This is a genomic window from Bartonella sp. LB28NMGDW (assembly GCF_042194435.1).
In the GTDB taxonomy this organism is placed as follows: Bacteria; Pseudomonadota; Alphaproteobacteria; order Rhizobiales; family Rhizobiaceae; genus Bartonella; species Bartonella grahamii.
This window is the reverse complement of record NZ_JBHIMX010000005.1, coordinates 1-115,343: the sequence shown is the minus strand read 5'-3', so window position 1 is coordinate 115,343 and position 115,343 is coordinate 1. Positions and strand designations below refer to the sequence as shown.

Annotated in this window: 92 protein-coding genes, 1 tRNA gene and 4 pseudogenes (1 of these 97 running past the window's edge); 27 read left to right on the top strand and 70 right to left on the bottom strand. The window is 37.2% G+C overall.

Going from position 1 to position 115,343, the window contains the following annotated elements; translation table 11 throughout:
* Positions 1–984, bottom strand: partial view of a DNA topoisomerase IV subunit A gene (gene parC / locus ACFIKG_RS04720; protein ID WP_375651843.1) — the 5' portion only. 1,266 nt of this gene lie to the left of the window's left edge; only the first 984 of its 2,250 coding nucleotides appear in the window; its start codon is at positions 982–984; its stop codon lies beyond the left edge, outside the window.
* A gap of 777 nt (positions 985–1,761) precedes the next feature.
* Positions 1,762–3,555: an aspartate--tRNA ligase gene (gene aspS / locus ACFIKG_RS04715; RefSeq protein ID WP_375651842.1), complete on the bottom strand. Its 1,794-nt coding sequence runs from the start codon at positions 3,553–3,555 to the stop codon at positions 1,762–1,764.
* A gap of 132 nt (positions 3,556–3,687) precedes the next feature.
* Between aspS and rnd the strand changes: the two genes are divergently transcribed.
* Entirely contained in the window at positions 3,688–4,842 is a 1,155-nt protein-coding gene (gene rnd / locus ACFIKG_RS04710; protein WP_375626908.1) for a ribonuclease D, read from the top strand.
* Positions 4,843–5,465: 623 nt separating this feature from the next.
* A pseudogene (locus ACFIKG_RS04705) lies at positions 5,466–5,653 on the top strand (helix-turn-helix transcriptional regulator).
* Positions 5,654–5,926: 273 nt separating this feature from the next.
* Here the strand turns inward: ACFIKG_RS04705 and ppx are convergent.
* Together ppx and ACFIKG_RS04695 are read right to left on the bottom strand one after the other, a co-directional pair.
* A complete protein-coding gene (gene ppx, locus ACFIKG_RS04700) occupies positions 5,927–7,444 on the bottom strand; it encodes an exopolyphosphatase (RefSeq protein ID WP_375651841.1) in 1,518 nt (505 codons plus the stop codon).
* Positions 7,445–7,450: 6 nt separating this feature from the next.
* Positions 7,451–9,631, bottom strand: a complete 2,181-nt coding sequence (locus ACFIKG_RS04695; protein ID WP_375651850.1) for an RNA degradosome polyphosphate kinase — start codon at positions 9,629–9,631, stop codon at positions 7,451–7,453.
* A 326-nt stretch (positions 9,632–9,957) separates the two neighbouring features.
* On the opposite strand from ACFIKG_RS04695, the gene ACFIKG_RS04690 reads away from it, so the two are divergent.
* Both ACFIKG_RS04690 and ACFIKG_RS04685 read left to right on the top strand, forming a co-directional pair.
* Positions 9,958–10,206 (top strand): zinc-finger domain-containing protein, encoded by a 249-nt coding sequence (locus ACFIKG_RS04690; RefSeq protein ID WP_375611536.1) that lies wholly within the window; start codon positions 9,958–9,960, stop codon positions 10,204–10,206.
* Positions 10,207–10,258: 52 nt separating this feature from the next.
* The gene (locus tag ACFIKG_RS04685) at positions 10,259–11,506 is read left to right on the top strand and encodes an FAD-binding protein (RefSeq protein ID WP_375626915.1); all 1,248 of its coding nucleotides are present in this window, start codon (positions 10,259–10,261) and stop codon (positions 11,504–11,506) included.
* 189 nt (positions 11,507–11,695) lie between these two features.
* On the opposite strand, the gene dnaE is transcribed toward ACFIKG_RS04685, so the two are convergent.
* Positions 11,696–15,184, bottom strand: coding sequence for a DNA polymerase III subunit alpha (gene dnaE / locus ACFIKG_RS04680; protein ID WP_375651840.1), 3,489 nt, complete (start codon positions 15,182–15,184; stop codon positions 11,696–11,698).
* Positions 15,185–15,576: 392 nt separating this feature from the next.
* On the opposite strand from dnaE, the gene recG reads away from it, so the two are divergent.
* On the top strand, positions 15,577–17,685 hold the full coding sequence (gene recG / locus ACFIKG_RS04675) for an ATP-dependent DNA helicase RecG (protein WP_375651839.1): 2,109 nt from the start codon (positions 15,577–15,579) through the stop codon (positions 17,683–17,685).
* Positions 17,686–18,077: 392 nt separating this feature from the next.
* Here the strand turns inward: recG and glmS are convergent, their stop codons facing one another.
* The 5 genes from glmS to ACFIKG_RS04650 form a co-directional block, all read right to left on the bottom strand.
* Positions 18,078–19,901: a glutamine--fructose-6-phosphate transaminase (isomerizing) gene (gene glmS, locus ACFIKG_RS04670; protein WP_375626921.1), complete on the bottom strand. Its 1,824-nt coding sequence runs from the start codon at positions 19,899–19,901 to the stop codon at positions 18,078–18,080.
* A gap of 173 nt (positions 19,902–20,074) precedes the next feature.
* Entirely contained in the window at positions 20,075–21,424 is a 1,350-nt protein-coding gene (gene glmU / locus ACFIKG_RS04665) for a bifunctional UDP-N-acetylglucosamine diphosphorylase/glucosamine-1-phosphate N-acetyltransferase GlmU (RefSeq protein ID WP_375651838.1), read from the bottom strand.
* A 14-nt stretch (positions 21,425–21,438) separates the two neighbouring features.
* On the bottom strand, positions 21,439–22,224 hold the full coding sequence (locus ACFIKG_RS04660; protein WP_375625969.1) for a cytochrome c biogenesis CcdA family protein: 786 nt from the start codon (positions 22,222–22,224) through the stop codon (positions 21,439–21,441).
* A gap of 46 nt (positions 22,225–22,270) precedes the next feature.
* Positions 22,271–23,260 carry a carboxypeptidase regulatory-like domain-containing protein gene (locus ACFIKG_RS04655; protein WP_375626070.1) on the bottom strand — a complete coding sequence of 330 codons (990 nt, stop codon included), beginning with the start codon at positions 23,258–23,260 and terminating at the stop codon, positions 22,271–22,273.
* 39 nt (positions 23,261–23,299) lie between these two features.
* A complete protein-coding gene (locus ACFIKG_RS04650; RefSeq protein WP_015856510.1) occupies positions 23,300–23,623 on the bottom strand; it encodes an iron-sulfur cluster assembly accessory protein in 324 nt (107 codons plus the stop codon).
* Positions 23,624–23,731: 108 nt separating this feature from the next.
* Between ACFIKG_RS04650 and ACFIKG_RS04645 the strand changes: the two genes are divergently transcribed.
* The 3 genes from ACFIKG_RS04645 to ACFIKG_RS04635 all read left to right on the top strand — a co-directional run bounded on the left by ACFIKG_RS04645 (position 23,732) and on the right by ACFIKG_RS04635 (position 29,411).
* On the top strand, positions 23,732–24,934 hold the full coding sequence (locus ACFIKG_RS04645) for a deoxyguanosinetriphosphate triphosphohydrolase (RefSeq protein WP_375625971.1): 1,203 nt from the start codon (positions 23,732–23,734) through the stop codon (positions 24,932–24,934).
* A 30-nt stretch (positions 24,935–24,964) separates the two neighbouring features.
* Entirely contained in the window at positions 24,965–26,722 is a 1,758-nt protein-coding gene (argS, locus tag ACFIKG_RS04640) for an arginine--tRNA ligase (RefSeq protein WP_375648138.1), read from the top strand.
* 151 nt (positions 26,723–26,873) lie between these two features.
* A complete protein-coding gene (locus ACFIKG_RS04635) occupies positions 26,874–29,411 on the top strand; it encodes an SPOR domain-containing protein (protein ID WP_375648139.1) in 2,538 nt (845 codons plus the stop codon).
* Positions 29,412–29,587: 176 nt separating this feature from the next.
* On the opposite strand, the gene ACFIKG_RS04630 is transcribed toward ACFIKG_RS04635, so the two are convergent.
* Positions 29,588–29,863: a hypothetical protein gene (locus tag ACFIKG_RS04630; protein ID WP_375625976.1), complete on the bottom strand. Its 276-nt coding sequence runs from the start codon at positions 29,861–29,863 to the stop codon at positions 29,588–29,590.
* A gap of 306 nt (positions 29,864–30,169) precedes the next feature.
* Here ACFIKG_RS04630 and ACFIKG_RS04625 point away from each other — a divergent pair, with 306 nt between their 5' ends.
* The gene (locus ACFIKG_RS04625; RefSeq protein ID WP_375625977.1) at positions 30,170–31,276 is read left to right on the top strand and encodes a branched-chain amino acid aminotransferase; all 1,107 of its coding nucleotides are present in this window, start codon (positions 30,170–30,172) and stop codon (positions 31,274–31,276) included.
* A 104-nt stretch (positions 31,277–31,380) separates the two neighbouring features.
* Here ACFIKG_RS04625 and glpX read toward each other — a convergent pair whose 3' ends face one another.
* Positions 31,381–32,367, bottom strand: a complete 987-nt coding sequence (gene glpX / locus ACFIKG_RS04620) for a class II fructose-bisphosphatase (RefSeq protein WP_375625978.1) — start codon at positions 32,365–32,367, stop codon at positions 31,381–31,383.
* 143 nt (positions 32,368–32,510) lie between these two features.
* Positions 32,511–33,827, bottom strand: coding sequence for a homoserine dehydrogenase (locus tag ACFIKG_RS04615; protein ID WP_375625979.1), 1,317 nt, complete (start codon positions 33,825–33,827; stop codon positions 32,511–32,513).
* Positions 33,828–35,065: 1,238 nt separating this feature from the next.
* Between ACFIKG_RS04615 and ACFIKG_RS04610 the strand changes: the two genes are divergently transcribed.
* The 3 genes from ACFIKG_RS04610 (at position 35,066) to ACFIKG_RS04600 (ending at position 38,690) form a co-directional block, all read left to right on the top strand.
* Positions 35,066–35,140, top strand: a tRNA-Glu gene (locus ACFIKG_RS04610).
* 788 nt (positions 35,141–35,928) lie between these two features.
* Positions 35,929–37,143, top strand: a complete 1,215-nt coding sequence (locus ACFIKG_RS04605; protein ID WP_375626936.1) for an NADP-dependent isocitrate dehydrogenase — start codon at positions 35,929–35,931, stop codon at positions 37,141–37,143.
* Positions 37,144–37,262: 119 nt separating this feature from the next.
* Positions 37,263–38,690 (top strand): MFS transporter, encoded by a 1,428-nt coding sequence (locus ACFIKG_RS04600; protein WP_375626938.1) that lies wholly within the window; start codon positions 37,263–37,265, stop codon positions 38,688–38,690.
* Positions 38,691–38,732: 42 nt separating this feature from the next.
* Here ACFIKG_RS04600 and ACFIKG_RS04595 read toward each other — a convergent pair whose 3' ends face one another.
* From ACFIKG_RS04595 to ssb, 7 genes and pseudogenes are all read right to left on the bottom strand, one after another.
* The gene (locus ACFIKG_RS04595) at positions 38,733–39,932 is read right to left on the bottom strand and encodes an MFS transporter (protein WP_375626941.1); all 1,200 of its coding nucleotides are present in this window, start codon (positions 39,930–39,932) and stop codon (positions 38,733–38,735) included.
* 1,274 nt (positions 39,933–41,206) lie between these two features.
* Positions 41,207–42,325, bottom strand: a complete 1,119-nt coding sequence (gene tgt / locus ACFIKG_RS04590; RefSeq protein WP_375625986.1) for a tRNA guanosine(34) transglycosylase Tgt — start codon at positions 42,323–42,325, stop codon at positions 41,207–41,209.
* Between the two features lie 1,412 nt (positions 42,326–43,737).
* Positions 43,738–44,250: a peptidylprolyl isomerase gene (locus ACFIKG_RS04585; RefSeq protein WP_273788293.1), complete on the bottom strand. Its 513-nt coding sequence runs from the start codon at positions 44,248–44,250 to the stop codon at positions 43,738–43,740.
* 18 nt (positions 44,251–44,268) lie between these two features.
* Positions 44,269–44,862 carry a peptidylprolyl isomerase gene (locus tag ACFIKG_RS04580; protein ID WP_375625989.1) on the bottom strand — a complete coding sequence of 198 codons (594 nt, stop codon included), beginning with the start codon at positions 44,860–44,862 and terminating at the stop codon, positions 44,269–44,271.
* Positions 44,852–45,371 (bottom strand): annotated as a pseudogene (coaD, locus tag ACFIKG_RS04575) (pantetheine-phosphate adenylyltransferase). Before coaD ends, ACFIKG_RS04580 begins: the two are co-directional and overlap by 11 nt.
* A 24-nt stretch (positions 45,372–45,395) precedes the next feature.
* Positions 45,396–48,179, bottom strand: coding sequence for a DNA gyrase subunit A (gyrA, locus tag ACFIKG_RS04570; protein WP_375625991.1), 2,784 nt, complete (start codon positions 48,177–48,179; stop codon positions 45,396–45,398).
* Positions 48,180–48,407: 228 nt separating this feature from the next.
* Complete coding sequence (gene ssb / locus ACFIKG_RS04565) at positions 48,408–48,914, bottom strand: single-stranded DNA-binding protein (protein ID WP_375625993.1); 507 nt, start codon at positions 48,912–48,914, stop codon at positions 48,408–48,410.
* Positions 48,915–49,247: 333 nt separating this feature from the next.
* On the opposite strand from ssb, the gene uvrA reads away from it, so the two are divergent.
* Positions 49,248–52,163 carry an excinuclease ABC subunit UvrA gene (gene uvrA / locus ACFIKG_RS04560; protein WP_375625995.1) on the top strand — a complete coding sequence of 972 codons (2,916 nt, stop codon included), beginning with the start codon at positions 49,248–49,250 and terminating at the stop codon, positions 52,161–52,163.
* A 24-nt stretch (positions 52,164–52,187) separates the two neighbouring features.
* Here the strand turns inward: uvrA and ACFIKG_RS04555 are convergent, their stop codons facing one another.
* Positions 52,188–52,322 (bottom strand): hypothetical protein, encoded by a 135-nt coding sequence (locus ACFIKG_RS04555; RefSeq protein ID WP_375651837.1) that lies wholly within the window; start codon positions 52,320–52,322, stop codon positions 52,188–52,190.
* A 906-nt stretch (positions 52,323–53,228) separates the two neighbouring features.
* On the opposite strand from ACFIKG_RS04555, the gene ACFIKG_RS04550 reads away from it, so the two are divergent.
* The 3 genes from ACFIKG_RS04550 (at position 53,229) to ACFIKG_RS04540 (ending at position 55,737) form a co-directional block, all read left to right on the top strand.
* A complete protein-coding gene (locus tag ACFIKG_RS04550; protein ID WP_273754282.1) occupies positions 53,229–53,567 on the top strand; it encodes a P-II family nitrogen regulator in 339 nt (112 codons plus the stop codon).
* A 59-nt stretch (positions 53,568–53,626) separates the two neighbouring features.
* Positions 53,627–55,036 carry a type I glutamate--ammonia ligase gene (gene glnA / locus ACFIKG_RS04545; protein ID WP_015856529.1) on the top strand — a complete coding sequence of 470 codons (1,410 nt, stop codon included), beginning with the start codon at positions 53,627–53,629 and terminating at the stop codon, positions 55,034–55,036.
* Positions 55,037–55,191: 155 nt separating this feature from the next.
* The gene (locus ACFIKG_RS04540) at positions 55,192–55,737 is read left to right on the top strand and encodes a hypothetical protein (RefSeq protein WP_375625998.1); all 546 of its coding nucleotides are present in this window, start codon (positions 55,192–55,194) and stop codon (positions 55,735–55,737) included.
* A gap of 34 nt (positions 55,738–55,771) precedes the next feature.
* On the opposite strand, the gene ACFIKG_RS04535 is transcribed toward ACFIKG_RS04540, so the two are convergent.
* Positions 55,772–56,554: an ATP12 family chaperone protein gene (locus tag ACFIKG_RS04535; protein WP_375651836.1), complete on the bottom strand. Its 783-nt coding sequence runs from the start codon at positions 56,552–56,554 to the stop codon at positions 55,772–55,774.
* 780 nt (positions 56,555–57,334) lie between these two features.
* Between ACFIKG_RS04535 and ACFIKG_RS04530 the strand changes: the two genes are divergently transcribed.
* Genes ACFIKG_RS04530 through ACFIKG_RS04515 form a run of 4 tightly spaced genes read left to right on the top strand, consistent with a single transcriptional unit; the run spans position 57,335 to position 61,191 of the window.
* The gene (locus tag ACFIKG_RS04530) at positions 57,335–57,793 is read left to right on the top strand and encodes a hypothetical protein (RefSeq protein ID WP_375626949.1); all 459 of its coding nucleotides are present in this window, start codon (positions 57,335–57,337) and stop codon (positions 57,791–57,793) included.
* Positions 57,780–58,985 (top strand): DUF6421 family protein, encoded by a 1,206-nt coding sequence (locus ACFIKG_RS04525; protein WP_375651835.1) that lies wholly within the window; start codon positions 57,780–57,782, stop codon positions 58,983–58,985. The genes ACFIKG_RS04530 and ACFIKG_RS04525 overlap by 14 nt, the downstream gene beginning before the upstream one ends.
* On the top strand, positions 58,982–59,929 hold the full coding sequence (locus tag ACFIKG_RS04520) for a DMT family transporter (protein WP_375651834.1): 948 nt from the start codon (positions 58,982–58,984) through the stop codon (positions 59,927–59,929). Before ACFIKG_RS04525 ends, ACFIKG_RS04520 begins: the two co-directional genes overlap by 4 nt.
* Positions 59,926–61,191, top strand: a complete 1,266-nt coding sequence (locus ACFIKG_RS04515) for an acetyl-CoA carboxylase biotin carboxylase subunit family protein (protein WP_375651833.1) — start codon at positions 59,926–59,928, stop codon at positions 61,189–61,191. The genes ACFIKG_RS04520 and ACFIKG_RS04515 overlap by 4 nt, the downstream gene beginning before the upstream one ends.
* Before the next feature lie 974 nt (positions 61,192–62,165).
* Here the strand turns inward: ACFIKG_RS04515 and ACFIKG_RS04510 are convergent.
* The 8 genes and pseudogenes from ACFIKG_RS04510 to ACFIKG_RS04475 all read right to left on the bottom strand — a co-directional run bounded on the left by ACFIKG_RS04510 (position 62,166) and on the right by ACFIKG_RS04475 (position 75,470).
* Complete coding sequence (locus ACFIKG_RS04510) at positions 62,166–64,919, bottom strand: autotransporter outer membrane beta-barrel domain-containing protein (RefSeq protein WP_375651832.1); 2,754 nt, start codon at positions 64,917–64,919, stop codon at positions 62,166–62,168.
* A 1,468-nt stretch (positions 64,920–66,387) separates the two neighbouring features.
* A complete protein-coding gene (locus tag ACFIKG_RS04505) occupies positions 66,388–66,789 on the bottom strand; it encodes a hypothetical protein (protein ID WP_375626958.1) in 402 nt (133 codons plus the stop codon).
* 321 nt (positions 66,790–67,110) lie between these two features.
* Positions 67,111–67,512 (bottom strand): annotated as a pseudogene (locus ACFIKG_RS04500) (hypothetical protein).
* A gap of 405 nt (positions 67,513–67,917) precedes the next feature.
* The gene (locus ACFIKG_RS04495; RefSeq protein WP_375626960.1) at positions 67,918–68,109 is read right to left on the bottom strand and encodes a hypothetical protein; all 192 of its coding nucleotides are present in this window, start codon (positions 68,107–68,109) and stop codon (positions 67,918–67,920) included.
* 1,101 nt (positions 68,110–69,210) lie between these two features.
* On the bottom strand, positions 69,211–70,587 hold the full coding sequence (locus ACFIKG_RS04490; RefSeq protein ID WP_375626962.1) for an amino acid permease: 1,377 nt from the start codon (positions 70,585–70,587) through the stop codon (positions 69,211–69,213).
* Between the two features lie 532 nt (positions 70,588–71,119).
* Positions 71,120–71,395, bottom strand: a complete 276-nt coding sequence (locus ACFIKG_RS04485) for a hypothetical protein (RefSeq protein WP_375651831.1) — start codon at positions 71,393–71,395, stop codon at positions 71,120–71,122.
* A gap of 401 nt (positions 71,396–71,796) precedes the next feature.
* A complete protein-coding gene (gene hutH / locus ACFIKG_RS04480; RefSeq protein ID WP_375651830.1) occupies positions 71,797–73,335 on the bottom strand; it encodes a histidine ammonia-lyase in 1,539 nt (512 codons plus the stop codon).
* A 1,325-nt stretch (positions 73,336–74,660) separates the two neighbouring features.
* Positions 74,661–75,470, bottom strand: a complete 810-nt coding sequence (locus ACFIKG_RS04475) for a class I SAM-dependent methyltransferase (RefSeq protein WP_375651829.1) — start codon at positions 75,468–75,470, stop codon at positions 74,661–74,663.
* 241 nt (positions 75,471–75,711) lie between these two features.
* Here ACFIKG_RS04475 and ACFIKG_RS04470 point away from each other — a divergent pair, with 241 nt between their 5' ends.
* From ACFIKG_RS04470 to parE, 4 genes are all read left to right on the top strand, one after another.
* Entirely contained in the window at positions 75,712–76,338 is a 627-nt protein-coding gene (locus tag ACFIKG_RS04470; protein WP_015856539.1) for a LemA family protein, read from the top strand.
* Positions 76,338–77,189 carry a TPM domain-containing protein gene (locus ACFIKG_RS04465; RefSeq protein WP_375651828.1) on the top strand — a complete coding sequence of 284 codons (852 nt, stop codon included), beginning with the start codon at positions 76,338–76,340 and terminating at the stop codon, positions 77,187–77,189. Before ACFIKG_RS04470 ends, ACFIKG_RS04465 begins: the two co-directional genes overlap by 1 nt.
* Before the next feature lie 122 nt (positions 77,190–77,311).
* Positions 77,312–78,049, top strand: a complete 738-nt coding sequence (gene lipB / locus ACFIKG_RS04460; RefSeq protein ID WP_375626017.1) for a lipoyl(octanoyl) transferase LipB — start codon at positions 77,312–77,314, stop codon at positions 78,047–78,049.
* A gap of 81 nt (positions 78,050–78,130) precedes the next feature.
* Positions 78,131–80,197, top strand: coding sequence for a DNA topoisomerase IV subunit B (gene parE / locus ACFIKG_RS04455; RefSeq protein WP_375651827.1), 2,067 nt, complete (start codon positions 78,131–78,133; stop codon positions 80,195–80,197).
* Between the two features lie 17 nt (positions 80,198–80,214).
* On the opposite strand, the gene recJ is transcribed toward parE, so the two are convergent.
* On the bottom strand, positions 80,215–81,999 hold the full coding sequence (recJ, locus tag ACFIKG_RS04450) for a single-stranded-DNA-specific exonuclease RecJ (protein ID WP_375626021.1): 1,785 nt from the start codon (positions 81,997–81,999) through the stop codon (positions 80,215–80,217).
* A gap of 296 nt (positions 82,000–82,295) precedes the next feature.
* On the opposite strand from recJ, the gene rplM reads away from it, so the two are divergent.
* On the top strand, positions 82,296–82,760 hold the full coding sequence (gene rplM / locus ACFIKG_RS04445; protein WP_015856544.1) for a 50S ribosomal protein L13: 465 nt from the start codon (positions 82,296–82,298) through the stop codon (positions 82,758–82,760).
* A gap of 2 nt (positions 82,761–82,762) precedes the next feature.
* Positions 82,763–83,248 (top strand): 30S ribosomal protein S9, encoded by a 486-nt coding sequence (gene rpsI, locus ACFIKG_RS04440; RefSeq protein ID WP_015856545.1) that lies wholly within the window; start codon positions 82,763–82,765, stop codon positions 83,246–83,248.
* 232 nt (positions 83,249–83,480) lie between these two features.
* Here rpsI and ACFIKG_RS04435 read toward each other — a convergent pair whose 3' ends face one another.
* From ACFIKG_RS04435 to ACFIKG_RS04410, 6 genes are all read right to left on the bottom strand, one after another.
* Positions 83,481–83,846 carry a response regulator gene (locus ACFIKG_RS04435; protein ID WP_375626023.1) on the bottom strand — a complete coding sequence of 122 codons (366 nt, stop codon included), beginning with the start codon at positions 83,844–83,846 and terminating at the stop codon, positions 83,481–83,483.
* 525 nt (positions 83,847–84,371) lie between these two features.
* Positions 84,372–84,731, bottom strand: a complete 360-nt coding sequence (locus ACFIKG_RS04430) for a hypothetical protein (RefSeq protein WP_375626025.1) — start codon at positions 84,729–84,731, stop codon at positions 84,372–84,374.
* Positions 84,732–85,439: 708 nt separating this feature from the next.
* Positions 85,440–86,228 (bottom strand): ABC-2 family transporter protein, encoded by a 789-nt coding sequence (locus ACFIKG_RS04425; RefSeq protein ID WP_375651826.1) that lies wholly within the window; start codon positions 86,226–86,228, stop codon positions 85,440–85,442.
* A gap of 135 nt (positions 86,229–86,363) precedes the next feature.
* Positions 86,364–87,035, bottom strand: a complete 672-nt coding sequence (locus tag ACFIKG_RS04420; protein WP_375651825.1) for an ABC-2 family transporter protein — start codon at positions 87,033–87,035, stop codon at positions 86,364–86,366.
* The gene (locus tag ACFIKG_RS04415; RefSeq protein WP_375626979.1) at positions 87,010–88,029 is read right to left on the bottom strand and encodes an ATP-binding cassette domain-containing protein; all 1,020 of its coding nucleotides are present in this window, start codon (positions 88,027–88,029) and stop codon (positions 87,010–87,012) included. The genes ACFIKG_RS04420 and ACFIKG_RS04415 overlap by 26 nt, the downstream gene beginning before the upstream one ends.
* 796 nt (positions 88,030–88,825) lie before the next feature.
* The gene (locus tag ACFIKG_RS04410) at positions 88,826–89,809 is read right to left on the bottom strand and encodes an RluA family pseudouridine synthase (RefSeq protein WP_375626030.1); all 984 of its coding nucleotides are present in this window, start codon (positions 89,807–89,809) and stop codon (positions 88,826–88,828) included.
* Positions 89,810–90,046: 237 nt separating this feature from the next.
* Between ACFIKG_RS04410 and ACFIKG_RS04405 the strand changes: the two genes are divergently transcribed.
* On the top strand, positions 90,047–91,828 hold the full coding sequence (locus ACFIKG_RS04405) for a glucan ABC transporter ATP-binding protein/ permease (RefSeq protein WP_375651824.1): 1,782 nt from the start codon (positions 90,047–90,049) through the stop codon (positions 91,826–91,828).
* A gap of 1,171 nt (positions 91,829–92,999) precedes the next feature.
* On the opposite strand, the gene alaS is transcribed toward ACFIKG_RS04405, so the two are convergent.
* The 33 genes and pseudogenes from alaS to ACFIKG_RS04240 form a co-directional block, all read right to left on the bottom strand.
* Complete coding sequence (gene alaS, locus ACFIKG_RS04400; RefSeq protein WP_375651823.1) at positions 93,000–95,666, bottom strand: alanine--tRNA ligase; 2,667 nt, start codon at positions 95,664–95,666, stop codon at positions 93,000–93,002.
* 209 nt (positions 95,667–95,875) lie between these two features.
* Positions 95,876–96,919: a recombinase RecA gene (recA, locus tag ACFIKG_RS04395; RefSeq protein WP_015856564.1), complete on the bottom strand. Its 1,044-nt coding sequence runs from the start codon at positions 96,917–96,919 to the stop codon at positions 95,876–95,878.
* 381 nt (positions 96,920–97,300) lie between these two features.
* Positions 97,301–97,480 carry a hypothetical protein gene (locus ACFIKG_RS04390; protein ID WP_375651822.1) on the bottom strand — a complete coding sequence of 60 codons (180 nt, stop codon included), beginning with the start codon at positions 97,478–97,480 and terminating at the stop codon, positions 97,301–97,303.
* Between the two features lie 432 nt (positions 97,481–97,912).
* Positions 97,913–99,232, bottom strand: coding sequence for a replication-associated recombination protein A (locus tag ACFIKG_RS04385; RefSeq protein WP_375626988.1), 1,320 nt, complete (start codon positions 99,230–99,232; stop codon positions 97,913–97,915).
* Positions 99,233–99,239: 7 nt separating this feature from the next.
* Positions 99,240–100,634 carry a DegQ family serine endoprotease gene (locus ACFIKG_RS04380; protein ID WP_375651821.1) on the bottom strand — a complete coding sequence of 465 codons (1,395 nt, stop codon included), beginning with the start codon at positions 100,632–100,634 and terminating at the stop codon, positions 99,240–99,242.
* 268 nt (positions 100,635–100,902) lie between these two features.
* On the bottom strand, positions 100,903–101,331 hold the full coding sequence (gene rplQ, locus ACFIKG_RS04375; RefSeq protein ID WP_273791421.1) for a 50S ribosomal protein L17: 429 nt from the start codon (positions 101,329–101,331) through the stop codon (positions 100,903–100,905).
* Between the two features lie 24 nt (positions 101,332–101,355).
* Positions 101,356–102,369, bottom strand: coding sequence for a DNA-directed RNA polymerase subunit alpha (locus ACFIKG_RS04370; RefSeq protein ID WP_375626041.1), 1,014 nt, complete (start codon positions 102,367–102,369; stop codon positions 101,356–101,358).
* Positions 102,370–102,463: 94 nt separating this feature from the next.
* Entirely contained in the window at positions 102,464–102,853 is a 390-nt protein-coding gene (rpsK, locus tag ACFIKG_RS04365) for a 30S ribosomal protein S11 (RefSeq protein ID WP_007347762.1), read from the bottom strand.
* Positions 102,854–102,967: 114 nt separating this feature from the next.
* Positions 102,968–103,336, bottom strand: a complete 369-nt coding sequence (gene rpsM, locus ACFIKG_RS04360; protein ID WP_026500557.1) for a 30S ribosomal protein S13 — start codon at positions 103,334–103,336, stop codon at positions 102,968–102,970.
* Positions 103,337–103,515: 179 nt separating this feature from the next.
* Complete coding sequence (locus tag ACFIKG_RS04355; protein ID WP_015856570.1) at positions 103,516–104,094, bottom strand: adenylate kinase; 579 nt, start codon at positions 104,092–104,094, stop codon at positions 103,516–103,518.
* On the bottom strand, positions 104,091–105,437 hold the full coding sequence (secY, locus tag ACFIKG_RS04350) for a preprotein translocase subunit SecY (protein ID WP_375626992.1): 1,347 nt from the start codon (positions 105,435–105,437) through the stop codon (positions 104,091–104,093). Before secY ends, ACFIKG_RS04355 begins: the two co-directional genes overlap by 4 nt.
* A gap of 161 nt (positions 105,438–105,598) precedes the next feature.
* Positions 105,599–106,066 (bottom strand): 50S ribosomal protein L15, encoded by a 468-nt coding sequence (gene rplO, locus ACFIKG_RS04345; protein ID WP_015856572.1) that lies wholly within the window; start codon positions 106,064–106,066, stop codon positions 105,599–105,601.
* A gap of 20 nt (positions 106,067–106,086) precedes the next feature.
* Positions 106,087–106,293, bottom strand: a complete 207-nt coding sequence (gene rpmD / locus ACFIKG_RS04340) for a 50S ribosomal protein L30 (protein WP_015856573.1) — start codon at positions 106,291–106,293, stop codon at positions 106,087–106,089.
* Positions 106,294–106,324: 31 nt separating this feature from the next.
* Positions 106,325–106,873: a 30S ribosomal protein S5 gene (gene rpsE / locus ACFIKG_RS04335; protein WP_015856574.1), complete on the bottom strand. Its 549-nt coding sequence runs from the start codon at positions 106,871–106,873 to the stop codon at positions 106,325–106,327.
* A gap of 111 nt (positions 106,874–106,984) precedes the next feature.
* Positions 106,985–107,347: a 50S ribosomal protein L18 gene (rplR, locus tag ACFIKG_RS04330; RefSeq protein ID WP_015856575.1), complete on the bottom strand. Its 363-nt coding sequence runs from the start codon at positions 107,345–107,347 to the stop codon at positions 106,985–106,987.
* Between the two features lie 12 nt (positions 107,348–107,359).
* Positions 107,360–107,893 (bottom strand): 50S ribosomal protein L6, encoded by a 534-nt coding sequence (gene rplF, locus ACFIKG_RS04325; RefSeq protein ID WP_015856576.1) that lies wholly within the window; start codon positions 107,891–107,893, stop codon positions 107,360–107,362.
* Positions 107,894–107,932: 39 nt separating this feature from the next.
* A complete protein-coding gene (gene rpsH / locus ACFIKG_RS04320) occupies positions 107,933–108,331 on the bottom strand; it encodes a 30S ribosomal protein S8 (protein WP_375626998.1) in 399 nt (132 codons plus the stop codon).
* Between the two features lie 14 nt (positions 108,332–108,345).
* Positions 108,346–108,651 (bottom strand): 30S ribosomal protein S14, encoded by a 306-nt coding sequence (rpsN, locus tag ACFIKG_RS04315; protein WP_005773283.1) that lies wholly within the window; start codon positions 108,649–108,651, stop codon positions 108,346–108,348.
* Positions 108,652–108,675: 24 nt separating this feature from the next.
* The gene (rplE, locus tag ACFIKG_RS04310) at positions 108,676–109,233 is read right to left on the bottom strand and encodes a 50S ribosomal protein L5 (protein WP_015856578.1); all 558 of its coding nucleotides are present in this window, start codon (positions 109,231–109,233) and stop codon (positions 108,676–108,678) included.
* On the bottom strand, positions 109,226–109,540 hold the full coding sequence (rplX, locus tag ACFIKG_RS04305; protein WP_015856579.1) for a 50S ribosomal protein L24: 315 nt from the start codon (positions 109,538–109,540) through the stop codon (positions 109,226–109,228). The genes rplE and rplX overlap by 8 nt, the downstream gene beginning before the upstream one ends.
* Before the next feature lie 12 nt (positions 109,541–109,552).
* On the bottom strand, positions 109,553–109,921 hold the full coding sequence (gene rplN / locus ACFIKG_RS04300; protein ID WP_004855715.1) for a 50S ribosomal protein L14: 369 nt from the start codon (positions 109,919–109,921) through the stop codon (positions 109,553–109,555).
* 144 nt (positions 109,922–110,065) lie between these two features.
* Positions 110,066–110,305 (bottom strand): 30S ribosomal protein S17, encoded by a 240-nt coding sequence (rpsQ, locus tag ACFIKG_RS04295; RefSeq protein WP_012231991.1) that lies wholly within the window; start codon positions 110,303–110,305, stop codon positions 110,066–110,068.
* Between the two features lie 11 nt (positions 110,306–110,316).
* Positions 110,317–110,517, bottom strand: a complete 201-nt coding sequence (gene rpmC, locus ACFIKG_RS04290; RefSeq protein WP_273788260.1) for a 50S ribosomal protein L29 — start codon at positions 110,515–110,517, stop codon at positions 110,317–110,319.
* A gap of 12 nt (positions 110,518–110,529) precedes the next feature.
* Positions 110,530–110,943: a 50S ribosomal protein L16 gene (gene rplP, locus ACFIKG_RS04285; RefSeq protein WP_015856581.1), complete on the bottom strand. Its 414-nt coding sequence runs from the start codon at positions 110,941–110,943 to the stop codon at positions 110,530–110,532.
* Between the two features lie 36 nt (positions 110,944–110,979).
* Complete coding sequence (gene rpsC / locus ACFIKG_RS04280; RefSeq protein WP_015856582.1) at positions 110,980–111,690, bottom strand: 30S ribosomal protein S3; 711 nt, start codon at positions 111,688–111,690, stop codon at positions 110,980–110,982.
* Positions 111,690–112,079 carry a 50S ribosomal protein L22 gene (gene rplV / locus ACFIKG_RS04275; protein ID WP_208439680.1) on the bottom strand — a complete coding sequence of 130 codons (390 nt, stop codon included), beginning with the start codon at positions 112,077–112,079 and terminating at the stop codon, positions 111,690–111,692. The genes rpsC and rplV overlap by 1 nt, the downstream gene beginning before the upstream one ends.
* Before the next feature lie 2 nt (positions 112,080–112,081).
* Positions 112,082–112,360, bottom strand: a complete 279-nt coding sequence (gene rpsS, locus ACFIKG_RS04270) for a 30S ribosomal protein S19 (RefSeq protein WP_004855734.1) — start codon at positions 112,358–112,360, stop codon at positions 112,082–112,084.
* 15 nt (positions 112,361–112,375) lie between these two features.
* Entirely contained in the window at positions 112,376–113,209 is an 834-nt protein-coding gene (rplB, locus tag ACFIKG_RS04265) for a 50S ribosomal protein L2 (RefSeq protein ID WP_273788259.1), read from the bottom strand.
* Between the two features lie 21 nt (positions 113,210–113,230).
* Positions 113,231–113,524 (bottom strand): 50S ribosomal protein L23, encoded by a 294-nt coding sequence (locus tag ACFIKG_RS04260; RefSeq protein ID WP_375619911.1) that lies wholly within the window; start codon positions 113,522–113,524, stop codon positions 113,231–113,233.
* Positions 113,521–114,141, bottom strand: coding sequence for a 50S ribosomal protein L4 (rplD, locus tag ACFIKG_RS04255; RefSeq protein WP_015856586.1), 621 nt, complete (start codon positions 114,139–114,141; stop codon positions 113,521–113,523). The genes ACFIKG_RS04260 and rplD overlap by 4 nt, the downstream gene beginning before the upstream one ends.
* Before the next feature lie 2 nt (positions 114,142–114,143).
* Positions 114,144–114,881, bottom strand: coding sequence for a 50S ribosomal protein L3 (gene rplC, locus ACFIKG_RS04250; RefSeq protein WP_015856587.1), 738 nt, complete (start codon positions 114,879–114,881; stop codon positions 114,144–114,146).
* A gap of 27 nt (positions 114,882–114,908) precedes the next feature.
* Positions 114,909–115,217, bottom strand: a complete 309-nt coding sequence (gene rpsJ, locus ACFIKG_RS04245; RefSeq protein ID WP_005773267.1) for a 30S ribosomal protein S10 — start codon at positions 115,215–115,217, stop codon at positions 114,909–114,911.
* Between the two features lie 61 nt (positions 115,218–115,278).
* Positions 115,279–115,343, bottom strand: a pseudogene (locus tag ACFIKG_RS04240) (elongation factor Tu); the annotation flags it as partial.

Below are 115,343 nucleotides of genomic sequence, written 5' to 3'. Positions count from 1 at the left end.
TTTAAAAAGAGACTCCATAAGGAGCTCCGGATCAACCGACCGATTTTTAGGAACCAGCACGATTCTGATATCTTCTGCTGATTCATCTTGGATATCCTCAAGCATTGGCAATCGGCGTGCAAGCAATAACTCTGCTGTTTTTTCAATAAGACGTGACTTTTGAATCTGATAGGGAATTTCAGTCACAACAATCACATAAGAACCACGGCTACCAGGTTCCTGATGCCAACGTGAACGCAAGCGAAAGAATCCACGCCCAACACGATAGGATTCCTCAATACTTTTTTTAGGTTCAACTAAAATTCCCCCCGTCGGGAAATCAGGACCAAGAACGAATTGATTTAATTCCTCATCATTTACATCGGGATGCGCAATAAAATGGAGCGCTGCATCACAAAGCTCAGCAACATTATGGGGTGGAATAGATGTTGCCATACCAACAGCAATACCAGAAGAACCATTTGCTAAAAGATTAGGGAAAGCTCCTGGTAAAACAACAGGCTCTTCATCTTCTTCATTATAGGTTAAACGAAAATCAATAGCATTCTCATTAATTCCTTCAAGTAACAATGCAGCCACTTCAGTCATACGTGCTTCCGTATAACGCATGGCAGCAGCATTATCACCATCAATATTACCAAAATTGCCTTGCCCATCAACCAATGGATAACGAACAGCAAAACTTTGAGCCAAGCGCACCAAAGCATCATAAATAGACGCATCCCCATGAGGATGAAATTTTCCCATGACATCACCGACAATCCGCGCACATTTCGCATAAGACTGTCCAGGATTTAGTTTGAGAAGACGCATCGCATGAACAATCCGCCGGTGGACAGGCTTCAATCCATCACGTACATCAGGCAATGCACGGTGTGTAATCGTAGAAAGTGCATAAGCCAAATAACGTTCCTGTAAAGCAGAGCGTAATTCTATTGGTTCAATGTGTTCTTTATCAAAAGGTAAATTCATTTTATCAGACATAGTATTAAAACAACAATTCCCACAATAATAAGAAATTATTTTATAGGATTTATTTAATGAAATCTTCTATGAGTCGACTTTTTTATTAAAAGTCAATTACATAAAAACAAACGCTGCGATTAGAACATGAACAGAAAATTATATCAATTTGAAAAATTTATACATGTCCTTCCCCCCTTGTTCTAAGTAATTTATTGAAAGCTTTGTCAAATCCGATAATAATTTAACTGCTCACAAAGAGTTATTTCATTCTTTTTGGAATGACAAAAGCACCTTTCAAACATCATCTTTTATTATAAAGATAAATTGTATAACAACCCCATTCAGTTTTTCCATGAAAAACTAAAAAAATATTCAAAGCTTATAAAATTTAAACTTTTCAGAGTAAGTCCATAGAATAGAAAACCGCATTATTCTCATAAAAACGAAGAAACACAATTCTCTGCTACAACATTGTAAAAACTTCAATAAAAAATAAATAATATATTGTCGTATAAAGATAATTCATTTTTTTTCAACTAAAATGAGACTTCCAAATATTACAGAATTCTCTCATTTCTAATGTATTCATGATAAAACAATCACAATCATTTCCTCACCTATCACAAAGGAAACAGCCACTATAAAAACAAGGAATAAAAATGCCTCGTAAAGAATCAACACAATGGCGTTTTTGTCTATCTAAATTTCACAAACAGCATACACACACATGATGCTCTTGAGAGGCATCAAAACTTCACTCTACGTAGAAAAGATGAAAACAATCCATAATCAATTTTATGAGCTATTTTTGTGAGTAGGAGCCATACGGATTCCTAAATCACGTAATTGTGTAGGAGAAACATCAGACGGAGCACTCATCAAAAGATCAAGTGCCTGTTGATTCATAGGAAATAAAGCAACTTCACGCAAATTTTTAACACCCTGCAACAGCATAATGATGCGGTCAATTCCCGCAGCCATGCCACCATGTGGCGGAGCCCCATAATGGAATGCACGATAAAGACCACCGAAACGATCTTTCACAACTTCCTTAGAAAGTCCTACAAGTTCAAAAACTTTAAGCATCATTTCTGGTAAGTGATTACGAATTCCACCTGATGCAATTTCATAACCATTGCAAACAAGATCATATTGAAAAGCTTTAAGAGTAAGAGGATCTTGGGTCTCAAGAGCATTTTCTCCCCCTTGAGGCATGGAAAAAGGATTATGTCCAAAATCAATCTTTTTTTCATCTTCATTCCATTCAAAAAATGGAAAATCAACAATCCACGCCAAAGAGAAACTCTCTCTATCGAGAAGATCTAATTCTTCCCCTATCCGTGTACGGGCTGCTCCAGCAAAAGATGCGAATTTTTTTGGATCTCCAGCCACAAAAAAACAAGCATCACCACTTTCAAGTCCAAGCTGTATACGGATTGCTTCAGTCCTCTGTTCACCAATATTTTTGGCGATAGGCCCTGCTCCTTCCAATTTTCCTTCTTCTTCACGCCAAAAAATATAACCGAGCCCTGGTTGCCCCTCGCCTTGTGCCCATACATTCATACGATCACAAAAAGCACGACTTCCACCCGTTTTAGCTGGAATAGCCCACACTTGTGCATTCTCATCATTCGCTAAAATTTGAGCAAAGACTTTGAAACCAGAATTATAAAAATGCTGAGAAACATCTTCCATAATGATCGGATTACGTAGATCAGGCTTATCAGAACCATATTTTCGCATTGCTTCATCATAGGAAATGCGAGGAAAGCTTTGTGTCACAGTTTTTCCATCTGCAAATTCTTCAAAAATAGAACGCATAATAGGTTCCATAGTTGCTAAAACATCTTCTTGCTCAACAAAACTCATTTCAACATCTAATTGATAAAATTCACCAGGAAGACGGTCGGCCCTTGGATCTTCATCTCTAAAACATGGAGCAATCTGAAAATAACGATCAAAACCTGACATCATCAACAATTGTTTATATTGCTGTGGTGCTTGCGGTAGCGCATAAAATTTTCCTTGATGAACACGACTTGGGACCAAAAAATCACGTGCTCCTTCCGGTGATGAAGCTGTCAAAAGTGGCGTCGTAAATTCCGTAAAACCATTATTTTGCATAGCCCGTCTCATAGCCGCAATAATTTCAGTCCGACGCATGATATTTTTGTGCATAGTCTCCCGACGCAAATCAAGAAAACGATATTTTAATCGAATATCTTCTGGATAATCAGGCTCACCAAAAACCGGTAAAGGAAGTTCATCAGATTTTGAAAGAATTTCTACCTCTTGTGCAAAAATTTCAATCTCACCTGTTGGAAGCGTTGCATTAATAACCTCATCGGAACGTGCACATACCTCTCCATCCACACGAATAACCCATTCAGAACGCACTTTTTCAATAACTTTAAAAGCCAGCGAAGCAGGGTCAGCAACAATTTGTGTGATTCCAAAATGATCACGTAAATCCACAAAAAGAATTCCGCCATGATCACGAACACGATGAACCCATCCCGAAAGACGGACTTGTGCTCCTACATCACATTTACGAAGAGCCGCACAATGATGACTGCGATAACGGTGCATATTTTTTGCCTTTGATTATAATATTCATATGCGCTACAAACGCTTTTTAATAACCATTTGTCAAGATATGAGAATAAAAACTCAAAAATAAAGTCAATAAAGGACAAATTTAATTTATCGAATTATAATAAAATGATGAATCTTATTACACAAACAACCGATCTTGAAATTGCACTTAACGCTCTACATACCTCTGATTTTGTAACAGTCGATACTGAGTTTATCCGCGAAACAACTTTTTGGCCTCAACTGTGTTTAATCCAGCTCGCATCACCAGATATCACAGTTTTGATTGATCCCATAGCACCGGATATTGATTTACAACCTTTTTTTGACCTTATGATCGATAAAAAAGTTGTAAAAGTTTTTCATGCTGCGCGCCAAGATATTGAAACAATTTATCATCTTGGAGGTGTTATTCCTTCCCCTCTCTTTGATACGCAAATAGCAGGATCAATTTGTGGATTTGGTGATTCTATCTCCTATGATCAAATTGTACAACGCTGCACGGGGCATCATCTTGATAAATCCTCCCGCTTTACAGACTGGAGTTACCGCCCTTTGTCTGAAAAACAACTGCTCTATGCACTTGCCGATGTAACCTACTTAAGAGACGTTTACCTATTATTGAAAAAAAGGTTAGAAAAAAATCAACGTGCTCACTGGATGGACGATGAAATAACAATCCTTTTAAATCCTAAGACCTATGATATGCCAGAAGATGAAGCATGGAAAAAAGTGAAAGGAAAAATTAAAAAGCCACGTGAACTTGCTGTATTACAAAAGATAGCAGCTTGGCGGGAACGTGAAGCACGAAAATACAATATGCCACGTCGTCATATCATAAAAGATGAATGTCTTATAGAAATAGCAACCCAACAACCAAAAGATGAATCTGCATTAAAACGGTTGCGCAGTCTTAATAAGAACTGGGATAAACTCTCAATTGCTCAATCATTAATCAAAGCTGTCCATGAAGGCTTAGAGGTGGATCTTTCTACTTTACCCCCCATTCCTAAACATAATCCACTCAATGATACGACAGCCGCTGTTATCGATCTACTCAAAGTGTTATTAAAAATTGTTGCAAATGAAAACAGCATTGCCCCTAAAATTATTGCAACATCTAATGATTTAGAAAAAATTGCCAATGGAGGAATAAAGAAAAATATTCCCGCTATGAATGGCTGGCGCTATGAAATATTTGGTCAAAAAGCCGAACAACTGCTAAAGGGACAGATAGGGTTTTACTTTAACGATGGAAAAATAAGCACAAAACAGCTTTAATTTACATTTTCATTTTGAAAAATCCATTACGCTACTCATTATCTACATCAATTGGTATGCCCTATAGACCAACGCAAACAGGATAAATAAAGCCTACTTCTGACAAAGTTAAAAATTAAATAGTGAACCCTTATTAAAAATGACAGCTAAATCTTTACCCAGTCAATCAAATAGCAATCCTATTAAAAATAATCTAAAAAAACAGACAGCTCCTTATTTAAAAGTTTTGATAATAAAAGCGCACTCATTACAAAAATAGCAGCCTAGCAATAGGAACAAACAAAGATATAATATCTTACGTCCCCATATCGTATTAAAAAACTACCGAGATTGCAATATAACAATCAAAAACCAGCCAGCATAACAACTAAAACACCTAACAAAGACAACATACTGATTTATAAAGATAATCTAGCGTTATTTATATTAAATTAGACCCCCGAATATCATAAGATTCTCTCATTCCATCTCAATAAGACTCATAAAGTTTTACATAAGAAATTATATGATAAAGCGCTGTTTTTTTTATAGATTAAACGCCTTTCAAAAAATCATGGTTAATAAATAGTTATGATTTATTTCTATTTTTTATAGTGAAAGGATTTTATAATGACTGAAATGATATTCTTTTGACAGACCGTGAAAGTGCAAAACTGCTTCATATGAGTATTTCAACATTCCGGTGTCATGTAACCAATGGATCTCTCCCAAAACCTTTAAAAGTTTGTTTTTTTTATCGCGTTGGTTACAATCGAATCTTATCAATATAATCGAGCAAGCTAAACAGAAACGTTATAACGACGCAGCATAAAAAGAAAACCTTTTCAGGTAAAAATGGACAAGGCTTTCATTTTCACATGAAGCTTATGAAGTGAAAAATCCATCTTGTGACGCAAGTAACAGAATAAAAAAATTATGTTTTCTTTTATGAATGCTCAGAGCATTACCAATGCCTTGCGTGGTGTCTGGTATGAAAGTTATGGAACAAGTCCTATTGTCCAGCTCATGATGATAGGTTAGCTAGTTTATCCCTCGTCAATAGCCCTATTATAAGACATAAAACACGAATAAATTAGGAAAAAAATCAAAAAATTTCAAAAGCGAGAGGTTGTTTTATTATTTTTGATAACGTCTGTAATCGTCCAAGAGGACGTTCTCCTAATAACCCAGCGTAATTCTTTGGGATCTGCAGGATAATATGATCTGCTTTTTTACGCCACAATAGATGAGGTAAAATACCTGCAACAGAAGCACTAAAAAGATGAGCAATACGCATAGTTTCGCCAAGAATACGTGCTTTCTCAATTATATTTTGAGTTGCTAATTGAAAAATGGGAAGAGATTCTTTATCAACCAATAAACTCGTATTGCGAAAAAAAACAGCAAGCGCCGCATAAAGGCGCCCTTCATGGGAAATTCCTGGATAAGATCCTAAAGCTATTTGATTTGCTGCTTCATTACCTCTATAATCTGGATGTATACGCCAACCAATATCCGCAAGAAGACAAGCAGCTTGACGATAACGACATTCATTTTCAGTTTCTGAAATTCCAAAAACTTCAAAAGCATTCGTCGTAAAATCAATGAGTTCTTCTGCTTGTTTTGGTGAACGTGCCCGTAAAATAGCCATTTCTGTGCATGCTGCAATGAGAGGATCTGACAGCTGAATCGCCTGCGGCAATCGTGAATAAAGAAAACCTTCACGAACGCCAGCACCTGAAAAAACTATCTTTTCAAACTGCATACACTGAATGAGTTCAATAAGAACTATTGCCCCATAAGATAAAAGTTTCCGACGATTCTGAGAAATCGCTGCAATCCCTCTCAAATTATCAATATTGCCACGTGCTACAAGACGTAAAAAGTTCTCCATTTCAACGGCTTCAACTTCATAGCCATGCATAACAGGGAGCCGATAGTGTTTCATTGCCATATGGAGTTTTGCCAAATTACGCCATGTCCCCCCTACTGCATAAAAATAACGTGCTGTACCTTTACGAGTACGAACAACAGACGATTTATAAAATTGCTCATGTACAATTTTTGTAGCTACAGCACTATCATTATTTGACATATACTGTAACCTTAAACCACCCAATGGGAGAGTTATCCCTTCACCAACATCAGAATGATCAATATCAATCAGCTCAAGACTTCCACCACCAAGATCTCCAGAAATACCTTTTGGTTGATAAAAAGTAGAAACAACTCCATATGCTGAATACATAGCTTCTTCACTTCCTGAAAGAAGATATATTTTATTTTGCAAAATATCTTCAGCATGCTGAATAAATGCTACGCCATTCTTTGCATCTCGTGCTGCTGCTGTTGCTAAAGTATAGACCTCATCTGCCCCAATCTGTCGACAAAGCGTACGAAACCGTTTCAGTGTTTGCAATGCCATTTTCATCGATTGTTCTTCTAAAAATCCCGTTTTTGCCACACCATGACCGAGACCACAAAGAATCTTTTCATTAAATAAAACTGTTGGTGAGCGAACAAGCCCCTCATAAATAACCAACCGAACAGAATTTGAGCCAATGTCAATAACAGCAACAGGCTTACACCCTTTTAACCGACCTTGAGCATCTCTATATGTCATTGGATTTTAGTCTTTATGTATTTCGGCTTGTTGCCGATGCAACGCAACCAAGCGCGAAACAGAAGACTCAAAAGACTCATTTTCCCCTGCAAAACTTGTACTGGCCATAAAATACTCCTGCGCATTAAATAGACTTTCACCTATCTGCGGCGTAATACGTTTTGATGTTCCATCCTTAAGTATATCAAAGCTTTGCTGATTATCAATAATATTAGCCAACATAATCTGTAAAAGAATTTTTTGACGCACTATTTTATTAAAAACTGGAACCAATATTTCAACACGATAGTCTAGATTACGAGGCATCATATCAGCAGAGCCTAAGTAAACGAGTGCATTTTCATTAGGCAAATCTTGACCATTCCCAAAACAAAAAATGCGACTATGTTCAAGAAAACGCCCGACAATTGATTTTACACGAATATTATCCGAAATTCCTAGAATACGAGGACGTAAACAACATATCCCCCGCACAACCAAATCAATTCGCACCCCTGCTTGACTGGCACGATATAAAGCATCAATAATTTCAGGATCAACCAATGCATTAACTTTCATCCAAATAGCAGCAAACCTTCCCTGTTGTGCATGAACAATTTCTCCCTCAATATGCTCTAAGATACGACCACGCAATGTTAAGGGTGAAAAAGCAATCTTCATTGTTTCATTTGGACGCTCATATTGCGCAATATAATTGAACAATAACGCAACATCATGAGCGATATCATCATCCGTGGAAAAAAAAGAAAGATCGGTATAAGTTTTAGCGTTAATGGGATGATAATTTCCTGTTCCAAGATGAACATAAGAGCAAAGACGTTTTCCCTCACGTCTCACAACCAATGACATCTTAGCATGAGTTTTTAATGCAATAAAACCAAAAATAACTTGAACCCCAGCACATTCAAGATCCCGCGCCCAACGAATATTTGCTTCCTCATCAAAACGTGCTTTAAGTTCTACCAAAGCAGTCACAGACTTTCCCTGTTCAGCTGCTTCAATCAAAGCGCTAACAATTGGGCTATCATTTGATGTACGATAAAGTGTTTGTTTGATTTCCACAACATCAGGATCGCAAGCAGCTTGACGTAAAAATTGGACAACAACATCAAATGTCTCATAGGGGTGATGAATCACAATATCATTTTCACGAATAGCCGCAAAACAATCCCCTTTATGTTCACGAATACATTCTGGAACACGAGAAATATAAGGAATAAATTTGAGATCATCACGAGGAATAGAAACAATTTCTGATACCATATTAAGCGCTAAAAATCCATCAAGAACATTAATACAATTATCAGGGACAGCGAGACTATTCGCTATAAATTGGCGTAAACTCTCTGGCATTCTTGCGTCAAACTCAACTCGAATAACCTGCCCACGGCGCCGCCTTTTGAGAGCAGTTTCAAAAAAATGAACAAGATCCTCAGCTTCTTCTTCTACTTCAATATCACTATCTCGGATTACTCTAAATATACCAATTCCTGTAACCTCATAGTTAGGAAATACATGTTTAATAAAAAGGCAAATAACATCTTCAGATGCAATAAAACGAAAATGATTACCCTCTTGAGGAAGAAGAATAAAACGCCTCAAAAGCATTGAAATAGACAACAACACTATGTGAGAGTTCTGATCAGTTTCTCCAGACAATTGAAGCGCAATAGAAAGCCCTAAATTAGGAATAAATGGAAAAGGATGAGTAGAATCAACAGGCAAAGGTTTTAAAACAGGAAAAATTGTCTCAAGAAAATATTTTTCAAGCCATGATTTTTCAATTTCTGAAAGATCATCAGAACAAATAATTTCAATATCATTCTTTTTTAATTCATTACGTAAAACATTCAATTCTCGTAGTTGGTGAGCCTGCAGCTTTGAAATTTCAGCTAATACAATATCAAGTTGTTCCTGTGGAGTGTGCCCATCTGCACTGCACGCTGTAATGCGAGAACGAATTTGAGCGGCTAATCCTGCAACACGAACCATAAAAAACTCATCAAGATTTGCAGCTGAAATAGAAAGAAATTGTAGACGTTCTAATAAAGGATGTCTCGCATTAGCCGCTTCCATCAAAACACGATTATTAAATTGTAGCCATGAAAACTCTCGATTAATAAACCGTACCGGATTTTTCATTGTTATATTCGATATAGAAATTTTATCTACCACCCTCTGTTCCATATATCCTAAATAATTTTCTTTTATATTTTCTAAAATCCTTGACAAAATATCTCACATAACATTTGATAACATGTTATCATCATAATAATATATCAATGCCTAACTTTCCTTATCATTTTTCCATTTAATATTTAAAAATACTTGGAACTATCTTCTATGCGCAAAGCACTAAAAGTAAGACAATTATTATAATATAGCATAAAATAGGAGAAATTTGTCTTAAAAAGCAGCTTGCATTATCATAAGCTTTATTACAAACTCACGCCTATAAAATAGAAGAGCCCAATCATAGCTGATGAGACAATTTATTCTGGAGTTTGTACCCCATGGCTGATCACAATATCCCTCATTTCCAAAATGACCTTGGATATAAAACAATCGAAATTGGTGTGAAAGAATTTATGTGTGTAGGCGCTACACACCCATTCGATCATCCTCATATCTTTATCGACATGGGAGCAGCAGATGAGAAAATTTGCCCTTACTGCTCAACCCTTTATCGTTATGTTCCCTCGCTATCATACGATCAAACAAACCCAACAGGATGCTTATATCATCCAGAAAAGCTATTATAATCGCGTTTTTTGGCTTTCTTAATAACCACTCTTTTAATTCTGCTTGTTTAATATGAAATCATTTGTGGAACAATCACCCATCATTGTTGGAGGAGGAATTGCTGGTTTAAGCACCGCTTTAGCACTCGCTCATAAAGGAATTGCAAGCACCATTATCGAAAAGTATAAGCAACTTGAAACGATAGGCGCTGGTATTCAACTGACACCAAATGCAACATCTATTCTTGCTCGCTGGAAACTTCTTAACAAACTCACTGCAGTCGCTACAATCCCACATTTTCTTGAGTTAAAAGATGGATTATCTTTAAAAATACATCTACGGGCTCATCTTATTAATCTAACAGAAAAATATTGGAAAGCCCCTTATATGACGATTCACCGCGCGGCTTTACAAAAAATTTTATATAATGCAGTGATTGAAAATCCTTTGATCAAATACAAAGCAGGCGAAACGATTGTATCTTCTACCCAATCTGCAAGCAACATTAAAATCACAACAATAAAAACAGATACGGCAACAGAACAGCTTCATTCAACGCCCCTCCTGATCGGATGTGATGGCGTTTGGTCAACATTACGGCAACAATCTCCTTTTCATGAAAGAGCAAATTTTAGTGGCTTTATTGCTTGGCGTGCAACAACAACATTTGATAATCTTCCTCAAAACTTTCGTTCTTCATTGCAAAATATGAAGACAATTACGGCTTGGATGGGACCAAAAAATCATCTTGTTGTCTATCCCATTCAATCGTCAGAAAAAATTTTTAATTTTGTCGCCATCACAAATGGAGAAAATTCAAAAGAAGGATGGGCTCATAAAGGAGATAAAGAAAAACTCAAATCTCTTTTTAGAGATTGGAATTCAAAAATCTTACAAATCTTTGATCATATTGATGAATGGAGCTATTGGCCACTCTTTCAAATGAAACAAAATCGTTTTATCGGTTTAGAGAGACAAGTATTTGTTGGCGATTGCGCACATGCTGCCTTACCTTTTGCAGCACAAGGTGCCGCTATGGCAATCGAAGATGCTGCCACATTAGCAGAAGCACTTTCATTGCAAGATTTTTCATTAACGAAAGCACTTTCGCTTTACGAAACAACACGCACCCCCCGTATTGCAGCAGTAAAAAAACGCGGAGATTTCAATAGATTAGCCTATCACGCAACCGGTCCCATAGCAATTGCACGCAATCTCATGATGAAAATTCGTACACCAGAGAGCATTATGTCAGATCTCAATTGGCTTTACATGTATGATGCAATGAATTCCATAAAAAATAATGATAAAAACTTATAAAATTTTTCCAGTACTTTGAATATTACGAAAGAACGAGATTTTTTGACTCTATGACACTAAAACCCATCATAATTTACTCAAATAAAGGCTATATTTTTTAAAATATACAATCCGATTTTAAAAGCTCAATTTTTAGCTCTCCTAAAAGCAAAAACACCACTCAAAATCAGCTCCCATCTTTATCTTTCTTTAACTCAGTTCTACATCAACAACACCCTGAATTAATTTCATCGCATTTGCGACATGTGAATTTACCTTATATCGCTTAGGAAGCGCAATTTCGACTTCTCGCAATCCATCCTCTTGAATTAAAATAAGCCCAACCTCTCCATTTCCCCCAAGATTTAAATTTTGTTCAATTTGTGGAAGCATATCAACTGTTTTTATAAAAAGACGCATCATTTTATGCTGTTGTAATGATTCCTTTTCCAAAGACTGAATTGTTTCAATTCGCAAACTAACTCCTTCAGAACGATTTTCTGCGCTTACCGTAATAATAAAAGATTTTCCGGGTTCTAGCATCTCTTCATAATCCGATAGTACCTCAGAAAAGAGAACTGCTTCATATTGTCCACTTGTATCAGAAAAATGAATAATTCCCATTTTTTTACCAGATTTTGTTTTACGCACGTTTTTTGCCACAACAGTTCCAGCAAGCCGTGCAGCCGTTGCTCCCCCTTTAACGGCATTGGCAAAATTACCCCAAGTCTGAATGCGTTTTTTGTCCAGAATAGTTTGATACTCCTCCAAAGGATGCGCAGAAAAGTAAAAACCTATAGCTTGAAATTCTCGATAAAGTTTCTCAGCCGGCAACCAAGGGGTTGTTTGCGATAAAATCAATGGTTCTTTTAATCCGCCTGCCATTCCAAATATATCAACCTGCCCGCTAGAATTGTCATCGAGAATACGAAGTGCACGCGCATGAAGGGTTCCAAGATTGGCTAATAAAACCTCACGTGCAATGTTAAAACAATCAAAAGCACCAGCACAAACTAAACTTTCCATCGCACGCTTATTAACAATACGAGGATCAATACGCGCACAAAAATCTTCCAAATCCTTAAAAATCTTATTCCCACGACAAGTAACAATATGATCCACAACAGTTTCTCCCACACCTTTAATGGCAGCAAGAGAATAATAAATACAGTTATCACCAACCTCAAAAACACGATGAGATGTTTGTATAGAAGGTGCAATAACTTCAATACCCAACCTTAATGCTTCACGCCGAAAATCATTGAGCTTATCTGTATTCGTCATATCATATGTCATTGAAGCAGCTAAAAACTCAACGGGATAGTTTGCTTTCATATAAGCTGTTTGGTAAGAAACAATTGCATAAGCAGCAGCGTGCGATTTATTAAAACCATAATCGGCAAATTTTGCTAAAAGATCAAAGATAATATCAGCTTGATCTTTATCCACACCACCTGCAACAGCTCCATTAACAAAACGCGTACGCTGTTTTTGCATTTCAGCATGAATTTTTTTCCCCATAGCACGACGTAATAAATCAGCTTCTCCAAGCGAATAGCCAGCAAGCACCTGAGCAATCTGCATCACCTGTTCTTGATAGACAATAACACCTTGTGTTTCTTTGATCAGATGGTCTATTTTAGGATGAATAGAAGCAATTTCCTCTTCCCCATGTTTGCGTGCATTATAGGTTGGAATATTCTCCATTGGACCTGGACGATAAAGTGCGACCAGCGCAATAATATCTTCAATACGGTCTGGCTTCATTCCAATCAACGCCTTGCGCATACCAGAACTTTCCACCTGAAACACACCAACCGTTTCACCACGTGCCATCATAGCGTAGGTTGTTTCATCATTCAGAGGAATATTTGATAAATCTATTTTAATCCCCTTTCTGGCAACAAAATCGACTGCCATTTTCAAAACAGTAAGCGTTTTTAATCCAAGAAAATCAAATTTTACCAGCCCTGCCTGTTCAACATATTTCATGTTAAATTGTGTAACAGGCATATCAGAACGAGGATCACGATACATCGGGACAAGCTCCCAAAGCGGACGATCTCCGATAACAATCCCAGCAGCATGAGTTGAAGCATGACGATAAAGTCCCTCCAACTGGAGTGCGATATCTAATGCGCGTCCAACAACGGGATCTTTTTTCTTTTCCTCTTCAAATTTAGGTTCATCCTTAATAGCATCAGCCAATTCTACCTGACTTCCTGGTGTGGCAGGAATTAATTTTGTAAGATAATCCACCTGACGATAAGGAACTTCTAAAACACGCCCCACATCACGCAAAACTGCACGTGCCTGTAACTTACCAAAGGTAATAATTTGAGCAACTTGATTACGTCCATATTTTTTTTGAACATATTGAATAACTTCTTCGCGCCGCTCTTGACAAAAGTCGATATCAAAATCTGGCATCGAAACACGATCTGGGTTGAGAAAACGTTCAAAGAGAAGAGAAAACCGCAATGGATCAACATCAGTTATCGTCAATGCATAAGCAACAAGTGAACCAGCACCAGAACCCCGTCCTGGTCCAACGGGAATATCATGAACCTTTGCCCATTTTATGAAATCTGAAACGATAAGAAAATATCCCGAAAATTGCATACGCGTAATAACTGAAATTTCATAATCAAGCCGCTGCTCATAATCTGCAATCGTATACCCTTCAGCCAATCCAATTGTTTCAAGCCGCATCTTCAAACCAGCTTTAGCCTGATTTAACAACTCACTATCTTCTACTTCTAAAGTAGCTTCTGAATTAGCAGATTGTTCTATAAAACGAGGCAATATCGGTTTTCGAAGAGGTGTGGCAATATGGCAACGCAATGCAATTTCAACACTATTTTCTAAAGCTTCTGGAAGATCCGAAAACAGTGTAACCATTTCATCTTGTGACTTCAAATAATGATCTGGCGTCACACGTTTGCGATCTGGATTAGAGACTATTTGCCCTTCTGAAACAGCCATCAGCGCATCATGCGCTTCATACCCTTCTCTCTTCAGAAAAAAGGCTTCATTTGTCGCAACAAGAGGAATTTCATGCGCATAAGCCAATTCAATAAGATCAGCCTCTACTCTCCGATCATAAGAGCCATGCCGTTGTAATTCCACATAAAGACGATCAGCAAAAGATTTTTTCAAATAAATCAAGCGCTCAACAGCATGTTCTTTTTTCTCTTCCGCCAAAGAAAGATTAATAGGTCCTCCCTTACCTCCCGTTAAAGCAATTATTCCTTCACTGTGTGCCGACAACCAATTAGCTTTAATATGAGGAGGATCAGTATCACATTTATCAAGATAAGCACGGCTGACAAGACGAACCAAATGAGCATAACCGGTTTCGCTAGCAGCCAAAAGAACAATAGAGCAAAAATTAGCAGAATTACGCCATTTAGCCAAACCTGAATGATCATTTTCATCACAAAAATCAACAGTAAGCTGACAACCAATAATAGGTTGGACCCCATGAGAAAGACAATGCTGTGAAAATTCCAAAGCACCAAATAAATTATTGGTATCGGTAATAGCAACCGCTGGTGCATGATCTGAAATCGCCTGTTGAATAATTTGAGGGATTTTTAAAGCCCCTTCGAGTAAAGAATAAGCTGAATGCACTCTCAAATGAATAAAGCGAGGAAGAGAATTTTTGTTCTCTTGCGTTTTATTTTTATTTTTTACCACTCTCACAATTTCCCACTACAAAATAAATGCCAAACAGCACCCCTTATAAAAGAAAAAAACTCCTGTTTATCATAACTTTAAAGCTATAAGTTCATCATCCTACATAGGAGCAATATCCCAATTTTATTAATATTTATAAGAGAGTTCTATCAAGAAAATGCTTCTATTCACAGCAAATAAACAGCTAAAATAAAAAGAAAAACAATACACCTCATCTAAGCACTTTAATTTTTACACCCTTTTATTGTATTTATCTTTAAATATTAATTTTTCTTCCTAAAATTCAATGTGTAAATAATATGTAAATAAAGCAACCTCCTCTTTATGACTTTATCCCCAAAAAGCTCTTCTAAAGGTCTAGAAAAAACAAAAAGAGCAGGTTAAATTTGCTCATGCCTCCAAATCTTCTTACCCCTCTTTTTAATTCTATTCGAACTCTTTCTGGTATTACACCTAAAACCTATGGTTTACTGACCAAACTCTTAAATGTTAATCCTACACAACGCGAAGCAACCCTTATTGATCTTCTTCAATTAATGCCCCATTCCGTCATAGACCGCAGAATGCGTCCCAGCATCGCTTGTATAAAAGAAGGAGACACTGTTACGCTCGAAATCATCATCGATCAACATCAACCACCGCCCCGTGGTCATAACAAAATCCCCTATCGTGTTATTGCCCATGATCAAACAGGAAAAATAAATTTAGTCTTTTTTCACGCTCAGCCTCTTTGGCTAAAAAAACAACTCCCTGAAGGAAAAAAAGTTACTGTATCAGGAAAAGTTGAATGGTTTAATGGGCAATTTTCAATGGCGCATCCCGACTATATTGCGCCAAGCGAACAATCAAATCAGATTCCTCTCATCGAACCTGTCTATCCCTCTACTGCAGGACTAACTGCAAAAACACTAAGACGCGCCATACAAAACGCTCTTGATTTTATTCCTCTCCTCCCAGAATGGATAGATGAAAATGTGAAAAAGCAGCAAAATTTTTCTTCTTTTTCTGTTGCTTTACGCCGTATCCATGCGCCCATTAACCCCAACGATCTATCCCTAGAAAGTACAGCACGCAAACGTCTTGCCTATGATGAATTGCTCGCTTGTCAATTGGCGCTAGGACTCGTGCGTTTAAAAACCAAATCTCTTGTAGGCACTTCTCGACCAGCAACAGGAATTTATACTAAAAAATTGCTTAATGTCCTCCCCTTTCAACTCACAACCGAACAAAAAAAAGCAGTAGAAGATATCGCAAATGATCTTGCTTCACCAGAACCGATGCTAAGACTACTCCAAGGTGATGTAGGCGCAGGAAAAACTGTTGTTGCATTGATGGCAATGGCACAAATTGCTGAAAATTCAGGACAATCAGCTTTAATGGCGCCAACCGAAGTACTTGCCAGGCAACATTTTGCCACCATCGCTCCTCTTGCCGAAAAGGTCGGATTACAAACAACTCTTTTAACAGGGCGAGAAAAAGGAAAATTGCGGACAAATATCTTGAATGATATTCTATCAGGTCAAGTTTCTATTATCATCGGAACCCATGCTCTCATACAAAACAGCATTACTTATAACAATCTTGCCTTAACCATTATCGATGAACAACACCGTTTTGGTGTCCATCAACGTATCGCTCTTACAGAAAAAGGCAATAAACCTGATATGCTGGTTATGACCGCCACGCCCATTCCGCGCACACTTGTCTTAACAGCTTTTGGTGATATGGATGTATCTAAAATTACAGAAAAACCAATGGGACGACAACCCATTACAACAGCAATGCTTTCTTTGAAACGTCTTCATGAGCTTATAGAGCGAATCGCAATTGCATTAGAAAAAGGAGAAAAGCTCTATTGGATTTGTCCTTTAGTGGAGGAATCGACAGCTCTTGATCTCACTTCAATTGAAAACCGCTTTGCATTTCTCCATGAACGCTTTGGTGCACACGTTGGTATGATCCACGGAAAAATGTCTACAGCAGAAAAAGAAGCCGCTATGGCATCTTTTAAATGTGGAAATACACGTATTTTAGTTGCAACTACTGTTATTGAAGTGGGAGTAGATATTCCAGATGCTTCGATCATTATCATCGAACACGCCGAACATTTTGGCCTTTCACAACTGCACCAATTGCGTGGACGTGTAGGACGAGGCGATAAAAAATCTTCCTGCATTTTGCTCTATAAAGATCCACTGACTAAAACAGCAGCAACACGCCTTAATATTATACGCAATACAGAAGATGGTTTTGAAATCGCTGAAGAAGATTGGCGTCTGCGAGGCGAAGGAGAGCTTTTAGGTACAAAACAATCCGGAGTCCCTGAATTTCATATAGCAAACCTTGCTGTTCATAGTGATCTTTTGTCAATGGCAAGAAAAGATGCTCGTTTATTTTTACAACGCGATCCTCATCTTTCTTCTCAGCAAGGACAAGCTTTACGGTTGCTGCTTTATCTTTTCGGACACGATGATGCTACACGCCTCTTGCGAGCAGGATAATAAAGACCCTCTAATAAAAATTAAAATACCTCTCTGTTCAAATACGGTTTTCTCTCTTAGAATAACCCATAAACAATCTATGCAATCCCTTACCATCTTTATGCTTCATGAAAGAGTAACAACCCAACAACAGCATCTTTTCTTTCAATCTAAATTATTCTTGCATTAAAACAGTAGAAGAAATATTGCGCATTTTTCTATCATTATATTCACATAGCTGATCTATTTTTTGACAGGTAAGAAAATATTTTTTGTTTTATCGTAAAGAATTTAGAAAGAAAAATCCCGTCTCCGGTATTCTCGTTCAACAGAGAAAAGTGGAAAAAATAAGCTATCATTATCAATCAGTTTCTTACACTTGATTATTCTCCCAAAGATTCAGAAATATACTTTTATTCAACCGTGACTGATTTTGCCAAATTACGGGGTTGATCGACATCTGTTCCTAATAAAACAGCCGTATGATAAGCGATTAACTGAACAGGGAGTGCATAAATAATAGGAGAAATAAATTCTGGAACTTCTGGCAAAGTGATCGTTGATAAAGTCTTAAGACAAGCTACTTCTGCTCCTTTTTTATCGGTTATTAAAATAATACGACCATTACGCGCTACCACTTCTTGCATATTAGAAAAAGTTTTTTCAAACCACCGATCATAAGGTGCAACAACAATAACAGGTATTGTCTCATCCACCAAAGCAATTGGTCCATGCTTCAACTCACCCGCCGCATAACCTTCAGCATGAATATAAGAAAGCTCTTTCAGTTTAAGGGCTCCCTCCAAAGCAATCGGATAAGAAGTCCCACGTCCCAGATAAAGAACACTTTTTGCATTCACTAAATCACGACAAATACATTCAATTTTGCTCTCTAATTTTAAGACCTCATTTAAAATACGTGGAACTTCTGCCAATTGTTGAACCAATTGCTGTTCCATTTGAACAGAGAGATAGCCACGTTGTTTAGCAGCACTAAGTGCTAGTGAAGCAAGCGTTGCCAATTGACAGGTAAAAGCTTTTGTTGACGCAACACCAATTTCCGGTCCGGCAAGTGTTGGAAGAATAAAATCAGCCTCCCTTGCCATTGTTGATTGCTCTACATTCACAATTGTTGCTGTTTTTACACCCCGCTCACGACAATAACGCAAAGAAGCCAATGTGTCAGCTGTCTCACCTGATTGAGAAACAAACAGCGACAACACATCAGATGTTATAGGAGGTTCACGATAACGAAACTCCGAAGCAACATCATTATCAACACTTAAAGCGGCAAATTTCTCAAACCAATAGCGCGCAACTAAGGTTGAATAATAAGCCGTTCCACAACTCGCAAAAAGGAGGCGATGAATATTTTTCCAATCAATCAAATTCTTAAAAGGTCGAACGGCATAATTTCCAAGATCAAGATAATGCGCCAAATTATGAGAAATCACTTCAGGTTGTTCAAACATTTCCTTGTGCATAAAATGGCGATGATTACCCTTAGAAATCAATAAAGCCTCTTCAAGTAATGTTGTCACAGGACGTTTTACCGGTTGATTATATACATCATAAATTGTGACGCCTTCCCGTGTGAGAACAGCCCAATCCCCGTCTTCCATATAGCTAATATAATCAACGAATGGTGCCAAAGCAATCGCATCTGACCCAACAAAAAATTCATCTTTTCCATAACCAATTGCCAGAGGTGGACCAGAACGAGCCGCAATCATAAGGTTATCTTCTCCTTCGAAAATAAGAGCAATAGCAAAAGCCCCCTGCAACCTTTTCCAACTGGTACGCATAGCTTCTTGCGGAGAAAGACCATCTTTTAATGCACGCGTTATTAAATGTGCAATAACTTCCGTATCCGTCTCTGTTTCAAAGATATAACCATCCTCTATGAGTTCCTTTTGCAATTCTACAAAATTTTCAATAATACCATTATGAACAATCGCAAGCTTTTCAGTCACATGGGGATGCGCATTGCGTTCAACAGCAATTCCATGCGTAGCCCAACGGGTATGACCAATCCCTAAACTTCCCTCCAGAGGTGTTTTTTTTAATTTTTCTTCTAAATGAACAAGCTTCCCCTCAGAACGTACACGATAAAGATGCCCATTATGGACCGTTGCCACCCCAGATGAATCATACCCTCTATATTCAAGACGTTTTAACCCCTCAACCAAAGAAGACGTAACACACCTCTTTCCAAGAATTCCAATAATTCCACACATTAAAAAGCTCCAACCCACATCTTTAAGATTTAAATCTTATAAAATAATCCAACAGCCTTTATTTAAAACTATAAATAATAAAATAATTCAAACATGGAGTACGGCAATCTTTAAGAATAAACATCCTATCGATCGTTAGAATAACACGAAACAAAGGAATAAGCTGAAAATAATCATTTTTTCTGTTTGTTTTCTAACAAGCGCTCTCGAAATTTTGTCGCGTAGCCCTCTTTTATAACCTGTCGTGCACGCCCAAAAGCCATACTGTTCATAGGAATATTTTCAGTAATAACACTTCCTGAAGCAACATAAGAGCCATCCCCTATTACCAATGGGGAAACAAGTGCCGTATTAGACCCAACAAAAGCATGATCACCAATCATGGTTTTATATTTGTTAAATCCATCATAATTGCACGTAATCGTACCGGCTCCAATATTGGTATGTGCACCAATTTCAGCATCACCAATATAACTTAAATGATTGATTTTAGAAGATTCTCCTACCTTAGCTTGTTTGACTTCACAAAAATTTCCAATCTTTACGGACTTCGCCAACTCTGTTCCAGGACGCAAACGTGCATAGGGACCAATCTGTGCATCCCTACCAACCACAGCACCTTCGAGATAACTAAATGCATGAATAACAGCACCAGATTGTACTTTCACGCTTAATCCAAAATAAACATTTGGTTCTATCACCACCCCTGGTTCAATTTCTGTATCATAAGAAAAATAGAGTGTTTCTGGTTTTAAAAGCGTAACACCCGATAACATTAAATCGCGCGATTTACGTTTTTGCCATAAAGAATCAGCCTCAGAAAGCTCAAGACCGTTGTTAATTCCTACAATATCTTCAAAAGGAACTTCAACAACACGCACATCTAATCCTTCACGTGTTGCAAGAGAAGCAATATCTGTTAAGTAATACTCTTTTTTCACATTGTTATTATCAACTTTCTCTAAAAGAGAAAGTGCATGTTTTCCGCGCATAGCGAGTATTCCGCCGTTACAAAAAGAAATCTTTTTTTCTTCATCGCTAGCGTCTTTTTCTTCTACAATTGCGATCAATTGACCATTTTTCTCGAGAAGACGCCCATAACCTGTTGGATTTTGGGTATGAAAACCTGCAAAAACAACATCTGCTCCATCAGCAAGCTGTGCACGCATCTGGTGCAATGAATCTTGCTGAATGAGAGGCGTATCCCCAAAAACAATGAGAACATCATCCACTTCCTTTTGCAAAGCTAAACGAGCAGATAAAACAGCATGAGCTGTTCCTAAACGCTCTTTTTGTTCAAAAATCATCGCATCTTTTACAAATGACTGAACAACGTGCGTAACCTCCTTAGCACCAAATCCCACAACGACTGCTAATTGTGAAGAGCCTGCCAATTCTATTTGTTTTAGAACATGGCATATAAGAGGCAATCCAGCAATTTTATGAAGTACCTTAGGCAGAGACGATTTCATGCGCGTCCCCTCACCTGCAGCAAGAACAATAGAAAGACAACTTCTAACCATAAAAACACATAAGACTAACGAGAAAATCCAAAAAAAATCATAATATCGTGCCAACGAATATCTTCAATATAGCTCAACGAAGGATAATGTTCTAAAAGCCAAAATGAAAGATCCTGCATAGAGCCTGTTAAAAACAAAATCCCTGTAAGAATAAGAAAAACACCAATAATTTTTTCAACTTTTCCTAAATGAATACGAAAAGCTCCTAAAAATCGCATAAAACTGCTCGAAAATAAAGCTGCCAACATAAAAGGAATAGCAAGACCTAATGCATAAACCGCTAATAAGATAGCTCCCTCTCCCACAGTTTCTTTTGTTCCAGCAAGCGTTATAATAGGACCTAAAATGGGGCCAATACACGGTGTCCAACCAAAAGCGAAAGCTAACCCAATAATATACGCGCCCAAAGGACCAGAAGGTGTTTTTTTGGTCTGAAAACGCGCTTCACGGAATAAAAAAGCGATCTTGAAAATCCCCAAAAAATTTAAACCAAAAATAATAATGACAATTCCAGCAGCAAGGGCGAACCAATCACGATAATAACCGATGAATTTCCCAATTGTGCTAGCACTGGCACCTAAAGCAACAAAAACAGTCGTAAACCCGAGAACAAAAGCAATAACAGAAGACAATAAAGCCCACCGTATAAAGACTTTCTCATCACGATTTTCTGAGCGAAAATCATCAATACCAACACCTGCCATATAGCACAAATAAGGAGGAACTAATGGCAAAACACAGGGCGACAAAAAAGAGAGTGCCCCAGCAAAAAACACACCAACTGTTGAAATTTCAATCAAAACTCATACCCCGTCTCTCATCATAGTTTACCCCCATGAACAACGATCAATCCACATCTTCATCAATTCGTTGCATATTTTGCTCATTCGCCACCACACTTATATCTTCATCATGACCAGAAACGACTGAAAAAACTTTTTGATAGATTTTATCTTTATTTTTAGCAATTGCAATATACTCTCCCTCCGCTAACACGAGTGAAACATAAGCACCAACTGTTTCATAAACGATATCACCAGAATCATTAGCAAGAGACCAACTGGTATCTGCAAGCGCTTCCCCTCCTTCTTGTCGTACCAGCTTTAAGACAATCTGAGCGGCCTGATGTTCAAGGGTAACTTCTGTCATTTTACCAGCATCCACTTGAATATCCGAACGAGCCGTCGCATTAATAGAACCATAATGGGAAGCAACATGGTAGCGGCCAGCTTTTAAACGCACAACTGATTGGGGTTTAACATTTGATAAAATCACCCCCGTATCATCATTTTCTTTTTCATCCTCATAAATGGTAAAACGTAATTCCTTTTCATTCATTACACCATTGAGCAGTGTTGCATTTAAAATGACACCACCAGCCTCAAGATTAAAGTTTTTTACAAGACTCTGTCCATTTTTTAAACGAATATGGCGCACAGCACTCATATGACCAAATGAGACATGAACAAGATAACTTCCTGGTTCGAGATCAAAACGCGCACTTCCCCCCTTATAGGTTGCCACTAATGGTAATTTATTATCAATCCCTATAATAGGGGCATAAACCCGCCAGACAAGCCCTTTTTCAATATCCGGATAACTATTTGTTAATCGAGCATTCAAAATGAGTTGTGTTTGAGATGCTACATTTTCTTTTTCCTGCTCTTGAGACTTTACAATAAAACTCCTTGATTGTCCCTGCTGCTGATCTTTCCCTTCTCCTTCTTCAGAAAAAGCACAGTGGCTCCAGATCAATAAAGCAAGCACCACGCACAACCATACACATCGGTGCACTATTTTTATAAGAATACCCATTTTCACATTGTTGACCAACATGATATTTTTTTCAAGAAACAATATCACAAAGCCATCATTTTAAATTGAAAAACTTACACCACAACCACATGATGAAACAGCATTGGGATTATGGATTTGAAAAGACTGCCCCATAAGATCATCAACAAAATCAATCTCAGCTCCTTCCATGAAAGGAAGTGATAGTAAATCAATAAACACAACTGCCCCATCTTTTTTGAGAACGAGGTCATCTTTACACATTTCAGAAACCAAGTCATATTTATAAGAAAAACCAGAACACCCACCACCTTCAACAGAAATACGCAATGCTATTTTATCGGGTTCACGCAAAAGTATCTGTGCAATTTTTTTGGCAGCAACATCTGAAATTTTCACATTCATTTTATATATCCTTGCATTAAACCATCAAGAAAGAGTATCCCATATTCAAAGAGAAGTTTATTTGTCATAAACCACTCTCAATTCTAAGATGATAATGGGCAGCTTGCAATGGATATAGGCAATATCAACTTCAATTACCAATCTCGAGCAGTGTACAGTGCTCATCCGCAAACAAGCCGTGGTAGATTATTTCATGAAACGATGAGCGCCACACGCTCACCTTTTCAACGAGATAGAGATCGTATTATCCATTCTAATGCATTTCGACGTCTTAAACATAAAACGCAAGTGTTTATTGCTGATGAAAGCGATCATTATCGTACTCGCCTAACCCATTCCATAGAGGTCTCTCAAATTGCAAGAACATTAGCCCGTGCCCTTTGTCTTGATGAAGACCTTGCCGAAGCCATTGCCCTTGTTCACGACTTTGGACACACGCCCTTTGGCCATGCTGGAGAAGATGCGCTTAATGAAGCCATGATACATTATGGTGGCTTTGATCATAATGCACAAGCATTACGCATTGTCACAAAACTAGAACAGCGCTATGCAAATTTTGATGGACTTAACCTTACATGGGAAACCCTCGAAGGACTTGTAAAGCATAATGGTCCCCTGTTAGGTCCTCACGCGAAGAATAAGGAGGTTCCTATCGATATTTTACAATACAATGCAAAGCAAGACCTTGCACTCGATTGTTTTGCAGGACTAGAAGCGCAATGTGCTGCTATTGCAGATGATATCGCATACAATGCGCATGATATTGATGATGGTCTACGTTCGCAATTTTTAACACTCGATCAATTTGAACATGTTTCACTAACAGCAGCAATATTAAAAGATATAACAGATGAGCACCCCCATCTCGACCAAGCGCGTCGTGGTTACACACTTGTACGAAGACAAATAACAACCATGGTTGAAGATGTTATCAAACAATCACAAGAAAATTTAGCACGCATCAAACCAGCAAGCATAAACGATATTCACCAAGCAAAACAAACTATTGTCACCTTTTCACCAACAATGACTGTTTATGAAAAAGAACTAAAAAACTTTTTATTTAAAAATCTTTACTACCATGAACAAGTTCTTAGTCGTCGCAATGCAGCAAAACGCATTGTACAAAAATTATTCAATTGTTATTATGAAAAACCAAATACAATGCCTGAAAGTTGGCAGAACAAAACAGTGCACTTAAAAAATCAAGAGTTAGCACGTTTGATTGCTGACTTTCTTTCAGGCATGACAGATCACTACGCTCTACGTGAATATCACCGTTTATTTGACCATACAGATAATTTCGTCTAATGGCTTTTGGAATCATCATGGAAGCTAAATATGAATATCTTTAAAAACTTCGAAAAAAAAATTAAGAGATCAATTGAATTATCTGATATAAAAGGGAAAAATGGAGAAGATCTAGATTTATCAAAAATCACTGTTGATCCTCCGCGTGATTCCTCCCATGGTCATTTATCAACCAATGCTGCTATGGTGCTTGCAAAATCTATTGGAATCAATCCACGTGCACTTGCAGATAAAATCATAGAACTTCTTAAAAATGATTCCTCTATCGAAAATATAGATGTTGCCGGTCCTGGTTTTATAAATATAAAGCTTACAAAATTATTTTGGCAAGATGCTATAAAATCCATGCTTGAATCAGGCACTTCTTATGGTCGTATCCCAATGGGACAAGGAAAACGCGTCAATGTTGAATATGTCTCAGCAAATCCGACAGGACCAATGCACGTAGGGCACTGCCGCGGAGCGGTTGTTGGAGATGTTCTCTCCAATTTGCTGCAATTTACGGGCTATAACATTACGAAAGAATATTATATCAATGATGCTGGTCAACAAATCGAAGTCCTCGCCCACTCTGTACTATTGCGCTATCGTGAGGCTCTTGGGCAAGAAATTAATGAAATTCCAGAAGGGCTCTATCCTGGAGAATACTTGATACCATTGGGACAATCGCTTGCTCAAGAGTTTGGTGACCAACTCCTCACGATGGATAAAGATGAAGCCTTATCTCTTGTGAAAGAACGTGCAATTCATGCAATGATGACCATGATTCGCGAAGATTTGGCTGCTCTTAATATTTATCATGATATCTTTTTCTCTGAGCGAATGCTTTATGCAGATAATGCACGCGCCATTCGTAACACCATCAACGACCTCACTTTAAATGGTTATATCTACAAAGGAAAACTCCCCCCTCCCAAGGGAAAAAATACAGAAGATTGGGAACCAAGTGAACAAACTTTGTTCCGTTCAACAAATGTTGGTGATGACCAAGACCGTGTTTTAGTCAAATCTGATGGTTCTTACACTTATTTTGCTGCTGATGTTGCTTATTTTCGGGATAAATTTAATCGTCATTTTGATGAAATGATTTATATTCTAGGCGCAGACCACGCTGGCTATGTAAAGCGGCTAGAGGCAATGGCAAAAGCAATTTCTGGGGATAAAGCTAAATTAAGCGTCTTCTTATGTCAGTTGGTAAAACTTTTTCGCAACGGTCATCCTGTACGCATGTCAAAAAGAGCAGGATCTTTTGTCACTCTACGCGATGTTGTCGAAGAGGTTGGGCGTGATCCTGTGCGTTTTATGATGCTATACCGTAAGTGTGAAGCACCTCTTGATTTTGATTTTACAAAAGTAACAGAACAATCAAAAGATAACCCCATCTTTTACGTACAATATGCAAGTGCACGTTGTCACTCAGTCTTTCGTCAAGCACAGGAAGCGCTTCATATTAAAAGCTTTTCAAATGATACATTAATCGCCCATCTTCATCGATTAACAGATGACCATGAAATATTGTTAATACGCAAACTTTCTGAATATCCACGTATCATTGAACAGGCCGTCGTTCATAAGGAACCGCATCGATTAGCGTTTTATCTTTATGACCTTGCCTCCAGCTTTCACACCCATTGGAATAAAGGGAGTGAAAATCTCAATTTACGCTTTATTCAACCTGATGATAAAGAGTTATCCTTTGCAAGATTGGGGTTGATACAAGCTGTTATCAATATTTTATCATCAGGACTTACCATCATAGGAGTCGAAGCACCAATAGAAATGCATTGAAAAAGTTCTATAAATACATACAATAGGTACTCTATTGATAAACTTTTTCATGTATCCTTGCATGAGAGGGGGAAAATTTATAATTTTAATATAACAAATCAAAATCAACCATTGATTGCACGTAAGTGCAAATCACCATGTGAGAAAAGCTATGAGCGATAACGATCGCAAAAATCTACACGAAACAAAACACGATCATGAACACCATGATCCTTTGGAAAGACTTACGCGCATTTTTAATCCGCACAAACAAAGCGGAAACCAAAATGAGCAATCTTCTTTACAGACAGATCGATCAACATCTCACCCCGAAACATCATCCCATGATGATGATTTTTATTTGTCCTTTCTAGAAGAGGAACTTGAAAATAATTTAGCACATGACTTACCGTTTGATGATCAAAAAAAACAATGGGACTTGCATGCAACCAGCAACGCAACAGCCTCAGATATCGCACAAGCTGCTTCTTTCAACCATTCAAAACAAAATAATTTATCTGAAGAGAAATATTCTTCACCTAGCAGTCATGATGAAGAACAAATTTTAGATGAGCTTTCTCCATTACCAATCCCGAAGAACCAATCCCCTCAAGAGAAAACAACAGCAACCAGTGCTGATTCGTTTCATAAAAAAAGTAATCTTATTTCACAATCAGAATCAGAAAATTTCTTTTTTGATAAATCTGAAAGGCGCGAAAATAAGAAAGAGATTCCAGAATCTGTTGAACAAACCAATCGTTTTTCACAAACAAATTCACAACAGCCTAAAGCTACGAATATACAACAAACTCATGATGATAATCAAAACCTCTATGACACTCCTGTAAACCATCCCTATAAAATTTCAGCTGATCAAGAAAATTGGATCAAAAAAGATTATTCTGATGTCTCCTCTTCTTATCCTGATGTCTCCTCTTCTACAGAGGCAAATGAGTTTTTCTCATCTTCTAACCTTATGTCAGAAAGACAAAACACTGCAAGAAATCAAACAAAAAGTACCTTCTCCTCACCTTTGGATTCTCCACCAGTTGATAGACAATCTTATTTAAAGGGGGCTTCACAAGAAGATCATACAACCAATTATCCCCATTTTTTTGAAGAAAACCCTTCACAAAAAGAAACTTATAGCGAAAAAGTTCCAATATATAATGAGGCTCAAGCCCAATACATCAATAACACCGAAAGTACCTCTAACCCAAATAGAGAAATTTCATATGATGAAAGTAATTCAGATGAGTTTCTTTCCTCATCAGCCTCTTTGAATACAAAACAAACGGATGGCTTTTTTGCCCATAACTATACGCACAGAGATACTCCCCCTCCCAATGTTGATACTTATAAATTTTCAGAGGAAATCGTAGAAAAAACTGGCCCTATTATGGTTCCAGAAGTCCCGTATGAAGCGCCAGAATATGATGTGCCAACTAGTGGTGGTTTAGAGGAAGAATTTGCTGATGTACTTAATGTAGGAAATGTCCCAACGGATAATTTTTCTCAAAAACAACAGAAAAATGAGGTTTTTAGTGAAGTTTTTCATCAGTCTATGCAAAATTCAAAAGAAGGTGTTTATATAAACTCTAAAGAACAAAATTCCGACTATTTTTCTTCTGCCAATATGGAATATAATTTTCCCCCTTTTAGCGAGAATTCATCATACACAGGCTCAGATGAAGTTCCCACGCATCCACCAGCTCCTCCTCCCTTAAAAAGTTTTATTTTTGGTAAAACTTTCATTAAAGGTATTTTTATACTTATTTTAATAGGAATTGGATTTGCTGGTTATTCGCACTTTTTTATGTCATCACAAAAAAATGAAGAAACGATCATTATCCACGCTGATAATGCGCCTTTTAAATTCAAACCAGAAACAACTGAACCGAAAAATGATGTTGCACATAATTTAGATATCTATAAGCAAACAACTGAACAAAATGAAAAACAAGAAAACACACAACAATTTCTTATTGATAACTCTGAACAACCTGAAAATTTAAAAGAATTAAATCCTGAAGAATCTTCAAACGCTTCATCTTCTTCTTTAAATGAATCTGATGTTGAAGATGCAGTCACAGAAGCCATAAACCATACTATTCCCACGCAAGAAGTACAAACTGTTATTGTAAATCAAGATGGTACAGTTACACTAGCTCCCGTACATCAAACAAAGAGCAAAACTGCTGCTCAGTCTGAAGAAAACATTGATCAAACTCCTAATGAACTTCAAGATTCCTCCCTTGTTTCGTCGCATGATTCTGATATAAACAATCAAGAAATAGATCTTGATCTCAAAAATAATATTGATAAAATAATCGCAGAAAGTACTTCTAACTCAAATATTGAAGAAAAATTTATCCCTATTCCTTCTCATGCAGAAAGAAATACACAAGTTGAAACACCCGCCGCGTCTCGCCCCACATCATCAAACAAAGTCGCAGCACAAAATTCAGAAAGTTATTACGTACAACTTGCATCTCAACCAACGCATGAGCTAGCTAGAAATTCTTTAAAAAATATGAAATCTAAGTTTGGATTCCTTATCGGTGCCCGTTCTTTAAATATTCAATCCGCTTTTATACCAGGAAAAGGTACTTATTACCGTGTTCGGATTCAAGCGCAAGACCGTAATGAAGCCATAATCCTTTGTGAATCCATTAAAAGTTCTGGTGGAAGCTGCTTCATCACACGCTAAACCAATCATGCAACGGTTTTAACAACCGTTGCATGATTTATTTCCATACCATTTAATTACTTATCAAAAACTTCAGAAATTAAAATCGTCCAATCTTTTTTATGTCTTTGTGCTGACTTTATTCCTTAATCTACGTCGATTTTCGCCCTATCTAAAAGATTATATTTATGAAAAAGTCATTCCGTACCCTTATAAGTATAAGGTACAGGAGGGAGCGAATTTAAATCTTTTTTGGGCGTTGTTACGCTTTGACTTGTTTCTGGAGTATTATAACGCGAACTATGTTCAGGAGATTTTGCAAAAAAAGATCCTAAAAAACCAAAAACAAACCAGATAATAACGATCGCAAGAAGAATAGCAAAAATACCCTTAGCGATTGAAACACGTTGTTCACTATCTCTTCTTTCTGCTGCCATACGTTCTTCATATGTGTGATAATTTTTATCAATCATAGTAGATTCCTTTTCTCAATTCCCTTACCTTTTAATTTCTAGACAATATGCATATATGAAATTATTCAGATACTTATTTTGAGAAAACGATAATTATAGAAAAAAGTTCCAGCTTACTTCATAAAGTTGAGAAAAAGAGGCGAAAGTAGAATTAAAATATCTATCATAGCCTTTGAATTCTATAATAAACCTCTTTGTGTTCTATAATAAAACATTGACACAAAGGTTTTGTTAATAATAGAGTTGTGATCAAAATATCTCATTATTTTTATTAATAAAAATGAAACATACTCAAAAGGTTTTTTTATGAAATCTCCTATATCGTCGCTTCCCTTTAAAATAGAAAAACACCCATCTCCTCTGTCAGAAGAAAAGTGTGAAGAAATTTTAAAAAGTCCCGGTTTTGGTCAATTTTTTACAGACCACATGTGTACTATTCAATGGACTGAAGACAAAGGCTGGCATAATGCCATCATTTCTCAATACAAAGCTTTAGAAATTAACCCTGCAAGTACCGTTTTACATTACGGACAGGAAATTTTTGAGGGTTTAAAAGCATATCGAGCAAAAGATGGGCGCATCTTGCTCTTCCGTCCTGATGCCAATGCACAACGCTTTATAGAATCAGCGAGGCGTTTAGCTATGCCAGAATTGCCAAAAGATATTTTTCTGGATGCCGTTCATCAATTAGTAAAAATTGATCAAAAATGGGTTTCTGATCATCCCAACGCTAGCCTCTATATCCGTCCATTTATGTTTGGCAATGAAAACTTTTTGGGAGTCCGCCCTTCTCAAGAATATCTTTTTTGTATCATAGCCTCTCCAGTTGAATCCTATTTCAAAGGAGAAGAAAAATCTGTTAGTGTATGGATTGAAACAGATTATAGCCGCGCTGGTCCAGGGGGCACAGGCGCTGCCAAATGTGGTGGAAACTATGCAGCAAGCTTACTTGCACAAAAAACTGCAACTGAAAACAATTGTAGCCAAGTACTCTTCCTTGATATGATTGAACATAAATGGATTGAAGAACTTGGTGGTATGAATGTCTGCTTTATTATGGACAATAATACACTTGTAACCCCCACACTTAATGGAACTATCCTTCCAGGGATAACTCGTGATTCAATCTTAAGATTAGCTCAACAAATGGGTTTAAAAATAGAAGAGCGTCCTTATTCTTTTGCAGCGCTTCAAGAAGATGCAAAGAGTGGACACCTTAAAGAAGTCTTTGCTTGTGGTACAGCTGCCGTTGTCACATCAATTGGTCGTTTTAAATATAAAGGGGGAGAATTTATTATTGGAAATGAAACAGTTGGAGAAGTTACAAAGCAGCTTCGTACACAATTGGTTGGCCTTCAAAAAGGGAACATAGAAGATAAAAATGGCTGGGTTCATTCTGTCCAGCTCTCATAATAATAAGATATTCTCATATCTATAAACGCTTCCATGAAAGCAGATTCATGGAAGCGTATTTCCTAAAAAACTCCCTCTATTTTTAATGACGAAAAAAGAAAACATTAATCAAATTTTGAATGATCTCTATGCTGCGCTTTAATATTACGGACTGTACCCGTATGGGAGCGCATTACGAGAGTTTCCGTTTGAATGTAACGAGATGTAAATTTAACACCAGAAAGCATATTGCCATCTGTCACCCCTGTTGCTGCAAACAAAACATCACCCTTTGCCATTTCTTCCATTGTATAAGCTTTATTGGGATCACTAATCCCCATTTTAGCTGCACGAGCAATTTTCTCTTCTGTATCTAGCAGCAAACGACCTTGCATCTGTCCTCCAATACAGCGCAAAGCAGCAGAAGCTAAAACACCTTCAGGTGCTCCCCCAATCCCCATATAGATATCAATACCTGTTTCTTCTGGATCAGTTGTATCAATAACAGCAGCAACATCTCCATCCCCAATCAAGCGAATCGATGCCCCTGTCGCTCGTACTTCATTAATTAACTTTTCATGACGAGGCCTATCCATAATACAAACAACAATCTGATTAACAGCCACTCCTTTAGCCTTCGCAAGAGCATAGATATTATCGGTAGGACAAGCATCTATGTCTACTACTCCCTTTGGATAACCAGGACCAATAGCAATTTTTTTCATATAAACATCAGGAGCATAAAGGAGATTACCTTTTTCAGCAATTGCAACTACTGCCAAAGAATTGGCAATATTTTTAGCACAAAGTGTTGTTCCCTCTAGTGGATCAAGTGCAATATCGATCGCCAATCCACTTTGAAGACCTACTTTTTCTCCAATATAAAGCATAGGCGCTTCATCCCGCTCACCTTCACCAATCACCACTGTACCATCAATAGGCAATCGATTAAGTTCCTGCCGCATTGCATCTACAGCAGCCTGATCCGCAGCTTTTTCATCGCCACGCCCGCGCCAGCGTGCAGCAGCAACAGCAGCACGTTCAGTAACACGTACCAATTCAAGCGTCAAAATACGATCAAGTCCATTTAAAATCTTCTGAGTTGTGGGCATATGAAAAAATCCTACCGAATGAATACCAGAAAAAATATGAGTCCTTATTAAATACTAAGAATAAAGTTTTTGGCAAAGATGAAAATTTTCCACAAGAGACAAAAGGACTCAAGCTTGCCTTTTTGTCATTATCAAGAAAGTTATCAATTCTCTGCCATAGGCTCAATACGAATAAATTGAGATTTTGCAACAAGATGTCCATCTTTTTCAATTTCTGCAAGTGCCTGTCGTACATTCACCTCTGTTGTTTCATGCGTAATTAAAATAATTGTTTTTTCAATTTGATCTTCTACAAAAGATCTTTGAACAATCGACTCCAATGAGATGTGATTATCAGCCATATGCCTTGCGACCGCAGCAAAAACACCAGTACGATCATGAACATTTAAACGAATAAAATACCCCCCTGCATGATGCGAAATACGTGCTTTTTTATGAGGAGCAAGTTCTAATGCTGGACGTCTTAAAACAGGTGCATACTGAAAACCAGAACGCGCTTTTGCTATATCAGCCAAATCACCAATAACGGCTGATGCTGTTGCCATTCCTCCGGCGCCAGGACCAGAAAACAGTAATTCACCTAATAAATCACTTTGAATAGAAAGAGCATTGGTTACGCCATTTATCTGTGCAATCATTGAAGATGTTGGTACCATTGTTGGATGAACGCGTTGCTCTATTCCAGAATCCGTTTTTAATGCAACCCCTAAAAGCTTAATCCGATACCCTAATTCATCAGCTGCCCGAATATCAATTTGCGAAATATTATGAATTCCTTCAACATAAACATCATCTAACGAAACAGCCGTTCCAAATGCCAAGCTTGTCAACAAAGCTAATTTATGAGCAGTATCATTTCCCTCAATATCAAAACTTGGATCTGCTTCAGCATACCCAAGTCTCTGTGCATCTGCTAAACAATCTTTAAATGAAAGGCCTTCCGTAAACATGCGTGTTAATATATAATTACAGGTTCCATTGAGAATACCATAAATTCGGGATATGTGATTACTGACAAGTGATTCTCTCATCGCTTTGATGACAGGAATTCCACCTGCAACAGCTGCTTCAAAATGAAGAAAAACACCTTTTTTTTCTGCAATTATAGCCAGCTCTACTCCATGTCGAGCAAGAAGAGCTTTATTGGCTGTTACAACATGATGTCCTGCCTCAAGCGCTCTCTTAACAGCGGTGTACACCACATCTAATTCACCACCAATTAACTCTACAAAAACATCAATCTCATCAGAAGCAGCCAACTCCACAGGTGAATCAAACCATTTTATATCACTGAGATCAATTCCACGATTACGGCTTTTATCGCGCGCACTAACAGCAACGACTTTGATGAATCGCCCACATTGACAAGCTAAACTATTCGCTTTTTCACATAGAGCTCGAACAACTGAAGTACCAACCGTACCAAGTCCCGCAACACCAACTTTTAAAGCTTCTGCCATTATTAACCACTGATCCCTATCTTCACTGAAAAATCGTTTAAATGATGTGCCAATCAACACAAAGAGTACTTACATCCATAAGAACAAAAGAAATACCCCGCTCTATTCACTCCATGTTCTCCAATAGAATTATCCCCGCTTGTTCAATCAACATTCCTAAAAATATAATATTTATTGTCTTCAAAGATTTCAGAATCTTTATAAAATATCTAATTCAGAATGAAAATCTGTAAAACTAATAAATGCAAGTTGCCATAAAGAAAAGTTCTAAAAAATAATCAATAACAAATTAAAGAATATTGAATACTTGGTAAGAAAGAATAAAAACATCTCTTCTAAATCAACAAGTACTGGACAAAAAACATTCTTTCATATGATAAATTAAGAGAATGGATAAAACAAAGTAGAGCAGTAGATAATAACACATTCCTTCCTACCATTCCATAGCTTGAACTATAAATCTTTAATGCACCCATATATCAAAATAGAACCTTACATTAAAGTAAAAAACAAAACTTAATATGTGCACACCATAATTCTGCAATATTATAAATATGGAGAATAAATTTGCAAAACTCGAATATTTTACCTAAACTTATCGCCACCCCTTTGAAAAACTAGCGAATTGAAATGACAAAAACCTCAATCTGCCCTTCACCCAAGCTAATTCATTTTCAAATAAATAACCTTCCAAATATGTGAGGGAACAAATGAAGGGGTTTTAATTTTAAATTTCTCACAAACATGTAAAAGTAAAGATAAGAAAAATATTTTTAATATATTCTGTAAAATTGATTTAATATTCTCATTTTCATCATACATAATATATTTATATTTTTAAAATAAAAGTAATATATAGCTTAATCCTCAAAAAACTTTTGTATGATTATTATTATTTGTTAATTTGGTAATAAATATTTGCTTTATACTTCATAAATTTATACAGTTTTTTGCTTTATGATAAGCTCAAATAAGAAAGCTTCTGTATAAAGGCTCTTTCAAGCAAGTTAAATAATATTCTCATGTGCAAGAAAAGATAACAAACGATAAAATATGCAAAAAATAAACACATTTAAAATAATGTTTTGATCATTTTTGCCTACTACTCAAACTGAAAAGAAACAATCCAAACAGGAATTGCTCAAAAATTATTCAATAAAACACACTTTTTTCAAAAAAAATGACACAGAGGGCTTGCGAAGTAAAAAGATCCTCTCTATAAGCCTCATCAATGGTTTGCGCCCATCGTCTAGCGGTTAGGACATCGCCCTTTCACGGCGGAAACAGGGGTTCGATTCCCCTTGGGCGTACCATAATCCTTTTTTCTATGTTTAATACATTCATTTTATTTGTATTTTTAAAAACGAGGAATGTATAAATAAAAACGAGGAATAAGATTTTTAAAGGGATCTCTTCGTAAAAAAGATACGAGAATCATTAGATGATTAATTTCTTTGTTGCATTTCGATAGTAGTGCTTTACTGCGCACAGTTGATAACAATAAAAATCGATAAAATATAAAAACTAGAGGGTTCTAGCTCATGATACGGTAAGTTTATAAACCATATTCTTGCGTATGCCGTTAATTTTTAAATTAAAACCAGCCACATCATTTATACGTTTCTTCCAACCTTCAAAACTGAAATTTACCCCAAAATGCATTTTGTATGAAGCATTTCTAATTACAGTGCCTTTGTATCACATTAAATTTTTCTATAAACAAACAGACCGTAATCTTAGAATTGAAATACGATATAAAAATAGATTCTTATTCACCTAACACAACAAATCAAGAAACTATAATTTAGAATACGATCAACTTATTAAATAGAATCTCTGATAAATAAAAATGCATAATCCCTCTTCCCCAGTGATCTAACTACCTTATCTAGTAAACAGATTCTTCATCGATCATAGAATAATTATAGATTTGTAAACACATCACTTCTTTTCAAAAATTAAACCCTCCAAAAAAACTTTACACTCTATTGATAATATATTCTAAAAGCTCATATTTGAATGCTTTTTTCCCTTGTTTTTACTTTTCATTATAAACTTGAAAGTGCTATAAAGTAGTATCGCTTAAAAAAAAGGACTTCTAATGGTAAAGATCAAAGTAGAAAACCCCGTTGTTGAACTTGATGGGGATGAGATGACCCGTATCATCTGGAAATATATCAAAGATAAATTAATCCATCCCTATCTCGACATTGATCTCAAATATTATGATCTTTCCGTCGAAAATCGTGATGCAACCAATGATCAGGTAACAATCGATTCTGCCAATGCTATCAAAAAATATGGGGTTGGTATAAAATGTGCAACCATCACACCTGATGAGGCACGCGTTAAAGAATTTAACCTAAAAAAAATGTGGAAATCACCTAATGGCACAATCCGCAATATTTTAGGAGGAGTCATTTTTCGCGAACCCATTATCTGTAAAAACGTCCCTCGCATTGTTCCTAACTGGACAAAGCCAATTATCATCGGACGTCACGCTTTTGCTGATCAATACAAGGCAACAGATTTTAAATTTCCAGGAAAAGGGAAATTAAGTATTAAATTTGTAGGTGATGACAATCAAGTTATTGAACATGATGTTTTTGATGCCCCAAGCGCAGGGGTTGCTATGGCTATGTATAACCTTGATGAGTCAATTCGTGATTTTGCCCGCGCATCCTTTAATTATGGACTACAAAGGAATGTTCCAGTTTATCTTTCAACAAAAAATACCATTCTAAAAACTTACGATGGTCGTTTTAAAGATATCTTTCAAGAAATATTTGATACGGAATTTAAAACTGAATTTGAAAACCGTAAATTATATTACGAACACCGTCTTATTGATGATATGGTTGCTTCTGCATTAAAGTGGTCAGGGGGCTATGTATGGGCATGTAAAAACTATGATGGTGATGTTCAATCTGATATTGTTGCCCAAGGCTTTGGTTCTCTTGGTCTCATGACTTCTGTTCTTATGACACCAGATGGTAAAATTGTTGAAGCAGAGGCAGCACACGGCACCGTAACACGCCATTACCGTCAGCATCAAAGAGGTGAAGAAACATCAACAAATTCTATTGCATCTATTTTCGCATGGACGCGTGGGCTGGCACACCGTGCTAAACTAGATAACAATGAGAAATTAAAAAACTTTTCCACGACATTGGAAGAAGTTTGTATTAAAACCGTCGAAGAGGGTTTTATGACTAAAGATCTCGCACTTTTGATTGGTCCTAAACAAAAATGGCTTTCTACGACAGGTTTCCTCGAGAAAATTGATGAGAATCTCAAAAAAGCAATGGGCAATTAAGTTATTACTTAAATTAAAATTCAAAGCTCTAAACAGAGCTTTGAATTTCTCTTGGCAAATTCAAAGAAGTACCTTATAAGTAAAAAGAGGATAAACTTTTATTAAATAGCAAAAAAACAGTGAAAAAACAAAGTTGGTCTGCGCTTTTATTAGGTAAAAACGGTCTTTGCTTTTTAACGTTTACAGGTGGTGTTGTATTACACGCAACCAACGTTTATATTGTTATTACTATTTTACCCTCCCTTATGAATCATATTGGCAATGAGATATATTATTCTTGGGTGGCAACTGTCTTTATTACAGCTTCACTCCTTGGTACTTCACTTGCAACAAAAATATTAGGAAAATTAGGTCCTCGCAACGCTTATGTTATCTCTGGACTTATATTTACCTTAGGCACTTTCCTGTGCAGCATTTCTTCATCTATGTCATTATTTTTAATAGGACGCTTTATTCAAGGATTGGGAAGTGGTTCTTTGTTATCTCTATCCTATTCCATGGTACGTATTATTTTCAGCCCCTCTTTATGGTCACATGCATTAAGTGTTATCTCTGGAATGTGGGGAATATCAACCTTATTAGGTCCAGCGATAGGAGGAATTTCTGTATATTATGGCCTATGGAGAGCATCCTTTTGGATCATTGGCGCATTAGCTATATTCTTCTTACTCATAGCCTGTAAAATTTTACCTAAAAAGAATGAAAACTATGTTCCAACATCCCCCCTCCCTCTTCTTCAGCTTTTCATACTCACCTTATTGATTTTTATCATTTCTGTTGGAGGAGCTATGGACACAACAATGGCAAAAATTTGCGGATTAGTTATCGGACTTAGTCTTCTCTTTGTTCTAGCAAAAATCGAATCATATAGCTTTCATCCTATGTTGCCGCGCAAATCCTTTTCTTTCTCTTCTGAAATTTTTCCCGTTTACGCATTAATACTCGTGATGACAACAGTCGTGTACAGTATAGAACTTTATTTACCACTTTTTCTTCAAGAACTTCATGGACAAGCTCCCCTTATAGCCGGTTATATAGCAGCACTTATGAGCCTAGGGTGGACGTGTGGAGCCCTCTCAAGTGCTGCTGTCTCCACAAAAAAAATTCGCAACATCATTATATACTCGCCCCTATTTAAACTGTTAGGTATAGCGATTCTTTTATGGCTCATCCCAACAGAAGTTTCCACACTTGAATATATTTTTACTATTTGCTTAGCACTATTTTCTATTGGAATCAGTGCGGGCATAGCATGGCCACATTTGCTCACACGGATCTTACAATGTACAAATGATGAAGATGCTCTACGTGCCAGTGAATCCCTTACCTCCGTACAACTATTTTCAGCTGCATTGAGTGCAACTCTAGCCGGAGTTATCACCAATCTTTCCGGTCTCTTTAATCCTGGAGGAACAATAGGAATGATCTTAGCAGCAAAAACTCTTCTTATAGTGCTCATTGGTTTTTTATTTTGTTTTGCTATTCCATTAGCGCTGCGCATTTCTTACTGCATATTAAAAAGTCCAACAGGACATTCCAATAATTAAATAAACATAAAAATACCTTCTTCATTAAAAAAATCAAAAGTATTAAGCATGCTTTTCCATATACCATGAGACGCAAAAAATCACTAGTCCACACAAAGTTAGAACACTTCCTAAAATAGCTGTATATTCATAACTATAGCCCAATTTTAAAACTAATGCTCCAGATTCTGCACCAAGAGCATTAGCAATATTAAAAGCAGACTGCATTAATGCTCCTGCCAAAATCTGTCCCTGTAGTGCAACATCCATAATTTTTGTTTGTATAGAAGGCATAGAAGCAAAAGAAGTCCCAGCAAAAAAGCATCCTATTGCCGCTGTTAACGGAGCATAGGACAAAAAGAAAAAAAGAAAAAAAACAAATACGCTCCAAAGCATAGAAAAAAATATCATCGGCGAAATACCAATTTTAACAGCTAATTTAGGCCCCAAGAGATTTCCTACCACCATTCCCAATCCAACTAACGGCATGATAAATGGTACCCACTCAAGTGAAACACCAGAAATATGCATTAATGTTGACTTGATATAAGTGAAAACAGAAAATAATCCTGACGCTCCCACCGAAACCATTAACAAAAGAAGCCATACCTGCTTTTGCTTTAATGCACCCATTTCGTGCAAAGGATTCGTTTTTGGAAAACTTAAATCACAAGGCAAAAAATTCCAAATAAGCAAACAACATAATAAAGCAATCATACCCACAAGGACAAAAGCAATCTGCCAACCAATAAGTTGACCAATCCAAGTAGCACTGGGTGCTCCCAAAACGGTTGCAATTGTTAAGCCAAGCATAACATATCCAACAGCTTTAGAACGTTCTTTCATTTCTACCATTGAAGAGGCAACCATAGCCGCAAGTCCAAAATAGATTCCATGGGGAAGTCCACTGAGAAAGCGTAATACTACTAATATGCTAAAATCAGAAACAAAGGCACTAGCGATATTTGCTAAAGCATAAAAAAGCATCAATCCTATCAAAACAGTTTTGCGTGATACATGAGCTGTTGCCACAGCTAAAAGAGGTGATCCAATTACAACTCCTAATGCATAAGCAGAAATATATTGACCAGCGGTAGGAATATCAACATATGAACTTCGTGCCATCTCTGGCAGTAGCCCCATTGCAACAAACTCTGCAGTACCAATAGCAAAACTCCCCACGGCAAGGGCTAAAATTATTAAACGCCGTATTCTCGAATCAATTTCCAATGCAAGAACCTTTTGTTTATAAGAATCCCTCATATCATCACTTCTGGATAGGAGTTTTAACTGTAGATATCTGTAATACACACAAACAAAAATTCAAAACATTGTTATACGCATACCCAATAGTCCCCAATGAAGTTTTAGAAATATTTTGATATATAAAGCATTTTATGAAGTTTCAGGTAAGATTCTTTAATGAAAAACCTTTGAAACCCTCAAGGTTATAGACGTATTCACCTATTTTTCTCAGATCTGCCAGATAATAAACTTTGTCTCCTATTTTATCAGTTCCGATTTTACAGTGAAACCTTTATTTTGCGACGATATACTATACCCTATAAATAATTCTAAAATTTGTCGAATAATGCACTTCAAACAAGTGAACCACATCTCATCATTATCTTGATACAAAGATAAAACTTCTCCCAAAATTATTGTTGCATTATTTTTGTTATCTAAATGCAGATCCTCCAAATTGATAAGCTATAATTTCAACTTTACGCCATTCTTATAAATTATTATAGAATCTTTTAAAAACTCTCATGAGAATAGTGCTTGGTTTCTAGATTTATTAAATATCCTCTTTTAGGCATCTTTACCCCTCCCTCCTCTAACAGAGGAATCGCATCAGATATCTAACTCATTATCTTTAAATTAAAATATTCAATTAAATATACTATGCTTATTTTCAGATAAATTCTATAAACAGAGCAGAAAACAAATATAATAATTTTTATCTCAATATATTTATCGATATTTTATAAATGTGCTAATTATCGTGATTAATATTTAAATTTTTTATGACTTAAAATATATAATTATCTTATAAATAATACTTATTATTAAGATATAAAAATAATAAAAACTTAAAATATATAATTATAATATTTAAAATGTTGTAATCTTATTTTAGTTTTCTTTTAATTTTCTAAAGATTTATCTATTCGGTTGTATATAACCCATTCTTTACCTTTAGTAATAAAAAACACAAATTAGCTCATAAAAATACAATTTTCATACTTCTTTAAGAGTTCGCTAACGCCTCATTAACATTGTTGCTTTAAACAGTCATCAGAAACAGAAATAAACTGTTTTTCTCCGGATCAGGTAGCGCGTACCGGAGTAACAGTTTCTGTTTTATATAGTAATTAGAAAAAGAATATATGCCCTATAAAACCGCACTTCTATATCTTAGGATAGTGGAATTTATAATTTTTGAAGGTGTTTTCTAATTTCATATTTTTAGCTAAATTTGTAAGTGCAAGAATAAATTCAATAAAAAAATGAAGCGTTATATTACGATTAATATTTTAGCGTCCTTGTGCCCATAGAGCACGCGTTTCAGCGCAAAAATCAGCATAACAGCCTTCTTCAATGGCATCACGAATTCCCTGCATCAGTTGTTGATAATAAAAAAGATTATTCCAACTCAACAACATACCCCCAAGAGATTCACCAGATTTGATCAAATGATGCAAATAAGCACAACTATAATCATGTGCTGCTGGACAAAGTGACTGCGGATCAAGAGGATGTGGATCTTCTGCATAACGCGCATTACGCAAATTAATTCTACCAAAGCGGGTAAAAGCTAAACCATGACGTCCTGCACGCGTCGGCATAACACAATCAAACATATCAACACCACGAGCAACACTTTGTAAAATATCATCAGGTGTCCCTACTCCCATAAGATAGCGTGGTTTATCCTCTGGTAAAATCGGACAAGTAGTATCCAATACTGCTGTCATAACACTCTGCGGCTCACCAACAGCAAGCCCTCCAATAGCGTAACCTTTTAAATCCATTTCTTTTAATGCTTGAGCAGAACGTTCACGCAGTTTCATATTATCACCACCTTGAACAATCCCAAACAATGCTTTATCTGGCTGATCTCCAAAAGCTGTTTTACAACGCTGCGCCCACCGCAATGAAAGTTCCATAGCTTCTTCCATTTCTTTTTCAGTTGCAGGTAATGCAATACATTGATCCAACTGCATCTGGATATCCGCACCAAGAAGTTCTTGAATTTCGATAGAACGCTCTGGACTCATTTCATAGTAAGCTCCATTAATGTAAGAGCGAAAAATCACACCTTGTTCAGTAATTTTACGGATTCCCGCCAATGACATAACCTGAAAGCCACCAGAATCGGTTAAAATAGGTCCGCTCCAGCGTGAAAATTCATGTAATCCTCCCAAACGCGCAACACGTTCAGCTCCTGGACGTAACATTAAATGATAAGTATTCCCCAAAATGATATCTGCACCAAGATCACGTATTTGATCCATATACATAGCCTTAACGGTTCCTGCCGTCCCAACAGGCATAAATGCGGGTGTACGAACACATCCTCGCCCCGTTATAATTTCGCCTCGACGTGCATACCCATCTTGAGCAATTTTTCTATAATGAAATGTCTTTATCATAACTCTCGTCTTTTTGATTCCATCAATGCATATCTCTATAGAAAGAAAAAAGATATCCCCTTACGAGCATTGTCATAAGCTTTATGAATTAATTTTTGATTCGCTCAATATTGTAACCAGCATAAAAAATTAAACGAGATAAAAGAACATTTCTTGTTAAGAAATCACCATAATAAAAGTGATAATCTAGCTCCAAAAAAATAGCAAAATCCTTATAATATCATACCTCAAAATACCTACGATTAATGCACTAAAGCCTTAATAGAACTGCAAAATTATTATCACAATAATCTCATCTTCACATACTTCCATAAGCAATAACTTTGTACGCATAGAAGAAAATTCTGAACGCATTGTACAGCTTACAATATTCTTTACTTTTACAGATAAAAATTTTTCATCTGCTGAGCACGGCGATCCCCACGCTTAATAAAAGCGCAAATGAGCATAATCATTTATCCCCTTACAATATTGAGATAGCTCTTGGCACTTGAGATAATTCACAAAAGAAATTAACGTGTAAAAACACTTAAAAAAACTAAAAATGCTTTTTGTAAAGATTCTCAAATACCAAAAGCTCTATCGTAACATTAGAGGCTGAAAAAGCGTATGATGGTACCCGTTTGCTCCTTCACAAGCTTTAAAACTATACATGCCATGAATGTCATCGTGGAAGTGAATGTTGATATATACTGAGAAATGCTTCTTAAAAAAACACGTAAATGTGCAACATTAAGTATATTCCGTTTGGAGCGTTCCTCTATTAAAAAACGAGAAAAATAAAAACGTAAGGCTATGCATAACCTTCATTATTTAAATGATATCGCTTTAGATACTTTTTAAAAAAGTAAAGCTGAATTAAAAAGAATATGGCAAGACTAGCCATTTGTTTCACCTCTGCGCCTTCACATTCTTCTAAGATTAAACTGTCTTCTTGTTTTAAAGATGACACCAATGAGATATACATAAATGCTGGTTTTCCTACCTTGCTAGGAAAACTGGAGCAGCTAGTAAGGCTCTTATCCGTATTAATATGTGTGCTGCTGCATTAGGATTGGATGTTGATTTACAAGCAGCAACAAAAGCACACGCTCTCTCAGAAAAGTAACATCATAAAACCATTAATAGACCAACAATGAATTGAAGAGAAATGCCGAATTTTTTATAAAATACTTTTCCAAACAACAACCATAACACAACAGACTTTGCGTTTTCCTATTCTGACAAGTGTTTGTACAAATCCTTTGCGTTATATTCTTCAAGAAGATCCGATTGAAGGAAATATATGGACAATTCTTAGCTCGAAATTATAAAGGTAAGTGTGATACTACAAAAGAGTTTTGTGTGCCTTTATTGATCAGAAAAGAGTATTTTTTCTTAGAAACTGACAATTGAAATCAGCATAATTTATACTATTTTGCATCCGCAGCAATAACGGCTTTGGTAATTGAATCTGGATCTGCAACAGGTTCACCACGTTTAATTTTATCAACATTTTCCATACCTTCAACAACCTGTCCCCATATGGAATATTGACGATCAAGCCACGGAGCATCTGCAAAACAAATAAAAAACTGAGAATTAGCAGAATTTGGATTCTGACTACGTGCCATAGAAACTGTACCACGCTTATGAGAAAGATTTGAAAACTCTGCTGTTAAATTTGGTTTTTCTGCCCCCCCCATACCCGCACGGGATAAATTGAATTTTTCACTATCCTTCTTTCCAAATTGGACATCGCCAGTTTGCGCCATAAAACCATCAATAACGCGATGGAAAATAACATTATCATAAGCACCTTCACGTACCAATTCTTTAATACGTGCAACATGTTTTGGCGCTAAATCAGCCAAAAGCTCAATAACAACTCTGCCCTTTGTTGTTTCAAGAATTAAAGTATTCTCTGGATTTTTATTCTCAGCCATATGGAAAGCTCCTTTGATTCATTTCTCAACTTGTAAAGTAGCAGCATTAATAACATCAGGATTTTTTACAGATCCATTATTACTTGTCGTACCTTTTTTTATTTTATCAACAATATCCATCCCCTTTATAACCTCTCCAACAACCGTATACTGACCATTTAAAAAAGCAGCATCATCAAAACAAATGAAGAATTGAGAATTCGCGGAATCCGGATCTTGTGACCGTGCCATCCCAACAGTACCACGCTTAAACGGCTGCTTTGAAAACTCTGCCGGTATATTGGGATAATTTGAGCCACCCATACCAACGCGTTTCAAATCAAAATCTCTACTGCCTTTTTTTCCAAACTTTACATCACCAGTTTGTGCCATGAAATTAGGAATAACACGATGAAATACAACATTATTATAGGCCCCCTCCTCTGTTAATCTTTTAATTTGCGCAACATGTTTTGGCGCCAAATCAGGACGCAGACGAATAATGACATCACCATCTTTGAGAGATAAAACAAGAAGGCTTGCATCACTTGCTGGGCTAGAATTACCGGCGACAGCGGACAATGAAAAAAAACAAAACACACATATCAAAACAGCAAAAATTCTACGAGACACAATTATTCTCCCCTAAAAGATTGGAATTTCGAGCTCAAAGCTCGTGCAATATTGGGCGGTACAAATGGTGTCACATCACCTCCCATGGAGGCAATTTGGCGTACCAATGTAGAAGTTATCGCACGCCCAGAAACGCTTGCCGGCAAAAAAACAGTTTGCAATTCAGGAGCCATAACGCCATTCATCCCTGCCATTTGCATTTCATAATCAAGATCAGTACCATCACGCAATCCACGAATGAGAAATGAAGCACCAACTTCACGCGCCTTCTCAATTAGAAGGTTGCTAAATGAAAGAACCTGCAATCGGTTAGAATCCGCGCCAAACAAATCTTTCCCTACCTGCGTAATGAAATCAACACGCTCTTCGAAGCTAAAGAGTGTTTTTTTGTCAGCCTGTATCCCTATAGCGACGACCACCTTATCAGCTAACACAAAACATCCTTTCAAAACATCAAGATGACCATTTGTAAGAGGATCAAAAGAACCTGCATAAAGAGCAATTTTCATGATTTTATTTCATCCTCTTGAAAATTATTTTTCTTCGCTCATATCAACTGTATCAGAATGCTTCTCACCTTCATCATCTAATGAACTCGTATCATCTTCAGGTTCAGAAATACGTTCAACCGATACGACCCTTTCACCTTTGGCTGTATTAAAAATTGTGACTCCCTTAGTTGAGCGCCCAGCAGTACGAATTCCCTCAACAGGAACACGAATAAGCTGTCCCCCATCTGATACCAACATAATTTGATCTTGCGCCTTCACCGGAAAAGCCGCTACTAATTTACCAATTTCAGCTGTTTTAGATGGATCTGTTGCACGAATCCCTTTTCCGCCACGTCCGGAAATCCGGAACTCATAGGATGAAGAGCGTTTACCATAACCAAACTCACTCACCGTCAAAAGCATTTGTTCACGTGCATGAAGTTCTGCATAACGTTCATCTGTTAACTCTGTTTCAGCACCCCCATCTTCCTCATCAAGAGTTACAATATCTTCAACATCAGCATCTGCACCAGAAGCACGCCGTTCATTCATTACACGTTTAATATAAGCAGAACGCTCAATGGACGTCGCCTCGACATGCTCTAAAATTGTCATCGAAATGACTTTATCGCCTTTAGCTAAATTGATACCACGAACTCCCACAGAATTACGCCCAGCAAAGACACGAACATCAACAACTGGAAAACGGATACATTGTCCATTGGCTGTTGTTAGAACAACATCATCATGTTCTGTACAGGTTTCAACAGAAAGAATTTCATCTTCTTCATCAAGTTTCATTGCAATTTTACCATTACGATTAACTTGAACGAAATCTGATAATTTATTACGACGCACAGTTCCACGTGTTGTCGCAAACATAACATCCAATGCACTCCAGCTCGCTTCATCTTCAGGCAAAGGCATAATCGTTGTAATACGCTCACCTGGTTGTAAAGGAAGCATATTGATCAAAGCCCGCCCACGCGATTGGGGTGTCCCCAGCGGCAGTCGCCAAACTTTTTCCTTATAAACAATTCCACGTGATGAAAAGAAAAGAACCGGTGTATGCGTATTGGCAACAAACAATCGCGTTACAAAATCCTCATCCTTCGTGGACATACCAGAACGCCCCTTACCACCACGTCGCTGTGCACGATAGGTATTAAGAGGCACACGTTTAATATAGCCACTATGGCTCACCGTTACCACCATATCCTCTGGTGCAATCAGATCTTCACTCTCCATCTCAGCGCTACCAAAACCAAATACGGTACGTCGCGGCGTTGCAAATTCCTCACGAAGAGCGCTCAACTCATCCTTAACAATACACATAATGCGTATGCGTGATGCCAAGATATCAAGATAGTCAGCGATATCCACGCCAATTTTATTCAATTCATCAGCAATTTCATCACGCCCAAGGGCTGTCAATCGTTGCAAACGCAATTCTAAAATAGCACGCGCCTGTTCTTCAGAGAGATTATAAGTACCATCCTCATGAATAATATGACGAGGATCATCAATAAGTTTAATCAAAGGTGCGACATCCATTGCTGGCCAGCGTCGCTCCATTAACTGTGCACGTGCTGTCTGCGGATCAGGAGCTTTGCGAATAAGTGCGATAATTTCATCAATATTGGCAACAGCAAGGGCAAGACCAACCAAAACATGTGCTCGCTCACGCGCTTTACGCAAAAGATATTTTGTTCGCCGACTGACAACTTCTTCCCGAAAAGAAACAAATGCACGAAGCATATCAAGCAACGTCATCTGTTCGGGTTTTCCCCCATTCAAAGCAACCATATTACAACCAAAGGAAGTTTGTAGCGGCGTATACCGATATAATTGGTTTAAAACAACTTCCGCAACGACATCTTTCTTCAGCTCAATAACAACCCGATATCCATCACGATCAGATTCGTCACGCAAATCAGAGATTCCCTCAATGCGTTTATCGCGCACCAATTCGGCCATTTTCTCAATCATCGTTGCCTTATTAACTTGATAAGGGATCTCATTCACAATAATTGCTTGTCGACCATTGCGAATTTCTTCGATCTCAACTTTAGCACGCATAATGATTGAGCCACGTCCTGTTTCATAAGCTGCACGAACACCAGAATGTCCGAGGATAATGCCCCCTGTAGGAAAATCCGGACCAGGAATAATTTCAATTATTTTATCGAGTGTGATATCGGGATTATCAATCAAAGCGATACAACCATCAACGACTTCACCAAGATTATGGGGAGGAATATTGGTTGCCATTCCCACAGCAATCCCCCCTGACCCATTAACCAAAAGATTGGGAAAACGCGCTGGTAAGACAACCGGTTCACGCTCACGCCCATCGTAATTATCCTGAAAATCAACAGTATCTTTATCTATATCAGCTAAAAGTTCTTCTGAAACTTTTTCTAAACGACACTCAGTATAGCGCATAGCCGCGGGTGGATCACCATCAACGGAACCAAAATTTCCCTGACCATCAATCAATGGATTTCTTAAAGAAAAGTCCTGCGCCATACGCACTAAAGCATCATAAATTGAAGCATCACCATGGGGATGGAATTTCCCCATAACCTCACCAACAACACCAGCAGATTTACGATATGACTTATTGAAAGAAAGCCCCATCTCATTCATAGCATGAAGGATACGTCGATGAACAGGCTTAAGACCATCACGAACATCAGGGAGTGCACGTGAAACAATCACGCTCATCGCATAATCGAGATAGGAGCGTTGCATTTCATCAATAATACTGATTGGTTCAATACCGGTTAGCACATCACGTTCTGGAAGTGGAGTAAGATCGGTCACAATTTTAAAACTTTCAAAAAAGAATCATTTCACTTTATTTATATCGAAAAATACACCAAAATGCTAATTTCTCCCCCATGACAAAAAAGAAATTTAACAATATTTTTCAATATGTTATTAATTTATATTAAAATTACCAATAATAATCAACAATTTCCACTTCGCGAAACTTCAAAAATCTGAAACAAACAAATCATAAAGTAATCATGATACTGCAATTAAAGACTCTTAAAAAGGTACGTCATCATCTAATTTGTGTGAAAAACTTTCTCCCAATTGATTATTATTTTGACCAAACGTATTTCTCTGATTTGAGTTACTATCGGCAAAGCCACCACTATAACTCCCCCCTTGACTTGCTCCTTGCTCCCCGCCCGCGGTTCCCCGCCCATCAAGCATTTGTAATTCACCACGGTACTTTTGCAAAACAACCTCTGTTGTATAACGGTCATTTCCATTTTGATCTTGCCATTTTCGTGTCTGTAACTGCCCCTCAATGTAAATTTTGCTGCCTTTTTTTAAATATTGCTCTGCAACTTTGACAAGGTTTTCATTAAAAATAACAATACTATGCCACTCAGTGCGTTCTTTTCGCTCATTTGTATTCCGATCACGCCAACTTTCTGAAGTAGCAATACGCAAATTTGCCACTTGATCACCAGAATTCAAACGGCGGATTTCAGGATCCGCACCAAGGTTACCAATCAAAATAACTTTATTAAGGCTACCAGCCATCGCATAAACTCCAAAATTTTAATTCGTAAAATACTCTGTTTTATAATAGTTATAACCATCTTGACCTTCAATTTACATGTCTGCAATTGACCTTCAATATGGATATTGCTATCCTTTCCCAATATTGTATCCGTGTAATTATAACAAAAGATGATAAAGACGCATAGTTTATTCCACCACGAGAGAATAAAAAGCTACTCATTTGTATTTCTCTTTTCATAAAACTTATACCTTCTTTTAGCATTAAAGCAGTTAAACACATTGTAATTCTAAAAAAACAGTTTTATTCCATTTTAGATGCTCAGTTTTTGTCACATATGCCAAGGGTAAAATATGACTTATCAAAAATATATCTCCATTCGCGGTGCACGTGAGCATAACCTTAAAAATATTGATCTCGATCTGCCTCGTGACAAACTCATTGTTATAACAGGACTTTCTGGATCAGGAAAATCATCCTTAGCTTTTGATACAATTTACGCTGAAGGACAACGCCGCTATGTCGAAAGCCTTTCAGCCTATGCACGCCAATTTTTGGAAGTCATGCAAAAACCCGATGTCGACCGCATAGACGGTCTATCTCCAGCTATCTCCATTGAACAAAAGACAACCAGTCGCAACCCTCGTTCAACGGTAGGTACCGTTACTGAAATCCACGACTACATGCGTCTTCTCTTTGCACGTATTGGTATTCCTCATTCTCCTGCGACAGGACTTCCTATTGAAAGCCAAACAGTAAGCCAAATGGTGGATCAAATTATATCCTTACCAGAAGGAACAAGAATTTTTATTATGGCACCCTTGGTGCGAGGACGAAAGGGCGAATATAAAAAAGAGCTAACAGAACTTTTAAAAAGAGGATTTCAACGCGCTAAAGTTGATGGAAAATTCTATGAAATCGCCGATATTCCACCTCTTGATAAAAAATATAAACACGACATCGATGTCGTGGTAGACCGCATTGTTGTACAAAAAGATATCACCTCTCGCTTGGCTGATAGTATAGAAACCTGTTTACAATTAGCAAATGGACTTGCCATAGCTGAAATGGCAGACCAGCCCTTGGCACAAAAAGAAACGACAAAGGAATCTGCTCATAAATCAAAAAATGATACACACAAACGGCTCATTTTTTCAGAAAAGTTTTCTTGCCCTATATCTGGTTTTTCTATTCCTGAAATTGAACCACGCCTTTTTTCGTTCAATAATCCTTTCGGGGCCTGCCCTCTCTGCGATGGATTAGGTATAAAAAAGGCAATGGATCCACTAAAAATTGTGCCAAATAAAAATCTTACCCTAAAGAATGGAGCCATTGCTCCTTGGGCTAAATCGGATTCACTTTATTACAGACAAACCTTAGAAGCATTAGGAAAAGCTTACGGTTTCAAACTCACAGATCAATGGTGTGAACTCTCTAATGAAGCACAACAGGCAATTCTCTACGGTACAAAAAAAGATGAAATCTCTTTTATCTATAAAAATAATTCTGGTTCGCATAAAACAACCCAACCTTTTGAAGGAATTATCCCCAATATGGAGAGACGCTGGAAAGAAACCGATTCTGCTTGGTCTCGAGAAGAAATCGAACGTTATATGTCTTCTTCGCCTTGCCCAGCTTGTCATGGTTATCGTTTAAAACCAGAGGCACTTGCTGTAAAAATCCACGGAATGCATATTGGGCAAATATCAGATCTTTCTATTCTAAAGGCAGATGATTGGTTTGCCAATATTCATCAATATCTCACAGAAAAACAACGTAATATCGCTATACGTATTTTAAAAGAAATTCGCGAACGTTTAGCTTTTTTAAATCATGTAGGATTGGAATATCTTACCTTGTCTCGAACTTCAGGAACGCTTTCAGGTGGAGAAAGTCAACGCATTCGGTTAGCATCCCAAATTGGTTCTGGTCTTACAGGCGTTCTTTATATTTTAGATGAACCATCTATCGGTTTACACCAACGCGATAATGAACGCCTTTTGGAAATGCTGCGCCATTTACGCAATCTTGGCAATACAGTTATTGTCGTTGAACATGATGAAGACGCTATTCTCACAGCAGATCATGTTGTCGATATGGGCCCTGCCGCGGGCGTTCATGGCGGAGAAATCATAGCGCAAGGGACACCACAGGAAATTATAGAAAATTCAGCCTCTCTCACAGGACAATACCTTTCAGGAAAAATGGCTGTTAAAATACCTGCCAAACGACGTAAAATATCAAAAATGAAAACACTTAAAGTCATCGGTGCCAAAGGAAATAACCTCAAAAATATCAATGCGAATATTCCTCTTGGAACCTTTACATGTGTAACCGGTGTTTCTGGAGGAGGAAAATCAACATTTCTTATTGAAACACTTTTCAAAGCAGCATCACATCATATCATGGGCTCTCATCACAGCCCTGCCAGCTATGACAAAATTGAAGGATTAGAATTTCTTGATAAAGTCATTGATATCAACCAGTCCCCCATTGGACGCACCCCACGCTCTAATCCCGCAACCTATACAGGCGCTTTTACACCGATTCGTGAGTGGTTTGCCGATCTTCCAGAATCAAAAGCCCGTGGTTACAAAGCTGGTCGTTTTTCATTTAATGTTAAAGGAGGACGTTGCGAAGCATGTCAAGGTGATGGAGTCATAAAAATTGAAATGCACTTTTTACCTGATGTCTATGTTACTTGCGATGTCTGTAAAGGAAAACGCTATAATCGAGAAACACTAGAAATAAAATTCAAAGGACAGTCTATAGCCGATATTTTGGATATGACAATTGAAAAAGCAGAGGAATTTTTCCAAGCTATTCCCGCTATTCATAATAAAATGGAAACTCTCATTAAAGTAGGATTGGGTTACATAAAAGTAGGACAGCAAGCAACCACACTTTCTGGTGGGGAAGCACAACGTGTGAAACTTGCGAAAGAACTTTCACGTAAAACAACGGGACGTACACTCTATATTTTGGATGAACCGACAACAGGTTTACATTTTCACGATATTTCCAAACTTCTTGAAGTGCTGCATGAACTAGTCGAGCAAGGCAACACAGTTATAGTCATTGAACATAACCTCGATGTTATAAAGACAGCCGACTGGATTATTGATTTAGGACCCGAAGGTGGAGATCGTGGTGGCGAAATCGTTGCAATTGGACGCCCTGAAGACATCATTAAGGTCCCCGCTTCCTACACAGGAAAATTTCTAAAAGATGTTTTACTGCGCCCCTCTCTCTATAATTCCAATTCTTAAAAACGGTTTCCATTGTAAAATAAATCATACGAACAAAGCCTGTACTTCTATTGTTACCTTGTAAACACCAACACCTAATTCCAGTGGTGCAACATGTTTAAAGCAAAGGCTGAAACAATTTAGCGCTTTATAAGCTGTTTCAATTTTCGTATTGCCCATAGGAACGCACGCATAATTGCGTATTTATTCTCTGTTTTGTTTATATCTGAAACGACCAAACAGCCCAATTTGGAAAGAATACGAAGTTTTAGGATATAAATAAGTTCCTATCTTTACATCTTCTTTTAATTTATCTTTACGATTTTCAAAGGTATCCGCAGCAGTATCTTATAATGAAGATTGCCCATTGCTTCACGCTTTTGTTTATCGCGTTCCTTAATGGAATCACATTCCTCACGAAGAGACAAAACGCCCCAAACAAAATATATTTGCGTTGCCAAATCACACATCTGTTTTAAAGAAATATTTCTCAACGCTCTCAAGCCCATTTCACGACGGTACCTAATGCTATAATGATAAATCCACTATTGTACACAACCATCTTTACGTTTATGAAGGAGCATGATCGGCATCATCACACTCTTTTCCAATATTTGTCTCCCCCTACTCCCTAATATTGCAAAACCTTTAGTTATCGAAAGCTTTCATAAAAAGCATGTTATTTTTTCAAATGTTTTTATCCACACACTCTTACTATTCATGATATACAAAGGTATCGTTTTGATTGATTGACGATAAAAAGATCTAAAATGAGAAAATCTTACGCTATTAGAGTTTCTCATTCCGTATAGAAAACGTCTAATTATCCTTATAAATCAACGTATTATCTAACAAAAAAAACAAAACTCTTTTATTATATTATTTTAATTCTTGTACAAAAATTGTAAGATTTCTTCCCAAAAAACAGTATTTGACTTTATTCTACAAAAGAAACTCTCCTAAAAGAGCATAGAGTGTCATTATTTTCGACTTTTTGTGCACAAAGTATCTGTTGGACATCTTACAGTTGTCAATATAATGTGATGCAGTCTAAAAAGACAAAATAACGTTGGAGATAATTTCAGCATGAAAAAAATTGAAGCCATTATAAAACCTTTCAAACTTGATGAAGTGAAAGAAGCGCTTCAAAAAATTGGGTTACATGGTATTACAGTAACAGAAGCGAAAGGTTTTGGCCATCAAAGGGAGCATACAGAACTTTATCGTGGCACGAAATATGTTGTTGACTTTCTACCTAAAGTAAAGATTGAAATTGTTGTGTCCGATGAAAAACTGGAACAAACTGTTGATGCAATACGTAAAGCAGCTCAAACCAAACATATAGGAGATGGAAAGATATTTGTCTTTTCCATTGATGATGCCATTCGTATAGGCACCGACGAAACTGGTATCGATGCCCTTTAATAAATAATGAGAAAATTCACTTTTTTATCCACCTCAACGCCATATTAAGGAAATTGAATATGACAACCGCATCAGATATTATCAAACAGATTACAGACAATGAAATCCGTTTTGTTGATTTACGTTTTACTGATCCACGAGGAAAATTGCATCACATTACAATGGATATCGCAGAGATCAGCGAGGATACTTTTAGTGATGGTGTCATGTTTGATGGTTCTTCAATTGCTGGTTGGAAAACAATTAATGAATCTGACATGGTTTTAATGCCAGATCCAGAAACAGCACATATTGATCCTTTTTTTGCTCAATCCACTTTGGTTATATTTTGTAATGTACTTGATCCTGTCTCTGGTGAATTTTATCGTAGAGATCCTCGTTCTATCGCCAAAAGGGCTGAGGTTTATATGAAATCTTTAGGCATTGGAGATACAATCAATGTAGGTCCAGAAGCAGAGTTTTTTATCTTTGATGATGTGCGCTATAAAACGGATCCTTACAACACAGGGTTTAAACTCGATTCAAGTGAACTTCCCTCCAATGATGACACGGAATATGAAACAGGCAATCTAGGGCATCGCCCACGAATAAAGGGAGGATACCTTCCTGTTCCGCCGATTGATTCCTGCCAAGATATGCGTTCTGAAATGCTCACAGCACTCAAGGATATGGGCGTACAGGTCGAAAAACACCATCACGAAGTAGCAGCAGGCCAACATGAATTGGGTATTCGTTTTGATACACTCGTTCGCGAAGCTGACAAGATGCAAATTTTTAAATATGTTGTACATCAAATAGCAAACAGTTATGGGAAAACAGCAACCTTCATGCCAAAACCAGTTTTTGGTGATAACGGCTCTGGAATGCATGTCCACATCTCCATTTGGAAAGATGGCAAACCCATTTTTGCAGGAAATGAATATGCCGGTCTATCAGAAACCTGTTTATTTTTTATCGGTGGTGTTATTAAGCACGCAAAAGCAATCAATGCTTTTACAAACCCATCCACAAACTCCTATAAACGTTTGGTTCCTGGTTATGAAGCTCCTGTTCTTCTTGCCTATTCAGCACGTAATCGTTCTGCATCTTGCCGTATTCCAATGAGCTCCTCACCAAATTCAAAACGCGTAGAAGTTCGTTTTCCAGATCCAACAGCAAATCCCTATTTGGCATTTGCAGCCCTTTTAATGGCTGGTCTTGATGGCATCAAAAACAAAATTCATCCCGGACATGCTATGGATAAAGATCTTTATGATCTTCCCTTAAAAGAACTCAAAGAAATCCCTACTGTTTCAGGAAGTCTGCGTGAAGCGCTTGAAGCACTTGACAAAGATCGTGGCTTTCTTAAAGCTGGCGACGTTTTTGATGATGATCAGATTAATTCCTTCATTCAAGTAAAGATGCAAGAAGTCTTGCGCTACGAAACAACACCTCATCCTGTTGAATTTGATATGTACTATTCTGTTTAAACAATCAATACGCATTCTTCTGATTTTTAAAATGGAGGCAAAAGCCTCCATTTTTGTGGATATTCTTCTCATGCAAAAGCGCAAGAGGCTTTTTGCTCATCCGCTTTTCCTTTATAATGTGTTGAATCTCTTCAAATGAACTAACAAGGTCTCTAATGCCGCGAATTTGTTTTCTCGTTCCCTTTCTTTTATGCATTGTCTTTATCACATCAACAACTCAAGCACATACGATAACCAATCAAAAACTCATAGCTCTTGAAAAAGCGGCATCCGCTTATAGTAAAGCACTTAAAAATGCCGATGCAAATGTCATCTTAAATGCTATTCCTCCCCAAATCATCAACCGCTTAACCGCTAAAAAAAATCTTAGTCAATCACAATTTCGACAAATCATGAAAAGCCAAATAGAACGGTTGGCAGAAAGTTACAAGATTGAAACGATCAACATTGACCAAAAACAAAAACGTGAAGGTACACTTGATAATGGCACCCCTTATTTTGTTATACCCGTGGAGCTTGTAACCACAACAAATGCTGGAAAAAAATGCTCTATTCAAACTGAAATTATTGCCCTACTTCACGATAACCAATGGTATTTTATCCGTAGGAATGACGAAACGCTCTTAAACATAACCAATGAACTATTTCCTGGACTTGAAAAAGTAAAAATCAATCCCCAAAAAGTCACAAAAATACTCTGAGTGAAAAGAACGCACGTAAATAAAAGATTTACCCCTATAAACAAGTTGTAACAATTGTAGCAGCAGCCTTAAATTCAACTTTTTTATGAGCACGGCGTACCATTGTTTCTTTATCTATTCCCCATTGTTCCATCATCCAATCTTCATCTAAATGGGCAATAGACCAAGCATGATCAGCATCAATATTTCCCGCAGCAACAGCAAGAGCAATGAGAGCAGATCCCGTTAAGGTTGTCATCATATGAAGTGCGGCAAGCATATAAGGAGACTCAACGCTACGTAAATAATGACTCACAGCTTGAAGTGCTTCTGGTGATTGTTCCACATGCATCAGCCCTTCTGTCAAATAAAACCTTGCACCCAGTTTTTTTTCTGCCCAATCTAATAAAGGATCCCATTGTTCAGATTGTTTTTGCACCAACTCTTTAGGTGTCTGTGCACGATAAAAGATCATATCACACGCAACGAAACGCAATAAATCTTCAAAAACAACCTGCATATCATCAGCAATACCATCAATAACAGTATTAACCAAACGCGTCATCGGCATTTTTGCAGGATCAACAACGTGCTTTTGATTCTCAAATTCCTGAGCAACATATTCAGCAAACACTTCTGTTGGCACATGAAAATGACGCCTTGCGGGCGTTTTAACGGGACGTTCGTCCAACAAAATCGTAAAGCCGACCTCCCCACAAGCAATCTTCACTTGCTTATAAAACCGTTTTGGGTGTGATTGGCATGAAAGATTTTGAATCTTTTGAACAGAATTCTTCTTATTCAATGGTATATCAAAATGATCCAAAATCTCACGCATATTTGTTTATCTCTGATCTTTCAAAAAAACGACTGTTTCTTTAGGTTCTGTAGCTTCAATAAGGTTTAATCTGACCTTCTTAACGATTCCAAAGAAGAAAAAAGACCTTACCACCCCCCACTCTAATTTAAGAGTTATATTTCATGTTTCTTTTACAAACAAGACAATGATAATATCTTTTCATATATTCAATACAGTCATGAATATAGAGTAATCTTTTTAAAGTATCATCTTAATTAAAAAGTTTAATACATTGAATATGATAATAAAGGTGATCACGATTTATCATTTTTCTTATTATCCACCTACAATAATGTTATCGACACGGACAGCTTCAAAAATACTTTTTGCAAAATATTAAAGCCAAAAAGTTCATCATCCCCAAAATGATAGAACAGTGTGCTTTACGTGTCATTTACCTTCGCTTAACCATTCCAATAATTCTCTAACATATCCAATAAATACCCCTTGCATAGAATTTTTCCTGCTCAATCACTCCCCTAAACGACGGTGTTTTACAGCATGATAGAATAATGAAAAAACCAAATTATATCGTAAATTTGCTCTCACATATACATTATTTTATAAAGCACTAAATTACTTAACGCATTGTGCTTGATATACTCTACATATTGCACTAGTTTAAATTTAGGCATATAATTATAAAGAATAGAGATCATGCAATCTGAAAATAATACTTTTATCTATACACTTATCCCTGCAGATACTAACTGCACAGCTGCAGCACAATAGTGGCTTAACAATCACAATCAAAATATTTTGTCCACTGACTCGAAATCCCGTATTATCTTATACGCAACTCTTGAAGAAGCATTTAATGAACTTGCTCAGAAAAAGGATGGATATCTCTTAAGCTGTGCTGCTTACCCTGATTTGCATACACTCATATTTACCCGTTTAGGTGATATGCAATTATTTGACAGCTTTATCATGCCTACTCACTCTATGGTTTTAGCTAAACGCAATAACGCTGATAAAATTAAAACCGTAGCGACTCATTCTGCCCCGCAATCTTTGGTAGCTCATCAATATGACAAAGTATTTGCCAACAGCAATGCTGATGCAGCCGTTCTTTGTAAGGCTGAAAAAGCCGATGCTTGTATCACAACATCGGTTGCGGCAAATCGCTATAGGCTGAGTATTGTCGAAAATTTTGGACAAGTGCCAATGGCCTTTTTGCTCCACTCACTAAAGTCAACTAATCATGAAAAAATCTGAAGCGATTCTTTCCATTGTTAACTTGGTTGACAAATTCCGTATGCGCCAAGAACGAGATGGGAGCATTAAGGAACCAACTTCAGCAGATAATAATATGATCAATGAATTGATCACTCTGCTGAACCACCATGCCAATATTCTTGACGGATTATCTCCAAAACTTTTAGCGACCATTTCTGATGATCTTCATCAGTGGATAATCAGCGGTTTAACGACCCCTCCTAAATTTGATAACACTTTGGCTGCTTTCAAAGCCCCATTACCAGATGCTCCCTTGTTTTTCTTGGCTCCAATGCGTGCAACAAATGGACCTGATCCAGAAGGATTCCGGCTGGAATTAGTTACAGGATATCGTCATGAAACGGCCTATCTGGCTGACGCCTCAAAATATACAAATAATTATGTATCACCATTTCAATGTATAAAAATGGGAATAGCATCAAGAGGTTTTTTAGAAGGCAATTGCATTGTTCTATTCCCAGAATCTGTAGCGGCTGCTCAAAAAATTGATAAGCAAGCATTTGCTTTGTTTTTTTTCAGTAAATTCTTTGATATTTACAATAAGCAAACAATTGTGGAAGCTGAACGTTTACTCGGTCGAGATAGTAAATTCCTGTTCGGTCAATTGCATAGTCGTAACTTATCTAAAAAAGACATTTACGATGCTCGCTGTTTGTGGGGCTATTATCATGACTATGCACATCATACCGGACCGCGGCCATTGGATAAAAATCTGTATATAAAATTAAATTGGTTTACAGGTCTTCTAGAAGAAACTAAAGTTGATTTAATTACAGTGCGTATTATGCTACAAAATCATCCAAAATTTTGGAAAGAAATAACTGAATTTGTCCTATTAGAACGCATATTTCGTTATCCACAAGATTCTGATCAGCATATGACATTCGATGCTGGTACAGGGATCTTGCTTTTTGAAATATTGATGCGGAACAAAGCATTGATTGAAACAAATCAAGGTTATCTTCAATTTGATTTGGAGCGTCTTGAAAAAGTAATAATATTGATGATAGCAGATATAGAAGCACTTGAAGCATTAGATGATGACGCTTATTTGGCAGGAGCTAAAGATTATATCCAAAATAATCTTGGAAAACTACAGACCTCAAAGTCACGATTTAATTTTTCAACATCATATTATGCACAGCGAGTGATTAGAGGATTAAATCATTGAGTTTTATAAAAGGACGGTTACTATTATTTACTTTTGCCATTCTAGCATTGTTTTCCATAAGTTGGTTATTATCTAAGAATTTGGTTAGCAATATACCCGTCATGCATACGGTTGGACTTAGGTTGTTTGCCACCGCTGCCACCTTATGGCTGATTGCAATATTTCGTGAGAAAGCTGTTTTCAGATCCCTACCATTGCTTTCCATGATACCTTCTTTTTTAATTCTCTCAGTGTTAGGATTTTCGCTGTATTTTGTATGCAGCTTTGGTGCATTAAAATCGCTCAAAGCCAGTGATTTAACTATGGTTCTCGCTACTATTCCAGGGATTACCTACATATTGGGTGCACTGACGAATAGCCTTACGTTCTCATGGTTAAAACTTATCGGTATGATCATTGTCAGTGTAGCGGCTATAGCATTTAATATAAACAGTGCAGAGGGTGGATATTACAGCCTAATAGGAACAGCTCTTGCTTTAACAGCAGCACTTTCTTACTCTGCTTATGGCTTATTGTCTAAACGTTATCTTAAAAATTTACCTTTGCTCACCTCATTGGCTTGGATCACGACAATTTCTGCAGCATCATTTATGCCATTATTTATTTTTGATCCTGCCCCACTCTTATATCTTAAGTTAGAAGATATATTTAAAATATTGATTTTAGGAACTGTTTGCTCGGCACCAGTTTACGTATTATACCAAAAAGTTTTAGCCGAAGGAGGCGTATTATACGCCAACACTATCGGCGTATTATCCCCTTTTGCAGTGATTGCATGTGAATGGATAATCGGCTCGAGCCCTTCTCTCAATATGATCAAAATAATTGCTATGATTGTAGTTGTTATAGGGATGACACTCTTATTTATAGATGCATCAAAGGTATCTACATGGCAACATAAACGCCATTCTCAAAACTCCAAATTTAATGAGGAAACAAAATGAAAAAACTCGCGTTAGTTTGCCAGCGCAATGCAAAATTACCATTTATATTTGAAGCAGCACAAGCAGCTAATATCGAATTAGTAATGATCTATGATACCGCTGAAAGCGTTCCCTCTCAACACCCTGCAGCAGTAACTTCAACTTGGCAACTTCCTGTTTTTGATAACCCAGAGGCAGCTCTAGACACTTTTGCAACGGGAGCAAAAGAACGCAATATTTCTGGGGTTATGACCCTTCGCGAAGAAGCCATCCTATGGACAGCTTTGGCTGCAAAAAAAATCAATACTCCAAGTATTGAACCAGAAGTAGCAGCATTAACCAGAAATAAATATCTCATGCGTCAAGCTTTTGCTAAAGCAGGCTTAAGAACACCAAGATTCTTTTATATAGATCATCCAGAAGACCTATCACAAATACAAGCCTTGGATTATCCACTCGTTATTAAACCCGTCTCTGGATGGGCAAGTGCAGGCGTAATGTTAGCTAAAAATTCCGCCGAACTTCCTGATCTCATTAAAGCCGTATGGAATGTTCAGCATAAAGACATGGCACGTTTTAATGATAAAAATAAACCTGTAGGTTTAGTTATAGAACAGTATTTGCCAGGAAAAGAGTTTGTCGTAGAATGCTTTGTTGATACAGCAGGTGTACATGTTCTGACCGTTGGAGACAAGGGACAGCCTGAGGGACCATGGTTTGAAGAAACAATTTATCGTCAACGCTGCGATATAGATGATCCTTTAATTATTGCTTTATGTGAGGCTGCATGCTCTGGAGTTAAAGCTCTTGGCATAAATATGGGTGCTGCCCATGTAGAGCTACGTCTAGATGCTAATAATTTACCTTATATAATTGAGATCGGCGCTCGTATAGGTGGATCAGGTGTCTCCCATTTTATTGTTGAGAAAGGTACAGGGATTTCATTTGCAAAACTATGTATGAATGCCGCTTTAGCTGAACCAAACCCAAACCTTCCCGATATACTCCCAGCTGAAAAAGTGGCTGCAAATTACATTATTCCTCTTCGTGGTCATGGACGGTTTTCTGGATTTTTTGGTCTAGATAAGGTTGCACAGCATCCTCAAACCGCCAGAACTATCATTTTCTTTGAAACCGATCATATTTCACCACCTCCACCAGCATTTGGTGGATATCCTGGTTTTATTTTCTCTGTTCATAACTCAAACGAAGAAGCACGCAATTACCATAAATGGCTTGATGACACCTTAAGCATCATATGGAAACACCACGTTTATCAATAGTCCGATAAAGATATTTCTACTGACCCTCAACTTTGATATAAATCTTATCGATACAAATGAAGTCACAATGCGAATGCGAATGCCTAAAACTTCGCAAATATCTTTCCATTAAAGATGCATATTTCAAAAAACAGAAATTGAGGGAAATATGATCTACTTTTACACCCCATTTTAATAAAAGCTCTTCAATGTTTCTGTATTTGAAACAATAATAAAAACTTCTAAACGACTTTTTCGATACGACCAACCTCTTCTCCCCACGTCTCAAAGAAGAAAAAAAGATCTTACAGCCCCCACTCTGATTTAAAAGTTATATTTCATATCTATTTCACAAATAAGACATGATCTTCTTCACATATTCAATACAGCCATTAGAACAATTTTTTAAAGCATTTATCATTATAAGAACTGAAGATGTTGAATTTGATGGTAAAAGTGTTCAAGCTTTACCACTTTTCTCATGATCCACCGACAACAATTCAAACGATACGAACAGCTTCAAAAACGCTTTTTGCAAAATTTTAAAGCACAAAAATGCGCATCATCCACGAAACGATAGAGCTGTATATTGTACATATCCCCTCCTTTGCTTAACAGCAAAAGCTCTTAAATCAACAGTCAACACACCTCCCTGCCTTTCATGATTGATATCAGCAACTTCAAACGACAATACTTTACAGCATAATAGGATAATAAAGCTACTATTTTAAAAAGCTGATGACGAATACATCCAAAATATCTATAGCCAAAATAACACAAATAGATTTACAGTCTCATTATCAATTTTTTTGAAACATTTAAGCCCCCCTATCAACCAGATAAAAAAATAAATCAACGTGATCCTTTCATACTTATTAAAACACATGATGCCATTATTAAAAGAAGCAATTAAAATTGCTGCACTATCAATGGTTTAAATCAAGGAAATAAAACAAAACTTTAAAAATCACATTTATTATTTTTAAAAAGATTTATTAAAAATGATAGCGCAAACCACCAGAAAAATGAACTCCAGAAAAACCAGCCTTGGTTAACCTATGCTGATAGCTAACATCACTGTGGAGTGTAACTTTAGAAGAAAACTGTGAATTGACACCCAAACCAACTTCTAAGGAAGAGCCAAAAGAACCCAACTGGAAAGCATCTTTAAAATGAACAAATTGTTCTTTATCAAAACAACGAGCAAGATGAATATTACCATAAAAAGAAGTGATCCGATCCTTTTCAAATGCTGTAAATGTTTTACTTAAACGTCCACCAATACGCACAAACCATTGACCTATTTTTTTCATCTCAACATCAAATCCATCAATATCACGAAACTTATCAAATTGAAGATGTTGATAAATAAGCTGGAGTTGCGGATCAAAAATAAGATCTTCATATCCTGTCATAAACACTTTACCAGCAGAAAACGAAACGTTCAAAGGATTTGCTTTTAATGTCGCCGTCTTACCCCAAGTATGGGTAAGCACATCCCCTTTAAACAAACCATAAGATAAAAGACCATCTACATAAAAACCAGTGTTGTGTTTCACACTACCGTATGTCGTAAATGACCATTTATTAAACGTACTCTTTTGGCTTTGTTCCACATTACGAGGTTGTAAGGAAAGCTTTCCATAGGTTCCCATAATCCCAAAAGATGTTGTACTATATGCGCTCTCTATTGTTTTGAGCAAAATGTTTGTTTTTATAGCATTATAATCAACATGACCATCGTACCCATATTTAAGTGTAGAAAGATCTGAGACATAACGATAACTCCCACCATAACCGTGGACAGATAAAGCAAAATTCCCTTCAACTTTTAATAATTTGCGAGGAATAGACTGCGTAACTTGCAATTCCTTTTGTTGATTACTGATATCCATGAGTCCAATATGAAACAAAGCATTTGGTAATAAAAGATAGGTTGGAACTTGTGGAACAACCTCTCTGACCTTTAACTCAGAATGAGGGATAACAGACGTCCCCAAAGAAGGCTGAATATACTTACTTTCAAGGCGAAAATCCCAAAAATGTCCATTTCCTTCAACCAATCTTTGAGAAATTTGTGCATTTCCAAGAGCAGAATCTGGACCATAAGCATGAAGATAATATCGGTAAGGCAACCCTTCTAATGCAATATAAGCACGATCTAACTGAAAAGAATCCTCTGCCGCTTTTCCAGAAACCTGAATAAGTGAAATACTATGAACATTTTCACCGGTTGCTATCTCACCTTGGTTTCCTGTGACAAATTGCACATAAACTGTCGTTTTTCCAGAAACATCACCATGTATCAAAAGCCGATCAGTCTTTTTATTATCGAGCAAACCATCACTACTGAAATGTGTATTGAGATAAATATCAGCACTTTCTTGCGCACTATAAACTTCTTTCTCTCCCTCCCCAATATAAAGTGTCTGATAATCCTGAAAAATTGGAGTTTCAAAAGCAATAAAACTATCAGAAACTTTCACAAATGAAATAAATGAACTTGTGCGGTTTGCAGCTTGCGAAGCTATCTCTCTTCTTTTTGTCAAAAACCATTTTGATCCCCTTGTCAAATAAAGCTCAGCAATAGAATCATCGGCAACACGAGTCCCTCCTATCAATGAAGAAGAATCAGCCAAAATCGCTACAGTCCCTCCCTTTTCAGCTGTTAATAATAAGTCACCAAAAATTTTTGTACCTTCTGTTACTGCAATATAACTACGACTATTATTACTGTGAATAGCTGTTCCATCTGGAACCTCAAAAATCGTCCTTTTCAAAAAGACAAGTCCCTGTTCATACCCATCATTCCCCCCATCCATCTCAAAATACATACCATGTTTATTACCTATTGCTTTAATTGTTGAATCTTCAATATTAACCCGCGAAATTAAAATATTTCCTTCCCTTCCATTATTGGACAGTGTGTTAGAATCTTGTCCAACTGTTAAAACATGAACATCCGTAGAAATAATATTAGTATTTTTTAAATAAACAGAGCCCTGATGTTTTACATTGAAAACTGTATGTGCAATCTTTTCACTTGTATTTTCATTGTCTTCTGTTTTTTGATATTTTGAAGTAATGGTAACACCATCTAAAGTCGCACTCCCCCCTCTCCCCACATAAAGCGCAGCAGCATCATTCACATCAATAAAACCACTTTTCATCTGAATACCCGCATCAGCCCTAACGAAAAGAGCACTCTCTTGACCGATACCCAAACCTTCCACTTTAATTTTTGTATTCGTTAACGTAACAGATGCTCCTCGCTTCTCTGCATAAGCTGCAATCTGAGAAGCCTCAATTGTTCCACGATTAACCTCAATCATTCCACTATCAGCTTTAAGACCTATTGACACATTTTTAAAAGCTGAATCACTCAAAACAATTCTTCCCCCTCGTGATACAAAAACACCATAACTATCTTCTATACCCGCAGTAGCTTCAACCTCTACACGCATTGCCTGAATAACTGTATTTGGCTCCTGCACTACTATAGCAGCAGGCAATATGAGAGAACTACCCTCCCCATTCTTTTCTTTAACAGGTACCGTGAACTTATATACTTTATCACTAATTGTATGCTTTACACCATCACTGCATTTATAAGGCAATTTGTTTTCGTCACATGACAGTGATGTATATGAATGAGAATGCGCCTCAATATTTATATTTAATAAAAAAGAAAAAATAGCTGCTGTAAAAACACACGAATACAAGTGATTTTTAGATACCTTGGTTATCATTGTTTTTCAAAACTCTCTTTTTTTCAACAAAACAAAAAATGCTGGCAAAAAAAACAAACCACGAATTAAACACAATAAGAATAAAACAAATTGATGTTTTTTGTTTTTTATGATAAATTATAGCATACTCATAATATGTTTTGTGTTTTGTGTAAAGAAAGAACAAAAAGTTTAAAAACACCATTTATGATGACAATCTCTTTAAAGAGTGCATCTCAAAAAACGCGAAAAATGTGAATTTTGAAGAGATATAATATTCAATTTATCTCACCACCGAAAAATAAAAATGCAACAAAATGATAACAATTTCTAAGATTTAAACAATCGAACCGTTTTAATAAAAATACGATATAATGAGATATGTTATATGAAAGCTATAACAGCATCATTTCTTTAACTACAATAAAAAAACAAAAAATCGCACACTAATTTATAACCTAATGTACACAATTTCTGTATTAAAAATGCTAGTATCTAACAAAAAAATTATCATAAAATGAAAAGATCTTTATATCAAAATTACTTGCATAATACTTTAGATCTTTTGATAAAATCTAAAATACAGTAAAACACTCACCATCTTAAAATTAAAAAACACCAAAATAAAATTTCATCAAAATCAGTTTTATGAAAGCTATCTGTTTATTATCATTAAAGCAGATATTTTAGCAAAGCTATTATTTGACATTCTTTATATTGAATAAATTTCTCTAAACAACAACTCACTATCCTCCACTATCATCATCTGACAACAACACTATTGCTAATCTCGTAGCTGATGAATATAACTATATTGGAGACAAAAGAGCTGTATTTTTCTCTTCTCCCGTTTAATATTTTCATTCAATTATTGATTTAAAATGAGTATTCTACTGTTGATGATCACTTGTGCAAAGCTTTTTTTATTTACTAGCGTTTTTTATCATTCATCAAGACGTAACATCTTTTTCGTCTAATTGGTACACCAAAAATATCATTATCTATAACCTGCTGATACCTTACTACCATTAAATTTGCTAAAAATGAATCACTTCGCGATACTGATAAAAGTAGATTCTCTTTGAATCTTGTGGTTTGTATCGATAACCTGCTTTAGTCATGCATTCATAAATTGCTGCAAACTCACTTGCACACGAATCCATATTTTCAGGAAAAGCGTAGATTGGCTGCCTGCCACATTTGAACAGTGCTTGTGAGATCGTAGATTCATTGACATTGGGCTTTTCTCATAATGCCAAGATCGATTGGAGGAGATTTGCTAACATATCCAGCAGAGCTTAATAAAATTATAACACTCAATAATTTCAATATTTTTCATTTTCCCCCTTCAATATTTACGATAGAAAGGCTGAAAAACTTGCTAGTATTTTCTCGCATACAAGATGGCTAGTACATTAAAAAAAAGAAACCCCGCCCCCCCATGCGAGAAAAAGAATATGAGGATTATTGATTACAGAAACATCAATACCTAAGGTTGACATTCAGGTTGTTCTTTATGCTCTTTACAATGAGGACTATTCAAACGCCTCTCTACACTTCGCTGAGGAATAACTGCATCAGGCTGACAAATTGGAAGATTTTCATATTTCTCACACCACTTCACCCTTCCCAATTTATCTCGGAAACCTGCTTGGATCATACATGCATTCTCTGCCTCCTCAGCATTGAATTTCTCATCCATACTTGTTTCTGTATCAAGCCGACCATCCAAATTCTGCACTCCGCATTCCAACAGAGCTTTTTTGATCTCAAGCTGATCTGCGCCGGGCTTTTCCCATGCATCTACAGCTGTTCGAGAAGGCTGTTCTTCGTAACATCCAGCCATAACAAATAAGGTTATCCCGCTTAATAATTTTAAAATATGCTTCATTTTCCTATCCTTGAGTAATTTTGGCACGAAACAATCTATAAATTATTTTACATGCTGTTTTTTATTTTCAAAACAATGATGGACATTATCAACCTTTATTATTTTTATCTTCCCGAAGATTATAACATTATTTTTATATCAAAAATACGGTAAAATTATTATTATCAATATTTTGATTACAACAAAAATAGATATTTTTATATTATTGCGCCTACAGTTGTAGTACCCATAAATAAATAGCATTGAAATGGTGAATTAAGCCCCCCGCGCACAGGCATGAAAAACATGAAGATAGGGATTGTTGATCATCATCAGCAAAAATTAAGGCTGATATTCAGGAGCGGTTTTATATTTTTTACAAAACGAGCTGTTCAAACGCTTCTTGACACTTCGTTGCGGGATAACAGCACTAGGACGACAAATGGAGAGGTTTTCATCTTTATTAAGTATAACACCAATATAGTCCTCCCCATTTGTAGTGGAATTTTGCTTGGATCATGCAAACATCAATGGAAGCCACTGCATTGATGCTTAACTTTTTATTTTCTGGAAAGATATCATAAGGAGCTGGCATGCCACATTCTAACAGTGCTTTTCTTACCTCAGTAAAGTCTGCTCTAGGTTTCTCCCAAGCACTCAAAACTCCTAGTGGGACTTGTCGATGTTATATCCAGCGATATTTGACAGAATGAGACCACTTAATAATTTTAAGATTTGTTGCATTTTTTTCTCCATAAATAACCTAAACCTAAATTATCTAAAATCGAATAAATTGGCATAATATGAAGCGTTCCATAGTGCATTGCACACGTATAAGGCGCATGACTATAAAAATTATAGGATCATAGGCGCCTAGCGCTCTCCTCTCCTTTCGCATGGGAATTGCTGGTGGAAATAATATATAGGGAAACTCCAAGGATACCTTATAAAAAGTAGGTGGATTGTGACCAAATCCTATACCAATGGGGTTAAGTAAATGGTTTTGTAGGTAAACACGACCTTTTTCGCCATCATTTACGACATATAATAGATTTTCTATCGATAGAGCCTTATCAGCTGTTCCCAAAAGATAGATATTGTTTCTTTGCTATATTGTGGATATCTCGCTTTTTAAAGTCACGCAATCCTTTACTTTGGGGGGCTACATGCACGAACAATCGCGACTGCATTGCCATTTAGCCCGCCAATCAAACTATTATCGATTTTGTGTTTTACATCTCTATAATCAAAACGTTTGGCTGCGCCCCTTACATCTTTTATGGTACCAAGAATGCCCACATTGACAGATCCTGTCACACCAACAAAGCACTTTTCAGGCATTTCTTGTATCTTAGAGATATCATAGTTTTCCGAAAGCGTGATATTATTTCCAGCATCAACGTTGACATCACACTCTGCTGAAACATTTGTCGGCTTACATGTTTACATCATGATCAGTAATAATCTGCACCTCTCTGCGCTTTGAAATAGGATTGAACGGAGCTATTTTCCTATTGATCGCTAGTGTCTTTCGCACTCGCACCCACAACAGAAGCACCGCTGCTGCTCTTTTCAATCTGAAAGCCAAAGCCTGTGTGCTCTTCCTGTGTACTTGAACTATGATTACTATGACCCACAATACAGTTGCGGAGTGCATTTTGTCCTTCTCCACTTGTGATAAAAATTATCCCATATCAATATTATAAAAAATAAGTTAGATCCTTGCTCTTTTGCTCGCAATAACAACAAGAATCGTAAAACTGTCACACGTTCATTGTTCTCTTTAATTTACTCTTCTATGAAATTTTATTGTGATACCTTACTGCTCTTTATTGAAGTTTTTGCAAACGCAATGATACAATGACTTTGATTATTCACTATTTTCTACCAACGCCAATCCTCTTTGAGAAAAAATAATAGACAATAAAAAACTTCTCCCCTTTACCCCATAACAACTCAAATATCCTTTTAAAGGATACAGAAGACTCCAACCCTTCTTTTCGAGAGAATACATCTAGAACTTTATCTTCGCTTCTAAAAGCAATAGTAGTTTCTTAAACAACAAAATTTAAACAACAAATTTTTTAAAGAGCTTATAAAATAATAAAAACAATAACTTATCTTGTAAAACAAAACTCCATTAATACGTTTAGAAAAAGATATCTGCCTATAATCTTGTCTCTATTAAAATCTATTTGCATTGTTAAGCATTTTAACATGAAAGACTTATATTGATTTCAAAGCTCACCATAAAAAAATGCCCAATATTTATATGATTTGGCCGTTAGCATAAGCAATGGCTCACAAAAACTTCCAAAGCAAAATAATAACGAGCAGATTTTTTTCAATCTCAATTGTTCTAATCTTTAGAGTATAACAATCAAACAACTGTTCTCCTGATGACATCAGTTATTTGTTTTGAGTTTTATCTCTATTCACATTTTATTGCTGTTTCTTTTGCTTAAAATTATAAAGTTTAAGTGCATAGAAACAAATAACAAGCCAAACAATCCAACTAAAACCTATAATTAAAATTGGCCGTGTCTCATCAAAATACCATAAGAGAATAAAAATAAAAACCATAAATAAAATAGAAAAAATCGATCCTATTGGCCAAAATGGAATTGGAAATTTTAAACCATTCTGTGCTTCTTTAGGCATCTTAATTCGCATAAAAAATTGTGAAAGTAGAATCATCATCCAAACAAAAACTGTCGCAAATGTTGCCATTGCAGCAATAAGAAAAAAAAGCTTTTCATGGTAAAAATAATTAAGGACAGCACCAAGAAGAAAAATACCGAAAATCATCAAAATAACAAAAATCGGTATACCATTTTTTGATAAATATTGAAACTTCTTTAAAGCATAACCTTCCTGCGATAAACCATGTATCATGCGACAAGCACCATACATTCCACTATTCATTGCAGAAATAGCCGCTGTAACAACAACAATATTTAAGATATTTGCCGCATATGAAATCCCAAGATTTTCAAAAATGGATACAAAAGGGCTGTCCATAAGACCAATCTCATTCCAAGGATAAAGTGACATTAAAATCGCTAACGTCATGACATAAAAAAGCAAAATACGAACTGGAGTAGAATTAATTGCCTTTGAAATTGTTTGATGAGGGTTTTGAACTTCCATGACTGCCATCCCAATGATTTCTATACCACCAAAAGCAAAAACAACAACACTAAAGCAAGCTAAAAAACCAAACCAACCATTGGGAAAAATACCACCATTTTTCCATAAATTATGAACAGTAACGGTAGAAAAATCTGCACCTTCACCCCACCCAAAAAAAATAATTGCTATTCCTAAAATAATCATTGCAATGATAGCGATAACTTTAATAGAAGATAGCCAAAACTCTAGTTCACCATAGACTTCTACAGCAGCTAAATTAATACCTGTAATGATTAATGTAATACTCAGTGCCCATACCCAAGGAGCAACATCAGGATACCAAAACCCCATATAAGTCGCAAAAGCTGTAATATCAGCCAAACCAACAAGAATCATCTCAAATACATATGTCCATCCCGTTAAAAAACCTGCTAATGGTGATATGTAATTTGCCGCATAACGAGCAAAAGAACCAGGTAATGGATTATGAAGTATCATCTCTCCTAGAGCCCGCATAACCATAAAAATAGCTAAACCAGCAATACAATAGGCAATCAAAACACTGGGACCCGCAAGCTTAATTGCCTGTGCAGACCCATAAAAAAGACCTGTTCCAATAGCAGAGCCAAGAGCTAAAAAAATAACTTGGCGCTTACTCATCCCTCTTTTCAGTTCATTTATTGCCATTTCTTTCCTTACTTTATTGAAATGCTGACAATCCACACCACGATAATAGCTCTATGAGAAATAAAGCCTCATGTTTCTTTCACAAATATATTTCAAAAAACATTGAAGACCAGCCAGTCCAACACTTTGCTCTAAACAATGAACAAATACTTTTATTGCGAACTATCTAGCTTTTACAGCCTGCAATTTCGTATTATTTTATTCAAATAAAGTGATAATGAATTTTTTTGTAATTGTCATTTAATTCATTTCGTATTCTCTAGTTTTTTACAGAGAAAATTAACCTTAATGTAATCTAAACTTTTAGGCTTTTATTTCAGTGCACTGAAATAAAAGCCTAAAAATTCATAACAAACGCATTAACTATGCGTACAATTAATTTTTTGTTACTTTAAGTAAACTCTCTTTGGGTCCAGAAAACAAACCTTTTACACCAATTGAACAGCTCAATCAATGATAATACGAATCTCGCCAATTTTCAAAAGTATGAGAAAGGGTATCTACAGCCCATCTTTTAAGGACTCCAACTGCCTTAACTACAAGCTTTCCAATGAAAAAAATATACGGTTAAAATAGCATCTTTGACTGTTGGTCCGATGATAGCATTCTCCTTACCTATAGAAGTTTGCCCTGAGATAGCAATAAAACTTTTGTTTTTCGCTGAAATAAGAGGCTCTTTCTCTTGGTCCACTATCATAATGAAAACTTCCTCTGGAAAGCCACCTCTCCTAAAATTTGCATGAATCTCGAGAATTTGAGAGAAAAAAAGAACTGTTGTTAAAACACATAATCTAGCTCTTTTAACCATTTCTTTCTCCTTTTTTATTTAAAATATCAAAAATGAACTATAAAATTCATAAATTATTAAAAAATAAGAATAATATACAATAATTTTTTTACTTAATACAATACATAAAATATAATATTACAATATATAATTTGTGGATATTATTTAACTTATATTAAAAAATTTGATAGAAATCAGAAAGTATATGTATTTTAAATTTATAGTTTTTATAAAATTATGATGATAAATCCAGATCACTATAAAATAACAAAATATTTATTTGGCTACAAACAACATATATGTACAGTAATAAATACATAATTTATTAAATAATTTAAATATAGTATTGATCTTCTATATTTTCATATGAGGAAGTTTCAAAATTCAATATCCGCCCTTCATCATTGTCCCTAAAATAAATATTATTGAAAACTTAATGAAGGAAAAATTGTTTCTGGTAAAACAGATAATAAGTGCCCTTCACGCACAAGTATATGTGCTTGATGAAGATCTGGAGCCATATAGCGATCTTCCTTAAGAGAAGCAACATTTTTGCGTAAACATTCCATAACAGATTGCAAAAAAGTACTTGTTTTTAAAGGTGCACGATATTCAATTCCTTGTGCTGCAACAAGCGTTTCAATGCCAATAAGTGTAAAAAGATTTTTGCTCATTAGCAATAACCGACGAGCTCCATGGCAAGCCATTGAAACATGATCTTCTTGATTGGCTGAAGTTGGTGTTGAATCAACGGAAGCAGGATAGGCCATTTGCTTATTTTCAGACATTAAAGCTGCTGCTGTTACTTCAGCAATCATAAAACCTGAATTAAGACCCGCATTATGCGCTAAAAAAGCTGGAAGTCCATAAGAAACTGCTGGATCAACCATAAGAGCAATACGCCGTTGAGAAATAGATCCTATTTCACATAAAGCAAGAGCAATCTGATCAGCAGCAAACGCTACAGGTTCAGCATGAAAATTCCCACCTGATACAACTTCACCATTCCTTAAAATCAATGGATTATCTGTAACAGCATTTGCTTCAATAATCAGTGTTTTTGCTGCTGCCAGCAAAATATCAAAACATGCCCCCATGACCTGTGGCTGACAACGTATACAATAAGGATCTTGTACACGCTCATCACCCCGTAAATGTGCTGCACGAATTTCTGAATCCTCTACAAGCTTTTCTAATGTTTTCGATACGGCAATTTGCCCATAATGTCCTCGTAAAATATGGATATCAGGATGAAATGGCGCCGTTGATCCCATAATGGCATCTGTCGTCAAAGCTCCTGCCAGCAATCCACCACACAATGCCCGATAAGCTCGAAAAAGACCGGCAAGTGCAAGAGCTGTCGATGTTTGAGTCCCATTAATAAGAGCTAGACCTTCCTTTGCCTCTAAAATAATAGGGGACAATCCCGCTTTCTCTAATGCAACCGCTCCACTCATACGAATATTTTGAAAAAATGCTTCTCCTTCTCCCATCATAACAGCCGCCATGTGAGCAAGTGGAGCTAGATCACCTGAAGCACCAACAGACCCTTTTTCAGGGATGACAGGAATGACGCCCTTTGCAAGCATATTTTCCAGCAAATTTACCAATTCTAGACGAACTCCTGAAGCTCCTCTTCCTAAAGAGATAAGCTTTAAGCTCATTATCAAACGCACAATATTTTCAGCTAAAGGCTCTCCTACCCCACAACAATGGGACAAAATAAGATTTCTCTGTAAAACAGCAACATCGTCCGCATCAATTTTAATGGAAGCCAACTTCCCAAAACCAGTATTAATACCGTACACAGGCTCACTTCCAGAAGCAATTTCAGCAATGCGCTGAGCCCCTTTCTCGATAGCTAAATGCGTGTCATTATGAAGTTTACTCACTTCACCATTAAAATAAATAGCCTCAAGTTCACTAAGCGTCACCTCGCTTGGTTTTAGTATAATAGTCATAATTTACTTTCTTTTTTAATCAAAGCGTAATGTTTAGCATTATTGATCCTTCTATAAAACAAAAAAACTATAACGACTCTTTAAAACGAGAATACTTTCTTAAAGGTATTCCTTACGATGGAGTCATTATCCAAAAGTAGAATAGTTGACGATAAATGAAATATTGACAAGCACAACCAAGGTCATGGATTTCAAAAATAGATAACGCATTAATTTATAATCATAATCTAGCATTATTTATATTGAATTTGATAAGAGATCCGAACATCTTAAGATTCTCCCATTCTAAATCTGTGTATGTTGAATTAATCAAAACCATTCGCTTGAACGTCATAAGCGAGATTGGCGTATGGATAAAACTGTACAAAAAAGAACTAAAACCCCTCTTATGAACCGTCTCAAGGGCTGTCGCAACATTGGGAAATGATAAACTGTGTGATGGTGCAGACTTGTTCTTGTGTATGAAGCGTAAAGACGAAGGACTCAATGAATTTATCATATGGATATATCATTAAGCTATTCCTACTAAACTTATAAAAATCTTAGACAGATAGCTGTCACAATCTATCATGATTGCAAAAATTAAACTCTATAGAAAATTAAAAAACTTATTTAACATATCACAACATAGAAGAAATTAAGCTTATTTACCACTTCTAAAATTGTATTTAAAGCGCCAGATTGAAACCTGAAAAGTACATCTTCAATAAAACCACACAAGACTCGAACTAACCCGTTATTTAAAATAAAAATAAAAGAAGCTTTCTTATATCAAAAAATTTAATTAACATATTGTTTTTATATTATATATTTAAAAAGAGAAATGCTTCATATAACATATTTATATTTTACTTTTTTGTTATATTGAATCTGAATTTAGAGATAATTTCAAAATGAGTTATTTTTTAAAGGTTCTTCCTAGTCATTATCCTTTTTACTACAAATTTCTGGTTACGATAATTTTTGCACTTTTTCAGTTATTGTTGTCAAAATTTAAGAACTCTCATTTAATAATAAAAAATAATCGTAAAAACAAAGAATTATCAAATAGTTCTATTCAATCTACCTCTTCCCTTTTTATAAAATAATCTGTTGTTAAACTGCAATAAAGAAAGCGCTCCGATGCTATAATGCAGTTCATAAATTTTCTATTTAAAACTCTCTCATATTAAGTGAACAATGAAAATCAGATATAATAAGATATCAATTTGAGTACTGAAGAAGAAAAAACTGCCCCCTCAAAATCTGCCTTTATAATGCGTTAATTTCCTGAATACCGCCTACTCTGATGTGCTAAAAGAGCAAAAGCAATCATCGATATCAAATTATCCTGCATACATATAGAGCTCACTTCGATACAAAAGCTCCAAATTACCTTGCACTTCATATTTCTTTGTCAATGTAACCAATTGCCGTAAATATTCTTCCCCATAGCGTGCAATAGCGCGTTGCGCTTGCGTTGAAGAGCGGCTCATTCCAATAAAAGCTTCAGATGGGATCATCATCGTCCAATTGTGCGTATGAAAAAAAATCTTTCCTGGATCTACCCCAAAGCCATCACTCATGTCCTGTAAAAAATCAAAATTACGATAATACCGAGAATAGTTCGGACTCATTTTCTCTAACAATATCTCATAAGCCTCTAGAAATTCGCTATGCTGGAAATCGCGATTATTTTGAATAACAGCCATGACACCATTGACTCGAAGTTGATCTGAAACAGAACAAAGCAACTTAGGACGATCCATCCACTGAAGCGCTTGCGCTGCAATGACAAGATCGACCTCACCGATTTGAGGCAATAGGTCTTCGGCACGCCCCTGATACCACTGCACCGTAGGAAATTTTCTTCGCCCCTTCTTAATCATATCTGCCGATACATCGATAGCATGATATTGGTGCTCATTTCCTAAAAAATTAACAACTCCCTCTAGTGCGATACCTGTCCCAGCTCCCACATCCACAATGGATAAATGCTTTTTGTTCTTAAAAGGATGGAGCATGGTTTTAAATAAAGTGAGGGGGTAGCGAGGACGATAACGATCATAATCATTAGCCAATCCATCAAACTTTTCACTTTGCCGTTGAACACTTTCTATCACAGGATTTTCCCCTTTCCCAATTATTATATGCATGTTTTGAAACAAAAATACTATATTTTCCTGTAATAATAATTTATATGAATATCATTGATCTTTTATAAGATGACCTCTATATTACCGCTATTATTTTAATATCAACAAGTCACTTAAGCGTTCCTAAAACGCATAGAGGTGTCAGTTTATTGATAAATATGCCTGTTGATAAAATTCAAAATACTTTCCAGCAAGAAGATAAACCCTATATAATACATAAAATATCTGTGGAGACATCTTTATGTTAAATGTACAAACTTCTTCAATGTTTAAAATATTAAAACAATTTTCAATCGTGATTTTTTTGGCATGGTTAGTGCCATTTTTAAGTGGGTGCGGATTTAATACGATACCAACAAATGAAGAAAAAGCACATGCAGCATGGAGTGAAGTGCTCAATCAATATCAACGTCGTACAGATCTCATCCCCAATCTTGTAGAAACAGTTAAAGCTTACGCAGCTCATGAACAAAGCGTTTTCACAAATGTAATTGAGGCACGTGCCAAAGCAACGCAAGTCAACATTAATGCAGATATGTTGAATAATCCAGAAGTTATGCAGCAATATCTCAAAAATCAAGCAAATTTATCAAGTGCCCTTTCGCGGCTTATGGCTGTTGTCGAAAACTATCCGGATCTTAAAGCAAACCAGAACTTTCTTGCTCTTCAATCACAATTAGAAGGAACAGAAAACCGAATTTCCGTTGCGCGCCGCGATTATATTGAAACAGTACGTGCTTACAATACTGCTCTCAAAACAATGCCGACGATGATTTGGGCAAAGCTATGGTTTCGTGATGCTAAACCTATGCCTACTTTTACCATCGATACTGATAGCCAACAAACACCAAAGGTTAATTTTAATTAATGAAAATATTTCAACACTCTATACAACGTCGTATTTTTCTACGTTTATGGGTTCCTTTGAGTATTCTATATTTGATCATTGCATTGGGGAATGTCACTTACGCACACACTAAGTTTCCTCCCTTAACCGGCTATATCAACGATATGGCTCATTTACTTGATCATGCAACACAAAGAAATTTAACGGAAAAGCTAGCTACACTCGAAGAGAAAACGGGAGATCAAATCGTTCTTGTGACGCTCCCTACTCTTTCGGGCAATGATATAGAGACATACAGCAATTCTCTTTTTCGTACATGGAGATTAGGTCAAAAACAAATCAATAACGGCATATTAATCGTCATTGCACCAAATGAACGCAAAGCACGTATTGAGGTAGGCTACGGTCTGGAAGGAGAACTAACAGATGCCATTTCCTCTGTCATTATTAATAGCTTCATGATTCCTAATTTTCGTGAAGGAAATTATCAAAAAGGAATTGTCGAATCCGTTCACGCAATTATCAAAGTGATCACACAAAGTGATGCTGATTTTTCTTTTCGAATCAATCAAAAAGCTAAAGCTGTTGAAGAACAACGCAAACAAGCTGAAAAAGAAGAAATGATTACAAATACAATCACGTTTCTCATTCTCTTTATAGTCATTTGTTTGCCCATTCTTGCTATGATTTTTGGTAAAAAAATAGGTCCACGAAAGTATCTTTGGCTGGGTATTGTCTTCACACCTTGGTTTTTAAACTTAAATGCGAGCGGTAGAGGTTCTGGTGGAATCTTTGGCGGACCTTCAGGGGGAGGAGGATTCAGAAGTGGTGGTGGATCATCAGGTGGTGGCGGTGCAACAGGAAGATGGTAAAACGAGCATAACGATTTTTTTAATAAAATTCATTGCACTTCTTATAAACTATCTCTTAATCCTGTTCTTTTTTTATTTTTCTGATTATAATACAAACTCAAACATCAAGATAAATATTACCAATGACATTTGAATTAAAACATACGGATCGTAATAACTTATCATATCATTTTAATGCAATTCTAGGAAATCCACCCGTTGAATGGAAGATAAGTAATCATCTAGTTGAGTATCCTGAAGCTCTGCGTTATATGCAAGAACGTGTAGAAAAAATTCTTGCAAAAACCGCGCATGAACAGGTTTGGCTTCTTGAGCACCCTTCCCTTTATACAGCAGGGACGAGTGCAAATAAAAAAGATCTTTTGGCGCCTAATTTATTCCCTGTTTATGAAGCAGGACGTGGAGGCGAATTCACATATCACGGTCCAGGGCAGCGTATTGCTTATATCATGCTTGATCTTAAACGCCGAAAACAAGACATTCGTGCTTTTATTAGTGCATTAGAAGAATGGATCATACAGATGCTTGCAAACTTTAATATTAAAGGCGAACGCAGAGAAGATCGAGTTGGTGTCTGGGTTAAACAGTCTCATTGCCCATCAAAACAAAATGATCTTTCTTCCGAAGATAAAATTGCAGCTATTGGCATTCGAGTGCGCAAATGGATAAGTTTTCATGGAGTTTCTATCAATGTTAATCCTAATTTAGCCCATTATTCAGGAATTGTTCCTTGTGGAATTAAAAACCACGGTGTAACAAGCTTTCTGGATCTAGGTTACCCTGTAACAATGCATGATATTGATATTGCTCTCAAACACGCCTTTGAACAAATTTTCGGTCCAACAATTGATGTTTCCTAAGTGCATTGATTTTTAAATAAAAAACAGGCATAAAATCGTTTTAATAAATATTTTATTTTATGAGGTAGATAGTTAAACGCTATGAGCGATAACAAAAAGGATCTTTTTAGTGTTTTAAATAAAGCCCCATCTCGGGTAAATACAAAAGAAAACACTCTGCAGTCTCCAATGAAATCAAAAGCGATGATTTCAAAAAAAAGCGCAAAAGATACGCAAGAAGATGACTATAATGCCCTCTCTATTCGAGTGCTTGAGGGTTTAGAGCCCGTACGTTTACGCCCTGGAATGTATATTGGTGGAACAGACAGTAAAGCGCTTCATCATTTATTTGCCGAAATTATTGATAACGCGATGGATGAAGCTGTTGCGGGTTATGCAGATTTTATTGAGGTCTCATTAGATAGGAACAGTTATATAACCGTTACAGATAATGGACGTGGTATTCCTGTCGAAAATCATCCTCAAATGCCTGAGAAATCTACTCTTGAAGTTATTATGACACAACTCCACTCAGGGGGAAAATTTGATGGAAAAGCTTATCAAACTGCGGGTGGACTTCATGGAGTAGGAATTTCTGTTGTCAATGCTCTTTCTGATGATATGGAAGTTGAAGTTGCACGAGAACGAAAACTTTACCGCCAACGTTTCTCACGCGGCATTCCTCAATCTGGATTGGAAGATCTGGGAGATGTTTATAATCGTCGTGGTACGCGCGTTCGTTTTCATCCTGATCGTGAAATTTTTGGTGAAAACGCAGCTTTTGATCCAGAAAAAATCTATAAGATGGCATGCTCCAAAGCTTATCTTTTTGGTGGCGTAAAAATTCGCTGGACTTGTGATCCCGTCATACTTGAAGGCGCAGAAAATATTCCTGAAAAAGCTGTTTTTCATTTCCCCAATGGGCTTAAAGACTATTTACTCTCGTCACTAAAAGATGAATATCGAGTAACATCAGAAATTTTTTCTGGCAAAACACAACAAAATAATGGCCATGGCTCCGTTGAATGGGCTATCGCTTGGCATGGTGGTGATTCTTGTGTGCAATCTTACTGCAATACGATTCCTACAGGAGAAGGCGGAACACACGAAATAGGATTACGTCAAGCTCTTTTGCGTGGATTGAAATCCTACGCTGAGTTAATAGGAAACAAGCGCGCAACAATTATTACGTCTGACGATATTATGATTTCAACAGCCGCAATACTTTCAGTCTTTATCAGTAACCCTGAATTTGTTGGACAAACAAAAGATCGATTAGCGACCATTGAAGCACAGCGTATCGTTGAGAATGCAATCCGCGATCCTTTTGATCATTGGTTAGCAAATTCCCCGCAAGAAGCAACAAAACTTCTCGATTGGGTTATTGAACGTGCTGAAGAACGTGTTAAACGACGCCAAGATAGAGAAATAAGTCGAAAAACTGCTGTCCGTAAATTACGTCTGCCCGGTAAACTTGCAGATTGTAGCCAGAACCATGCTGTAGGTGCTGAACTATTCATTGTTGAAGGGGATTCTGCAGGAGGATCTGCTAAACAAGCAAGAAATAGAGCAAACCAAGCAATTTTACCTCTTCGTGGTAAAATCTTAAATGTCGCCAGTGCTGCACATGAAAAAATGAACTCAAGCCAAACAATTAGCGATCTTATCCTTGCTCTTGGATGTGGAACACGCTCCAAGTATCGTGAAAAAGATCTCAGATATGAACGTATTATCATCATGACAGATGCTGATGTTGATGGTGCTCATATTGCGTCACTGCTCATTACCTTCTTCTTTCAAGAAATGCCTGACCTTATTCATCAGGGACATTTATATCTCGCCGTCCCTCCCCTTTATAGAATATCGCAAGGAGGAAAAGTTGCTTATGCTCGTGACGACATTCACAAGGATGAATTACTCAAAACTGAATTTACTGGAAAAGCTAAAATCGAAATCGGGCGTTTTAAAGGGCTGGGTGAAATGCGCGCGGAACAACTTAAAGAAACGACTATGCATCCTCAAAAACGTACATTGCTTCGTGTTTCTATTGATGCCGTGGAAATGCAAGAAACGAAAAAGACTGTAGAAAGTCTCATGGGAACAAAACCAGAAGCACGATTTCGTTTCATACAAGAAAATTCTACTTTTGCTTCTAATCTAGACATCTAATGTAAAAAATATCCCTTTCAAACCACTGCGGCTGCGTCAATCACACGCAGTTGCGGATTGGTCGTTCCATTCCAATAATTCAAACTAAGATGACCAGCTAAATGAATCATTTCACCAATATTTTCAAAAAGAAAATCACCAAGAGATGTCCCTACAGCACGAAAAGCTATTCCTTGCAGTTTTTTTCCTTCAACATTAGATACAATGAGGCGAAGATGTCCTTTACCAACTTCAGATAGATTCACCAATCGATGAGAGGGAAGAACAAAGACAGGTGTTGCATTCCCTGTCCCAAATGGCCCTGCTTTTTCAAGCAACTCAAACAGTGCTTCATTAACACCAGAAGCAGAAAGAGAACCATCTATACTAAGAGACTTTTTAGCATGCAACTCAGAAACCCTTAAAGAAACTTTTTCTTCTAACCATTTTCGAAAGATTTCAATTTTTGTTGATTGAATTGTAATTCCTGCGGCCATACTATGTCCCCCTCCCTTTTCTAATAAATTTAATGTAACAGCTTCACGAACGAGTGCCCCTAAATCTATACCATTAATTGAGCGTCCCGACCCTACGCCATTTCCATCTTCTTTCAAAGCAATAGCAAAAACAGGACAAAAAAAACGCTCTTTGAGACGGGAAGCAAGAATACCAATAATTCCCGGATGCCATTCTTTATGAGAAATTACAAGTGACAAGGGTATTTCTTGATCTTGATAAAGAGAAGCAATGTAAGATTCCGCTTGTGCTAATTGAATGTTCTCCATTTCTTGGCGTTCTTGATTAAGCTGATCTAATTGTTCTGCTATTCTGTCCGCTTCATCTTTATTCTCACAGCTAAGCAAACGTGCTCCCAAAGCTTGATCACCAATGCGCCCTCCTGCATTAATTCTAGGGCCTAACAAAAAACCTAAATGAAAACTATTAAGCGGCTCCCCTATTCGTGCAACCTTTGTTAAAGCTGTTATTCCTGGATTATGCATAGAACGAGCAACTTGAAGCCCTTTTATCACAAAAGCACGATTAACCCCCTGTAATGGGACGACATCACATATGGTTGCCAATGCAACAAGATCAAGCAGACTTAAAAGATCAGGCAGCTGCCCTTGGAATTGTTTTTTCCGCAGTAAATGATGAACCCAAGCTAACGTAACAAAAACAACGCCCGCTGCACATAAATGCCCCTGTTTAGAAAAATCATCAGGGCGATTAGGATTGACAAGAGCAACGGCTTCTTGATGAATCTCTGACATTTGATGATGATCTAAAATCACAACATCAGCACCAGCAAGCCTCGCTGCTTTTACCGCATCTGGACTGTTTGCGCCACAATCAACAGTGATAATTAACCGAGCACCTTCTTGCACAAGCATCCTCATTGCTTGTTCATTCGGACCATAGCCTTCAACAATACGATCAGGAATATAAATTTTGACTTCAATACCAAAATAACGAAAAAAACGCGCTATGAGTGCCGAAGAACAAGCACCATCAACATCATAATCACCAAAAACAGCAACCTGTTCTTGATTGAGAAGAGCCTTAACAATGCGCTCTGCAGCGCATTGCATATCCCTAAAACTTTCTGGATCAGGCATAAGCGTACGTAATGTTGGATTAATAAAAGCAACAGCCTCAGCTTCATCCACATCTCTTGCTGAAAGTACTCGAGCTAACTGATCTGGAAAACCAAATTTTTGAGAAATAGCGCGCGCATTATTTATCCCTTTGACATCAAGGGCATCTAACCAAGCTTGACCACAAGCAGAAGATTCAACATTGAGAAAGTAACGAGACCACTGCATTATTGCTCATTTTATAATGGAGAACGATAAAATACAATCATACGTTAAAGATAAAATAGTCTTTTGCAACATTCATTTTAAGTTTAAATTGTCCACAAACTTCTTTTAATGAGGTATTATAATACCTTTATCATAACATGTTGTTTTATAAAGTTTTTATTTTCTCTTGACGTCAATCAAAAGACATTATATCAGAGTAAGGTGTATGCGTTAAATATTTCGCTATGGTAACAATTTTCAACGCAAAACAGTAAAAATTCCCTTATATTAAAAGGGTTCTAATAAAGGATACTTCTATGGCAACTTTTTCACAAAAGCCAACTGAAGTGGTGAAAAAATGGGTTATTATTGACGCAGAAAACCTTGTTTTAGGTCGTCTTGCCACATTTGTTGCTAACCGCTTACGTGGCAAACATAAAGCTACATTTACTCCACATGTTGATGATGGTGACAACGTTATTGTCATTAATGCAGATAAAATAGCTCTCACTGGCAAAAAATATACGGATAAAAAATATTATTGGCATACCGGCTATATTGGTGGAATCAAACAACGTACAGCACGTCAACTTCTTGAGGGGCGTTTTCCCGAACGCGTTATTGAAAAAGCGGTAGAGCGCATGATTCCTCGTGGTCCCCTTGGTCGCCGTCAATTGAAGAATCTACGTGTTTACGCTGGAAGCCAACATCCACATGAAGCACAACAGCCTGAATCTCTTGACGTTGGTGCTTTAAACCGCAAAAACAAAAGGATTGCTTGATTATGGCTGAAATTAATTCTCTTTCTGAGCTTAGCATAGTAACAAGTATTACAGAAACACATGAAAATGTTGTTCCTGTCCACGTGCAAAAGCTTGATTCACAAGGACGTGCTTATGCAACAGGAAAGCGTAAAGACGCTGTTGCACGCGTATGGATTAAACCAGGTTCTGGAAAAATCACGATCAATAATAAGGAATTTGACAAATATTTTGCTCGTCCTGTTCTTAGAATGATTCTTCGTCAACCAATTGTTGCAACAAACAGGGATACCCAGTTTGATATTATTGCAACCGTTGCAGGTGGTGGTCTTTCCGGACAAGCCGGTGCAGTGCGCCATGGCATTTCCAAAGCTTTAACGTATTACGAACCAGAACTTCGCTCAATCTTGAAAAAAGGTGGTTTTCTTACCCGTGATAGTCGTGTTGTTGAACGTAAAAAATACGGTAAAGCAAAAGCACGTCGTTCTTTCCAATTCTCAAAGCGTTAATTTCAATTTTTGTACAATGCATAAAGCCTCGGACAAAAACGGGGCTTTTTTTAACTGCTAAAACAGACCTTTCGTAGAGACAAATTTATATCTGTTAGAAGAAAACAAGAATGCAAAACAACAGATTCTCCTTAAACAAGAACTAAAAAAGTAGATCAAAAAATATCTGTAATATAACTTTAGTTATCTCATAAGCTTTTCAATGTCTTTTTCTATCATCACTTAACAAGATTTAGTCCAAGAAATGCTTTACCATTGTGATAAAATGCGGGACAGAAATAGGTTTTGACATATATTCCTCACATCCACTGGCACGAATTCGCTCTTCATCCCCTTTCATAGCAAAGGCTGTTACAGCAACAACGGGAATCGATCTTAGTTCTTCATCTCCTTTTAATTGTTTAATAACATCTATTCCAGAGACCTCTGGCAACTGGATATCCACAAGGATAAGAGATGGCATTGATGAACGCGCCAAATCTAATGCCATAAGACCATTACGCGTTTCAACGGTTTCATAACCACTCGCTTCTACAAGATCACGGAATAACTTCATATTAAGCTCATTATCTTCCACGATCATGACTTTTTTTGACATTCGTATAACTCCACCCTTCTCAGATAAAATAGAGAAATAGAAATGAATCCACATTCTCTTTGCTTAAAATAAAATGATAAAAAAAATTGTAAACCACAAAGAGACTAGAAGCTTCCAATAAAAGCTTTTTACGCAAACATTTATAATACTCATCACTATGCTTTTTCATTTCATAAGAATGAAACCCACAAATAGTCGTAAGATTGTGATCCCCTGTATTTTTTGAGTTGATATGCAAAGTTCATGGATATCTCAATTAATACATTCGCATCATAAAAAAATATCAACCACAAACTTAGCTCAAATGTGTATTTTGAAGAGGGAAAAATTTAAGTAACCTTTAAAATAGCTGATTAGTTAAATTTAATGTGCCATATATTGCCTTACCCAAAAAAATATCTTAAGGATAAACTAATCAACATCATTAAGAGTAAAATATAACTAAACCATGATTAAATATCACGGTTTAGTTATATGAAATATTCAACAAAAGAATAATTCAAAGTTAATCAAGTACAATATCTTTTAATTCAAAGCCCATGCACTATGAGCAAAAGCATCGAATGTTCTTCCACCTGTCTCTCTGCTAGGACTCGGTGGCTTTCTAGTAAAGAAATATACAAGATATGCGATTAAACCAAAAATCGCTGCCTCCATCCCCATTAAACCCGCGACTTTTTGGACATTTTTCTCAGCCCCTTGTCCTCCAAATTGGCTAATAATCATATCAACAGCTTTAATAACTCTATTTTCCTGTGTCATTACAGAAATGAAACCAGCATTTTGAAATCTACCATTTAAAGAATCGGCATTGGCTCCTAAAACCTGTGAAAAGAAAATAGCGACTGCAACCACACATACTATACAATGCTTAAATATTTTCATCATAACCACCTATTACAATGTTTAATAAAATAAATTTTTCTTTACCCCCCCTCTAAATATAAAACATTACATCATCTATCGATAACGTATATTTATCTTCTTATAATAAAAATATAATACAAAACTTTAATTAATAATTTTATTTTAATTGCTATTTTTATATTATATTATATCCGTTACATATTTATCTTAAGTTTGTCAATTGTTTTATTTGTGTTTTTATATTATACAATTTAATGCTAAAATGTATTAAATTAGAATTATTTTATTGTTTTTATTATAATTTTAGCTTTATTATCATAAATATTACTATGTTATTACATTATAAAAATATTAATGTGTTGTTTTTTAGTTACACATATTGTTTTTATTTTTTTGTATAGTACAGTAAGATAAATATTTTTAAAATTTACAAAAAACAAAAAAATACTTTATTGAAATATTCTGATAAAATTATTTTGCATTATTATAAATTGAGAAGAAATAGCTGTCCCAGTAAAAAAAATAGCGTAAACTCCAGCTTAGCTCTTTGATTGAAAAAGCTAAATCAGATACAATAAGAGATAACTTTTGGTGAACGCGCCAAATCTAATGCCATAAGGACATTACACATTTCAACGATTTCACAGCCACTCGTTTCTACAAGAACGCGGAATAATTTTAATAAAGTTCATTGTCTTCCACGATTATAACTTTCTGACTTTTATATCATCCCCCTAATCCATTAAATTTACGCATTGTTTTCTTATAACTCATGAAAGTCATGGCAATAAAAAGAAAAGCGCTCAACAGAAGATATCCAATATTCCATTCGCCTTTACCAAATAACAGTGAAACGGGCAAAGAAGCAGAAAAAGCCATAGGAAGCATAAACAAAAGCCATTTTACGATGCTTAAAGGATAAATGCCTATTGGTACAAATGACAGCTCGTAAATCATTTCATGAAAATATTCGACAGGCATCTTACGGCTAATAATAAATGTTACAAAATTAAACATCATGAAAAAACAAATATTGACGATAAAAACACAAAATATTGCAACAATAAAAGAGATCCATCTTAGCTTAAGATCGGATATATTCGGTAATGATACAAATAAATAGGCACTAACATAAAGAACAAAGAGCTTGATCAGATTAAGAGGTTTACACCAACCAAACAACATCAACAACCAAATTGAAACGGGCTTTATCAAGTATGGTTCAATTTTACCATCCGCTACTTTTTCAAAAAACGTTTCAATAGAATTAGTAAAAATATTCAAAAATATTCCAAGTAAAACAAAGACAACAAAGATAAAATGGATTTCATCTCTGCTATAGTTACCGATCTTTCCTGAAAAAGAAGATATTCTATCAATAAATATGAATTGAATAAAATAATAGCATAGAGAAAGAATAAACTCCCCAGCCAAATTCTTACCATAAACAATCTGTCGGCGGATATTCAAACTGATAAAATGAAGGATTATTTTCATCTCAACCACCCGCTCCATTATATGCTTTCATTCCTTTATTCCAAGCAATATAAATTAAGAATAAAAGACACAAAATATAAGTAAAACTTCCGAAAATAAACTGCTGAAACAACGCTAAATTTTGCGTCGCAAAAAACTCGGCAGGAGCTGAGATCACGAAACGATAAGGATTAAATTGCATAAGCGGAATAAGCCACACCGGCCAAAAAGATGGTGGTAAAAGCCCCCCCCAAGAAGCGCTGAACTAAGAATACTGAAAGAGAGTAATATATTGTACTCAATCACCCAAAAGCTTAATAAGGCAATTCCAAAAGAGAGTAAAAAACAAAGCAATTGTGATAGAATAACAATGAGAAAAAAGAATAGAAAAGCGATGACCAATCCCAGAATGTTTTCATAGGATGAAACAAGCTTAACAACAAAAAGAGCCAATAACGGGATGCTATATAATACACTCTCCCCTAAAAAAGTAAAAAGCATTTGTGTCATATAACTGAAGGGCTTTGTAAGATATACTTCTAATTGACCTTCTTTAACATGATGAGAGAAAAACTTAATCACATTATAACCATTATTTAAGCGTCCTAGGACTAAAGAAAAAGCATAATAATACATCATATCATGAAAGCTAAAGCCATTTATGGTGTTGCCCATATCAGAGAAAAGTGCATTCCATAATAGAAATTGAATAACAAATGGCGAAAGTGTTCCAATGATAATGTCGGTAAAAAACATTGCTCTATCACTTAGAACAGTGAGTAATCCATTCTTGGCAAAAAGAAACATGCCAAAGCAGTGGTTAGATAAATTCTTTAAATTTAACACGGAGCATCTCTTCAAGCGAGGGAGTGGATACAGAGAACGTACAGTTCAATTCGGTTGTAATTTCGCGTACAAAATGCGCAAAATCCTCACGAGGCAGCGAAATCTCCAGCGAGCATTCTTCAGTGTTAAAGTGCTTATCCTTTAAAGGAGTAGATAATTTCAACGCAATCTCATCAATTTTTTCTACAACAGTTGAAGGTGCAGCCAAGTGTTCACAAAAAAGTGTCATTCTCACCAAAGAAGGAATGACATTTTTAAGCGCCTGAAGATTGCCATGAAACTGTTTCTTTCCCTTATGCAAGAGAATAATATCATCGACGTATCCATCAATATCTCCCATATCATGACTCGTGATGATATACCCAGTACCGCGCTCCCTTTTCAGTTTTTTAAGAAGCTCCCTGATTTCATGCTTAGATGTAATATCAAGACCAATACTTGGCTCATCGAGAAACAACAGTTTAGGTCTAAAGGAGAGATTAAATGCCAATTCACTTTTCACTCTCTCACCCAGACTAAGCATCCGCACTGGCTTATCCATAATATGCTCAAGACCCAGCAACTCAGTGATCTCTTTAAGATCACGAGTAAAAGAAGCGCGTTCAAGACCATATAATGGTTGAACCATATCCAGACTGTAGCGTAAAGGTAAATCCCACCACAAACAATTCTTGTGACCAAAGACCACACCCAAAGACTTGAATAGATCTTTCTTCGCTTTATAAGGATCAACACCAAGGACTTTAATACATCCCTCATCAGCATGTTGTATACCAGAAAGTATTTTAATCAGTGTTGATTTACCCGCTCCGTTAGGGCCAAGAATTGCTAATGATTGCCCTAAAAAGAGAGTGAAACTCATATCTTTTAACACATGATGATTTGTATAAACCGGCTTGAAGAGAGAAACCACCTTGTTTTTAAAACCAATTCCTCTGTCAATGTTGCGATATATTTTTGAGACGTTATTAACGTCAATCAATAATGATCCCATCCGTCACTCCTAATTTCAACTTATCTCCCCTTTAAATGTTCCCATAATAACTATCTGTTTTTGTTCACTAGAAAAAACAAAAGTGTTCAAGCCCTCCCTAGAGCAATAAAACGCACCTGACGTTTTATCTCCAATTTTTTGTATAGATATTTTTCAATGTGATGAGTTCACTTCAATGAAGCATTAAGATACTAAAAACTTATTTCTTCTTTTATGAAAGATAATCTTTTGAATAAACTAAGTAAGTAGAAAAATAATTGCTCATTGAAAGGAGAACTTTTCTCATAAAACTTCATTGTATAAGCAAAGATACAAAGCATAAATCTATACTATAAGCCTATCAAATCACTTTGATAACAGAACAAACTTCCTTGACAACAGGAATTTTTTGAGAGGCTACTTTTCCTCAGCATTACTATAAAATGCCTCAATTATCTCCCATGAAAAAATTAAAATCGCCTTCACTATTTTAGTAAATATCTTTCAGATTTTATCTAACTCATCTCCCTCAACAGACACGCCTCCCCAATATATGACCTCTATAGATAATTCAAAGGAGCAGCTTCACCAGCTCAGATTATTAAATAACACACCATATCCAAAAATAACAATACAATCTATATGGATAAAGAGCTGTAGAAAGAAAACTTATGATATTCGAAAATTTCATCACTCAAAAACACAATTTTCTCATAGCAATTTACTTATCAAAAATTTTCTTCAAATGATGCCCTATTCATCTTATAAAATTTATAGACAAAATTTGTATCAATCAAAAAGAACAAATGAAGTTTCTTTACTCTGTTTCAGCATCACTCTCATTAAAAGACAAAAGATTAAAACTTTGGACCATATGAGGCGGTAAAGGTGCAACAATATCCAATATTCCTCCTGAAGGATGAGGAATACGAATACGACGTGCATGAAGATGAAGACGATTTTGAATTCCTCCTGGTAATGTCCAATTACTATCAGAAAAAAAATACTTTGTATCGCCAATGATAGGATGATCCACATGGGCAGCATGCACACGAAGCTGATGTGTTCTCCCTGTATAGGGTTCCATTTCAAGCCACGAAAGAGCCCGCCCTCGCGTGTCTAAAACGCGATAGTAGGAAACCGCATGATGTGAATCTGGCTCCCCATGTTCACAAACACGCATTTTGTCACCTTGTGCAGTCATTTCCTTAACCATCCACGTTGAAATTTTGTCCTGCTTTTTTTTAGGCACGCCCCGAACCAACGCCCAATAAGTCTTTTTTGTTTCTCGCGCTCTAAAAGCAGCTGTTAAGAACTGAGCAGCTCCCCTTGATCGCGCAACAATAAGCACCCCCGACGTCTCACGATCAAGACGATGAACCAAACGCGGCTTTTCACCTTTTTTATTGCGCCATACCTCAAGCATACTATCCATATGACGTGTTAAACCAGAGCCTCCTTGTACAGCCAACCCAGCTGGTTTATTAAAAACAAATACCTTTGGATCTTCATAAAGCAGCATTTTTTTCAAAACGGTTTCATCATCCTGCCCACGAAGTGTTTTATCCGTTATTGAAAGATTTTCCTTGTCATTAATAGGGAGAGGTGGAATACGAACAGCTTGCCCCATACAAAGACGCGTATCAGCTTTAACACGTCCACCATCAACCCGTATCTGACCAGAACGCAACAATTTTTGCAAAGCTCCAAAACCAAGCCCAGGGTAATGCACTTTAAACCAGCGGTCCAAGCGCATTCCATTTTCATCTGCCTCAACTTTTTTTATTTCTACGCCTGCCATGAAAATTCCCTTACCTGATAATTTTCTCTGCCCAATATTTTTTACCTGATAATTTTATTGATCTATTTTTGCGCCTTTATAAACACAAAAATTGATATTTTAGTTGGCTTTATCACACCATATTACAGTTAGTATCCAAAATTGCCTTTTCTTAACGTCCAAATTTTATTAGCTAAAAACTAAGCGTAGTAAAAATCAACAACCTTTACGCTTAATAGCGAATGGAGATAATTAACCGTGTCCTTATTCAAAACCTATGCACGTGTTCTCACTTACCTAAATAGAGAAAAAAATGCATCCCTTTTAATCTGTACCGCTAATGTTATGTTAGCTATTATCACTATTGCAGAACCTATTTTATTCGGACGCGTTATTGATTCTATTTCAGAAAAATCAGCTATCATTCCTACTCTTACCCTTTGGGTTTGTTTTGGACTTTCACATATTATTGCTTATGTCCTTGTTGCTCGCGGTGCTGACCGCTTAGCCCATAGACGCCGCTTAACGGTTTTAACGGAATCTTTCGAACGTATCATTGCCATGCCTTTAATTTGGCATCAACAACGCGGAACTTCCAACGCACTCCATACACTTTTGCGCGCAATAGATTCCATGTCAACCATATGGCTTGATTTTATGCGCCAACACCTCTCAACGCTTGTCGCTTTATTGGTTCTCATCCCCATAGCGTTTAATATGAATTGGCGTCTTTCAATAGTCTTGGTTGTGCTTGCCATCATCTACGTATTAATTGCACGTTTAGTGATGCGAAAAACAAAAGACGGACAAGCCGCTGTAGAATGCTACCACCACAACCTTTTTAAACATGTCAGTGATTCAATCTCTAATGTTTCCATTGTACAAAGTTATAACCGAATAAAAGAAGAAACTTCTATACTGCATCAACATACAAATGCTCTGCTTAAAGCACAAAATCCTGTTCTTAATTGGTGGGCGCTTGCCAGTGGCTTAAATCGAATGGCTTCAACAATTTCAATCGTTTGTGTTCTTCTCCTTGGAGCTTTTTTTGTTGCAAAAGGTCAATTACGAGTAGGTGAAATCGTTGCTTTTGTTGGATTTGCACAACTCATGATTAGTCGTCTAGACCAAATGAGCAATTTCATTAATTGTGCAATATCCTCACAAGCAAAACTGCAAGAATTTTTTGAAATGGAAGACTCAACCTTTCATACCAACGAACCACAAAATCTTCCTTCCCTCCAAAATGTTAAAGGCGCCATCCAATTTCATCACGTGACCTATAAATTTCCAAATTCTTCTCAAGGCGTTTTTGATATTTCCTTTGAGGTTAAAGCAGGACAAACTGTTGCGATTGTAGGACCAACAGGGGCTGGGAAGACAACATTGATCAATCTGTTGCAGCGCGTATACGACCCTACCATTGGGCATATCTCCATTGATGGAATAAATATATGCTCGATCAATCGCGAATCTTTACGCAAGTCTCTAGCAACAGTATTTCAAGACTCAGGTCTCTTCAACCGCACTATTTATGACAATATTTCAATAGGAAAAGCGAGCGCAAAGAATGAAGAACTTTATGAAGCAGCAAAAATAGCAGAAGCTCACGATTTTATTCTAAAAAAAGCTGATTGTTATAACACAATGGTGGGCGAACGAGGATCTCAATTATCAGGTGGAGAAAAACAGCGACTAGCAATTGCACGCGCTGTTTTAAAAAATGCCCCTATTCTCATTCTAGATGAAGCAACAAGCGCTCTTGATGTTGAAACAGAAGCACGTGTCAAAGATGCTCTGGATTCAATACGCCATAACCGCACTACTTTTATTATAGCACATCGCCTCTCAACAGTACGCAATGCTGATGTGATACTCTTTCTGGAACATGGTTACTTAATGGAAAAAGGAAACTTTCAAGAATTGATCGATAAAGGAGGACGTTTCTCTAATTTTTTAAAGGCAAGTGGTTTAACAATCAAACCACCAGAAAGAGAAGGAGAAAATGTTATCCCCTTACATGAAGCCATAGCTTCATAAAAACGATACTCTTCATAGATCTTATGCAAAAAATCCTCCTTAATATAATAAGAGTGCTTATATGATACAAGTAAAAAAATTTCTAAAAATGCCACAATCCATTTTAGGTATTTAAAACAAATATTAAAACAGTTTAGTATTTTCTCTGCTATTGTAATTTTACTAGATTGGAACAAAAATATTTTCCTATATCTGTGCATATTGACGAGTATACATTCTCATTTAGGGAAAATATAAAGATATAAAGGTAAAAACAATTTCCAGTTTTACCCTCTTCTTTCAACTCAGCTCTACGAATTTCAAAAGGAACTAAAGCAATATCTTTTTAATAATGAATATTATTGTATTGCTTTGCACTTTTGTTTATCTTGTTCTTTATAGTCCTCTCATAAAGAACAGAACATCATTATTTTGCACATTCATATGGCTTTTTTAGAAACATTTCTCAATGCTCCTAAGCCCATTTCACAACGACATCCGTAAGTAATTTTGATTAATTTAACATACACAGAATTTGAAACGATAAATTATCATTATAAATTAATTTATTAAGGAAATCTCATCATAATAAATCATACATTAATCTAAATCTTTAGATTTGTGTAACATTCCTTTGATTTATAAAGATAGGAGAATGTTCTTTTCAAGACCTTTTAATGATAAACAAAAAAACTGTTTGCTTGTACATAACAAGCAAAATGAAAACAATACAATAGCTCTAAGATACAACAACTCTTTTATAAGCCTTTTCAAGGAAAGGGATTTTAGTTATTTGAAAACTAATAGAATAATGACAGCTTATAACTTTATAAGGATAATCGTATGCAATAAATCTTGTGTTATTCCTTTCATAAAAAGAGAGGTTTCTTCAAAACAATCTATAGGAGCAATGCCATAACTAGTCTTCCTAGTAAAAGAATACACAGCAAAGCATGAAGTGCTGCATAATCTATCTTATCTTAAAACGGTGACTTCTGAAACGCTTGGAGGCTATAATGCCAAATGAAAAAGTAATCATAAAGACAAACACTGCTTTTATCTTTACAAATGTATTTTTCCCCAATTACGCTGTATCTGCATTTCAGAAATACACAAGACAGATATTCTTAATACTTAGATGCCAACCCAATATAAAAATGTAAAAAAAACCTATGCAGAATGATTTCATTCTTTAATTTTTTTCCAAAAAATCTTTTAGTGCTGCAAATGCCTCATCAGCTTTGTTCCCCTCAGGACCACCAGCCTGCGCCATATCAGGACGGCCACCTCCACCTTTACCACCAAGCATAGCTGAAAGAATACGAACGAGATCAACAGCATTCAATCTATGAGTTAAATCATTCGTAACACCGACAACAGCACTCCCTTTTCCATCCTCCGAGACACTAATAAACGCAACCACTCCAGATCCGATTTGTTTTTTCTCAGAATCGACGAGCGCCTTAAGATCCCGTGGTAAAATATTTTTAACAACGCGTCCGGTAAAAGAAAACCCATTGATGATAGTAATATCACCTTGGCTCCTTTCTGTTATTCCACCACTCAACATCATTTTCTTGCGTACATCATTCAATTCTTTTTCAAGTTTACGACGATCATCAAGCAAAATTCGCACCCGTTCTTCCACACCAACAGAAGAAGTTTTTAAAAGATCAGCAATTTCATGAATACGTTCATCTTGGCGGCTAAGATAAAGACGTGCTTCTTTGCCTGTTAAAGCTTCAATACGCCGCACTCCAGCAGCTACAGAACTTTCAGAAACAATATGAATCAAACCGATATCACCTGTTCGCTCCACATGTGTACCTCCACAAAGCTCTATTGACCAACGCTTTTCTAATCTTCCCTGTTCAAGTGGCTCCCCCATAGAAACAACGCGAACTTCATCACCATATTTTTCACCAAACAATGCCATTGCTCCTTCAGAAATGGCATCATCTACAGCCATGAGGCGCGTTATCACTCTACTATTTTGCAAAATAATCTCATTTGCTAAATCTTCTATTTTTTTCAGTTCTTCTGGTGAAACGGATTTTGGATGTGAAAAATCAAAACGCAACCGATCTGGCGATACAAGAGAGCCCTTTTGTGTAACATGAGATCCCAAAACTTGTCGTAAAGCTTCGTGTAACAAATGAGTAGCAGAATGATTCGCGCGAATTTTCTTACGACGAACAATATCAACCGTTAATTCGACACAATCAGATCTCGATGCCTGACCAGATTTCACCTCCCCAATATGAATAAAAAGACCATCACCCTTTCTTTGGGTATCATGCACCTCAAAAATAAAATTTTCACCAGAAATGATACCGCTATCACCAATTTGCCCACCAGATTCACCATAAAAAGGTGTCTGATTAACAACAAATATAGCTTTCTGACCTGAAGAAATATGATCAACAATTTTACCATCACACACAAGAGCTGTAAGAATACCTTTCGCTGTCTCAGTTTCATAACCTAAAAACTCTGTGGCCCCCACTTGATCACGAACAGAAAACCAGATCTTTTCTGTTACAGCTTCCCCAGAACCAGACCAATTGGCACGCGCTTCCTCTTTTTGACGTTCCATCGCTTTATTAAAGGTATCAACATCAACAGATATTCCACGACGCCGCAAAACATCCTGCGTTAAATCAAGCGGAAAACCATAGGTATCATAAAGCTTGAAAGCAACTTCACCATTTAAATGATCTCCTTCTTTAAGATCGGTACTTGCTTCATTTAACAAACCAAGTCCTCGTTCAAGCGTTTTACGAAAACGTATTTCTTCTAACCTTAAAGTTTCTGAAATCAAAGATTGAGCACGCACCAATTCAGGATAGGCTTGTCCCATTTCGCGAATTAAAGCAGGCAAAAGTCGCCACATCAATGGCTCTTTAGCACCAAGAAGATGCGCATGACGCATAGCACGACGCATAATACGACGTAAAACATATCCTCTTCCTTCATTAGAAGGAAGCACACCATCAGCAATCAAAAATGCAGATGAACGAAGATGATCAGCAATGACACGATGGCTGGCAATAAAATCACCCTTTGCCTCAATCCCTGTAATTTCTTCTGATGCAGCAATTAATGCACGAAAAAGATCAATATCATAATTATCATGAACACCCTGCAAAACAGCAGCAATACGCTCTAATCCCATACCGGTATCAATAGAAGGATGAGGCAAGTCAACACGTTCCTCCTTGGAAATCTGCTCATATTGCATAAAAACAAGATTCCAAATCTCAATAAAGCGATCGCCATCTTCTTCCATACTTCCAGGAGGACCGCCCCAGATTTTATCACCATGATCATAAAAAATCTCCGAACAAGGCCCACAAGGGCCTGTTTCTCCCATCGACCAAAAATTATCAGCCGTCGCAATACGGACAATTTTTTCATCTGGAAGACCTGAAATTTTACGCCACAGTTCAGCAGCAACATCATCACTCTGGTAAACTGTCACCAACAATTTATCTTTTGGCAGGCAAAATTCCTTTGTTAAAAGATTCCATGATAAAAAAATGGCTTCTTCTTTGAAATAATCACCGAAAGAAAAATTACCCAGCATTTCAAAAAATGTATGATGGCGCGCCGTATAACCAACATTATCAAGATCATTATGCTTTCCACCCGCACGAACACATTTTTGTGCCGTTGTTGCCTGCTTATAAGGAGGTTGTTCAAGTCCAGTAAAAACATTTTTAAACTGCACCATCCCTGCATTTGTAAACATAAGTGTAGGATCATTTCGCGGAACAAGCGGACTAGAAGAAAGAACTTTATGCCCATTACGATGAAAATAATCCAAAAATATTGACCGAATATTATTAACACTATTCATACTGACACCTGCTTAATACAGCACAAAACCATAAAAGAAAAATCCCCCCTCATTAAATATCCTCTTCGCCACGCATGGAGTCAATTTAATCAAAGAATGGAATATTTGTTTTAAAAAATTGAGAAAAAAATGACTGTATATTTAAAAACTCAAACAAAAAAACAGAAAAATCTTAAAGGAAAAAAATTATAGACGAAAAAAACGCTCCATCAAATGGTTTCATCACTTTCTATATTTTCTGACCCTGCATTTTCTAACAATTCAATCGCAATCAAACCAGCATTTTGACGCAAAGCTGATTCAATCTCTGTAGCTATTTCCGCATGTTCACGTAAAAACTGCTTTGCATTTTCACGCCCCTGTCCTAAACGCTGAGAATTATAAGAAAACCAAGCACCAGATTTTTCCACAATACCAACCTTGACACCCAAATCAATCAATTCACCTACTTTGGAAATACCTTCACCATAAATAATATCAAACTCAACTTGTTTGAATGGGGGTGCCAGTTTATTCTTCACCACTTTAACACGCGTCTGATTACCAACGATTGCATCCCTATCTTTAATGGATCCAATGCGACGAATATCTAAACGAACAGAAGCATAAAACTTTAAAGCGTTTCCACCCGTTGTCGTTTCGGGAGAACCAAACATTACACCAATTTTCATGCGAATTTGATTAATAAAGACAACCATACAGTTAGAGCGAAAAATTGCTGCTGTTAATTTTCGCAAAGCTTTACTCATTAACCGAGCTTGCAATCCGGGCAAAGCATCACCCATTTCACCGTCAATTTCTGCTCGCGGTGTTAAAGCCGCGACAGAATCCACAACAAGCACATCAACTGCACCAGAACGAACCAACGTTTCTGTAATTTCCAATGCCTGTTCACCAGTATCTGGCTGAGAAATGAACAAATTTTCTAAATCAACACCAAGCTTACGCGCATAAATAGGATCAAGTGCATGCTCTGCATCAATAAAAGCACAAATCCCACCCCCTTTCTGTGCCTCAGCAATAGCATGTAGAGCCAATGTTGTTTTCCCAGAACTTTCTGGTCCATAAATCTCAACAATACGCCCCTTCGGTAATCCACCAATCCCCAAAGCAATATCTAAGGATAACGACCCTGTTGGAACTGTTTCAATTTCAACAACCTGCTCTTTTTGCCCAAGACGCATAATCGAGCCTTTACCAAAAGAACGTTCAATTTGTGAGAGAGCAGCATCGAGAGCTTTTGTTTTATCCACGATTATATCCTTGACCGATTCATAATAACCTAAAACTTAAGTGTACACTGTACTTTTAATTTAACTAAAGGCTTGAGTTTAGATTTTCACAGACTATTTCCATTCCTATCCCCACATTATGCCCATAACATTCATGACCATCACAATAAAGAATTGGCATTGCTTATCTTATCACACAAAATAAACTCCAATAAAATAATATCCCCATGAGAGCGTAGTTAGCATATTTATATCCCTCTAGAAAAGGAACAATTTAAATTTAAACACAATGTTCTACTGCCCTTCTGCTTATCCCTTTGATTAAGTACTTAAGAGACTAAGAATTCTCCTGCTATTGATCACACAAAAACGCATTATCAATCAACCTCATCCCCTATCGCATCAAAGAACAAAACGCCATTGTGTTGCATATTCATGCACTTGATTTAAGAAACATCTCTCAACACCCCCAACCTCACTTCGTGACAACACCCATGAATGCGGTATACTGTAAAGCCCTTTGGGAGCCACCATCTTTACACTAAAGAATGAGAAAGTCGGCACCATCACACTATTTATCATCTCCCAATGTTGCGACAACTCTCGGCACTTAAGACGCTTCATAAGAAGAATTTTTAGTTCTTTCTTGTACAGTTTTTATCACACGCTAATCCTGCTTATAACACACAAGCGAATGATTTGATTGCTTCAACAAATACCAGGCTTGGAATGAGTAAAATTCACGGTATTTAGGACTTTCATTCAACTTACAAAACAGTGAGTTATCGTTATAAATCAATTATATTATTTAATAAAAACCACAAAAATAAAGCAGCTTAAAAGTTGAATAACACATTTAAATTTGATAAAAGAATATGCACTTTTGAAGATATCAAAAAAATCTCTACGAGCAATGCAATAAATATTTAAAATATAAGCTAAATTGCTCATACAATAACATAAGAGATAAAAAATAAATCCAAGATCAATAAAACATGTGTTTCTACTCAAATTTTATTTTTGATCTTTACGTTTTTTGCGCAATTGTTTCCACCACTCAAGACGTTTTACAATTTCACGCTCAAAACCACGCTCAACTGGCTTATAATAACTCTGACGCCCAAGTTTTTCGGGAAAATATTCTTGTCCTGAAAAAGCGTCTGGTTCATCATGGTCATAACAATAACCATTTCCAAACCCTTCCTCCTTCATAAATTTCGTAGGGGCATTAAGAATATGCTTAGGAGGTGATAAAGAGCCATTTTTGCGCGCACAACGCAGTGCTGCTTTATACGCGAGATATGTTGCATTTGACTTTGGCGCAGTTGCAACATAAAGACATGCTTGCGCCAAAGCCAATTCTCCTTCTGGTGATCCTAAATAATCATAGGCATCTTTTGCTGCATTACAAATGACAAGAGCTTGAGGATCCGCCAAACCAACATCTTCAACAGCCATACGAACCAATCTTCGCCCAATATAGAGAGGATCTTCACCAGCATCCAACATACGTGCCAAATAATAAAGCGCAGCATCAGGATCAGATCCACGAACGGATTTATGCAACGCTGAAATGAGATTATAATGCCCATCTCGTCCTTTATCATAAATGGGCACACGACGCTGAATAACTTTTTGCAAAGCAACAACATCAAGAATCTCTCCCAATGGTGCAATAGACCAAACTTCCTCTGCCAATGTTAACGCTACCCGCGCATCACCATCAGACATCTCTATCAAAACGTCTCTGGCATCATTATCCAAGGGAAGAGTTTTTCCCTCCACTTCTTCAGCACGCCTCAAAAGCATGTCCAAACTTTCATGATCATGTGAAAGAAATGTTACAACACGTGCACGCGAAAGAAGAGCAGCATTAAGTTCAAAAGAAGGATTTTCGGTTGTTGCACCTATAAGTACCACAGTACCGTCTTCCATCACAGAAAGAAAACTATCCTGCTGTGCACGATTAAACCGATGAATTTCATCAACAAAGAGAACTGTTTTATCTCCAGATATAAAACGCCTCTGCGCAACTTCAAAAATCTTTTTAAGTTCAGAAACTCCTGTAAAAATAGCAGAAATCTGTTCAAATGCGAAGTTCGTTTCAAGTGCTAACAAACGTGCAACGGTTGTTTTTCCCGTCCCTGGAGGCCCCCAAAAAATCATCGATCCAATTGAGCCAGTTGCCACCATACGTGAAAGCAAACCATCCTCTCCAATCAAATGCTTTTGTCCCACAACATCATTGAGAGAACAAGGGCGCATTCTTTCTGCAAGTGGCTGATTTTTATTAACTTGAAAATCAAACGACGAAGTAAAAAAATCTTTCTTCAAAAAAACCTCAACGAATAAATTGGCGAATATACATACCATCACGTTCATATTCCAATTGCCAAGTACGCGAACGAGCTTGCATAAGAACCTTTTTCAACTGATGAACTGTTTGAATTTTATGACCATTTACAACACGTAGAATATCTCCTGACTGAAAAATTCCAGCTGCATTGCTCATGTCATCAAGGTTGGTAATCACAACCCCTTTTGCAGATATAGGAAGATGAAAACGTCGACTATTTTGCGGTGTTAAATCTAACACTTCAGCACCAGCAAGAGGACTGTCACCCGTGATTTTTTCAGATTTTAAAAATGCAGTTTCTGATATCGATGAAACTGTTATTTGTGTTTTTAAAGTTTTTCCATTTCGTAAATATTCCAAAGCAAGACTATGCTCAACGTCAGCTGTCATCAAACGATACCCAAGACTATCTGGAGTATCAACGCGTACCCCTTGCACACTCAAAATAACATCACCTACTTTCAATCCAGCTTTTTCAGCAGGACTATCTTTGATAACTTCAATAATCAGAGCACCATAGGGACGTTCTAAACCTAAACCACCAGCAATATCAGGTGTAACATTTTGAAAAGAAGCCCCTACATAAGGCGGCACAAAATATTTTCCACCGCGTTTAACAGTATCAAGCATCACTTTTACAAGATTAACTGGAATAGCAAAACCAATCCCTACAGAACCACCAGAACGCGAATAAATAGCCGTATTAATTCCGATTAATTGACCTTTCATATCAATTAAAGCGCCACCAGAATTCCCTGGATTAATGGCAGCGTCTGTTTGAATAAAAAAGTCAAAATCAGAAATCCCAACACGTGTACGCGCTTGCGCTGAAACAATACCACTTGTAACTGTTTGACCAACACCAAAAGGATTACCAATAGCAAGAACAAGATCACCAACTTCAACAGCATCAGAATTTCCCAAAGAAAGAACAGGGAATTGAGCATCTTTTTCCTCAACTTCAAGAATTGCAATATCAGTTGCTTCATCTTTGAGCACGATCTTACTCTCAAACTCCCGCCCATCAGAAAAAGCCACTTTAATTTCGCTTGCATCTTTAATGACGTGGTAATTTGTAACAATCAAACCACGTGCATCAACAATCACCCCTGATCCTAATGACGATTGCTTACGAACAGGAAAGTTATTTTGAAAACGACCAAAAAATTGCTCAAAAAATGGATCGCCTTCAAAAGGTGATCGTGCTCTAATTTGTCGAGCTGCATAAATATTTACAACAGATGGAACTGTCTTTTTAACTAAAGGAGCAAATGAAAGAGTGATTTCTGTTTGTGTTTGAGGCACATGAGCATATACATGATCAAATGATATCTGCATCATAATTGCAAAAAAAATCCGCACCCAAAAAGAATATCTCATAATCCACTCCTTATAAAACCAGTACATTCTGTTGAAGATTAATAGAATTAAAAAACTCATCCCCGCAAATTAAGGATCTCTATTAATATTTCATAATAGAGAATAAAAACAACCTATTTGAACAATAAATATTATAAAAATAAGATAATTCAATGTCCTATAATTTTCTCTCTGCACCTATTTCTCAATTAAAACAAACTTAAAAATGCTCACAAAAAAACCGCCTAAGACAAGGCGGCCTTAAAAAATCTAACAGAATTAAAAAACTCTACGAAGATGTCCCCTTTTCATTCTCAGAAGCCTCCATGCGAGCACGATCCCCAGCACCCTTCGCTTCAACATCACGATCAACAAATTCTATAACAGCCATAGGCGCATTATCACCGGTACGAAACCCCGCTTTCATAATACGTAAATATCCACCGTTGCGTGATGCATAACGTGGCGCAAGCGTATCAAATAATTTTGCAACCTTTCCTGCATCACGAAGTGCTGCAATTGCTTGCCGACGCGCATGCAAACCACCACGCTTACCAAGAGTAACGAGTTTTTCAACAATAGGACGAATTTCTTTAGCCTTTGGAAGCGTTGTCACAATCTGCTCATGCTCGATCAACGAAGTTGCCATATTTGCAAACATCGCTTTACGGTGACTGGCAGTACGATTCAACTTGCGTCCTGACTTACTGTGGCGCATAAGCCCTCTCCTTAAATTCTAATTTTAATATTGATCTTCATAACGTTTTGCAAGATCATCAATGTTTTCAGGCGGCCACGCAGGAATTTCCATCCCAAGATGTAATCCCATACATGCCAAAACTTCTTTAATCTCATTCAACGATTTGCGACCAAAATTCGGTGTACGAAGCATTTCAGATTCTGTTTTTTGAATAAGATCACCAATATAGACAATATTATCATTCTTAAGACAATTTGCCGAACGAACTGAAAGTTCTAATTCATCCACTTTTTTGAGAAGAGCAGGATTAAAAGAAAGCTCAGAATCAGCCTCTTCAACAGGCTCCTTCTGTGGCTCTTCAAAGTTAATAAATAGCGATAATTGATCCTGAAGAATGCGTGCTGCAAAAGCAACAGCATCCTCTCCATTAACCGCACCATTCGTTTCAATCGTTAAGGTCAATTTATCATAATCCAAAACTTGACCTTCACGCGTATTTTCCACTTTATAAGACACTTTACGAATTGGTGAATAAAGACTATCAATTGGAATAAGCCCTATACGTGCATCATCAACACAATTACGATCAGATGGAACATACCCCTTCCCTGTGTTGACAATGAACTCCATACGAATTTCAGCATCTTCATCAAGAGTACAAATAACATGATCTGGATTTAGAATTTGCATATCCCCAACGGTACTGATATCTCCCGCTTTCACGACACCAGGCCCCTCTTTATAAACAACGACACGTTTAGGACCTTCTTCTTCCATACGAAGCGCAATTTCCTTTATATTCAGAATAATATCTGTAACATCCTCACGCACACCTGGAATCGATGAAAATTCATGTAAGACACCGTCAATCTGCACAGCAGTAATAGCAGCACCACGAAGCGAAGATAACAACACGCGACGAAGTGCATTTCCTAACGTTAAGCCAAAACCCCGCTCAAGAGGTTCAGCGATCACACTTATAACATTTGGATTATCATGCGCACATGATTCAACCTTATTGGGTTTAATAAGTTCTTGCCAGTTTTTCTGGATCATATTTTTATTCCCGTTCTTTAGTTCCGTTACCATTCAATCGTAACGACCAATGTGAACATCAGAGAAATCTCCGACAACAAAAAACAACACCCAATTAAACACGCCGCCTTTTCCGCGGACGACATCCATTATGAGGAATTGGTGTTACATCACGAATAGAAGTAATGACAAAACCAACAGATTGCAATGCACGCAGAGCAGATTCACGCCCTGATCCAGGTCCACAAACTTCAACTTCCAAAGAACGCATACCATGCTCTTGCGCTTTTCTTGCACAATCCTCCGCAGCAACTTGAGCAGCAAAAGGTGTCGATTTACGCGCACCTTTAAACCCTTGGGCCCCCGCAGATGACCAAGCAATTGCATTACCCTGAGCATCAGTAATAGTAATCATTGTGTTATTAAATGTTGAATTAATATGCACAACACCCGATGAAATATTTTTACGTTCGCGACGACGAACACGTGTGGCTTCCTTGGCCATAATTTCCCTTTCAACGATCTCATCACTGCCGTAACATCAGCAGCTCCACCTTCTTTTCCTTGTCAAAAAAATCAAACAAGAAACAGAATATATAAAAACCTTCCAAAAAGGCTCTTATTTCTTTTTACCGGCAATTGCCTTAGCTGGTCCTTTACGCGTACGAGCATTTGTATGTGTACGCTGCCCTCGGACAGGCAAAGACCGGCGATGACGCAATCCTCGATAACAACCAAGGTCCATCAAACGCTTAACATTCATAGCAACCTCACGACGAAGATCACCTTCAACTTGATAGCCTTGATCTATCGCCTCACGAATCTGCAGCACCTCAGCATCTGAAAGCTCATGCACACGACGCCCCAAGGGAATGCCAACTCTTTCAATAATTTCTTGAGCAAATTTTGGTCCAATCCCGTGGATATATTGAAGCGCAATAATTACACGCTTATTTGTCGGGATATTGACGCCAGCAATACGAGCCACGCCTACTCTCCTTAGTTATTTTGACAAATTGTTATAAAATACCTGATATACCTTACAGAAAAAAATAGACTCAGAAAAAAATTCTTCCGAATCCTATTATTTCACTAAAATAAATTAAATTCGTTTGTGATAGATTTCATCTCAAAAGTCAACTCTTTTCATTTATTTCTAAAAAAATCTTATGAAAGAAAACCTCTAATCATGCGTGTCACTTCAGTAATACCAATCATTCCATCAATGACCTTCAACATTCCCCTCTCTGAATAAAATTTTGATAAGGGAGCGGTTTTTTCACGATATTCTACTAATCTTTTTGCAAAAGCAACAGGATTGTCATCTAAACGAACCTGTCCACCAGCCGCTATTGTTTCCTCAACGCGCTTCTTCATACGTTCAATCAACACGTCTTCATCAACACACAACTCAATAACAGCATCAAGCCGCATATTTTTTGACTGCAAAATCTGCTGTAACGCTTCTGCCTGCCCCACAGTTCGAGGATATCCATCCAAAACAAAACCGTTTACACAATCAGTTTCATCAATCCTATCTGATACGATTTGGTTAACAATATTATCAGGAACCAAAGCACCAGAACTTATAATAGCTTTAGCTTTTTTACCAATCTCTGTTTCTTTGGCAATCACCTCACGCAACATATCCCCTGTTGATAAATGAGGAATGTTATATTCCTCGGTCAACATTTTTGCTTGCGTACCTTTTCCTGCTCCAGGAGGACCTAAAAGAATAACTCTCATCGATTCCTTCTACCTCCACGAAGTTTTGATTTTTTTATCAACCCTTCATATTGGTGGGCAACAAGATACCCCTGAATTTGAGCAACCGTATCAAGCGTAACAGTAACAACAATCAACAAGGATGTTCCCCCAAGATAAAAAGGAACCTGCAATGCAGATATCATAAATTCAGGTAACAAACAAACCAAGATAATATAAACAGCGCCCACAACAGTAATACGCGTCAAAACGTAATCAATATATTCGGCTGTACGCTCACCTGGACGAATCCCTGGAATAAAACCAGAATGTTTTTTCAACTGATCTGCAGTATCACTTGGATTAAACACAATAGCTGTATAAAAAAAGCAAAAAAACGCCATTAAAAATGCATAAACAATCATATAAAGTGGCTGTCCATGACCAAGAGCATAAGAAATCGCCTGAACCCATTGTGGCATTTTATCAGAAAAATTATTAATAGTGGCAGGTAATAATAATAAAGATGAAGCAAAAATAGGTGGAATAACACCAGCAGTATTCAACTTTAAAGGAAGATGCGACATATCTCCTTGAAACATTTGATTCCCAACCTGACGTTTCGGATACTGGATAAGAATTCGCCGTTGCGCACGCTCTATAAAAACAATAAGCCCAATAACCAAAACAGCAATAAGAACGATTCCTATTAAAAGAAAAGTTGATAAATCAGCCTGACTATGAGCTGTCAAAAGCTGAGCAAAAGTAGAAGGAAAGTTGGCTACAATCCCTGTAAAAATGATAAGAGAAACCCCATTACCAACACCACGTGACGTAATTTGCTCGCCAAGCCACATGAGAAACATCGTTCCGCCAACAAGGGTAATAACAGAAGAAATACGAAACATAAGACCTGGTTCTAAAACAATTTGAAGCCCCGTCCCTATACCGCTTTCAAGCGCAATCGCAATACCAAAAGCTTGTAGAATTGCCAATACTACTGTTACATAACGCGTATACTGATTGATAATCTTACGACCTAATTCCCCTTCTTTTTTAAGAGTTTCCAAAGAAGGAATAATAGATGTTAACAATTGCACAATAATAGATGCCGATATATAAGGCATGATACCCAGCGCAAAAATAGCCATACGCCCAACGGCACCCCCAGCAAACATATTAAAGAGTCCTAATACACCCGACGCATGATGTTCAAATGTTTGCCGTAAAGCATCGATATTAATACCTGGAAGAGAGATGTAAGTGCCAAAGCGATATACAAGAAGCGCTGCCAGAGTAAACCAGATGCGTTTCTTTAATTCAGTTGCACGAGAAAAGGTACCGAAGTTTATATTGGAAGCAAATTGCTCTGCTGCTGATGCCATAAAACGTCTCCACTTCACTACTCCAGTTCTTTAAATCACGGAAGTATAACCCTAAAATTCATATATACATACACAAATAAATGCAGAACTTAAAAAATTCCCCACAAAAGATCCCGCAGAACAGATGTAACTCTTCTTTAGGTCTCTACTCATATAAAAAATTATTGAGCAATATCAGGAAAAATAACCTGACCACCCACTTTTTCAATCTTAACACGAGCAGCTTGTGAAGCACCAGAAACATGAAAGGTAATCTTAGCCTTCAAATCACCATCAGAAAGAAGACGAACCCCATCTTTTTCACGACGAATAATACCAGCTTCTTTCAAAGCAATCATATCAACAGGCTTTTCAATATTCAACTTACCTGCATCAACTGCCAACTGAATACGTCCTAGTGAAACTTCATTGTAGGTTTTGGCAAAGAAATTTCTAAATCCACGTTTTGGCAAACGACGATAGATAGGCATTTGCCCACCTTCAAAACCATTAAGGGAAACACCAGAACGCGACTTTTGCCCTTTTACACCACGACCACCAGTCTTACCCGTACCGGATCCAATACCACGCCCAACACGCTTACGATTTTTTGTTGCGCCTTCACAATCACGCAGTTCATTGAGTTTCATATCTAATACTCCCGCAACCCTTAACCTTCATCTATAACGCGAACAAGATGCCGAACCTGAGCAATCATACCCCGCACACAAAGTGTATCATCTAAAACGCGCCGACGACGCATTTTATTTAGTCCAAGCCCCTTTAAGGTTGCACGCTGAATCTGTGAGTTTCGAATAGGGCTTCCAATTTGCTCAACCGTGATAGTTTTACCACTCTGAGATTTTTTCTGAACCATTTTCTAATTCCTTTTCTGATAATCTCAGAAACTATCCTTCTAGGTCAACTAAATGGCGACGACGCGCCTGCAAAGTCGAATATTTTATACCACGCTGAGCAGCAATATCTCTAGGATGCATTTGATGTTTCAATGCATCAAATGTTGCACGAACCATGTTATAAGGATTAGACGATCCCAATGATTTTGCAACGACATCCTGCATACCAAGAGCTTCAAAAATAGCACGCATCGGTCCCCCAGCAATAATACCAGTACCAGCAGAAGCCGAACGTAGCAAAACACGCCCAGCTCCATGACGCCCTTCAAGATCATGGTGCAATGTACGTCCAGACCGAAGCGGAACATAAATCATCCCACGTTTTGCAGATTCCGTTGCTTTACGAACGGCTTCTGGAACTTCACGGGCTTTACCATGTCCAAAACCTACACGTCCTTTTTGATCTCCAACGACAACAAGAGCAGCAAAACCAAAACGCCGACCACCCTTTACAACTTTAGCAACACGATTGATATGAACTAGCCTATCGACAAACTCATTATCGCGTTCTTCTCTCTCACCACGTTCTTTTTGTGCCATTCCTCATTCCTTTTTCTTTTCCGGAAGCACGATAACAAAGTCCCTCATCAAACTGGAAGAACTTAAACGAAATAATCTAAACTCTCCTTACTCACTCACAAATAAGAAATTTTAGAAATTCAAACCACCTTCACGAGCAGCTTCAGCTAAAGCCTTGACTCGACCATGATACACATACGCTCCACGATCAAAAACCACTTCATTAACACCCGCTTGCTTCGCACGCTCAGCAATTAACTTACCAACAGCAAAAGCTGCTTTTTTATCAGCACCACTCTTTAACGACTTTTTTAAATCACTTTCAAGAGTAGAGGCTGAAACAAGTGTACATCCCCGCAAATCATCGATAACTTGAGCATAAATGTTCTGATTTGAACGATAAACACTAAGCCGAGGACGATCATGAGAAACCATTTTAATTCTACGACGAACACGCCTTGCACGACGTTGGATAATGTCCTTAGATGAAACCATAATACAAAATCCTTATTTCTTTTTACCTTCTTTACGGAAGATACGTTCATCTGCATGCTTAACACCTTTACCTTTATAAGGCTCAGGTCTACGATACTCACGAATCTCCGCTGCAACTTGTCCAACTTGCTGTTTATCAATTCCAGAAACAACAATTTCTGTCGGCTTAGGAACAGTTACAGTAACACCCGATGGAACTTTATAAACCACATCATGGGAAAATCCTAGAGATAGTTGGACATCCTTACCCTGCAAAGCAGCACGATAACCAACCCCATTAATCTCCAACCTCTTTTCAAAACCATCTTTCACACCACAAAAAATGTTCTCAATCATTGAGCGCGACATACCCCATTTAGAACGCGCATCTTTTGACTGATCCCGCGGCATAACTGATATGATATTTTCCTCAAACTTGACTAAGACTTCATCATTGACGACGTAGCTCAGCTCACCTTTTGGACCTTTTGCCTTAACCAGCTGACCTTCAACAGTAGCAGTAACTCCAGAAGGAATTGAAATGGGTTTCTTTCCAATACGAGACATTGTTCTAACCTACTTTTTCTTCCGTTTTCTTGACATAACTTAGAAAACACGACAAAGGAGTTCTCCACCAACATTCTGTTCACGCGCCTCATGATCTGCCATGACGCCTTTAGGAGTCGATAAAATCGAAATACCAAGACCATTTGCCACCTGTGGAAGTGACTTAGCAGAAACATACACACGACGACCTGGCTTTGATACACGTGAAATCTCACGAATAGCAGCCAGCCCTTCAAAATACTTCAATTCGATTTCAATTTCAGCTTTCCCATCACCTAAATCAATTTGATTATATCCACGAATATAACCTTCCGACTGAAGAACATCAAGAACGTGCACACGAAGCTTCGAAGCTGGAGTAACTACTTTACCTTTTTTACGACCAAGTGCATTACGAATACGTGTTAACATATCACCAAGAGGATCTGACATAGACATTAAATAATCTCCTCTTACCAACTAGACTTTACAATACCAGGAATATGGCCAATAGAGCCAAGCTCACGCAACGCAATTCGCGACATTTTTAATTTACGATAATAAGCCCGCGGACGACCTGAAACCTCACAGCGATTACGAATACGAACTTTCGAAGAATTACGTGGCAACTCTGCCAACTGAACAGAAGCTTTAAAACGTTCTTCAAGAGAAACCTTCTGATCCATAACTATTGCTTTCAAACGTGCACGACGGGCAGCATAACGCTTTACCATCACCTCACGACGCTTATTTTTTTCAACGGCACTTACTTTGGCCATACTTTCACCTCACTATGTCTGCCGTTACGAACGAAAAGGAAAATTAAAAGCACGCAATAACTCACGAGCTTCATCATCCGTTTTTGCTGTCGTACAAACAATAATATCCATGCCCCAAATTTGATCAACTTTATCATAGTTGATTTCTGGAAACACAATGTGTTCTTTAATACCCATAGCAAAATTGCCACGACCATCAAAACTCTTTGGATTCAAACCACGAAAGTCACGAACCCGTGGAAGAGCAATCGTAACAAGACGATCTAAAAACTCAAACATACGATCTTTACGCAATGTAACTTTAGCCCCAAGAGGCATTCCTTCACGAACCTTAAAGGTCGCAATAGAATTACGCGCACGTGTAACAACAGCCTTCTGACCTGTTATTAGCCCTAAATCCTCAGCAGCAAGAGAAGGCTTCTTCGAATCAGCAGTTGCTTCACCTATCCCCATATTTATTACAATTTTATCAATCCGCGGAATTTGCATCGCATTTCTGTAATTAAACTTCTCTTGAAGCGCTTTACGAATCACTTCAAAATAATGCGCTTTCATACGCGGTATTTGTCTTTCCTCAGCCATTAATCAACTCTCCCGAACGCTTGGCAAAACGCACTTTATTACCATCTGCATTCATACGAAAGCCTACACGTGTAGGCTTACCATCTTTAGGATCAGCAATCGCCAAATTAGACAGATGAATCGGAGCTTCTTTAGAAATAATTCCAGCTTCTTGCTTCTGCGTTTGACGTTGATGACGTTTAATCATATTAATCCCACGAACAAAAGCCTTATTCTCTTTTGGACTAACCTTAATTACTTCACCACTACATCCTTTATCCTTACCGGATAAAACAACAACTTTATCACCTTTTCGAATCTTCTGCATAACATTTACTCCTTACAGAACTTCAGGAGCGAGCGAGATGATCTTCATATGATTCCTACCACGCAATTCGCGGGGAACAGGTCCAAAGATACGAGTACCGATCGGCTCTTTTTTATTATCCACTAAAACCGCAGCATTACTATCAAAACGAATGACACTACCATCTGCGCGACGAATATCCTTAGCAGTACGAACCACAACAGCTTTCATAACATCACCTTTTTTAACACGGCCACGAGGAATAGCATCCTTAACCGAAACAACAATAATGTCACCGACCGAAGCATATTTCCGCTTTGAACCGCCTAACACCTTGATGCACATGACACGACGAGCACCAGAATTATCAGCAACGTCGAGGTTTGTTTGCATCTGAATCATGACTGGCCACCTTCTCTTAACACATATATCCGATTGTACCTTTTATACACTCGGATTTGCCTGCCAAATAACGATAAAGTCATCGCCTTTAAATTTATCAATGATAAAAACACTGTTAAATTCTAAAACAATAAACTTAACTCATTACGCTACATTGTCTTTTACAACAATCCAACATTTATCTTTCGAAATTGGTCTAGATTCTTGAATAGAAACTTGATCCCCAATCTTGAATTGGTTGTTTTCGTCATGCGCTTTATAATTTTTAGACTGCCGAACAGTCTTCTTAAGAAGCGGATGAGAATAACGGCGCTCAACTTTGACAACAACAGTCTTATCACTTTTGTCGCTAATAACAACACCCTGCAAAACGCGTTTAGGCATCTCTCATTTCCTTAAACCTTACTTTCACTTACCTTTTGACGAAGAAAAGTTTTAATACGCGCAATATCACGACGAACCTGTCTAACACGCGCAGTCTTTTCTAATTGACCTGTTGCTTTTTGAAAACGCAAATTAAATTGCTCTTTCTTTAACTTAGCCAATTCATCTTTCATTTGGTCGAGCGTTTGCGCCCGTAATTCTGTGGCTTTCATCGCTTAACCTCATTATTCAGCAATACGCTGGATGAAACGCGTTTTTATAGGCAACTTTGCAGCACCCAATCTTAGTGCTTCACGTGCAACATCCTCAGGAACTCCATCAAGCTCAAACATGATGCGTCCAGGAGCAACACGTGCAGCCCAATAATCGACACTTCCCTTACCTTTACCCATACGAACTTCAGTCGGTTTAGATGTAACCGGAAGATCTGGAAAAATGCGAATCCACACACGACCAGAACGCTTCATATAACGCGTAATCGCACGGCGCGCCGCTTCAATTTGACGAGCAGTAATCCGCTCCGGCTCAACAGCCTTCAAACCGTAGGCACCGAAATTCAAATCCGTACCACCCTTCGCAACACCGTGAATACGGCCCTTGAACTGTTTACGGAACTTTGTGCGCTTTGGCTGCAACATTGTTCTCTACTCCAAATTTTAGTTCAATCTCAAAAACTAAGCATTTTCACGGCGACGATTCGATGAAGAACCAGATTGATCAACTTCCGTAGCACGACGTTCTGAAGCCATCGGATCATGCTCAAGAATCTCACCCTTAAAGACCCAAACTTTAATACCACAAATACCATAAGCAGTCTTAGCTTCTGCTGTACCGTAATCAACATCAGAACGCAAGGTATGAAGTGGAACACGACCTTCACGATACCATTCCATACGAGCAATTTCAGCACCACCAAGACGGCCAGAACAATTGATACGAATACCTTCCGCACCAAGACGCATAGCAGACTGAACAGCACGCTTCATTGCACGACGAAAAGCAACACGACGCTCTAACTGTTGAGCAATTGATTGCGCAATAATCGTAGCATCAATCTCCGGTTTACGAATCTCCACAATATTCAATGAAGTTTCAGCATCCGTCATTTCCGAGAGCTTACGACGAAGCTTTTCGATATCAGCACCCTTTTTACCAATAATCAAACCAGGACGTGCAGAATGAATCGTAATACGACACTTCTTATGAGGACGCTCAATAACAACCTTCGAAATAGCCGCCTGTTTAAGTTCCTCCAGCACGTATGAACGAATTTTCAAATCTTCATGAAGAAGGCGCCCATATTCACCACTATCAGCATACCAACGAGAATCCCAAGTCCGATTAACACCAAGACGAAGTCCTATTGGATTGATCTTCTGACCCATTACGCGGCCTCCACTTTTTCGGTAACTTCACGAACAATAACAGTAAGATGCGAAAATGGACGTTCAATTCTACTAGCACGCCCTCGACCACGAACATGAAAGCGCTTCATCACTATCGACTTACCAACATAAGCTTCCGCCACAATAAGCGAATCAATATCAAGATCGTGGTTATTCTCTGCATTTGCAATTGCTGATTCAAGCGTTTTTTTCACAGTAGCAGCAATACGCTTGCGTGAAAACATCAAATCAGCGAGTGCCACATTAACTCTTTTACCACGAATCATTGCAGCAACTAAATTAAGCTTCTGCGGACTAACACGAATTGTCCGCGTGACAGCTCTTGCTTCATTATCTCTAAGCTGGCGCGAAACTTTAGCTTTTCCCATTCCTACTTCCTCTTCGCTTTTTTATCGGCACCATGACCATAATAAGTCCGGGTAGGAGCGAACTCACCAAACTTATGTCCAACCATCTCTTCAGAAACAGAAACAGGAATATGCTTATTACCGTTGTAAACACCAAAAGTTAAACCAACAAATTGCGGTAAAATAGTAGAGCGACGACTCCATATTTTTATAACTTCATTGCGCCCACTTGCACGTACCTTCTCTGCTTTACCAAGAAGATAGCCGTCAACAAACGGACCTTTCCACACTGAACGAACCACTTCAGACTACCTTTCTCATTTCTTGCGTTGATGACGCGTACGCATAATAAATTTATCAGTGGCTTTATTGGAGCGCGTACGCTTACCTTTCGTAGGCTTACCCCAAGGAGATACTGGATGGCGCCCCCCCGATGTACGACCTTCACCACCACCGTGCGGATGATCAACAGGGTTCATAGCAACACCACGAACATGTGGACGTTTACCACGCCAACGTGACCGACCTGCCTTACCATCATTAATATTCCCATGATCAGGATTTGAAACAGCACCAACAGTTGCAAAACAGCTACTAGGAACCAAACGCTGTTCACCAGAATTTAAACGAAGAATAGCCATACCATGATCTCGTCCAACCAACTGCGCATAAGTACCCGCTGAACGTGCAATCTGCCCCCCTTTTCCTGGCTTCATCTCAACATTATGAATAATTGTACCTACAGGCATATTAGCAAGAGGCATAGCATTACCTGGTTTAACATCCACATTTAAACCAGCCATAACAGAATCACCAACCGCAAGACGCTGTGGCGCAAGAATATAACTCAATTGCCCGTCCTCATAGCGAATTAAAGCAATAAAAGCAGTACGGTTAGGATCATATTCTAAACGCTCAACCTTTGCTGAAACATCACGTTTAAGACGCTTAAAGTCGACAAACCGATAACTACGTTTATGTCCACCACCCTGAAAACGAGCAGTAACACGACCGCGATTATTACGTCCACCCTTTGAAGACAAACCTTCAGTCAACATCTTTATAGGCTTTCCCTTATAAAGACAAGAACGTTCCACAATAACAAGCTGACGCTGCCCAGGTGTCGTTGGATTAAATTGCTTAAGTGCCATTATTCCTATCTCCGAGCCTCTTTAAAGACCTGTCGAAACGTCGATAGTCTGACCACTGGCCAGAGTTACGATCGCTTTTTTGACATCACTTTGCCGACCAACTATACCTTTGAAACGCTTCACTTTACCCTTGCGGACTATCGTGTTAACTGCTTTAACTTTTACGCTAAAAAGCGCTTCAATAGCAGCCTTAATCTCAGGCTTCGTCGCTTTCGGCGCGACATTAAAAGCAACTTGATTATATTCAGAAATCATAGTCGACTTTTCAGTAATAACTGGACTAATAATTATATCATAATGGCGAAGATCTGTCATTTAAAACGCTCCTCAAGAGCCTCAACAGCTGCCTTTGATAAAACAAGTTTGCTGCGACGCAAAATATCATAAACATTAATTCCCTGAATAGGCAAAATATCAATATTAGGGATATTAGAGACTGCACGAAAAAAGTTAATATCAATCTCTTTACCACCAATCAAGAGAGCGTTATTAAATCCAAGCTTAGAAAAATGAGAAACAAGCATTTTCGTTTTCGCATCCTTAACAGTCAACTCATCCACAATAATTAAGTCTTTTGCTTTTAATTTTGCAGATAAAGCAAGACGTAACCCAAGAGCACGAATCTTTTTAGGAAGATCATGCGCATGGCTACGAACCACCGGTCCATGTGCCTTACCCCCACCTCTAAACTGCGGTGCACGGGCAGATGAATGTCGAGCACGCCCAGTTCCTTTTTGCTTAAACATTTTTGCCCCTGTTCGTGACACATCAGAACGACCTTGGGATTGATGACTCCCCTGCTGACGGCGTGCAAGCTGCCAGCGAACAACACGTTGCAAAATATCCTCACGTGGAACAAGATCAAAAATAGCTTCAGAAACCTTTAACTTGCCAGCTTCATTACCATCAAGAGTTTTAATTACAAGATCCATTATTAGGCTCCCTCAACTTCAGAGGTTTCCGTCACCGGAGTAACCATTTCCGTTTTCTCCTTCACAAGACGGCGAATACCAGCAGGCTTTGGAGCATTATCAGGAAGACGCTTCTTCACAGCATCCCGTACCAAAATCCAAGAACCTTTAGAACCAGAAACAGCACCACGCACTAAAATTAAACCACGTTCACTATCCGTGGAAATAACTTCAATATTCTGTGTTGTTACACGCACTTGCCCCATATGGCCAGCCATTTTTTTACCTTTAAAAACTTTACCAGGATCTTGGCACTGCCCTGTAGAACCATGAGCACGATGTGTGATCGAATTACCATGGGAAGCACGATGCCCACCAAAGTTATGCCGTTTCATAACACCAGCAAACCCCTTACCAATACTGGTACCAGTCACATCAACTCTCTGTCCTGGAACAAAATGTTCCACTGTAATCTCAGTACCAACATCAAGAAGATTGTCGGGACTCACACGAAACTCTGCTATTTTAGCTTTAGGCTCAACAGAAGCCTTAGCAAAATGTCCACGAAGAGCTTGTGAAGTGTTCTTAACTTTAGCAAAGCCTACACCTAATTGAACAGCAGTATAACCATTCTTTTCAACTGTACGCTGAGCAACGACTTGACAATTCTCCAAACGAAGTACGGTCACCGGCACATGCTCACCAGCATCATTATAAATACGGGTCATGCCCAGCTTCTGTGCTATTACACCTGAACGCATCGGGTCTGTTCCTTCTGTCCTCAAACCTCAGAGCTTAATTTCTACATCCACACCAGCAGAAAGATCGAGCTTCATAAGCGCATCCACTGTTTGCGGCGTTGGATCAACAATATCAAGAAGACGCTTATGTGTTCGCATCTCAAACTGCTCACGACTCTTCTTATCGATATGGGGTCCACGATTGACCGTAAACTTCTCAATCCGCGTCGGAAGCGGAATGGGACCACGGACATTTGCACCAGTACGTTTAGCAGTCGATACAATCTCACGCGTCGACGTATCAAGAATCCTATGATCAAACGCTTTTAAGCGAATGCGAATATTTTGACTGTTCATGCTCTTTATTTCCCTGTTATAGAAAGTGCCTTCAATAATAAAAGCACTCAACAAGCATTATTTATTCAATGATCTTAGAGACGATACCGGCACCAACAGTACGACCACCTTCACGAATAGCAAAAC

Bases quoted from the DNA above. Each gene is read 5' to 3' on its own strand.
- rpsN (WP_005773283.1), bottom strand. From the start codon at position 108,651: ATGGCCAAAGTAAGTGCCGTTGAAAAAAATAAGCGTCGTGAGGTGATG.
- ACFIKG_RS04490 (WP_375626962.1), bottom strand. From the start codon at position 70,587: ATGGCAATAAATGAACTGAAAAGAGGGATGAGTAAGCGCCAAGTTATT.
- ACFIKG_RS04435 (WP_375626023.1), bottom strand. From the start codon at position 83,846: ATGTCAAAAAAAGTCATGATCGTGGAAGATAATGAGCTTAATATGAAG.
- rplF (WP_015856576.1), bottom strand. From the start codon at position 107,893: ATGTCTCGTATTGGAAAGAAACCCATTTCAATTCCTTCTGGAGTTACT.
- rplN (WP_004855715.1), bottom strand. From the start codon at position 109,921: ATGATTCAGATGCAAACAAACCTCGACGTTGCTGATAATTCTGGTGCT.
- uvrA (WP_375625995.1), top strand. From the start codon at position 49,248: ATGACTTATCAAAAATATATCTCCATTCGCGGTGCACGTGAGCATAAC.
- ACFIKG_RS04655 (WP_375626070.1), bottom strand. From the start codon at position 23,260: ATGTTGGTCAACAATGTGAAAATGGGTATTCTTATAAAAATAGTGCAC.
- ACFIKG_RS04505 (WP_375626958.1), bottom strand. From the start codon at position 66,789: ATGAAGCATATTTTAAAATTATTAAGCGGGATAACCTTATTTGTTATG.
- ACFIKG_RS04470 (WP_015856539.1), top strand. From the start codon at position 75,712: ATGTTAAATGTACAAACTTCTTCAATGTTTAAAATATTAAAACAATTT.
- tgt (WP_375625986.1), bottom strand. From the start codon at position 42,325: ATGATAAAGACATTTCATTATAGAAAAATTGCTCAAGATGGGTATGCA.
- rpsJ (WP_005773267.1), bottom strand. From the start codon at position 115,217: ATGAACAGTCAAAATATTCGCATTCGCTTAAAAGCGTTTGATCATAGG.
- alaS (WP_375651823.1), bottom strand. From the start codon at position 95,666: ATGAATAGTGTTAATAATATTCGGTCAATATTTTTGGATTATTTTCAT.
- parE (WP_375651827.1), top strand. From the start codon at position 78,131: ATGAGCGATAACAAAAAGGATCTTTTTAGTGTTTTAAATAAAGCCCCA.
- ACFIKG_RS04535 (WP_375651836.1), bottom strand. From the start codon at position 56,554: ATGCGTGAGATTTTGGATCATTTTGATATACCATTGAATAAGAAGAAT.
- rnd (WP_375626908.1), top strand. From the start codon at position 3,688: ATGATGAATCTTATTACACAAACAACCGATCTTGAAATTGCACTTAAC.
- ACFIKG_RS04430 (WP_375626025.1), bottom strand. From the start codon at position 84,731: ATGAAAATATTTAAGCATTGTATAGTATGTGTGGTTGCAGTCGCTATT.
- rplO (WP_015856572.1), bottom strand. From the start codon at position 106,066: ATGAAACTCAATGAACTGCGTGATTGTGAAGGCGCAACAAAAAATCGT.
- glnA (WP_015856529.1), top strand. From the start codon at position 53,627: ATGACAACCGCATCAGATATTATCAAACAGATTACAGACAATGAAATC.
- ACFIKG_RS04540 (WP_375625998.1), top strand. From the start codon at position 55,192: ATGCCGCGAATTTGTTTTCTCGTTCCCTTTCTTTTATGCATTGTCTTT.
- rpsK (WP_007347762.1), bottom strand. From the start codon at position 102,853: ATGGCCAAGGAAGCCACACGTGTTCGTCGTCGCGAACGTAAAAATATT.
- ACFIKG_RS04260 (WP_375619911.1), bottom strand. From the start codon at position 113,524: ATGACAGATCTTCGCCATTATGATATAATTATTAGTCCAGTTATTACT.
- rplP (WP_015856581.1), bottom strand. From the start codon at position 110,943: ATGTTGCAGCCAAAGCGCACAAAGTTCCGTAAACAGTTCAAGGGCCGT.
- rpsQ (WP_012231991.1), bottom strand. From the start codon at position 110,305: ATGCCTAAACGCGTTTTGCAGGGTGTTGTTATTAGCGACAAAAGTGAT.
- rpsI (WP_015856545.1), top strand. From the start codon at position 82,763: ATGGCTGAAATTAATTCTCTTTCTGAGCTTAGCATAGTAACAAGTATT.
- ACFIKG_RS04510 (WP_375651832.1), bottom strand. From the start codon at position 64,919: ATGATAACCAAGGTATCTAAAAATCACTTGTATTCGTGTGTTTTTACA.
- ACFIKG_RS04635 (WP_375648139.1), top strand. From the start codon at position 26,874: ATGAGCGATAACGATCGCAAAAATCTACACGAAACAAAACACGATCAT.
- rplQ (WP_273791421.1), bottom strand. From the start codon at position 101,331: ATGCGCCACAGTAAGTCAGGACGCAAGTTGAATCGTACTGCCAGTCAC.
- ACFIKG_RS04515 (WP_375651833.1), top strand. From the start codon at position 59,926: ATGAAAAAACTCGCGTTAGTTTGCCAGCGCAATGCAAAATTACCATTT.
- rpmC (WP_273788260.1), bottom strand. From the start codon at position 110,517: ATGAAAGCCACAGAATTACGGGCGCAAACGCTCGACCAAATGAAAGAT.
- ACFIKG_RS04605 (WP_375626936.1), top strand. From the start codon at position 35,929: ATGGTAAAGATCAAAGTAGAAAACCCCGTTGTTGAACTTGATGGGGAT.
- ACFIKG_RS04685 (WP_375626915.1), top strand. From the start codon at position 10,259: ATGAAATCATTTGTGGAACAATCACCCATCATTGTTGGAGGAGGAATT.
- rpsH (WP_375626998.1), bottom strand. From the start codon at position 108,331: ATGTCTATGTCAGATCCTCTTGGTGATATGTTAACACGTATTCGTAAT.
- secY (WP_375626992.1), bottom strand. From the start codon at position 105,437: ATGGCATCAGCAGCAGAGCAATTTGCTTCCAATATAAACTTCGGTACC.
- rpsC (WP_015856582.1), bottom strand. From the start codon at position 111,690: ATGGGTCAGAAGATCAATCCAATAGGACTTCGTCTTGGTGTTAATCGG.
- recJ (WP_375626021.1), bottom strand. From the start codon at position 81,999: ATGCAGTGGTCTCGTTACTTTCTCAATGTTGAATCTTCTGCTTGTGGT.
- rplM (WP_015856544.1), top strand. From the start codon at position 82,296: ATGGCAACTTTTTCACAAAAGCCAACTGAAGTGGTGAAAAAATGGGTT.
- lipB (WP_375626017.1), top strand. From the start codon at position 77,312: ATGACATTTGAATTAAAACATACGGATCGTAATAACTTATCATATCAT.
- rplV (WP_208439680.1), bottom strand. From the start codon at position 112,079: ATGGGAAAAGCTAAAGTTTCGCGCCAGCTTAGAGATAATGAAGCAAGA.
- ACFIKG_RS04425 (WP_375651826.1), bottom strand. From the start codon at position 86,228: ATGGAGCGGGTGGTTGAGATGAAAATAATCCTTCATTTTATCAGTTTG.
- ACFIKG_RS04645 (WP_375625971.1), top strand. From the start codon at position 23,732: ATGGATATAGGCAATATCAACTTCAATTACCAATCTCGAGCAGTGTAC.
- ACFIKG_RS04630 (WP_375625976.1), bottom strand. From the start codon at position 29,863: ATGATTGATAAAAATTATCACACATATGAAGAACGTATGGCAGCAGAA.
- glpX (WP_375625978.1), bottom strand. From the start codon at position 32,367: ATGCCCACAACTCAGAAGATTTTAAATGGACTTGATCGTATTTTGACG.
- aspS (WP_375651842.1), bottom strand. From the start codon at position 3,555: ATGCACCGTTATCGCAGTCATCATTGTGCGGCTCTTCGTAAATGTGAT.
- ACFIKG_RS04475 (WP_375651829.1), bottom strand. From the start codon at position 75,470: ATGCATATAATAATTGGGAAAGGGGAAAATCCTGTGATAGAAAGTGTT.
- ACFIKG_RS04410 (WP_375626030.1), bottom strand. From the start codon at position 89,809: ATGGCAGGCGTAGAAATAAAAAAAGTTGAGGCAGATGAAAATGGAATG.
- rplX (WP_015856579.1), bottom strand. From the start codon at position 109,540: ATGCAGAAGATTCGAAAAGGTGATAAAGTTGTTGTTTTATCCGGTAAG.
- ACFIKG_RS04690 (WP_375611536.1), top strand. From the start codon at position 9,958: ATGGCTGATCACAATATCCCTCATTTCCAAAATGACCTTGGATATAAA.
- ppx (WP_375651841.1), bottom strand. From the start codon at position 7,444: ATGACATATAGAGATGCTCAAGGTCGGTTAAAAGGGTGTAAGCCTGTT.
- ACFIKG_RS04495 (WP_375626960.1), bottom strand. From the start codon at position 68,109: ATGCCTGAAAAGTGCTTTGTTGGTGTGACAGGATCTGTCAATGTGGGC.
- ACFIKG_RS04595 (WP_375626941.1), bottom strand. From the start codon at position 39,932: ATGAGGGATTCTTATAAACAAAAGGTTCTTGCATTGGAAATTGATTCG.
- ACFIKG_RS04550 (WP_273754282.1), top strand. From the start codon at position 53,229: ATGAAAAAAATTGAAGCCATTATAAAACCTTTCAAACTTGATGAAGTG.
- rplC (WP_015856587.1), bottom strand. From the start codon at position 114,881: ATGCGTTCAGGTGTAATAGCACAGAAGCTGGGCATGACCCGTATTTAT.
- argS (WP_375648138.1), top strand. From the start codon at position 24,965: ATGAATATCTTTAAAAACTTCGAAAAAAAAATTAAGAGATCAATTGAA.
- rplD (WP_015856586.1), bottom strand. From the start codon at position 114,141: ATGGATCTTGTAATTAAAACTCTTGATGGTAATGAAGCTGGCAAGTTA.
- ACFIKG_RS04625 (WP_375625977.1), top strand. From the start codon at position 30,170: ATGAAATCTCCTATATCGTCGCTTCCCTTTAAAATAGAAAAACACCCA.
- ACFIKG_RS04695 (WP_375651850.1), bottom strand. From the start codon at position 9,631: ATGGAACAGAGGGTGGTAGATAAAATTTCTATATCGAATATAACAATG.
- ACFIKG_RS04485 (WP_375651831.1), bottom strand. From the start codon at position 71,395: ATGGTTAAAAGAGCTAGATTATGTGTTTTAACAACAGTTCTTTTTTTC.
- rpmD (WP_015856573.1), bottom strand. From the start codon at position 106,293: ATGGTTCAGAAAAAATCTCAGAGTGGTAAAACTATCACGGTTGAGCAA.
- ACFIKG_RS04650 (WP_015856510.1), bottom strand. From the start codon at position 23,623: ATGAATGTGAAAATTTCAGATGTTGCTGCCAAAAAAATTGCACAGATA.
- glmU (WP_375651838.1), bottom strand. From the start codon at position 21,424: ATGGTTAGAAGTTGTCTTTCTATTGTTCTTGCTGCAGGTGAGGGGACG.
- ACFIKG_RS04615 (WP_375625979.1), bottom strand. From the start codon at position 33,827: ATGGCAGAAGCTTTAAAAGTTGGTGTTGCGGGACTTGGTACGGTTGGT.
- rplR (WP_015856575.1), bottom strand. From the start codon at position 107,347: ATGGTTTCATCTAAGGACATTATCCAACGTCGTGCAAGGCGTGTTCGT.
- ACFIKG_RS04380 (WP_375651821.1), bottom strand. From the start codon at position 100,634: ATGAGATATTCTTTTTGGGTGCGGATTTTTTTTGCAATTATGATGCAG.
- recG (WP_375651839.1), top strand. From the start codon at position 15,577: ATGCCTCCAAATCTTCTTACCCCTCTTTTTAATTCTATTCGAACTCTT.
- hutH (WP_375651830.1), bottom strand. From the start codon at position 73,335: ATGACTATTATACTAAAACCAAGCGAGGTGACGCTTAGTGAACTTGAG.
- rplE (WP_015856578.1), bottom strand. From the start codon at position 109,233: ATGGCTGAGGAAAGACAAATACCGCGTATGAAAGCGCATTATTTTGAA.
- ACFIKG_RS04390 (WP_375651822.1), bottom strand. From the start codon at position 97,480: ATGATAAATAGTGTGATGGTGCCGACTTTCTCATTCTTTAGTGTAAAG.
- ACFIKG_RS04585 (WP_273788293.1), bottom strand. From the start codon at position 44,250: ATGGCTGAGAATAAAAATCCAGAGAATACTTTAATTCTTGAAACAACA.
- ACFIKG_RS04555 (WP_375651837.1), bottom strand. From the start codon at position 52,322: ATGGGCAATACGAAAATTGAAACAGCTTATAAAGCGCTAAATTGTTTC.
- rplB (WP_273788259.1), bottom strand. From the start codon at position 113,209: ATGGCACTTAAGCAATTTAATCCAACGACACCTGGGCAGCGTCAGCTT.
- ACFIKG_RS04370 (WP_375626041.1), bottom strand. From the start codon at position 102,369: ATGATCCAGAAAAACTGGCAAGAACTTATTAAACCCAATAAGGTTGAA.
- ssb (WP_375625993.1), bottom strand. From the start codon at position 48,914: ATGGCTGGTAGCCTTAATAAAGTTATTTTGATTGGTAACCTTGGTGCG.
- ACFIKG_RS04415 (WP_375626979.1), bottom strand. From the start codon at position 88,029: ATGGGATCATTATTGATTGACGTTAATAACGTCTCAAAAATATATCGC.
- ACFIKG_RS04465 (WP_375651828.1), top strand. From the start codon at position 76,338: ATGAAAATATTTCAACACTCTATACAACGTCGTATTTTTCTACGTTTA.
- ACFIKG_RS04525 (WP_375651835.1), top strand. From the start codon at position 57,780: ATGAAAAAATCTGAAGCGATTCTTTCCATTGTTAACTTGGTTGACAAA.
- rpsE (WP_015856574.1), bottom strand. From the start codon at position 106,873: ATGGCACAAAAAGAACGTGGTGAGAGAGAAGAACGCGATAATGAGTTT.
- glmS (WP_375626921.1), bottom strand. From the start codon at position 19,901: ATGTGTGGAATTATTGGAATTCTTGGAAAGAGGTGTGTTACGTCTTCT.
- ACFIKG_RS04355 (WP_015856570.1), bottom strand. From the start codon at position 104,094: ATGAGAGTTATTCTTTTAGGTCCTCCTGGAGCAGGAAAAGGTACGCAA.